The 114,026-nt window shown below is 67.1% G+C and carries 102 protein-coding genes, 3 tRNA genes, 1 other RNA gene and 2 riboswitches (2 of these 108 cut by a window edge); of the genes, 71 read left to right on the top strand and 35 right to left on the bottom strand.

The features are described 5' to 3' along the window. Positions 1-150, bottom strand: partial view of a response regulator transcription factor gene (locus G3A44_RS05540; RefSeq protein ID WP_163456510.1) — the beginning only. Its footprint begins 537 nt before the window's first position; only the first 150 of its 687 coding nucleotides appear in the window; its start codon is at positions 148-150; its stop codon lies off the left edge, out of view. 118 nt (positions 151-268) lie between these two features. Here G3A44_RS05540 and G3A44_RS05535 point away from each other — a divergent pair, with 118 nt between their 5' ends. Beyond that, positions 269-757 carry an aminoacyl-tRNA deacylase gene (locus tag G3A44_RS05535; protein ID WP_163456509.1) on the top strand — a complete coding sequence of 163 codons (489 nt, stop codon included), beginning with the start codon at positions 269-271 and terminating at the stop codon, positions 755-757. Positions 758-825: 68 nt separating this feature from the next. Here the strand turns inward: G3A44_RS05535 and G3A44_RS05530 are convergent, their stop codons facing one another. The 5 genes from G3A44_RS05530 to G3A44_RS05510 form a co-directional block, all read right to left on the bottom strand. After that, the gene (locus G3A44_RS05530; protein ID WP_163456508.1) at positions 826-984 is read right to left on the bottom strand and encodes a hypothetical protein; all 159 of its coding nucleotides are present in this window, start codon (positions 982-984) and stop codon (positions 826-828) included. 19 nt (positions 985-1,003) lie between these two features. Further along, positions 1,004-1,612: an LPP20 family lipoprotein gene (locus tag G3A44_RS05525; protein ID WP_163456507.1), complete on the bottom strand. Its 609-nt coding sequence runs from the start codon at positions 1,610-1,612 to the stop codon at positions 1,004-1,006. 90 nt (positions 1,613-1,702) lie between these two features. Next, positions 1,703-2,107, bottom strand: a complete 405-nt coding sequence (locus G3A44_RS05520; RefSeq protein WP_163456506.1) for a hypothetical protein — start codon at positions 2,105-2,107, stop codon at positions 1,703-1,705. Positions 2,108-2,199: 92 nt separating this feature from the next. Further along, positions 2,200-3,186 carry a hypothetical protein gene (locus tag G3A44_RS05515; protein ID WP_163456505.1) on the bottom strand — a complete coding sequence of 329 codons (987 nt, stop codon included), beginning with the start codon at positions 3,184-3,186 and terminating at the stop codon, positions 2,200-2,202. Between the two features lie 65 nt (positions 3,187-3,251). Further along, entirely contained in the window at positions 3,252-4,253 is a 1,002-nt protein-coding gene (locus G3A44_RS05510; protein ID WP_163456504.1) for an LPP20 family lipoprotein, read from the bottom strand. A 245-nt stretch (positions 4,254-4,498) separates the two neighbouring features. On the opposite strand from G3A44_RS05510, the gene plsY reads away from it, so the two are divergent. From plsY to G3A44_RS05495, 3 genes are all read left to right on the top strand, one after another. After that, positions 4,499-5,239 carry a glycerol-3-phosphate 1-O-acyltransferase PlsY gene (plsY, locus tag G3A44_RS05505; RefSeq protein ID WP_163456503.1) on the top strand — a complete coding sequence of 247 codons (741 nt, stop codon included), beginning with the start codon at positions 4,499-4,501 and terminating at the stop codon, positions 5,237-5,239. 1 nt (position 5,240) lies between these two features. After that, on the top strand, positions 5,241-5,585 hold the full coding sequence (locus G3A44_RS05500) for a RidA family protein (RefSeq protein ID WP_163456502.1): 345 nt from the start codon (positions 5,241-5,243) through the stop codon (positions 5,583-5,585). 101 nt (positions 5,586-5,686) lie between these two features. Next, complete coding sequence (locus G3A44_RS05495; protein ID WP_163456501.1) at positions 5,687-6,172, top strand: glutaredoxin family protein; 486 nt, start codon at positions 5,687-5,689, stop codon at positions 6,170-6,172. On the opposite strand, the gene G3A44_RS05490 is transcribed toward G3A44_RS05495, so the two are convergent. The 4 genes from G3A44_RS05490 to G3A44_RS05475 all read right to left on the bottom strand — a co-directional run bounded on the left by G3A44_RS05490 (position 6,157) and on the right by G3A44_RS05475 (position 10,840). After that, positions 6,157-6,780, bottom strand: a complete 624-nt coding sequence (locus G3A44_RS05490; RefSeq protein ID WP_163456500.1) for an L-threonylcarbamoyladenylate synthase — start codon at positions 6,778-6,780, stop codon at positions 6,157-6,159. The two genes, G3A44_RS05495 and G3A44_RS05490, sit on opposite strands and share 16 nt — an antisense overlap. 36 nt (positions 6,781-6,816) lie before the next feature. Beyond that, positions 6,817-7,707, bottom strand: coding sequence for a PHP domain-containing protein (locus tag G3A44_RS05485; protein WP_163456499.1), 891 nt, complete (start codon positions 7,705-7,707; stop codon positions 6,817-6,819). A gap of 65 nt (positions 7,708-7,772) precedes the next feature. Further along, positions 7,773-9,731 carry a M48 family metalloprotease gene (locus G3A44_RS05480; RefSeq protein WP_163456498.1) on the bottom strand — a complete coding sequence of 653 codons (1,959 nt, stop codon included), beginning with the start codon at positions 9,729-9,731 and terminating at the stop codon, positions 7,773-7,775. Positions 9,732-9,742: 11 nt separating this feature from the next. Next, the gene (locus G3A44_RS05475; RefSeq protein WP_239061715.1) at positions 9,743-10,840 is read right to left on the bottom strand and encodes a PQQ-dependent sugar dehydrogenase; all 1,098 of its coding nucleotides are present in this window, start codon (positions 10,838-10,840) and stop codon (positions 9,743-9,745) included. 256 nt (positions 10,841-11,096) lie between these two features. Between G3A44_RS05475 and G3A44_RS05470 the strand changes: the two genes are divergently transcribed. The 3 genes from G3A44_RS05470 (at position 11,097) to G3A44_RS05460 (ending at position 14,311) form a co-directional block, all read left to right on the top strand. Further along, entirely contained in the window at positions 11,097-12,503 is a 1,407-nt protein-coding gene (locus tag G3A44_RS05470; protein ID WP_163456496.1) for a type I glutamate--ammonia ligase, read from the top strand. Next, positions 12,500-13,291, top strand: coding sequence for a heparan-alpha-glucosaminide N-acetyltransferase (locus G3A44_RS05465; RefSeq protein ID WP_163456495.1), 792 nt, complete (start codon positions 12,500-12,502; stop codon positions 13,289-13,291). Before G3A44_RS05470 ends, G3A44_RS05465 begins: the two co-directional genes overlap by 4 nt. 120 nt (positions 13,292-13,411) lie before the next feature. Further along, positions 13,412-14,311, top strand: a complete 900-nt coding sequence (locus G3A44_RS05460) for a DMT family transporter (RefSeq protein WP_239061714.1) — start codon at positions 13,412-13,414, stop codon at positions 14,309-14,311. A 105-nt stretch (positions 14,312-14,416) separates the two neighbouring features. Here G3A44_RS05460 and G3A44_RS05455 read toward each other — a convergent pair whose 3' ends face one another. Beyond that, positions 14,417-15,370: a Tim44 domain-containing protein gene (locus G3A44_RS05455; RefSeq protein ID WP_163456493.1), complete on the bottom strand. Its 954-nt coding sequence runs from the start codon at positions 15,368-15,370 to the stop codon at positions 14,417-14,419. Between the two features lie 222 nt (positions 15,371-15,592). On the opposite strand from G3A44_RS05455, the gene dusA reads away from it, so the two are divergent. After that, complete coding sequence (dusA, locus tag G3A44_RS05450) at positions 15,593-16,582, top strand: tRNA dihydrouridine(20/20a) synthase DusA (RefSeq protein ID WP_163456492.1); 990 nt, start codon at positions 15,593-15,595, stop codon at positions 16,580-16,582. An 80-nt stretch (positions 16,583-16,662) separates the two neighbouring features. Here the strand turns inward: dusA and G3A44_RS05445 are convergent, their stop codons facing one another. From G3A44_RS05445 to G3A44_RS05435, 3 genes are read right to left on the bottom strand one after another with little or no spacing between them, the layout of a single operon-like run. Continuing rightward, positions 16,663-17,421 carry a UDP-2,3-diacylglucosamine diphosphatase gene (locus G3A44_RS05445; protein WP_259372984.1) on the bottom strand — a complete coding sequence of 253 codons (759 nt, stop codon included), beginning with the start codon at positions 17,419-17,421 and terminating at the stop codon, positions 16,663-16,665. A 55-nt stretch (positions 17,422-17,476) separates the two neighbouring features. Continuing rightward, positions 17,477-17,980: a peptidylprolyl isomerase gene (locus G3A44_RS05440; protein ID WP_163456490.1), complete on the bottom strand. Its 504-nt coding sequence runs from the start codon at positions 17,978-17,980 to the stop codon at positions 17,477-17,479. 17 nt (positions 17,981-17,997) lie between these two features. Next, positions 17,998-18,567 carry a peptidylprolyl isomerase gene (locus tag G3A44_RS05435; protein ID WP_163456489.1) on the bottom strand — a complete coding sequence of 190 codons (570 nt, stop codon included), beginning with the start codon at positions 18,565-18,567 and terminating at the stop codon, positions 17,998-18,000. A 181-nt stretch (positions 18,568-18,748) separates the two neighbouring features. On the opposite strand from G3A44_RS05435, the gene cysS reads away from it, so the two are divergent. The 6 genes from cysS (at position 18,749) to G3A44_RS05405 (ending at position 24,793) form a co-directional block, all read left to right on the top strand. Then, positions 18,749-20,134 (top strand): cysteine--tRNA ligase, encoded by a 1,386-nt coding sequence (gene cysS / locus G3A44_RS05430; protein WP_163456488.1) that lies wholly within the window; start codon positions 18,749-18,751, stop codon positions 20,132-20,134. Further along, positions 20,131-20,841 (top strand): DNA-3-methyladenine glycosylase family protein, encoded by a 711-nt coding sequence (locus G3A44_RS05425; protein WP_163456487.1) that lies wholly within the window; start codon positions 20,131-20,133, stop codon positions 20,839-20,841. The genes cysS and G3A44_RS05425 overlap by 4 nt, the downstream gene beginning before the upstream one ends. A gap of 28 nt (positions 20,842-20,869) precedes the next feature. Beyond that, the gene (locus G3A44_RS05420) at positions 20,870-21,850 is read left to right on the top strand and encodes an acetyl-CoA carboxylase carboxyltransferase subunit alpha (protein ID WP_163456486.1); all 981 of its coding nucleotides are present in this window, start codon (positions 20,870-20,872) and stop codon (positions 21,848-21,850) included. Between the two features lie 34 nt (positions 21,851-21,884). Beyond that, positions 21,885-23,267, top strand: coding sequence for a tRNA lysidine(34) synthetase TilS (gene tilS, locus G3A44_RS05415; RefSeq protein WP_163456485.1), 1,383 nt, complete (start codon positions 21,885-21,887; stop codon positions 23,265-23,267). A 102-nt stretch (positions 23,268-23,369) separates the two neighbouring features. Further along, positions 23,370-24,629, top strand: a complete 1,260-nt coding sequence (locus G3A44_RS05410) for an aspartate kinase (protein ID WP_163456484.1) — start codon at positions 23,370-23,372, stop codon at positions 24,627-24,629. A gap of 71 nt (positions 24,630-24,700) precedes the next feature. Continuing rightward, positions 24,701-24,793: transfer RNA gene (locus tag G3A44_RS05405), tRNA-Ser, on the top strand. Between the two features lie 353 nt (positions 24,794-25,146). On the opposite strand, the gene G3A44_RS05400 is transcribed toward G3A44_RS05405, so the two are convergent. From G3A44_RS05400 to prfB, 4 genes are all read right to left on the bottom strand, one after another. Beyond that, a tRNA-Thr gene (locus G3A44_RS05400) sits at positions 25,147-25,222 on the bottom strand. 98 nt (positions 25,223-25,320) lie between these two features. Then, positions 25,321-26,337: a class 1 fructose-bisphosphatase gene (locus G3A44_RS05395; protein WP_163456483.1), complete on the bottom strand. Its 1,017-nt coding sequence runs from the start codon at positions 26,335-26,337 to the stop codon at positions 25,321-25,323. Further along, the gene (gene pepN / locus G3A44_RS05390; protein WP_239061726.1) at positions 26,334-29,030 is read right to left on the bottom strand and encodes an aminopeptidase N; all 2,697 of its coding nucleotides are present in this window, start codon (positions 29,028-29,030) and stop codon (positions 26,334-26,336) included. The genes G3A44_RS05395 and pepN overlap by 4 nt, the downstream gene beginning before the upstream one ends. A 114-nt stretch (positions 29,031-29,144) precedes the next feature. Further along, positions 29,145-30,249 (bottom strand): peptide chain release factor 2 gene (prfB, locus tag G3A44_RS05385; RefSeq protein ID WP_163456482.1). Its coding sequence is split into 2 segments (ribosomal slippage): positions 29,145-30,167 and positions 30,169-30,249, totalling 1,104 coding nucleotides; the frame shifts between segments, so codons are not numbered across the junction. 271 nt (positions 30,250-30,520) lie between these two features. On the opposite strand from prfB, the gene G3A44_RS05380 reads away from it, so the two are divergent. Genes G3A44_RS05380 through G3A44_RS05370 form a run of 3 tightly spaced genes read left to right on the top strand, consistent with a single transcriptional unit; the run spans position 30,521 to position 33,359 of the window. Beyond that, positions 30,521-30,823, top strand: a complete 303-nt coding sequence (locus tag G3A44_RS05380) for a hypothetical protein (RefSeq protein ID WP_163456481.1) — start codon at positions 30,521-30,523, stop codon at positions 30,821-30,823. Next, positions 30,706-31,242, top strand: a complete 537-nt coding sequence (locus G3A44_RS23925; protein ID WP_310734326.1) for a DUF4212 domain-containing protein — start codon at positions 30,706-30,708, stop codon at positions 31,240-31,242. Before G3A44_RS05380 ends, G3A44_RS23925 begins: the two co-directional genes overlap by 118 nt. Continuing rightward, positions 31,239-33,359 (top strand): VC_2705 family sodium/solute symporter, encoded by a 2,121-nt coding sequence (locus G3A44_RS05370; protein ID WP_163456479.1) that lies wholly within the window; start codon positions 31,239-31,241, stop codon positions 33,357-33,359. Before G3A44_RS23925 ends, G3A44_RS05370 begins: the two co-directional genes overlap by 4 nt. Here G3A44_RS05370 and ffs read toward each other — a convergent pair. Both ffs and G3A44_RS05360 read right to left on the bottom strand, forming a co-directional pair. Next, an RNA gene (gene ffs, locus G3A44_RS05365) (signal recognition particle sRNA small type) lies at positions 33,355-33,451 on the bottom strand. The genes G3A44_RS05370 and ffs overlap by 5 nt on opposite strands. A 111-nt stretch (positions 33,452-33,562) precedes the next feature. Next, positions 33,563-34,690, bottom strand: coding sequence for an AIR synthase-related protein (locus tag G3A44_RS05360; protein WP_163456478.1), 1,128 nt, complete (start codon positions 34,688-34,690; stop codon positions 33,563-33,565). A 76-nt stretch (positions 34,691-34,766) separates the two neighbouring features. On the opposite strand from G3A44_RS05360, the gene dnaX reads away from it, so the two are divergent. The 3 genes from dnaX (at position 34,767) to recR (ending at position 37,956) form a co-directional block, all read left to right on the top strand. Next, on the top strand, positions 34,767-36,923 hold the full coding sequence (gene dnaX / locus G3A44_RS05355) for a DNA polymerase III subunit gamma/tau (RefSeq protein ID WP_163456477.1): 2,157 nt from the start codon (positions 34,767-34,769) through the stop codon (positions 36,921-36,923). A 99-nt stretch (positions 36,924-37,022) separates the two neighbouring features. Beyond that, a complete protein-coding gene (locus G3A44_RS05350; protein ID WP_163456476.1) occupies positions 37,023-37,349 on the top strand; it encodes a YbaB/EbfC family nucleoid-associated protein in 327 nt (108 codons plus the stop codon). A 16-nt stretch (positions 37,350-37,365) separates the two neighbouring features. After that, positions 37,366-37,956: a recombination mediator RecR gene (recR, locus tag G3A44_RS05345; RefSeq protein WP_163456475.1), complete on the top strand. Its 591-nt coding sequence runs from the start codon at positions 37,366-37,368 to the stop codon at positions 37,954-37,956. A 15-nt stretch (positions 37,957-37,971) separates the two neighbouring features. Here the strand turns inward: recR and G3A44_RS05340 are convergent, their stop codons facing one another. Further along, on the bottom strand, positions 37,972-39,615 hold the full coding sequence (locus tag G3A44_RS05340; RefSeq protein ID WP_239061711.1) for a transglycosylase SLT domain-containing protein: 1,644 nt from the start codon (positions 39,613-39,615) through the stop codon (positions 37,972-37,974). Next, complete coding sequence (gloB, locus tag G3A44_RS05335; RefSeq protein ID WP_163456474.1) at positions 39,612-40,388, bottom strand: hydroxyacylglutathione hydrolase; 777 nt, start codon at positions 40,386-40,388, stop codon at positions 39,612-39,614. The genes G3A44_RS05340 and gloB overlap by 4 nt, the downstream gene beginning before the upstream one ends. Here gloB and G3A44_RS05330 point away from each other — a divergent pair. Continuing rightward, entirely contained in the window at positions 40,387-41,247 is an 861-nt protein-coding gene (locus G3A44_RS05330) for a class I SAM-dependent methyltransferase (protein WP_163456473.1), read from the top strand. The genes gloB and G3A44_RS05330 overlap by 2 nt on opposite strands. Next, entirely contained in the window at positions 41,240-41,686 is a 447-nt protein-coding gene (rnhA, locus tag G3A44_RS05325; protein WP_163456472.1) for a ribonuclease HI, read from the top strand. Before G3A44_RS05330 ends, rnhA begins: the two co-directional genes overlap by 8 nt. A 56-nt stretch (positions 41,687-41,742) precedes the next feature. Here rnhA and moaA read toward each other — a convergent pair whose 3' ends face one another. The 5 genes from moaA to G3A44_RS05300 form a co-directional block, all read right to left on the bottom strand. After that, positions 41,743-42,876, bottom strand: coding sequence for a GTP 3',8-cyclase MoaA (gene moaA, locus G3A44_RS05320; RefSeq protein ID WP_163456471.1), 1,134 nt, complete (start codon positions 42,874-42,876; stop codon positions 41,743-41,745). An 83-nt stretch (positions 42,877-42,959) separates the two neighbouring features. After that, on the bottom strand, positions 42,960-43,445 hold the full coding sequence (locus G3A44_RS05315) for a C40 family peptidase (protein ID WP_375138629.1): 486 nt from the start codon (positions 43,443-43,445) through the stop codon (positions 42,960-42,962). 184 nt (positions 43,446-43,629) lie between these two features. Beyond that, on the bottom strand, positions 43,630-45,411 hold the full coding sequence (locus tag G3A44_RS05310; protein ID WP_163456469.1) for a PhoH family protein: 1,782 nt from the start codon (positions 45,409-45,411) through the stop codon (positions 43,630-43,632). Positions 45,412-45,588: 177 nt separating this feature from the next. Then, complete coding sequence (locus tag G3A44_RS05305; protein ID WP_163456468.1) at positions 45,589-46,065, bottom strand: peroxiredoxin; 477 nt, start codon at positions 46,063-46,065, stop codon at positions 45,589-45,591. Positions 46,066-46,212: 147 nt separating this feature from the next. After that, positions 46,213-46,581, bottom strand: coding sequence for an Mth938-like domain-containing protein (locus tag G3A44_RS05300; protein ID WP_163456467.1), 369 nt, complete (start codon positions 46,579-46,581; stop codon positions 46,213-46,215). A gap of 172 nt (positions 46,582-46,753) precedes the next feature. Here G3A44_RS05300 and G3A44_RS05295 point away from each other — a divergent pair, with 172 nt between their 5' ends. From G3A44_RS05295 to nadB, 13 genes are all read left to right on the top strand, one after another. After that, a complete protein-coding gene (locus G3A44_RS05295) occupies positions 46,754-47,986 on the top strand; it encodes a pyridoxal phosphate-dependent aminotransferase (protein WP_163456466.1) in 1,233 nt (410 codons plus the stop codon). A gap of 39 nt (positions 47,987-48,025) precedes the next feature. Continuing rightward, positions 48,026-49,336 carry a homoserine dehydrogenase gene (locus G3A44_RS05290; RefSeq protein WP_163456465.1) on the top strand — a complete coding sequence of 437 codons (1,311 nt, stop codon included), beginning with the start codon at positions 48,026-48,028 and terminating at the stop codon, positions 49,334-49,336. Then, positions 49,333-50,745 carry a threonine synthase gene (gene thrC / locus G3A44_RS05285; RefSeq protein ID WP_163456464.1) on the top strand — a complete coding sequence of 471 codons (1,413 nt, stop codon included), beginning with the start codon at positions 49,333-49,335 and terminating at the stop codon, positions 50,743-50,745. Before G3A44_RS05290 ends, thrC begins: the two co-directional genes overlap by 4 nt. Before the next feature lie 23 nt (positions 50,746-50,768). Further along, the gene (gene mobB / locus G3A44_RS05280) at positions 50,769-51,311 is read left to right on the top strand and encodes a molybdopterin-guanine dinucleotide biosynthesis protein B (protein WP_163456463.1); all 543 of its coding nucleotides are present in this window, start codon (positions 50,769-50,771) and stop codon (positions 51,309-51,311) included. Between the two features lie 42 nt (positions 51,312-51,353). After that, positions 51,354-52,640 (top strand): molybdopterin molybdotransferase MoeA, encoded by a 1,287-nt coding sequence (locus G3A44_RS05275; protein WP_163456462.1) that lies wholly within the window; start codon positions 51,354-51,356, stop codon positions 52,638-52,640. 2 nt (positions 52,641-52,642) lie between these two features. Next, entirely contained in the window at positions 52,643-52,894 is a 252-nt protein-coding gene (moaD, locus tag G3A44_RS05270) for a molybdopterin converting factor subunit 1 (RefSeq protein ID WP_163456461.1), read from the top strand. A gap of 42 nt (positions 52,895-52,936) precedes the next feature. Further along, positions 52,937-53,419, top strand: coding sequence for a molybdenum cofactor biosynthesis protein MoaE (locus tag G3A44_RS05265; protein ID WP_239061710.1), 483 nt, complete (start codon positions 52,937-52,939; stop codon positions 53,417-53,419). Between the two features lie 4 nt (positions 53,420-53,423). After that, positions 53,424-53,819, top strand: coding sequence for a CrcB family protein (locus G3A44_RS05260; RefSeq protein WP_163456459.1), 396 nt, complete (start codon positions 53,424-53,426; stop codon positions 53,817-53,819). Positions 53,820-53,885: 66 nt separating this feature from the next. Further along, a complete protein-coding gene (locus G3A44_RS05255) occupies positions 53,886-54,368 on the top strand; it encodes a flavin reductase family protein (protein ID WP_163456458.1) in 483 nt (160 codons plus the stop codon). A gap of 134 nt (positions 54,369-54,502) precedes the next feature. Next, positions 54,503-55,771, top strand: coding sequence for an efflux RND transporter periplasmic adaptor subunit (locus G3A44_RS05250; protein WP_163456457.1), 1,269 nt, complete (start codon positions 54,503-54,505; stop codon positions 55,769-55,771). A 5-nt stretch (positions 55,772-55,776) separates the two neighbouring features. Further along, positions 55,777-58,866 carry an efflux RND transporter permease subunit gene (locus G3A44_RS05245; RefSeq protein WP_163456456.1) on the top strand — a complete coding sequence of 1,030 codons (3,090 nt, stop codon included), beginning with the start codon at positions 55,777-55,779 and terminating at the stop codon, positions 58,864-58,866. 110 nt (positions 58,867-58,976) lie between these two features. After that, positions 58,977-61,568: an ATP-dependent chaperone ClpB gene (gene clpB / locus G3A44_RS05240; RefSeq protein ID WP_163456455.1), complete on the top strand. Its 2,592-nt coding sequence runs from the start codon at positions 58,977-58,979 to the stop codon at positions 61,566-61,568. Positions 61,569-61,711: 143 nt separating this feature from the next. Next, on the top strand, positions 61,712-63,370 hold the full coding sequence (nadB, locus tag G3A44_RS05235; RefSeq protein WP_375138628.1) for an L-aspartate oxidase: 1,659 nt from the start codon (positions 61,712-61,714) through the stop codon (positions 63,368-63,370). 98 nt (positions 63,371-63,468) lie between these two features. On the opposite strand, the gene G3A44_RS05230 is transcribed toward nadB, so the two are convergent. The 3 genes from G3A44_RS05230 to nadA form a co-directional block, all read right to left on the bottom strand. Next, on the bottom strand, positions 63,469-64,812 hold the full coding sequence (locus tag G3A44_RS05230) for a hypothetical protein (RefSeq protein ID WP_163456453.1): 1,344 nt from the start codon (positions 64,810-64,812) through the stop codon (positions 63,469-63,471). Between the two features lie 105 nt (positions 64,813-64,917). Further along, complete coding sequence (nadC, locus tag G3A44_RS05225) at positions 64,918-65,784, bottom strand: carboxylating nicotinate-nucleotide diphosphorylase (RefSeq protein WP_163456452.1); 867 nt, start codon at positions 65,782-65,784, stop codon at positions 64,918-64,920. Between the two features lie 25 nt (positions 65,785-65,809). Continuing rightward, the gene (gene nadA / locus G3A44_RS05220) at positions 65,810-66,922 is read right to left on the bottom strand and encodes a quinolinate synthase NadA (RefSeq protein WP_163456451.1); all 1,113 of its coding nucleotides are present in this window, start codon (positions 66,920-66,922) and stop codon (positions 65,810-65,812) included. 178 nt (positions 66,923-67,100) lie between these two features. Between nadA and G3A44_RS05215 the strand changes: the two genes are divergently transcribed. Beyond that, positions 67,101-67,177, top strand: a tRNA-Pro gene (locus tag G3A44_RS05215). Between the two features lie 232 nt (positions 67,178-67,409). On the opposite strand, the gene G3A44_RS05210 is transcribed toward G3A44_RS05215, so the two are convergent. Beyond that, positions 67,410-68,435, bottom strand: a complete 1,026-nt coding sequence (locus tag G3A44_RS05210; RefSeq protein WP_163456450.1) for a DNA-binding protein — start codon at positions 68,433-68,435, stop codon at positions 67,410-67,412. 180 nt (positions 68,436-68,615) lie between these two features. Between G3A44_RS05210 and G3A44_RS05205 the strand changes: the two genes are divergently transcribed. From G3A44_RS05205 to G3A44_RS05185, 5 genes are all read left to right on the top strand, one after another. Further along, on the top strand, positions 68,616-69,809 hold the full coding sequence (locus G3A44_RS05205; protein ID WP_163456449.1) for a tyrosine-type recombinase/integrase: 1,194 nt from the start codon (positions 68,616-68,618) through the stop codon (positions 69,807-69,809). A 133-nt stretch (positions 69,810-69,942) separates the two neighbouring features. After that, the gene (locus tag G3A44_RS05200) at positions 69,943-70,434 is read left to right on the top strand and encodes a thioesterase family protein (protein WP_163456448.1); all 492 of its coding nucleotides are present in this window, start codon (positions 69,943-69,945) and stop codon (positions 70,432-70,434) included. Positions 70,435-70,532: 98 nt separating this feature from the next. Further along, on the top strand, positions 70,533-72,797 hold the full coding sequence (locus G3A44_RS05195; protein WP_163456447.1) for a molybdopterin-dependent oxidoreductase: 2,265 nt from the start codon (positions 70,533-70,535) through the stop codon (positions 72,795-72,797). A 117-nt stretch (positions 72,798-72,914) separates the two neighbouring features. Further along, the gene (gene thrH / locus G3A44_RS05190; RefSeq protein WP_163456446.1) at positions 72,915-73,541 is read left to right on the top strand and encodes a bifunctional phosphoserine phosphatase/homoserine phosphotransferase ThrH; all 627 of its coding nucleotides are present in this window, start codon (positions 72,915-72,917) and stop codon (positions 73,539-73,541) included. A gap of 62 nt (positions 73,542-73,603) precedes the next feature. Next, positions 73,604-75,622, top strand: a complete 2,019-nt coding sequence (locus tag G3A44_RS05185) for a peptidase U32 family protein (protein WP_163456445.1) — start codon at positions 73,604-73,606, stop codon at positions 75,620-75,622. Positions 75,623-75,630: 8 nt separating this feature from the next. Here the strand turns inward: G3A44_RS05185 and G3A44_RS05180 are convergent, their stop codons facing one another. Next, entirely contained in the window at positions 75,631-78,534 is a 2,904-nt protein-coding gene (locus G3A44_RS05180) for a DUF3857 domain-containing protein (protein ID WP_163456444.1), read from the bottom strand. A gap of 126 nt (positions 78,535-78,660) precedes the next feature. After that, positions 78,661-78,767, top strand: a riboswitch (glycine riboswitch). A 10-nt stretch (positions 78,768-78,777) separates the two neighbouring features. Beyond that, positions 78,778-78,892: riboswitch (glycine riboswitch) on the top strand. Positions 78,893-78,952: 60 nt separating this feature from the next. Here G3A44_RS05180 and gcvT point away from each other — a divergent pair. The 3 genes from gcvT to gcvP all read left to right on the top strand — a co-directional run bounded on the left by gcvT (position 78,953) and on the right by gcvP (position 83,663). Continuing rightward, positions 78,953-80,092, top strand: coding sequence for a glycine cleavage system aminomethyltransferase GcvT (gene gcvT / locus G3A44_RS05175; RefSeq protein ID WP_163456443.1), 1,140 nt, complete (start codon positions 78,953-78,955; stop codon positions 80,090-80,092). A gap of 174 nt (positions 80,093-80,266) precedes the next feature. Then, complete coding sequence (gene gcvH / locus G3A44_RS05170) at positions 80,267-80,641, top strand: glycine cleavage system protein GcvH (protein ID WP_163456442.1); 375 nt, start codon at positions 80,267-80,269, stop codon at positions 80,639-80,641. A gap of 91 nt (positions 80,642-80,732) precedes the next feature. Beyond that, a complete protein-coding gene (gene gcvP, locus G3A44_RS05165; protein ID WP_163456441.1) occupies positions 80,733-83,663 on the top strand; it encodes an aminomethyl-transferring glycine dehydrogenase in 2,931 nt (976 codons plus the stop codon). Positions 83,664-83,753: 90 nt separating this feature from the next. Here gcvP and G3A44_RS05160 read toward each other — a convergent pair whose 3' ends face one another. Next, entirely contained in the window at positions 83,754-84,338 is a 585-nt protein-coding gene (locus tag G3A44_RS05160; protein ID WP_163456440.1) for a superoxide dismutase, read from the bottom strand. A 230-nt stretch (positions 84,339-84,568) separates the two neighbouring features. On the opposite strand from G3A44_RS05160, the gene G3A44_RS05155 reads away from it, so the two are divergent. The 20 genes from G3A44_RS05155 (at position 84,569) to G3A44_RS05060 (ending at position 102,713) form a co-directional block, all read left to right on the top strand. Beyond that, the gene (locus G3A44_RS05155) at positions 84,569-85,198 is read left to right on the top strand and encodes a MotA/TolQ/ExbB proton channel family protein (protein ID WP_163456439.1); all 630 of its coding nucleotides are present in this window, start codon (positions 84,569-84,571) and stop codon (positions 85,196-85,198) included. 29 nt (positions 85,199-85,227) lie between these two features. Then, a complete protein-coding gene (locus tag G3A44_RS05150; RefSeq protein WP_163456438.1) occupies positions 85,228-85,647 on the top strand; it encodes an ExbD/TolR family protein in 420 nt (139 codons plus the stop codon). A gap of 14 nt (positions 85,648-85,661) precedes the next feature. Further along, the gene (lpxK, locus tag G3A44_RS05145; RefSeq protein ID WP_310734324.1) at positions 85,662-86,762 is read left to right on the top strand and encodes a tetraacyldisaccharide 4'-kinase; all 1,101 of its coding nucleotides are present in this window, start codon (positions 85,662-85,664) and stop codon (positions 86,760-86,762) included. A 16-nt stretch (positions 86,763-86,778) separates the two neighbouring features. Further along, positions 86,779-86,973 carry a Trm112 family protein gene (locus G3A44_RS05140; RefSeq protein WP_163456527.1) on the top strand — a complete coding sequence of 65 codons (195 nt, stop codon included), beginning with the start codon at positions 86,779-86,781 and terminating at the stop codon, positions 86,971-86,973. Beyond that, a complete protein-coding gene (kdsB, locus tag G3A44_RS05135; RefSeq protein ID WP_163456436.1) occupies positions 86,970-87,731 on the top strand; it encodes a 3-deoxy-manno-octulosonate cytidylyltransferase in 762 nt (253 codons plus the stop codon). The genes G3A44_RS05140 and kdsB overlap by 4 nt, the downstream gene beginning before the upstream one ends. Positions 87,732-87,904: 173 nt before the next feature. Beyond that, positions 87,905-88,558, top strand: a complete 654-nt coding sequence (gene adk / locus G3A44_RS05130) for an adenylate kinase (RefSeq protein ID WP_163456435.1) — start codon at positions 87,905-87,907, stop codon at positions 88,556-88,558. A 215-nt stretch (positions 88,559-88,773) separates the two neighbouring features. Next, positions 88,774-89,532: a 3-hydroxyacyl-CoA dehydrogenase gene (locus G3A44_RS05125; protein WP_163456434.1), complete on the top strand. Its 759-nt coding sequence runs from the start codon at positions 88,774-88,776 to the stop codon at positions 89,530-89,532. 118 nt (positions 89,533-89,650) lie between these two features. Then, positions 89,651-89,884 (top strand): hypothetical protein, encoded by a 234-nt coding sequence (locus tag G3A44_RS05120; protein ID WP_163456526.1) that lies wholly within the window; start codon positions 89,651-89,653, stop codon positions 89,882-89,884. A gap of 112 nt (positions 89,885-89,996) precedes the next feature. Continuing rightward, the gene (locus G3A44_RS24310; RefSeq protein WP_163456433.1) at positions 89,997-90,341 is read left to right on the top strand and encodes an H-NS histone family protein; all 345 of its coding nucleotides are present in this window, start codon (positions 89,997-89,999) and stop codon (positions 90,339-90,341) included. 52 nt (positions 90,342-90,393) lie between these two features. Next, on the top strand, positions 90,394-91,023 hold the full coding sequence (locus G3A44_RS05110) for a TetR/AcrR family transcriptional regulator (RefSeq protein WP_163456432.1): 630 nt from the start codon (positions 90,394-90,396) through the stop codon (positions 91,021-91,023). Positions 91,024-91,089: 66 nt separating this feature from the next. After that, the gene (locus G3A44_RS05105; protein ID WP_163456431.1) at positions 91,090-91,908 is read left to right on the top strand and encodes a TIGR00266 family protein; all 819 of its coding nucleotides are present in this window, start codon (positions 91,090-91,092) and stop codon (positions 91,906-91,908) included. A gap of 138 nt (positions 91,909-92,046) precedes the next feature. Beyond that, positions 92,047-93,072 (top strand): YncE family protein, encoded by a 1,026-nt coding sequence (locus G3A44_RS05100; RefSeq protein ID WP_163456430.1) that lies wholly within the window; start codon positions 92,047-92,049, stop codon positions 93,070-93,072. An 89-nt stretch (positions 93,073-93,161) separates the two neighbouring features. Further along, complete coding sequence (locus G3A44_RS05095) at positions 93,162-93,941, top strand: polysaccharide deacetylase family protein (RefSeq protein WP_375138630.1); 780 nt, start codon at positions 93,162-93,164, stop codon at positions 93,939-93,941. Positions 93,942-93,965: 24 nt separating this feature from the next. Continuing rightward, a complete protein-coding gene (locus G3A44_RS05090; protein WP_163456428.1) occupies positions 93,966-94,949 on the top strand; it encodes a sterol desaturase family protein in 984 nt (327 codons plus the stop codon). A 59-nt stretch (positions 94,950-95,008) separates the two neighbouring features. Then, positions 95,009-95,797 carry a competence/damage-inducible protein A gene (locus tag G3A44_RS05085; RefSeq protein ID WP_163456427.1) on the top strand — a complete coding sequence of 263 codons (789 nt, stop codon included), beginning with the start codon at positions 95,009-95,011 and terminating at the stop codon, positions 95,795-95,797. Positions 95,798-96,040: 243 nt separating this feature from the next. Next, positions 96,041-97,456 (top strand): type I glutamate--ammonia ligase, encoded by a 1,416-nt coding sequence (glnA, locus tag G3A44_RS05080; protein WP_163456426.1) that lies wholly within the window; start codon positions 96,041-96,043, stop codon positions 97,454-97,456. Between the two features lie 71 nt (positions 97,457-97,527). Further along, entirely contained in the window at positions 97,528-98,049 is a 522-nt protein-coding gene (locus tag G3A44_RS05075; protein ID WP_163456425.1) for a hypothetical protein, read from the top strand. Next, on the top strand, positions 98,046-99,140 hold the full coding sequence (glnL, locus tag G3A44_RS05070) for a nitrogen regulation protein NR(II) (protein ID WP_310734323.1): 1,095 nt from the start codon (positions 98,046-98,048) through the stop codon (positions 99,138-99,140). The genes G3A44_RS05075 and glnL overlap by 4 nt, the downstream gene beginning before the upstream one ends. A 16-nt stretch (positions 99,141-99,156) precedes the next feature. Next, positions 99,157-100,713: a nitrogen regulation protein NR(I) gene (gene ntrC / locus G3A44_RS05065; RefSeq protein WP_163456424.1), complete on the top strand. Its 1,557-nt coding sequence runs from the start codon at positions 99,157-99,159 to the stop codon at positions 100,711-100,713. A gap of 185 nt (positions 100,714-100,898) precedes the next feature. After that, complete coding sequence (locus G3A44_RS05060; protein ID WP_163456423.1) at positions 100,899-102,713, top strand: aminopeptidase P family protein; 1,815 nt, start codon at positions 100,899-100,901, stop codon at positions 102,711-102,713. A 123-nt stretch (positions 102,714-102,836) separates the two neighbouring features. Here G3A44_RS05060 and ettA read toward each other — a convergent pair whose 3' ends face one another. Together ettA and G3A44_RS05050 are read right to left on the bottom strand one after the other, a co-directional pair. Next, positions 102,837-104,501 (bottom strand): energy-dependent translational throttle protein EttA, encoded by a 1,665-nt coding sequence (gene ettA / locus G3A44_RS05055; RefSeq protein ID WP_163456422.1) that lies wholly within the window; start codon positions 104,499-104,501, stop codon positions 102,837-102,839. A 150-nt stretch (positions 104,502-104,651) separates the two neighbouring features. After that, the gene (locus G3A44_RS05050) at positions 104,652-105,674 is read right to left on the bottom strand and encodes a TIGR03790 family protein (RefSeq protein ID WP_310734322.1); all 1,023 of its coding nucleotides are present in this window, start codon (positions 105,672-105,674) and stop codon (positions 104,652-104,654) included. A gap of 289 nt (positions 105,675-105,963) precedes the next feature. Between G3A44_RS05050 and argA the strand changes: the two genes are divergently transcribed. The 7 genes from argA to hemH form a co-directional block, all read left to right on the top strand. Continuing rightward, complete coding sequence (gene argA, locus G3A44_RS05045; RefSeq protein WP_163456523.1) at positions 105,964-107,304, top strand: amino-acid N-acetyltransferase; 1,341 nt, start codon at positions 105,964-105,966, stop codon at positions 107,302-107,304. Positions 107,305-107,360: 56 nt separating this feature from the next. Next, complete coding sequence (locus G3A44_RS05040) at positions 107,361-107,633, top strand: oxidative damage protection protein (RefSeq protein WP_163456421.1); 273 nt, start codon at positions 107,361-107,363, stop codon at positions 107,631-107,633. Between the two features lie 103 nt (positions 107,634-107,736). After that, entirely contained in the window at positions 107,737-108,042 is a 306-nt protein-coding gene (locus tag G3A44_RS05035) for an H-NS histone family protein (protein ID WP_163456420.1), read from the top strand. Positions 108,043-108,215: 173 nt separating this feature from the next. Next, positions 108,216-110,129 (top strand): DNA primase, encoded by a 1,914-nt coding sequence (gene dnaG / locus G3A44_RS05030; protein WP_163456419.1) that lies wholly within the window; start codon positions 108,216-108,218, stop codon positions 110,127-110,129. Positions 110,130-110,330: 201 nt separating this feature from the next. Next, positions 110,331-112,691, top strand: coding sequence for an RNA polymerase sigma factor RpoD (gene rpoD, locus G3A44_RS05025; protein WP_375138627.1), 2,361 nt, complete (start codon positions 110,331-110,333; stop codon positions 112,689-112,691). Positions 112,692-112,768: 77 nt separating this feature from the next. Beyond that, complete coding sequence (locus G3A44_RS05020; protein WP_163456417.1) at positions 112,769-113,686, top strand: adenylate/guanylate cyclase domain-containing protein; 918 nt, start codon at positions 112,769-112,771, stop codon at positions 113,684-113,686. Between the two features lie 48 nt (positions 113,687-113,734). Then, positions 113,735-114,026, top strand: the 5' end (the start) of a protein-coding gene (hemH, locus tag G3A44_RS05015; protein WP_163456416.1) for a ferrochelatase. Its footprint extends 794 nt past the window's final position; 292 of the gene's 1,086 nt are visible here — the first part of the coding sequence; it begins with the start codon at positions 113,735-113,737; the stop codon falls past the right edge of the window.

Raw genomic sequence — 114,026 nt, 5'->3', positions numbered from 1 at the left:
CAGCACGATCAGGTCAAAGGGTTGGCGCAGGGCCAGGTATTCAGCCACGGCGCCGTTGGCGGCGCGTTCCACCGCGAATCCCGCCGCGCCCAGCTGGGCAGAGAGGGCATCGGCCAGCACATCGTCATCTTCGGCCAGCAGCAGGTTCATGCCATTTCCTGGGCCCGCAGGCCCGTCTCCGGTGTGTCTATCAACCGGGATTGTCGCCCTTGCCTTGCCGGGCCGACGCCCGGGGACGACCCAGGTGGGGCGGCTACAGTCCCGACCCATGGCCAAGAAAGACCGACATGTGAGCGAGACGCCCGCCACCCAGTGGCTGAAGGCGCGGCAGGTGGCGTACACCGAACACCCTTACAACTACGTGGACCACGGCGGCACCGCCGAGTCCGCCCGGCAGCTGGGCTGGCCGGAGCACCAGGTGGTCAAGACGCTGGTGATGCAGGACGAGCGGGCCGAGCCGCTGATTGTGCTGATGCACGGGGACCGGCAGGTGAGCACCAAGAACCTGGCCCGGGCGATTGGGGTGAAGTCTGTCGAGCCTTGCAAGCCGGAGGTGGCACAGCGCCACAGCGGCTACTTGGTGGGTGGCACATCGCCTTTTGGCACAAAAAAGGATATACGCACCTATGTGCAGCGGACGGTGCTGGAGGTGGACCGGATCCTCATCAACGGAGGCCGGCGTGGCTACCTGGTGGGTGTGGCACCGGCCGTGCTCCAAGAGGTGCTGGGCGCGGTGCCGGTGGATTGCGCCTTGTAAGCGCAGACGGGCACGCGCCAGCGCGCGGCCCGCTCAGGTTGAAGCCGTGTGGCGCCACGGCTCAGTCTTCACGGGCGGCGGTGGCGGTCGGCCTCGCGCGAGAGTTCATCCTGGGCATCGCGCCCGCGCTGCATCGCGCGCGTGCCGTCCGGCGGCGGGGGCGGCGCCGCGCAGGCGGTCAGCAGGGACAGCAGGGTCGCCATTGCGGCGGTGAGCAGCTTGGTCATGGCTGGAGGCCTCCCGGTTTCACTGGCCGGCTGCGGGCGTCCCGCGCAGCTTGGCGATGTCGTCAGCCAATTCGTCCTGACCCTTCTTGGCGCGGAACTGCTGCCATGCCGCGCGGTCGTTGTTCATGCTGGTGCGCAGGGCGGCGGCGGTGGACTGTTCGGCCAGCTTGGGGTCCAGGCCGACCAGGACATAGACCATGCCGGTCGGACTGGTGTAGCTGCGGTAGACGCGCGAACCCGAGAGGGTCTCCACCGTGATCAGCTTGGAGACACTGGTGTTGACCTTGTCCACCGTCTCGCTGCCGGCGGCGCCGGTGGTCTCGGCGTATTGCTTGACCATGTTGGTGACATGCACGCGCATCTGCTGGGCCAGGCGCACACGGGCGGCCGCCGTGGCCTGGTCCTGCATGAAGGCAAAGCCCGCCGCAGACTTCTCGTGCGAGCCGATGGCCGAGACGGCCACGCCTTCGACAGGCATGTTGCAGATCCAGCCCGGGGCTTTGACCTTGGGGGCATCCGGGAACACGCATTCGGCCACCTCCTCGGCGGGCTTGGCGGGTTTGCTGCCGCAGGCGGCCAGGGTCAGGGCCACGGTCACGCCGGTGGCAATCATCAGGATTCGTCTCATGGTCTTGCACCTCTCCTAGTTCAACGGGTTCGGGCCGTTCGGCCCTTGCCCCACATCATCGGCCCGCATGGCGTGCCGGCCGGACTGCGTTCAAGGGATGGGCACCACCCAGACCCACAGCGTGCCGTGGGGGTCCAGCCATTTGGCCTGGACCCGCGACCGTACGGTCTGCCCCTCCACTTCCTCACGGACCTCCCGTTGGGAAACGCTGCTGTGGCGTTCGCCGATGACCGTTTCTTGGGTCTGTTGCACGCTGCTCAGGCGAACACCCAGCCGTTTGGCCAATTCGTCACGCGCCCGGGTGATGGCCAATGCCTCCTGGGCGGCGCGGCCCATCACATGCAGTCCCGCCGAGGCCGACACCCCCTCGCCGGGTGCGTCGATCCACGCCGGCCGCGAGGGCAGGGGGGCGAGCGGCAGGCTGCAGGCGGGCAGTGTCCCCAGGCTGACCATCAGCCAGAAGGCCAGCCAAGGCGCCGGCCAAAGCGTCGGCAAAACAGTGGACTGTCGGGCGCGCAGGGACCGATCCCGTCGCGCCTTGGGGGGTGGCGCGCCGCGGAGGGTGGCGCGGGCGGCTGGGTGCGCGTTCACCGCCGCCGGGCCGCGTAGGTCACGGCCACAAAGTCGCCGCCGCGTACTTTGCTGGCGGCTTGGCGGCTCAGGCGCACCCAGGCATCGTGTTCGCGCAGGTCGCTGGTCACGGTGGCACTGGCCAGCAGCTTGCGGTCCATGCGCGGAGCCACGCCGGGGGCCTGGAACTCCTCCTCCAGGTAAATCTCGATCTGGTCGCCCGCGGCCAGCCCCTGCTCGCTGCCCATCGAGATCAGCAGCATCACATGTTCCTCGGCCGTGGGGAAGCTGCCCACCCGGCAGTCGCGCCGGGCTACCACCTGGCCCCGGCGCTTGAACATCTGCAGCAGTTCGTCCCGGGCTTTCTGGACCGCATCCGCGGCGGCACGGCGCATCAGCGTGGCGCCGGTCTCGTCGTTGCGTGCCCGCCCACCGTCAGACTCCTTGGCTTCGCCACTGGCGCGTACGGTCCGCAGCAGCTTCATGGACGGCATCTCGACGATGCGGATGTTCAAGCGCACCTGAGCCCGGTGCTTGAACTGTGCCGGCACCACCGTCACCAGCTCGCCCTTGATGGGCACGCGCAAGGCATCCTGGAAGGGGGCGTCGTATTCGGCCATCGTGACCTCCGGCACGAAGGCAAAGTTGGCCACCTGCGGCCCCTGGTAGGTGGAGGTGCCAAGGGCTTCTGCCGTCCTCAGCTGCTGGGCCAGCACTGGGGGCAGGGTGCCGCTGTCGATCAACTCCACGCCGCGCTGGGCCACGGCCTGTCGCAGTGCGCCGGCCACGCTCTGGCCCAGATGCGCCCGCTGGGCCAGCGAGCTGCTGCCGGCACCCGGCTCCACCACCACCAGCTTGGGCAGCGCGGATTCGTCGGCGCGCTCAGCGATCTCCACGCCGGCGCGCTGCACCAGCGGAACGTCCTGCACTGCGGTGCATTGCTGCAAGCTCTGTGGCGCGCTGGCGCAGCCGGTCAGTGCCAGGCCGCACAGGACCAGGGGCACCCAGGGCCTGGTCCAGGCACAGGGCAAGAGAAGGAGGAGTGGGGCGGTGCGCATGGTTTCGGGTCTCACTGGGTGGGCAGGCCCAAGACCTTGAGCACGCCGTCCTTGCGCATGTCCTCGCCCAGCACTCGAAGCGCCACCTGGCGTGCCCCGTCGTGGCCGGTCATGGAGCTCCCCGCGGCCACCCGGTTGTAGCTGGCCCGCACCTGGCCGGCCGAGTCGCTCAGGGTCATGGCCACGGTCAGTCTCAGGATGCGGCTGCCCTGCAACTCATCGCGCCGCTCCTGGACCGACAGGCCCAGGGTGGCATTGGCTTCAGCCGCCCGGCGGGTCAAACGGATGCCTTGGCTGGCCAGGTAGGCGGATACGGTCTGGGCCACCTCGGCATCCGGGGCGGTGTGGGCCACCACGATCACCAGACGGGTGACGATCGCGTCCGCCTCAGCCAGCCAGCCTCGCACCTTGGTCTGGTGGGCAGCCTCATCGGCGTTGAGTTGATCGCGCCCCAGCAGCTCATAATGTGCAGCCAGCGCCTGCAGGCCGGCGCGTGAACGCACCAGCACCGCGTACTGGTCAAGCAGGGTGCGGTCAGACAGGCCGGCCAGCGCGACGTCCAGGCTCTGCCGCAGCTGCTGGATCCGTTCCCGGGTTTCCGCCCTGAACTGCGCCTTCTCGACACGGACCATCACCGCCATGCCGGCCGGCGAGGGTTCGGACTTCACGATCTGGTGGTGCCGGAACTCGATGCGCTCAACTTCTTCTGTCACCGCGGTGGCGGACTGCCGGCTGACCTGACCGTTGAAGTCGGAGGTGACATTGGTGGTGCGGCCGGAGACGACCACCTTCATGCGCGTGGCGATGTCCTTGAGCGCGGCGCGCCGCGCCGCGGCCTGGTCATGCCCTTCACCGATGCCGAAGTAGGCGTCGGTGGTGTCCTGAGGGGGTTGCAGCACCCAGGCGGGGGTCTCGGCACCGCGGCGGCCTGGCAGGCTGGCGCCGCAGGCAGCCAGGCCTGCGGTCAAGGTCAGGGCCGCCAGGGTACCCAGGCTGGCTCGGCGAGCGATCATGCATTCTCCTGCGTCAGGCAAGGCGGCCCGGCACCCCGCTGCGCAGGGCGGTCGTCAGGCCATCCGGTGATTGAGAATGAGTGTAAACGCGGGGTCTGCGCCCTCGCAGGGCCCTCGGCGCCGCTGAGGCGGCCGAGCACCTCCGGCGGGCGCCGGCCTCCTAGAATGCAGGGTTTGGCTGGCGCCTGCCGGCTTGTTTTCCTGCCCTCTGTCCAGAAGATTCCGCCTCTGGCGGACCCCGACGCATGTCCCTCAGCCCCACCGTCCTGTCCCCGGTGCTCATCCTGGCCGCCTATCTTTTCGGGTCCCTCTCCTTTGCCGTGCTGGTCAGCCGCTGGATGGGGCTGGACGATCCGCGCACCTATGGCTCGGGCAACCCCGGGGCGACCAATGTGCTGCGTTCGGGCAGCAAGAAGGCGGCCATCCTGACGTTGTTGCTCGATGCGCTCAAGGGCTTCGTGCCGGTGTTGCTGGTCCGGGTGTTCGCGCCGGAGCTGGGGGTGGGCGTCCTGACCGTGGGCCTGGTGGGCCTGGCGGCGTTTCTCGGCCACCTCTGGCCGGTTTTCTTCCGCTTCCAAGGCGGCAAGGGGGTGGCCACTGCTGCCGGCGTGATGCTGGCCTGGTCGCCGTGGCTGGGCCTGGCGGTGCTGCTGACCTGGCTGGCCGTGGCCTACTTGAGCCGCTATTCCTCGCTGGCCGCCATCTGCGCCTGCCTGGCTGCCCCGGTCTACCAGATGCTCTTCTGGGACGATGTCACCCTGCTGCTGGCCATGGTGCCGATGTGCCTGCTGCTGGTCTGGCGCCATGAGGGCAACATCCGCAAGCTGCTGGCAGGCACCGAGTCGCGTATTGGCCAAAAGGCGGCCAGCCCGGCACCGGCGCCCCACGCCCCCCTTCATCCCCACGCCCATGGTGGTAAGCACGCGGCCGGCCATGGCCGCGGCCGCCGTGGCTCCAAGTCCTCTCACAGCAAAGGAAAGCACTGAAATGGTTCAACGTTACGAAGTCGGCGTTCGCATGTCTGAAATGGCCGTGCACAACGGCGTGGCCTACCTGGCGGGCCAAGTGGCCGCCGACGGTTCCCAGGACATCAGTGGCCAGACCCGTCAGGTCCTGGCCGCCATTGACGCGCTGCTGGCCCAGGCCGGCACCGACAAGACCAAGATCCTCCGCGCCCAGATCTACCTGGCCGACATCAGCGAGTTTCCTGGCATGAATGCCGTGTGGGACAGCTGGGTGGTGGCTGGGCACACCCCGCCGCGCGCCACGGTGCAGGCGTCGCTGGCCAAGCCGGAGTGGAAGGTCGAGATCGTCGTCACCGCGGCGGTCTGAGACTGGACCGATCCGGTGCCCGAACGAGCGGGTCAGGCCTGCCACAGGCGCTGATGGCCGACTTGGATGATCCCGATCCCGACATGGCCGGACCCCCGGCCGTGTCCGCTCGTTCTGGGTCCACGCCATGTGGCGCGGGTGCCAAGCGCAGCCGGACCACCGCGCGCCGTGAGGCACTGCGCCTTCTGGTCATCGTGCTGGTCCTGTCAGCTGCGTGGCAGGCCTTGCAGTCGTGGCGCCAGCAGCGGCTGGTGCAAGCCTTGGCCGCACAGCTTCAGCCCGGCGACCTGACCCTGTTGTCCTCGGTGAGCTGTGTTTATTGCGACCGCGCACGGTCATGGTTGCAGCAGGCAGGCCTGCCCTTTGAGGAATGTTTCATCGAGCGGGAGCCCGAATGCGCCACCTTGTGGGTACGCACGGGCGGTCGCGGCACGCCGACCATCCTGGTGCGTGGGCAGGTGCAGCTGGGGTTCCGGCCAGAGGCGGTGCTGGCCGCGTTGCAGATGACGCCACTGGCCGGTGGTGGCACCTCTTCTCCGCAGGTGCCGCCATCTGCTGCCCCGGGCGGAACTCAAAGTCCCAGCTGATTCGGGTCCCCACGACCGACCCGCAGCACTTCCGGCGCTTCGCCCGTCAGGTCCACGATGGTGGTGGGTGCCATGGGGCACGCACCGGCATCCACCACGGCCTGCAACTGCTTTTCGTAGAGAGTACGGATCTGTTCTGGGTCGTTGAGCGGCTCACTTTCGCCGGCCGGGATGAGCGTGGTGGCCAGCAGGGGCTGGCCCAGCTCCTCCAGCAACGCGGCCAGCACTGGATGCTCGGGCACCCGCAGGCCGATGGTGCGCCGGGACGGGTGTGACAGCCGTCGCGGCACTTCCTTGGTGGCTTCCAGGATGAAGGTGAACGGCCCAGGCGTGCCCAGCTTGAGCAAGCGGAACTGCCGGTTGTCGACCCGGGCGTAGTTGGCCAGCTCGGACAGGTCGCGGCAGATCAGGGTCAGGTGATGCTTGTCGTCCACCTGGCGCAGGCGCCTCAGCCGCTCTGCGGCAGCCTTGTCGTCCAGATGGCAGACCAGGGCGTAGCTGGAGTCGGTGGGCACCGCGGCCACGCCGCCGTCATGCAGGATGCGCGCAGCCTGCTTGAGCAGACGCGCCTGCGGGTTGACCGGGTGAACTTGGAAGAACTGGGACATGCCACGATTGTGGCAGCCGGTGGCCTGGCGAGGGGGTCAGGCCGACAAGGCCCAGCCAGGGGTCGCTGTGCGGTGTCTCAGGCGGTCGGCCCAGAGCGTCCAGACCGGGGTGACGCGGCTGGGGAGGTCGGGTAGGTCGCCCAGGTCCACGCGGCTTTCTTGCGGGGCGTGGAAGTCACTGCCGCGCGAGGCCAGCAAGCTGAACTCCTGTGCCATGTCCGCATAGCGCTGGACTTCGTCGGGAAAATGGCTGCCACAGGTCACTTCCACCCCAATGCCACCATGGCCCTTGAACTCCTCGAACAAGGCCCATTCCAGGGTCGGGTTGAAGGGGTAGCGGGCCGGATGGGCCAGCACCGCCACGCCGCCAGCGTCCCGGATCCAGCCCAGGGTCTGGCCCAGACCGGCCCAGCGGTGGGGCACAAAGCCGGGTTTGCCGGCCTTCATGAAGCGGCTGAAGACCTCTTGCATACTGGCGCAGTGGCCCTGGGCCACGAGAAAACGGGCGAAATGGGTGCGTGAGAGCTGCTGTGGCTGCCCGCCCGCCAGCACCAGCGCGCCCTCGTAGGCCCCGTGGATGCCCACGGCGGCCAGCGAGCGGCCCATCTCCTGGGCGCGGGCGTCGCGGCCATTTCGCATGGTCGCCAGGCCTTGGACCAGGCTGGGGCTGGTCGGATCGACGTCCAGGCCGAGCACATGGACCGTTTCGCCGGCGAAGCTGACGGAAATCTCCACCCCGCAGACATAGTCCATGCCCAAGGCCTGGGCGGCTTGTCGCGCCTGGGCCTGACCGCCCAGGTCGTCATGGTCGGTCAGCGACCACAGCTGCACGCCGGCCGCGTGCGCCCGGTGGGCCAGCTCGGCGGGCGAGAGGGCACCATCAGAGTGGTGGGAGTGGCAATGGAGGTCGGCGTTCAGCAGATGCACGACTGCATTTTAGGGACGGCCCGGCGGTGCAGTGGTCTGCAGGGGTGTTGCGCCGGGCCGTGCGTTCAAGCGTGTCGTCGCCGGTAGATGCAGGCTTCAGGGGTGCCGGTGAACAGGGCCACCAAGTCCCGGCGGTCCGTCTGTCGCCAGGCGGGGTGGGCCAGGTCCAGCACCATGAAATCAAATGGCAGCTGGAGGCGGTCCAGCCAATGGGCCCACCAACTGTCCTTGGCGGCTTGCAGCCAGGTGCCCGAGCGCTCGATCACCACCAGGTGCATCACCCATCCGGGCGCGCGCGGATCGGTCTTGCGCCATAGGTATACCGCCCCCACGCCGGGCTCGCTGCGGAAGTCATGCAGCGCTTCGCGCAGCACGCAGGCATGTACCTGGGCAGCCTCCAGCCGTTGGGGGCCTTCAAATTGACCCAGCACGTCGAGTGCCGCTTCGCGGCGCGATTGCAGCTCGCGTACCCGCTGCCGCCAGATGCTGACGGCCTGCGGATCGGTGATGGCCTCGGGTTGCCGGGCTTGCAACTGCTCCAGCCAGTCGCGTAGGCGCTGGGCCGCGGGCAGGCACCAGTGCGGCTGACCTGGTGGGGTGGTGGCCGCGGCCAGTTCTGCCAGTCGGGCGCAGGCTGTGTGGATGGCATCCACTTGGTCGGCGTCGGGTGAGTGGGGAGCCTGGTCCAGCACGGCCTGGGCCCAGTGCAGTCCGGCTTCGGGTGGCTGGCCATGGCGTTGCCAAACGACCTGCCAGGCGGCCAGCGCTTCGGCCGGGGGCCGAAGTTCATCGGTCAGTCGGGCATGGTGCAGCGCTTCGTCTGCCGTGGCCTCGCCCTGCGCCAGCCGCTGGCTCAGTTGGGTCCATTGCTGCTGCCGAGACTGGCGCGTGCGGTAGTGGGCTTGCCAGTCCTGACTGACCCGGCCTTGCCACCAGCGGTCCAGCCGGTCGGTGAGAGGGGTGGTGTGTTCGGCGAGCAGGGCTTCGGCCGCCGTTTGAGCGGGCGGCTCGGGCAGTTGCAGGGGCTGGCCCGCCAGCTCCAGACGGTCGCGCAGCCCGGGGTGGGTGTCCTGCGGATCGGGCAGTGCCTTCCAGGCTTGCTGCAGCCACCGGGCGGCCTGCGGATGGCCGGTGGCGGTGCGCAGTCGGCGGCCCAGGGTCTGCAGCGGGCGCAGGCCCTCTGGGCTGGGTCGCTGGTCGGCCTGCGCCCACACCGCCGGCCAGAAGGTCTGCTGCAGGTAGCGCGCCTGGATCTCCAGGGTGGTCAGGGCCCGTGCCAGGTGGGTGGGACCCACGGCCACATGCGCCAGTTGATCGGCGGCCACTTCCATCTGGCGTGACAGCACCAGCGCGCGGGCGTCGAAGCGCGGCAGGTAGTAGTGAAAGAACACGCTCACCACCAGGTGGGACAGGTTGTCCCGGCCGTCATGAAGACGAGCCAGTTCGACCCAGCTGCGGCGGGTGCGGTAGAGCCAGCCGTCAAACCAGTGGTGGGAGCCCCGGAGGTGGCCAAACTCGTGGGCCAGGATGGCCGCCAGGGCCTTGACGTCGCAGCCCATGAGCAAGGGCAGTCCCAGGTGGAGGACATGCCGGTGCCAGCCCAGCACGCCCAGGCGCGGGCGCAGGGACACCCCGGCGTTGAGCGCGTCGTCCAGCACCACCAGGTCCGGGCGCGGTGCACGGCAGCGCGCGGCCACCCGGTCGATCAGCTCGAACAGGCGTGGGGCCTCTGTCCGGGTGATCACGTCGCCCACCAGTGGTGGTGGGCGCACCCAGATGGCACGCAACACCGCCCAGGCCAAGGACAGGCAGCCCGCCACCAAGACCAGCCGCAGGCCCCACCAGCCCTGCACCGCCAGCCCCAGCCACAGGGCGCCGAGCAGTGCTGCGGTCAGCAGCAAACCCAAGGCTGCCAGCCCGGCCGCCGCCCACAGGGCGGTGACCCAGGCAAAGCGCGTGGGCGCGCTGCGGGCGTCCAGCTCGTGTCGCGCCACCAGGGCACGGAATTCCTTGTCCGTCAGCATGGTGAGGCGACTCAGGGCTTGAGTCGCAGCAGGCGACCATCGGCGTTGTCGGTCAGCAGGTAGATCCAGCCATCTGGCGCCTGGCGCACGTCACGGATGCGCTCGCCCAAGCGCGTCAGGAGGCGCTCCTCACGCACCACCTGCTGGTCGCGCAGTTGCAGACGCACCAGCGCCTCGCCACGCAGTGCGCCCAGCAGCAGGTCCCCCTGCCAGCTCGGGTAACGGGGGCTACTGACAAAGGTCAGGCCACTGGGGGCGATGGAGGTGGGGGCCCAGTGCCACACCGGGGACTGCACGTCGTCCCGCTTTGCGCCTTCTCCAATGCGGGTGCCGGAGCCGTAGTTGCGGCCGTAGGTGATTTCGGGCCAGCCGTAGTGGCGTCCGGGTAGGGTCCGGTTGAGTTCGTCGCCGCCCTGAGGGCCGTGCTCGGTGGTCCACAACTCGCCCGTTTGCGGATGCACCGCGGCGCCCTGGACATTGCGGTGTCCCCAGCTCCAGATCTCGGGCCTGGCGCTGGCCCGCCCCAGCAGCGGGTTGTCGCGAGGCACCTCGCCGTCGGTGGTGATGCGCACGATCTTGCCCAGGTGGTTGTCCAGGCGCGGTGCGTCGTCCTTGCGCTGGAAGCGGTCACCCAGCGTGAGCCACAGGTGTCCATCGCGGCCCAGCGCCAGGCGACCTCCGCAGTGCAGTTTGCTGTCGACCTTGGGCTGCTGCTCGAAGAGGCGGCGAAGGTCGGTCAGGCGCTGGCCCTGCAGCCGGGCTACGTACACCACCACCCCGTTGCCTGCCTCGCCTGTTTCGGTCGGTCCCGCTTCGCTCAGGCTGAGGTAGATCCGTCCGCTTTGCGCATGATCGGGCGGCACCAGCACGTCGAGCAGGCCGCACTGGCCCCCGGCGCTCACCGCCGGGAGGCCCTCTAGAGGTGCTTGTAGCCTGCCTGAGGCCTCCAGGCGCCGCAGGCGGCCGGGGCGCTCGGTGACCAGGAAGCCGCCGTCGGGCAGGAAGGCCACCGACCAGGGGTGGACCAGGCCGCGGGCTACCGTTTCCACCTGCGGTTCTGCCCGGGCGACGGAAGGGGGCAGGGCGCCGGCTGCCGCCAGGGCGGCCAAGGCGAGTGTCGGGCACCACCTTCCCAACTGGAGGGGCCGGGCAGCCGGGCCCGCGGCGACAGCGGGGGGGCAGGGGGGGAAAGAGGCGCGCATGCCCGCATCATGCCCGCAGCCTGTCGGACCGCAGATGCGGGGGCGACAGCCGGCGTGTCTGCCGCGGCCTATCATGCTGGGCTTCCCGGTCTGCGCCACCCGCGCGGGCCCCGGCCTGCCGCGACATCCCCGCGCCCGCGCCGCGTCCTCCTGTCGAGTTCACATGTCTGCTGACGACCTCTCTGCCTTGCCCCGCCCGGATCCCCTCGCGCTTGAGGAGGCCCTGTACGGCTTGAAGGGCGCCGCAGGCGACGTCCGCTGGGTGGAATGCGCGACCAGTGACCTGGGCAGTGTGGCCCGTGGCAAACGGGTCGCGGCTGCGGATTTCCTGGCAATGGCGGGATGCCGCCTGCCCTCTGTCGTCTTCGGCTTGACGGTGACCGCTGGCGAGCCTTCCGAGGTGTTCGGCCCGCTGCTGCCCAGCACCTATGACGATGTGCTGCTGGTCCCTGACCTGTCCACCCTGGCGCCGCGTCCGGGTCGGCCTCAGGAGGCCACCGTGCTGTGCGAGCCCGCCGGGGCACTGCGCCTGCCCAGTGGTGTGTGCGATGCCAGCGCCCTCAGCCCTCGGGCGGCCTTGCGCCGGGTGGTGCGTCGACTGGCCGAGTCGGGCCTGGAGGCCACGGTGGCTCCTGAGCTCGAGTTCTTCCTGCTCGCGCCCGGCCAAGCCGATCCCCTGGCCGCCAGTCCTCCAGCACCCGGTGCCGCGCCCGAGTCCGTCTGCGAAATGCTGTCTCTGGAGCGGCTGGTGCATTTCGAGCCCTTCTTTGACGACCTGTATGCGGCCTGTGAAGTGTGGAAGATTCCGCTCAACGGCCATGCTCATGAGGCGGCCCTGTCGCAGTACGAGGTCAATTTCCGGCCCGGCCCTCCGCTGGCGCAGGCGGATGCGGTGGCCCGGTTCAAGCGCCTGGCACGCGAGATTGGCAGCCGGCATGGGCTGGTCGCCAGCTTTGCGGCCAAGCCCTTCCTGCAGGAGCCTGGCACCGGCATGCACTGGCATGTCAGCCTGCAGCACCGCGGCCTGCGGGCTTGGCCCCATGTCTTTTCCGAGCCAGAAGGGGGCGACAGCGCTGCGCTGGGCCACTTCATTGCCGGTCTGCAGGCGGGCGCTGCCGGGGCAATGGCGATCTTCGCCCCCTACGGCATGAGCTGGGACCGGATCGCGCTCAGCAATGCCTCGCCCACCCACGCGAATTGGGGTCATGAGTCGCGAGCGCTGGCCTTCCGCATCCCAGAATCCGGGCCGGCGGCACGCCGGGTGGAGAACCGGTTGCCTGGCGGGGACGCCAACCCCTATCTCCTCCTGGCGACCACGCTGGGGCTGGGCCTGGCCGGACTGGAGGCCCGGCTGGCGCCGTGGCCGGCGGGCGATGAGCGCACCCGTCTGCCCCAGGGGCTGGCGCCGGCGCTGCAGGCGTTGCAGGACTGTCCGTTGCTGGCCCAGGTGCTCGGCGTCCCTTTGCGTGACCTCTATTTGGGTGTCAAGCGCCACGAGCTGGCCGAGCGCCACGCTTGCACGCGCCCGCGCGAAGATTGGGATCTGCGGCATCTGGTGGGCCTGTCATGACGCTGGCCGGACCGACGACGGGGGCGGGCGCCTCGCGTCAGGTGGGCTTGGATGCACTGCGCGGTCTGGCGGTGCTCTGGATGGTGGCCTACCACTTCTGCTTTGACCTGAACCTGTTCCGTCTGCTGACGCCACCACAGCGTTTTCTGACGGACCCCTTCTGGACCTGGCAACGCACGGCCATCGTCTCACTCTTTCTGGCCTGTGCCGGTGCCGGTCAGGCTTGGGCCTGGATGGCGGAGATCCCGGCCGCACGTTTCTGGCGGCGGTGGGTCCAGGTGGCCGGCTGCGCCGCGGGCGTTTCTTTGGCGACCTGGTGCTTGTTTCCACAGAGCTGGGTCTACTTCGGGGTGCTCCACGGTGTGGCGGTCATGCTTCTCTTGGTGCACGGGCTCGTCCACCCGTTGTGGCGACGGTGGCCGCGGCCGGTGGGCTTGGCGTTGTGGCCGCTCGGCCTGCTCCTTTGCCTGGCACCGCGCGCGCTGGCCCATCCCAGGTTTGACGCGCCCGCACTGCACGGCCTGGGCTTGGTGACCCGCCTGCCGGTGACGGAGGACTATGTGCCGCTGCTACCCTGGATGGGCGTGCTCTGCTGGGGGCTGGCCGCCGGGTTGGTGCGGGCACGCCAGCCCTGCGTCCCTCGTCGCGTCCGGCCGCTTCCCGGTGTCCTGAGGGCCAGCGCCTGGCTGGGGCGCCACTCCCTGTCGGTGTACATGCTGCACCAGCCTGTGCTGATGGGCCTCCTGATGGCCTGGGCTGCCGCCGCCGGCCGGCCCTCTCCCTTTTGAATTCCGACGCGGCCTCGCCGTGCCCTCTTGCCCTTTTGCCCATTTCTCCGCCCGACCCGTGCGGGCGCCTGGACCATGCCGCATTCCCGTCCCCTGACGCACCGTCAGGCTGTTCTGACCATGATTGTCGTGACACTGATGTGGAGCATCGCCGGCGTGGTGTCCCGCCATCTGGATGCGGCCCGAACCTTTGAGGTGACGTTCTGGCGCAGCGCCGTCAACGCCGTGGCACTGGCCGGCTTGCTGGTGGCCTGGCGCGGTGCGGGGCCGCTGTGGCGGCAGATCCGTGATGGGGGCTGGCTGCTGTGGGCCTCGTCCGCCTGCTGGTGCGTGATGTTCACCGCCTTCATGGTGGCGCTCACCCTGACCACGGTGGCCAACCTGCTCATCATCATGTCCCTGGCCCCGCTCTTCACGGCCCTCATCGCCCGTCTGGCCTTGGGCCACCGGTTGCCATGGCGTACTTGGGGCGCCATCGCCGTGGCTGCCGGCGGCATTGCTTGGATGTACGGACCGCAGATGGCGGGCGGCGACGAACGTCATCTGTGGGGCAGCCTGATCGGACTGACGGTTCCTTTGGCAGGCGCCACCATGTGGACCCTGCTGCAGCACAGCAGCCAAGCCGGCGCCGCGGCCCCCCGGGACATGACCCCTGCCGTCCTGTTGGGCAGTCTGGGTTCGGCGGTGCTCACCCTGCCCGGGGCCTGGCCCTTTCAGGCCACGGTGCACGATCTGGCGCTGCTGGGCCTGCTGGGGGTGGTGCAGCTGGCCGTGCCCTGTGTGCTGGCCGTAGCGGCAGGCAAAGTCCTGAAAGCCCCGGAGGCTGCGCTGCTGGGTCTGCTGGAGATTGTCTTTGGTGTGGCCTGGACCTGGCTGGGCACGGACGAGTCGCCCACGCCGGCGGTGTTGGGTGGGGGTGGCTTGGTGCTGCTGGCCCTGGCTGGCAACGAAGCCCTGGCCTTGTGGGGTGGGCGGGGTGGCCGGGAGCCATCGGCCGAGGGCGGCACACTGCCGGCCTGACACCGCGGGGCGGCTTCCTGGCCGGCTGACTGCCCGCACGCCGGCAACCGAGAACAAAAAGGGCTACCCGAAGGTAGCCCTTTGATAGGAGGGTGCAGCTGGTGCTCAGACGTTGGGCGTGATGCCGGCAATGGCCCAGTCGCGGCTGTCATCCACCGGCTTGATCAAGTGCCAGACCTCATCAAACGGGTTGGCTGCGCCACCTGACTCCTCGCGGATCAGACCGGTGTAGCGCACGCTGGCCACCTGCTGGCCGTTCTCCTGGGCGAAGTCCACCAGCCGGGCTTCAATCTGGACCACGTCGGTTTGCTGCTGGCCCTGACCACGCTCGAGCAGGTCCATGCGCAGGGAGGCGAACAGCTCTGGTGTGGTGAAGCGGCGCAGGTCTTCCAAATCCCCGGCGTCGTTGGCGGCTTGCAGCCGCACGAAGATCATCTTGGCCACTCGTTCGAAGTCGGAGGCCTGCATGCCACCCGGGAGGCTCACCGGGGCGCTGGACAAGGGGCTGGCCACCTGAGGGCTGAAGGCCGCCGGTTGCGCTGCGGCCTGGGGCTCAGCCGGCCGTCCCGGCCAGGCCAAGGTCGAGCCCGTGCCTGCACCTGCGCCTGCGCCTGCCAGTGCCGGCTGGGCTTGGCGGGCGCCACCAAAGCGGCGCATGAGCCACACCACCAGGGCGATGGCCGCCACCGCCAGCAGCACCATCATCATCCCGTTGGCAAAGGCCTCACCCAAGCCGAAGTGACTCAGCAGGGCCGCGATGCCCAAGCCGGCGGCCAGACCTGCAATGGGGCCCAGCCAGCTGCGCTTGGCCGGCGCCGCGGCCGCTGCGGTGGCCGCCGCGGGGGTGGGGGCTGCCTGCTGCGCCGGGGTGCCCGCCTGCTGGGGCGTGGCCGGGCTGGGCGGCGTGCCTGGATGGGCGGCGCCATTGGCCGGGGTGCTGCGCTGCATGCCGGCGGCTTTGCCGCCGCCCAGCCGCTTGGCCTCGGCATCGGCCGGCCACGTGGCCAGGGACGCCGCGGCGACCGCCACGGACAGGGTCAGACACAGGGACTTGAACATGGTGCTCCTCATTGGCTGAAAGCGGAGTCGACCCGTCGCCATGCGGGGGGTGCTCCACGGATCGTGAGTTGGCTATGAATCCGCAGTTTTCAAGAGGTTCCCTGCGGAGGTTACCCATGACGCCGGAATCTCTCCTATGCTGGGGATAATCCCAGGGTGAATGCCCCAGAAGTTTCCTTCCCCCCGCCCGCCCAACCCTGGCACGCGGGCCTCGACCCGCGCATGAACCCCTGGCGGGTCAGCGTGGCCCCCATGCTCGACTGGACAGACCGGCATTGCCGGTATTTCCATCGGCTGATCACCCGGCGCACGCGTCTCTATACCGAGATGGTCACGACAGGGGCCCTGCTGCACGGCGATGTGGCCCGTCATCTGGACCATTCGGTGCAGGAGCAGCCGCTGGCACTGCAACTCGGTGGTAGCGAGCCTGGCGATTTGGCCCAGAGTGCCCGGCTGGCACGCCAGTGGGGCTACGACGAGGTCAACCTCAACTGTGGCTGCCCCAGTGAGCGCGTGCAGCGTGGGGCGTTTGGCGCTTGCCTGATGCGCGAGCCGCGCCTGGTGGCCGACTGCGTGCGGGCGATGGTGGAGGCGGCGACCCCCAGTCGGTCGGGCGAGCGGGCCCTGCCGGTCACGGTCAAGCACCGCATCGGCATCGATCAGGAGGAAGGCTATGGTTTTGTGCGGGATTTTGTGGGGACGGTGGCCGAGGCCGGCTGCCGCGTGTTCATCGTCCATGCGCGTAATGCTTGGCTCAAGGGCCTGAGTCCCAAGGAAAACCGGGAGATCCCACCCTTGCGGCCGGAAATCGTCTATCGCCTCAAGCGCGATTTTCCGGGGCTCACGGTGGTCATCAACGGCGGGGTACGCACGGCGCAGGAGATGCATGTCCACCTGGCCCAGCTCGATGGCGTGATGGTGGGCCGTGAGGCTTACCACAACCCCTGGTGGATGGCCGATTGGGACCAGCGCTTCTGGGGCGAGACCGAGAACCCGGCCACCGACCGGGCGGCAGTTGAGCGGGCCATGGTGGCTTACATGAGCGAGCGCCGGGCCCAGGCCGGTACGGCGTGGCCGCACGTCGCGCGGCACATGCTAGGGCTCTGGAATGGACAGCCCGGTGCCCGCCGGTGGCGTCAGGTGTGGTCCGACGCCAGCCGCAAGGGCGACCCGGCCGAGCAGGTTTGGCAGGCGGCTCAGCGTCCGGCTTGAACGAGCGGAAAGAACCGGGTGGTGCTGGTGGGCGGGTTTGGGTGGCGTGCGGCGCCCGGGCCCTGCTGTATCGCAGTTCGTCAGCCGGCCTGGGGCACCTCGCGCCGCAGGAGACCGTTCTCCAGCACCAACACCTCGGCGCGGGGCCGGTCGGTGGTGTCCAGGTCCCAGTCGCTCAGCACCTCTCGGCTCAGGCCTGCGGGCCAACGGGTGTGGCCAGGCCGGTGCGTGTGGCCATGCACCAGCACCTGCGCGTCGGCTTCCCGCAGGGCCCGGCAGGCGGTGTCCGCATCCACATCGGCGTAGGCCAAGGGGTCCTCGGCGCGGGCGGCGGCGCGGTGGTGGGCCTCGCTGGCGTGGCGCATGGCGGCGGCCATTGCCAGGCGTTGTGTCAGTGGCTTGGACAGGAAGTCCCGCTGCCAGGCCAGGCTGCGCAGCTGCGGCCGCACCGCCTGGTAGGCCTGGTCGGCCAGACACCAGGCATCCCCATGGCTGAGTAGCCAGCGGTGTCCCTGGGCCAGCAGCTGACAGGGATCGTCCAGCAGCACGCCCCCGAGCCCTGCGGCCAGCGAACGGCTCAGGAGAAAGTCCCGATTGCCGCGCATCAGCCCCAGCCGCCCACGGCGGGCGTAGCTTGCCAAGCTCGCCAGCATTGACGCCTCGAAGGCCTGCGTGCCGGCGTCATCGCCCACCCACGCCTCAAACAAGTCGCCCAGGATGATGAGCGCATCCGCCCGGGTGTGTGCGAGGTGAGCCTGCCAAGCTGCCGCGGTGCGCGGCATCTCCGGGCACAGGTGGACGTCGCTCAGGAACTCGATCCGCCGGCAATCCGCCGGCAAGACCCACCGGGGCAAGCCCCCGTCGGCCGGTTCCCGCCGGACGTCCTCAGCCAACTCAGGCAATCTCGGTGGCCTTTTCGATGGTCACGGCTTCCAGCGGCACATCGTCATGGAAACCCTTTCGGCCGGTGCGCACCTTCTCGATGGCGTCCACCACCTCGGTGCCTGCCACCACCTTGCCGAAGACGGCATAACCCCAGCCGCTGGGCGACTCGGACGAGAAGTTCAGGAAACCGTTGTCCTTGGTGTTGATGAAGAACTGGGCCGTCGCCGAGTGCGGGGCGTTGGTGCGCGCCATGGCGATGGTGTATTTCTCGTTCTTGAGGCCGTTATTGGCTTCGTTGGCGATGGGGGCATCGGTCGGCTTCTGGCTCATGTCGGGGTTCATGCCGCCGCCCTGGATCATGAAGGACTTGATGACACGGTGGAACACCGTACCGTCGTAGTGGCCCTTGCGCACATAGGCCAGGAAGTTGGCGACGGTCTGCGGCGCCTTGGCCTCGTCGAGTTCGAGGCGGATCACGCCGGCGGAGGTGGTGAGTTCAACGGTCTTGGTCATGGCAGTGCCTTCGGGTTTCATTCTTCGATGGTGGCCTTCTTGATGACCACCGGGGACTGGGGGACGTTCTGGTGCGGGCCACGGCTGGCGGTGGGCACGGCACGAATGGCGTCCACCACCTCCATGCCGGTGACCACGCGGCCGAAGACCGCGTAGCCGCCGCCGTAGCTGTCCAGGGCGGGGTTGTCCACCACGTTGATGAAGAACTGGGCGGTGGCCGAGTCCGGCATCATCGTGCGGGCCATCGCGATGGCGCCCCGGACGTTGGACAGGCCGTTGCGGCTCTCCAGCGCAATGGGCGCCCGCGTGGGTTTCTCCTTGAGGTCGGCCGTGAAGCCGCCCCCCTGGATCATGAAACCGTCGATGACCCGGTGGAACACGGTGCCCTCGTAGTGGCCAGACTTCACATAGCCCAGGAAATTGTCCACGGTGCGCGGCGCCTTGTCGCGCTGCAACTCCACCACGATGTCGCCATGGGTGGTGCTCAGACGGACCTTCTGGGCCCAGGCGTTGGCGCAGGCCAGGGCCGTGCCCAGGCTCAGCGCTGCCAGCAGGGCCAGGCGGCGCGCGGGGTTCGTGCGGATCATCTCGGCGGTCTCCTTCGATATACTGACCGGATTCTATCGACCCCCCTGAAGCGCCCCGGATGGCGGCCTGGCAGCGGGTGGCGCGGGTGTGGAGGGGCAGGTTTGCCAGCGCAGCGCAGCGAGCGTCGTGCCGGGCCGGTCAAGGCCTCCAGCCCCCTTTCTCCTTGCACCAACACGCCTGATGGCCCTGCGCATCTACAACAGCCTGACCCGCCAGGTCGAAGACTTCGTTCCCCTCCAGCCGGGCCATGTGCGGATGTACGTCTGCGGCATGACCATCTACGACCTGTGCCATATGGGTCACGCCCGGATGATGATGGCCTTCGACGTCGTCTACCGTTGGCTCAAGGCGCGCGGGCTGGCGGTCACGTATGTGCGCAACATCACCGATATCGATGACAAGATCATCCGCCGGGCGCTGGAACGGGGTATTCCCATCCGGCAGCTCACCGACGAGATGATCGCCGCCATGCATGCGGACATCCGTGCCATCGGCATCGAGACCCCCACGCACGAACCCCGGGCCACGGAGTACGTGCCCCAGATGCTCGCCATGATCGGCACCTTGCAAGACAAGGGCCTGGCCTACCAGGCCAGCAGCGGGGACGTGAACTACTCGGTGCGCAAGTTCGCCGGATACGGCAAGCTCAGCGGCAAGTCCATCGACGAGTTGCGTGCTGGGGAGCGCGTGGCTGTGGGGGACGGCAAGGAGGATCCGCTTGACTTCGTGCTCTGGAAGGCCGCCAAGCCTGAGGAGCCAGCGGACGCCAAGTTCGACAGTGCGTATGGGCCTGGGCGGCCCGGTTGGCACATCGAGTGCTCGGCCATGAGTTGCGCGTTGCTGGGCGAGCACTTTGACATCCACGGCGGTGGGTTGGACCTGCAGTTTCCCCACCATGAGAACGAAATCGCGCAAAGCGAAGGGGCCAGTGGCCGCCCCCTGGCCAATGTGTGGATGCACAACGGGTTCCTGAACGTCGACGACACGAAGATGTCCAAGTCGTTGGGCAACTTCTTCACCATCCGCGATGTGCTGCGGGACTTCGAGGGGGAAACGCTCCGTTTCTTCATGCTCAAGACCCACTATCGCAGTCCGTTCAATTTTGGTCAGGCCAACCTGGAGGATGCCCGCGCGGGGCTGCGCCGCCTCTACACGGCGCTGGAAGGGGTTTGGTGCGAGCGGGTAGCCGCGGCGACCGGTGTGGACTGGTCTCAGCCCGAGGCGGCGGCCTTCGCCCAGGCCATGGACGACGACTTCAACACTCCGCTGGCGGTGGCGACCCTCTTTGAGCTGGCTGCGGAGGTCAACCGCGGCAAGGACCTCGACAAGGCCATCCTGATGCGTGGCCTAGCGGCCACGCTCGGGGTGTTGCAGCAACCTCCAGCGCAGTTTTTGAAGGCGGGTGCCAGCCTGGAAGAGGCGGAGATCCAGGCGCGCATCGACGCCCGTGCGCAGGCTAAGAAGGCGCGCGACTTCGCGCTGGCTGACCGCATCCGCGACGAGTTGGCGCAGGCCGGCATCGTGCTCAAGGACGGCGCCCAGGGCACGACCTGGGTCAAGGCATGACGGTGGAGGTGGAGGCGGGCCCCGCGCCCGATTCCGACCTGCCGGCCCCGGTGTCAGCAACCCAGTCGGTGCGGTGTGGCACGCCGGCCTATTGGGACGAGGCCTGTCGCCACCTGAGCCGGCGCGATCGGGTGATGAAGAAGCTCATCCCGCGCTTCGGACAGGCCCGTCTCGAGAGCCGTGGGGATGCGTTCAGCACCCTGGCGCGTTCGATCATCGGGCAGCAGATTTCAGTCAAGGCCGCCCAGTCCGTCTGGGATCGCCTGGGTTTGTTGCTGTGCGTCCAGGATGAGCCGCTGGTCCCGTCCCGGGTGCTGGCGCACGATGTGCCCAGCCTGCGCAGCGCGGGACTGTCCCAGCGCAAGGCAGAATACCTCCTTGATCTGGCACGGCACTTCGAAGATGGCCGAGTCCACCTTGACCTCTGGAACGGGATGGACGATGAGGGCATCATCGAGGAGTTGATCGCCATTCGCGGCATTGGACGATGGACGGCGGAGATGTTCCTCATCTTCCACCTCCTGCGTCCCAATGTGCTGCCTTTGGATGACCTGGGGCTGCTCAAGGGCATCAGCCAGTGTTATTTCAGCGGAGAGCCTGTCTCCCGTGCCGAGGCCCGAGAGCTTGGCGAGGGATGGGCGCCTTTCCGGTCTGTGGCCACCTGGTACCTGTGGCGCAGCCTGGACCCGGTGCCGGTGGCTTATTGAAGGTGTGAAGTAGGAAGGACTTGAACCGATGAGCAAACGTTACTTCCTGGATTTCGAGCAACCCATCGCGGAACTCGAGTCCAAGATCGAAGAGCTGCGCTACGTCCAGAACGAGTCGGCCGTGGACATCTCCGAAGAGATCGAGCGGCTGGACAAGAAGAGCCTGCAACTCACCAAGGACATCTACACCCAGTTGTCTCCGTGGCAGGTCACGCAGATTGCCCGGCACCCCCAGCGTCCTTATGCGCTGGACTACGTCAACGAGATCTTCACCGACTTCCAGGAACTGCACGGCGACCGCGCCTTTGCGGACGACCTGTCCATCGTCGGCGGCTTGGCCCGATTCAATGGCCAGTCCTGCATGGTGATTGGCCAGCAGAAGGGGCGCGACACCAAGGAGCGCGCGGCGCGCAACTTCGGCATGCCGCGTCCTGAGGGCTACCGCAAGGCACTTCGCCTGATGAAGCTGGCCGAGAAGTTCGGCCTGCCGGTCTTCAGTTTTGTCGACACCCCTGGTGCATACCCGGGCATTGGTGCTGAAGAACGTGGCCAGTCGGAGGCCATTGGCCGCAACATCTTCGAGATGGCGCAGCTCGAGGTGCCCATCATCACGACCATCATCGGTGAAGGTGGCTCCGGTGGCGCTTTGGCCATCAGCGTGGCTGACCAAGTGCTGATGCTGCAGTTCTCTGTGTATTCTGTGATCTCACCGGAAGGCTGCGCCTCCATCCTCTGGAAGACGGCCGAGCGGGCCTCAGACGCCGCCGAGGCCTTGGGAATCACCGCCCACCGGCTCAAGGCGCTTGGCCTGGTGGACAAGATCGTCAGTGAACCGGTGGGCGGCGCCCATCGGGATCCCAAGTACATGGCGGCCCAGCTCAAGCGTGGCCTGGCCGATGCCCTTCGCCAGGTGGCAGACCTCTCTGTCGAGGAGCTGCTGGACCGCCGTTACAACCGTCTGAAGTCCTACGGCCGGTTTGCCGACACCACCACCACCGGACGACGCTGAGCACGGGGCTGCCGCCCCTGCGATCCGGCAGGCGGTGGCACTCAGCGGTGGACGGGATTCCACCGCCCTGGCGCATACGCTGGCCCGGCTGGGACGCGCGCACGGCTTTGATGTGCACGCCTTGCACGTCCACCATGGGCTGCAACCCTTGGCCGATGTCTGGGTGTCGCACCTGCGCAGGCAGCTCGGCGGGTGGCGTCGACGTGGCCTTCCGGTGTATCTGCACGTTCTGCATGCTGTTGGCCAGCCTGGGCCGGGGCAAAGCGTGGAGCACTGGGCCCGGGAACAGCGCTATGAGGCATTGAGCCGGAAGGCCCGCGAACTGGGGTGCGGCGCCGTCTGGTTGGCCCATCACCGGCAAGACCAAGGCGAGTCCGTGTTGCTGCAGCTGCTGCGGGCCTCGGTCAGCGGGACCGGTGGCATGCGGACGGTGGCCACCCACCACGGCATGACCTGGCTGCGACCGTGGCTGGACCAGCCACGAGACCGCATAACGGCCTACGTCCGCCGTTGGCAATTGGCTTGGGTGGAGGATCCCACCAACGTCGCTGCCAGTGCCGGCCCGTCTCACGCGCGCAGCCGACTGCGCACCCTGGTGTGGCCGCAATTGGAGGCCGCTTTCCCGGGGGTTGAGGTGCAACTTGCACGGGCGGCTCAAGCCATGCGGCAGGCGGCCGATCTGGTGGAAGAGGTCAGCCGTGCCGATCTGGCGGTCTGCCTGTGGCCAAACTCCGGTGTGCCAGAGTCGCAGGCAGATCTCTCCCTGGGCCCGTGGTTGACCTTGTCGCCGTTGCGGCGCGCTGCCAGCTTGCGCCTCTGGCTGGGCATGCGCCTGGGACGCACGCCGCCCCAGGTATGGCTGGAAGTGGTGCTGGCGGGCTTGACGCGTTCTGCTGCCAAGGGGGGCATCCGCTGGCCCTTACCGGGTGATGCGGGCCGTTTCCTCTGGTGCCACCAGGGTCGCCTGGGGCTGGCATCCGGGTCGGCGTCAGGGGAGCCTGGGGGGGCGGCCGCGAGTCCAGATCGGACGGCAGAACCTGCACCCAGGGTCCCCGGCTGCCATGTGTTGGCGCATTGGGGAGGAGCGCTGCATCTGGAGCCGGTGCAGGCGCAAGGACTGCCCTGGTCGCTGCTGGAAAGGTTGTGGCTGTCCGCCCGGCAAGGCGGAGAGCAGTTCCAACTTCATCCCGGTGGGCTGCCACGTTCGCTCAAGAAACAGTTCCAGGCCCGCGGGGTGCCGGCCTGGGCTCGCGGCGGACCGTTGCTCAAACTGGGGCCGCAAGGCGGGGCACCGGTCGTGTTCGCGCCGGGCCTGGGGGTCGACGCCCGCTTCATGGCCACTGCGCAGACCCCCCAATGCCGCGTCGAGTGGATCCCGTACCCCGTTGGTTCGGGCAAACCCCCGGGAGCGGGCTAGAATTCTGGGTTCCCACGTCCTCGCCGGTGCGCAGTCCAGGCTCAAGACCGAGCGCGCGCCGGTTCCAGCGGGTGGTTCCAATCCCGTTTTTCCCCAAACGTCATGGCACTGATCGTTCACAAGTACGGCGGCACCTCGATGGGCTCCACGGAGCGCATCCGCAATGTCGCCAAGCGCGTTGCCAAGTGGGCCCGCGCAGGTCACCAGATGGTCGTCGTCCCGTCGGCCATGAGTGGTGAGACCAATCGCCTGCTGGCCCTGGCCAAGGATGTCTCGCCCGCCGCCCAAACCCCGGCAATGTTGCGCGAGCTCGATGCGATCGCCTGCACCGGCGAGCAGGTCTCGGTGGGCTTGCTGTCGCTGGCTCTCCAGGCAGAGGGTATGGAAGCCGTCAGCTATGCAGGCTGGCAGGTGCCCATCAAGACGGATTCGTCCTACACCAAGGCGCGGATCCAGAGCATCGACGACGTTCGCGTTCGCGCAGACCTGGCCGCGGGCAAGGTGGTGATCATCACCGGCTTCCAGGGCGTGGATGAAGAGCAGAACATCACCACGCTGGGCCGCGGTGGTTCCGACACCTCGGCCGTGGCCGTGGCGGCGGCGATGAAGGCCGATGAGTGCCTGATCTACACCGATGTGGATGGTGTGTACACCACCGATCCGCGCGTGGTGCCGGAAGCCCGCCGCCTGCACACCGTGAGCTTTGAGGAAATGCTGGAAATGGCCAGCCTCGGCTCCAAGGTGCTGCAGATCCGCTCGGTGGAGTTCGCTGGCAAGTACCGCGTGCCGCTGCGTGTGCTGTCGAGCTTCACGCCGTGGGATATCAACATCGAGGAAGAGGCCAAGTCCGGCACCCTGATCACTTTCGAGGAAGACGAGAAGATGGAACAAGCAGTTGTCTCGGGCATCGCCTTCAACCGCGACGAGGCCAAAGTCACCGTTCTGGGAGTGCCCGACAAGCCCGGCATTGCCTACGGCATCCTGGGCAAGGTGGCTGCGGCCAACATCGATGTGGACGTGATCATCCAGAACGTGTCGCGTGAAGGCCGGACGGACTTCTCCTTCACGGTGCACCGCAACGACTATCAGCGGACGCTGGACCTGCTGAAGACCGAAGTGCTGCCGGCGCTGGGCGCCAATGAAGTCATCGGCGACGCGAAGATCTGTAAGGTCTCCATCGTTGGCATCGGCATGCGCTCGCACGTGGGTGTGGCCAGCAAGATGTTTGAAGCCCTGAGTGCAGAGAACATCAATATCCAGATGATCACGACCAGCGAGATCAAGACTTCGGTCGTGATCGACGAGAAGTACATGGAATTGGCGGTGCGCGCGCTGCATCGCGCGTTCGACCTGGACGCCTGAAGTTTCAAGCATCGCAGTAAGAAAATAGCTTGCGGCGGTGCTTGAACCAAGCTATACTGCTAGCTTAGGTTGGAGACGTGACCGAGAGGCCGAAGGTGCTCCCCTGCTAAGGGAGTATGGGGTCAAAAACTCCATCGAGGGTTCGAATCCCTCCGTCTCCGCCAACCTGACATGAAATCCCGGCAAAGCCGGGATTTTTTTTGCCTGCACGTTTCAGTCTGGTCCGGTGCCAGTTGCTTTTGGCCGAACTGCTGCCTTTCCAATCGCCCGCGACGTAAAGGCGTCGGCTTGGTTTTGCTGGTTCGTGCCGTACTGGGAGAGGTGGGGCTGGTGACCTTGATGTGGGTCGAGCGGCGTAAGGGTGCGCACCTTTTACCAGGTGCCCTCTGAGGGGCTTGAGAGCCATCTGACTTGATGCCTCTCAAGCGCCAGGCCTCATCGAAGGCGTACCCAAGCCAAAATGGCGCGCATTAGAAATGCAAAAAGCCCGCAGCAAGCTGCGGGCTTTTTTGTGTTTTGGTGCCGGTGAAGAGAGTCGAACTCCCGACCTTCGCATTACGAATGCGCTGCTCTACCAACTGAGCTACACCGGCGAAAATGGAATTCTAATTCGAATTCTAATGTGATGCAATAGGAAAGGGTGGGGCCGTCGTTCAGTCTTGCTCAGGACATCGAAGCGCGCCTCTCGCCTTCAGCTGCCTGTCGACTCGCCGTGGTAGTCGGTCACACGCTGGACTTCGTTGCGCGAACCCAGGATGACCGAGACACGCTCGTGCAGCTTGGTGGGCTGTAGGTCCATGATGCGCTGGCGTCCGTTGGTGGCCAGGCCGCCCGCCTGCTCGACCAGAAAAGCCATCGGGTTGGCTTCATACATCAGGCGCAGCTTGCCTGGCTTGCCCGGCTCACGTTTGTCCCATGGGTACATGAAGATGCCGCCACGGGTCAGGATGCGGTGCACATCGGCCACCATGCTGGCGATCCACCGCATGTTGAAGTCCTTGGCGCGGGGGCCTTCCTTGCCGGCCAGGCATTCGTCGATGTAACGCTTGACCGGGGCATCCCAGTGGCGCATGTTCGACATGTTGATGGCGAATTCCTTGGTGTCTTCCGGGATCTGCACCTTCTCGGACGTCAGCACCCAAGACCCTTGCTCACGGTCCAGGGTGAACATGGCGACGCCTTCACCCACCGTCAGCACCAGGGTGGTCTGGGGGCCATACACGCAGTAGCCCGCGGCCGCCTGTTGTTTGCCTGGTTGCAGGAAGTCCTCTTCGGACACACCGCGGGTGTTGTTGACCTTGCGCAGCACCGAGAAGATCGTGCCGATGGACACGTTCACGTCGATGTTGCTGCTGCCGTCCAGCGGATCAAACAGCAGCAGGTACTCGCCCTGGGGATAGCGGTTGGGCACCACGTGGATGGAGTCCATCTCTTCGGATGCCATGGCGGCCAGGTGCCCGCCCCACTCATTGGCCTCGATCAGCACCTCATTGGAGATGATGTCGAGCTTCTTCTGCACTTCGCCTTGCACGTTCTCGGAGCCGGCGGAACCGAGGACTTCGCCCAGCGCGCCCTTGTTGACCGAGATCGCGATGCGCTTGCAGGCGCGGGCCACCACCTCGATGAGCAGGCGCAGCTGGGCCGGAATGTGGCCGTGCTCGCGTTGCTGTTCCACCAGGTACTGGGTCAGACTGATCCGTTTGCTCATGAGGTCTCCTGTCCTTCGTTCAAGGCACGTTCAATGATTTCGCGGGTGTCGCTGCTGAGTTCTGGACGGGTGGCCACACGGGCGATGGCTTCGCGGGCGGCGCTTCGGTATGGCTCGGCCAGGTTCTGCCAGCGGTCCAGTGCTCGCGCGAGGCGCGAGGCCAGCTGCGGGTTGGCGGCGTCCAGTTCGATCACCCGCTCCGCCCAGAAGACGTAGCCGGCGGCATCCGCACGGTGGAACGCCGCAGGGTTGAAGTGGGTCAGGGAGAACACGAGCGCGCGGACCCGGTTGGGGTTGCCCAGATGGAAATCCGGATGCTTGAGCAGCTGGCGCACCTTGGCGAAGACCTCGCCCTGGCGTTCGGGGGCCCGGGCCTGGAGCTGGAACCACTTGTCCAGCACCAGCGGCTCATGACGGAACTGCTCGTGGAAGTGGGCCAGGGCCGGTGCCGCCAGCTCGGCGTGGGCATTCACCAGGGCTTCGAGCGCGCCCCAGCGCAGTGTCATGTTGCTGGCATCCTTGAAACGCTGGTAGGCCTTGCCAGGCCAGACTGGGTCGCCTGTGGCCACAGCATGTCGCACCTTCATTGCCAGCGCCAGATTGCCCAGTGCGCGGATGCCGCTTTGGGCAGCGTCGGGGCGGTAGCCGGCCTTGACTTGATGGGTGTCGTCCACCCAGGTCCAGTCCTCGCACAGTTCGGCTGCCAGCTGGTCCACCAGGCCTTCGCGCAGCTCGTGCAAGCGTTGCGGGTCGGCCTGCGCGATCTGGTCGACGAGCTGCATTTCAGAGGGCACCTGCAGCACCAGCTCCTTGAAAGCCGGATCGAGGGCTTCGTCACGCAGCAAGCGAGAGAGCGCTTGGAGATGGGCCGAGGACAGCCGGGATGCTTCGACACCTTCTCGCAGACCCGCCACGATGCGGCGCGTGTAGAGGCGCTGGGAGGCTTCCCAGCGGTTGAAGGGGTCCCGGTCCCAGTCCAGCAGGTGGAGCAAGGCTTCATCGTCCAGCCCGTCATCCAGCACCACTGGGGCGGAGAAACCGCGCAGCAGCGATGGCACAGCGCCTGCCGGCACGTCGGTGAAGGTGAACTGCTGCTCGGCTTGGGTCATGATGAGCAGACGTTCCGTTCCCCGGGCCTGGGTCTCGCCTTCGAGCTGAAGGGGCAGGGCCCGACCCTCGGCGGCCAGCAGGCCCATCCGCACCGGCAGCAGCTGGGGCAGCTTCTGGGCCTGGCCCGGCGTGGCGGGACAGCGCTGGCGCAGGGTCAGCGTCAGGCGCTGCGCCAGCGGGTCGTGGGTGCTGCGAGCCTCCAGCACCGGTGTGCCGGCCTGGGTATACCAGCGTTTGAAGAGGTCCAGCTGTTGGGCCAGCGGGCTGTCGGGGTTGGCATCGGCCAGTGCCTGCGCAAAGTCATCGCAGGTCACCGCCTGGCCGTCATGGCGTTCGAAGTACAGGCGCATGCCTGCCGCGAAACCGGCCTGGCCTACCAGCGTGTGCATCATCCGCACCACTTCAGCCCCTTTCTCATAGATCGTCGGGGTGTAGAAGTTGTCGATCGCCTGGTAGACGTCCGGCCGCACCGGGTGGGCCATCGGGCCGGCATCTTCGGGGAACTGGCGCTCACGCAAGGTGCGCACGTCGGCGATGCGCCGCACCGCACGGGCGGAGGCGGAGCCGGCCATGTCCATGCTGAACTCCTGGTCGCGGAAGACGGTCAGGCCTTCTTTCAAGGAGAGCTGGAACCAGTCGCGGCAGGTGATGCGGTTGCCCGTCCAGTTGTGGAAGTATTCGTGCGCCACCACGCTTTCGATGGCGTCGAAATCGCTGTCGATGGCGGTGGCCGAGCTGGCCAGGACGTACTTGGTGTTGAAGAGGTTGAGCCCCTTGTTCTCCATGGCACCCATGTTGAAGTCGGGCACCGCCACGATCATGAAGCGCTGTAGATCCAGGGGCAGGCCGAATCGGGCCTCGTCCCAGACAATCGAGGCGATCAGCGAGTTCATCGCATGTTCGGTCTTGTCCAAGTCGCCGCGGGTCACATAGATCTGCAGCAGATGATCCTGGCCCGAGCGGGTTCGCACCCATTGCTCGCGCGCCACCAGATCCGCAGCCACCACGGCAAACAGATAGCTGGGTTTGGGAAACGGATCTTCCCAGCGTGCAAAGTGGCGACCGCCGTCGAGGTCGCCCTGCTCGATCAGGTTGCCGTTGGACAGCAGCACCGGGTACTTGCGGCGGTCTGCCCGCAGCGTGACCGTGTAGCGCGCCATCACATCCGGCCGGTCGACGAAGTAAGTGATGCGGCGGAAACCCTCGGCCTCGCACTGGGTGAACAGTCCAGAGCCGCTGGCATACAGGCCGCTGAGCTGGGTGTTCTTCTCTGGGGCGATGGTGTTGCGGATCTCCAGGATGAACTGGTCGGCCTCCGGGGCCTCCAGCACCAATTGACCGTCTTCGTGGCGGAAGGAGACGCTCTGGCCGTTGACGAGCACGCGCAGGAGGTTGAGGTCCTCGCCATGCAGGCGCAAGGGCTGCACCGGGAGGGCAGGGTTGCGCTCGATGGCCAGCTTGCTGGCCACGATGGTCTTGGCGGTGTCGAGGTCGAAGGTCAGTTCGGCCGTGCGGATCCAATAGGCCGGCGGCGCGTAGTCTTCGCGGCGCACCGGTGCGAGGGCGGGGCCTTCACGCAGCATCATGTTGGGCAATCCTTCGCGGGGAGTTCAGGGGAACGGCCGGTACCCATTGGGGTGCCGGCGGCAGGCAAGAACGAAGTCGGGGGGCGGCGGTACCGGCACCGCCGACCGGGCTCACAGGCCCTGCTTGAGGCTGGCCTCGATGAATGCGTCCAGGTCGCCGTCCAGCACCTTCTGGGTGTTGGAGATCTCGACGCTGGTCCGCAGGTCCTTGATGCGGCTTTGGTCCAGGACGTAGGAGCGGATCTGGTGGCCCCAGCCGACATCGGTCTTGGTGTCCTCCAGCTTCTGCTGCTCTTCCATGCGCTTGCGCATCTCGTGGTCATAGAGCCGCGAGCGCAGTCGCCGCCAAGCCACGTCGCGGTTGCTGTGCTGGGAGCGGCTGTCCTGGCACTGCACCACGATGCCCGTGGGCATGTGGGTCAGCCGCACGGCCGAATCGGTCTTGTTGATGTGCTGGCCACCGGCACCCGAGGCCCGGAAGGTGTCCACGCGCACATCGGCCGGGTTGATGTCGATCTCGATGGAGTCGTCGATCTCCGGATACACGAACAGCGAGGCGAAGGAGGTGTGCCGACCACCCGAGGAGTCGAAGGGGCTCTTGCGCACCAGGCGGTGCACGCCGGTCTCAGTGCGCAGGTGGCCGTAGGCATATTCACCCTCGACCTTGATGGTGGCGCTGCGGATGCCCGCCACATCGTCCGGCGTCTCGTCCTCCAGGGTGGGCTTGAAGCCTTTGCGCTCGCAGTACTTCAGGTACTGGCGCAGCAGCATGCTGGCCCAGTCGCAGGCTTCCGTACCGCCGGCGCCCGCCTGGATGTCGATGAAGCAGTTGCTCGGGTCGGCCGGGTTGCTGAACATCCGGCGGAATTCCAGCCGCTCCACGGTCTCGCGCAGGCTGGCGGCCTCGTCCTCGATGGCCTCTAGACTGGAGAAGTCGTCCTCCGCCTTGGTCATCTCGAACAGCTCGAGGTTGTCACCCAGCTGGCTGGTGAGGTGGTCGATGGTGCCGACAACCTCGTCGAGTTGCTTCTTTTCCTTGCCCAGTTCCTGGGCACGCTTGGGGTCGTTCCAGATCGAGGGGTTCTCGAGCGTGGCGTTGACCTCGCTCAGACGCAGGGATTTGCGATCGTAGTCAAAGATACCCCCGTAGCGATTGGGTCCGCTGCAACAGGTCGGTCAGGGTGTTTCCAATGGCGTTGACGCGTTCGATGTCCATGGCGGCGTGCTCCAGCTTTCTGAAAGGAATTCTTGACGGCGAAAGCCTTTGATTTTCGCATGTGCCGGCCCCCTGTCCGGGTTTGTCCTGTCGCCTAGGGGCCTCACCTCCCGATGAGGGTGTGACGGTTTGATCGGACAATCAAACTGGGTAGTCGCAGGCTGCCCCGCCAGAGGCGGCCATGCCCCCGCTCCTGCCAGGTGTCGCAGTTCCCGTCCGTCGGGGCAGCCTGGCGATTGGTGTTCTGCGGTATCGGGGGCGCAGGCCTTGCATGCTCTGGTTGGCTGTGGTGCTGAAGTTGTGGGCTGAGGTCGCGTGCCTGGCTTGGGTGGGGCGTGCGCTGCTGGGGTGCCTGGTCGGGCGCGAGCGTGCCGAGTACAACCTGTTCTGGCGCTTGCTGGACGCTGCGGTGGCCCCGCTGGAGCGGCTGGCCTGTCGCCTTGCCGGTGGCAGGGCATGGCCCGTCTGGCTGTGGATGGGCGTGCTGGCGGCCGTGTGGGTGGCGGCCACCGCGCTCAAGGTGCAGCAATGTCGGGCGCAGCCCGCTGCTTCGCTGTGCAGGGCCGCCGCGTGACGAACCCGGCTGTTAAGGGGGCGCAAGCTGCCGTACCGGCGGGAGAAGGTGCCACACCTGCACCGGCAGACGGGGCGCCGCAGCGTCGCTATTGGCGGCTCAACCGGTGGGGCGTGGGGGTCATGCTGATGCTCTGGGCCACTGTCTCTTTCCTGCTGCCGTATCACGCGCGGGCCTTGGATTTCAATTTCTTTGGCTGGCCCTTCGGCTTCTGGGCAGCGGCGCAGGGCGCGCTGCTCGCTTATCTGCTGCTGGTCGTGCTCTACGAGCGTCTGCTGGACCGGCTGGACCGCCAATTCGGGCGGGGGCAGGGCACCACCATGTCGAACGCCGCCGCGGGGCCGCATGGTGTCTGCCGGGGCGCGGCAGGCCACGGTCCATCCGTGGAGCAGGCGCTGGACGGGGAGGGGGGGCGATGAGCCGGCTGTTCGGCTCGGGGCGTCTGCCCTTGTCCACCTTCAGGGGGCGCCTGCACCGGGCCTACCTGCTTTACACGCTCTGCTTTACCTGCTTTGTCGTCGCGATGGCCGTGCTGGAGCAGCTGGGCCTGCCCAAGCGCTTCATTGGTTTTGTCTTTCTGGCCGCCCCGGTGGTGGTTTACGCCGTCATCGGCGTGATGTGCCGCACCACAGATGCTTCGGAATACTATGTGGCAGGACGCAAGGTGCCTGCCATGTACAACGGCATGGCTACCGGGGCGGACTGGATGAGCGCGGCCTCGTTCATCGGCATGGCCGGCACCTTGTACCTGAGCGGCTATGACGGGCTGGCTTTCATCATGGGCTGGACCGGGGGCTACTGCCTGGTCGCACTGCTGTTGGCGCCGTATCTGCGGCGCTTCGGCCAGTACACCATCCCGGACTTTCTGGGTGAGCGCTACGAGGGGCACCTGACGCGCCTGATCGGCGTCGCGGCGGCCATTCTGTGCTCGTTCGTGTACGTGGTAGCGCAGATTTACGGGGTGGGCCTGATCACGACTCGGCTCACCAGCATCGCCTCCTTCGAGATCGGCGTGTTCCTGGGTCTGGGAGGCATCCTCGTCTGCTCTTTCCTGGGTGGCATGCGGGCGGTCACCTGGACCCAGGTGGCCCAATACATCGTGCTGGTGGCGGCCTACCTGGTTCCTGTGGTGTGGCTGAGCCTCAAGCAGACAGACATTCCGGTGCCGCAGCTCGCCTACGGGGTGCAGCTCGCCAAAGTCACTGCGGCTGAAGATCGCTTGCTCATCGACCAGGCCGAGTACCAGGTGATGGCGGTGATGACCGCCCAGATTGCGGCGCTGGACCGAAAACTGGATCAGCCCGCCGAGGCGCTGGCCCAGGATCGGGAAGATGCCCGCTTGCGGGTGGAGTCGCTCAAGCGTGCCCAGGCCCCGCAGCGCGAGATCCAGGCGGCAGAGCGGCAGCTGGCCCACCTGCCGCGCGATGAACGGGAGGCGCAGGCCCGCTGGCGCGCCGAGCGTGATGTCCTGGCCAGCCGGGCTCAGCCCCTGTCCGGGATGCCGCGGCATGCCCAGCCCTACGCCGGGCGGCCAGATGGCACGCCGCAGGAACAGTCGGCGTTCGAGCAGTCCAGGCGCAACTTCCTTGCGCTCGTGTTCTGCCTGATGGTGGGCACGGCCGCCTTGCCCCACATCCTGATGCGCTACTACACCACCCCCTCCGTCAAGGAAGCACGGCGTTCCGTGGCCTGGACGCTGTTCTTCGTGCTGCTGCTCTACACCACCGCGCCGGCCCTGGCGGTATTGATCAAGTTCGAGATCTTCTCCAACCTGGTCGGCACACCCTTTGACAGCTTGCCGGATTGGATCGCCAACTGGGGACGGGTGGATGCCGGACTGCTCTCGGTGCAGGACATCAACCGGGACGGCGTGCTGCAGCTGGGTGAATTGCGCATTGGCGGCGACATCATCGTGCTGGCCACGCCAGAAATCGCCGGCCTGCCCTATGTGATCTCAGGCATGGTGGCGGCAGGGGGGTTGGCCGCGGCACTGTCGACGGCGGATGGCCTGCTATTGACCATTGCCAACGCGCTGTCTCACGATGTCTATTTCCGGATGATCGACCCGCAGGCGGGGACGGCGCGCCGGGTCATGATCTCCAAGGTGCTGTTGCTCGTGGTGGCGCTTGGGGCTGCCTTTGTCGCAGCACAGAAACCCGCGAACATTCTGTTCCTGGTTTCTGCGGCCTTCTCGCTGGCCGGTTCAGCCTTCTTTCCGGCCCTGGTGCTGGGCATTTTCTGGAAGCGGGCCAACCGCTGGGGGGCTGCCGCCGGCATGCTTGCCGGCTTGGCGCTGACGTTTTGGTACATGGCCACCACCCACCCATGGCTGCGGGAGATGTTCGGTGTCAGCAGCCCTGTGGTGCTGTGGTGGGGAATCCAGCCTATCTCTGCCGGTGTGTTCGGCATTCCCCTAGGCTTTGTGGTGATCGTGGTGGTGAGCTTGCTCACCCCACCTCCGGGTCTGCGTGCCACCGAGATGGTGGAGCGTCTTCGTTCGCCGCTTCCCAGCAGTCATGAACGGTTGGAGGGGTGACGAGCCTGACCTCGGCACTGGTCGCAACGGTTAGGGCTGCTTGGTTCCCCACCTGACCCGGTTGGCCGCGCTTCCATGCGAGGAGGCCCGTCACCTCGGATGATAGCAGATTGGCGAAGGCCGGTGGCCTTGTTTGCCGCTTGCTCAGGGCAGGGATGGCGCCGTGCGGCAAGAAGGCCGCACGGTCGGCCTGCTGCGTCGAATCAACGCAGTTGCAGATCGTCGTCGCTGAAGCGCAGCGACAGCGGCTCCACCAGCAGCTGCTTCGGTCCTGCTTCCACGGAGCCGGCCACCCATGCATCGACGCCCGCGGCGCGGGCGATCTCGACCGTCCGTGCCGCCTGCTCGGCGGGCACGAAGAGTGCAAAACCTGCCCCCATGTTCAACGTCGAATAAGCCTCGCGGTCGTCGTGGCGGGCCTGTTGCGCCATGAACTTCAGCACGGCGGGCACCGGCGGCACGTTGCGGATGCGGTAGGTCAGTGCCTTCGGGTGGCGCAGCAGCTTGCGCCACCCGTGACCCGTGATATTGGCGCAGTAGTTCAGCTTGACACCTGCGCTGGCAAGGGCTTCGGTCACCGGGCTGTACAGCGTGGTCGGGGCGAGCAGCGCATCCCCATAGGTCAGGCCCGGTTCGATCTCCGTCAGATAGCCATCGGGCAGGCGCTCGGCCAGCTTGCGGGCCAGGCTCAGGCCGTTGGCATGGATGCCACTGGAAGCCAGCAGCACGATGGCGTCCCCCGGACCGAGGTCGTCACCGACGCTCAGGCGGGTTTTGGGGCTGATGATGCCTGTGCACGACGCCGCCAGGTCGATGCGACCGGCCTCGACGATGCCAGCCAGGGCAGGCGTTTCGCCGCCGCCCCAGGCCACACCGCAGACGTCGCAGGCGGCCTTCCAGCCCTGCACAAGCGCCTGCGCGCGTTCAGCGTCCTTGAACCACTCGCTGCCTCCCGCCGCCCAGTAGGCCTGTACCACCAGCGGCGTCGCACCGACGGTGATGAGGTCGTTCACCGCCATGGCGATGGTGTCCTGGGCGATGCCGGCGTAGTAGCTGCGGCCGGTCAGCCGCTGCATTTCGTCGGCCACCAGGGCCTTGGAGCCCAAGCATTCGACGATGCTGGCCAGGTAGAACGGGCCAACGTCCACGACGTAGGCGGACTCTCCCCGCGAAGCCGGGACTTCTTGGAAGCCATGCGCCGGCAGGTGGCCGGCTGTGGCCGCTGCAGCGCGCTGTGCGGCCACCTTCAAGGGGTCGATGAGGTCATAGTTCACGCCGGCCTGCTCATAGGAGAGGGGCGTGTCGGCGGAGGTGTGGGAGGTCGCGGTCATCCCGGGATTATCTCCGCTGTGTGCGACCTTGGCGGTCGGGCCGGTCGGCAGCGGGGCGGCCCGTAGAATGGACCGCATGAGTTACGTCGTCCTGGCCCGCAAGTACCGCCCACACCGTTTTGAGCAAATGGTGGGTCAGGACCATGTGGTCAAGGCCCTGACCCATGCCTTGGAGCAGGGGCGGCTGCATCACGCCTACCTGTTCACCGGCACGCGTGGCATCGGCAAGACGACAGTCAGCCGCATTCTGGCCAAGAGCCTGAATTGCACCGGCGCGGACGGGCGGGGCGGGATCACGTCCCATCCCTGCGGCGTGTGCACCGCTTGCCGAGAAATCGATGCAGACCGCTACATCGACTATGTGGAGATGGATGCGGCCTCCAACCGCAGCATCGATGAGATTCGCGAGTTGATCGAGCGTGCGGCCTACAAGCCGACGGTGGGCCGATTCAAGGTCTTCATGATCGACGAGGCGCACCAGCTGACCAAGGACGCGTTCAATGCGCTGCTCAAGACCTTGGAGGAGCCGCCGGAGTACTTGAAGTTTGTGCTGGCCACCACGGACCCGGAGAAGATGCTCCCCACGGTGCTGAGCCGGTGCCTGCAGTTCAACCTGCGCCCCATGGCGCCGCAGACCGTGGCCGAACACCTGGCCCAGGTGCTGGAGGCGGAGGCCGTGCCGGCGGATGCCGGCGCGCTGCGCCTGCTGTCCCGTGCGGCCAGGGGGTCCATGCGCGATGCCTTGTCCCTGACCGACCAGGCCATCGCCTATGGGGCAGGGCGTCTGAGCGAGGAGGGGGTGCGCCAGATGCTTGGCGCCGTGGATCGCCGGCATGCCGAACGGCTGATCGAAGCCCTGGGGCAACGCGACGGGCAGGCGCTGCTGGTGCAGGTGGACGGGCTGCGGCAACTGGGCCTCTCGCCTGCCGGGACGCTCGACGAGATGGCGCGACTGCTGCAGTGGATGGCGATGGCGCAGGCGGCGCCTGATTGCCTGGATGTCCAGGATCCTGACCAGGCTGCGGCCCAGGCCTTGGCGGTTGCCTGGCGCGCTGACGAGATCCATCTGCTCTACAGCCTGGCACTCCAGGGACGGGCCGAGCTGAGCCTGGCCCCCGATGAGTTTGCCGGCCTGTCCATGGCACTGCTTCGGTTCCTGGCCTTCGCGCCGGCCCGCTCGGCAGACGGCAGCCCTGTGATGCTGGCGCCAGCGGTGGAGGTCGCTCCCGCTTCTCCGGGCGGTATGCGGCGCAGCGAGCTGCTGGCCAGCCCTCCGCCACGGATGGAAGTGCCGGTTGCGGCGCCGACTTTGCCGGTCGCAGCCCGGGCGCAGCCACCGGCCCCTTCGGCCACCGTGGCCGTCGATCTGCCCGCGGCATGGCCTTCCGTCCCACCGATGCCCGTCAGCGCCAAGGCCAGCCCTGAGGTGGCGTCTGGCCCTTCCCGTCCGGCTTCCGCAGGACTGCGTGCGGGGGCGCTGCATGCACCTGAGGTCGTTTTGCCGACGGTGGCTGAGGTGCCGCTTGCAAAGCGGGAGGTGGCGTCCCACCCGGCGGCTGTGGCGGTGGCGCCGACCGAGCCCAGGGTGCGTACCGTCGCACGTCCCGCCCCGGCGCTGGAGCCGCCTCCTTGGATGGATGAGGCACCCCCGGCCGAGGAAGAAGGCCATCGGGCCGAGACGCAGCCGCGGCCAGTGGGGCCGGAGCAGGCCATTGGCGCGTCCGCTCCAGGCCGGCTTGGTGCACGCCGGGCACCGGGCGAAGCGCATGAGGGGGCGCAGAACGCTTGCCCGTTGCCCGCCACCTCGCCGCTGCTGGAGTCGAGCGAAGTGGAGCACACGCCTCTGGGGGACCGCTGGGCACAGGAGGTCCGGGCCTTGTCAGAACGCGGTGCGGTGACGGCGCTGGTTCGGGAACTGGCGTTGCAGTCCCAGTTGGTGACGCTGGACGATGCGCAGGGACACTGGCAGCTTCAGACCGAGAGTGACCCCCTGCTGATGCCGGGGCTGGCTGACAAGCTGTCCAGTGCCTTGAGCGAGCAACTCGGCCGGCCGGTGCGCCTCCAGGTCCTCAAAGGGGCGACGGTCGATACGCCGGCGCGCCGGGATGTGGAGGCGGCCCGACTGCGGCAATCTCAAGCCGAGGCCGAAATCCTGGAGCATGAGGGGATCAAGGCCCTGCTGTCAGGCTTCGGTGGTGCCCGGGTCGTGGCCGGCAGCATGCGCCCTGTCTGAGCGGCACAGCCATTTCTTAGCCTGCGATGGCGCTCAGACTTTTGGGGTCTGGGTATCGGTCCGCGGGTTCAACTTGTCAACACTCCAAAGGAAGTCACCATGATGAAGGGTCAACTGGCCGGTCTGATGAAGCAGGCCCAGGCCATGCAGGAAAACCTCAAGCGCGCCCAGGAAGAGTTGGGCAGCGTCGAGGTCGAGGGTCAGTCCGGCGCCGGCCTGGTCAAGGTGCTCATCACCTGTCGCAACGACGTTCGGCGCGTCACCATCGATCCCAGCCTGCTGGCCGACGACAAGGACATGCTGGAGGATCTGGTGGCGGCCGCCTTCAACGACGCAATCCGCAAGGCCGAGTCGGTCAGCCAAGAGCGCATGGGCAAGCTCACCGCCGGCCTGCCGCTGCCCCCCGGCATGAAGATGCCCTTCTGAGCTCCAGGGTGGCCGCATGAGCCAGAGCAGCCGGCTGGACGCGCTGGTGGAGGCCTTGCGGCAACTGCCGGGCATCGGCGCCAAATCTGCCCAGCGGATGGCGTTCCACCTCCTGCAGCACGATCGCCCTGGCGCCCTGGTCTTGTCCCGGGCCCTGGAACAGGCGGTGGTGGCCGTACGCCACTGCGCGCGCTGCCATACCTTCACCGAGGGCGAGGTCTGCGCCCTGTGCCTGGATCCGCGGCGTGAGCCCACGCAGCTGTGTGTGGTTGAGTCGCCTGCCGATCAGGCGGCGATGGAGCGCACCGGCAGCTACCGCGGCCTGTATTTCGTGATGCAGGGGCGCATCAGTCCGCTCGATGGCCGTAGCGCGAGTGATCTGGGCATGGCCGCGCTGATGGAGCGCCTGCGCGAAGGCGTGGTGCAGGAAGTGATCCTGGCCACGAGCTTCACCGCGGAAGGAGAGGCGACAGCCCATGTGCTCTCAGAGGCCTTGCGTCGCCGTGGCCTGCACGTCACCCGCCTGGCCAGGGGCGTGCCAGTCGGCAGCGAACTCGAGTACGTCGACCTCTCCACCATCGCCCACGCCTTGGCAGACCGCCGCTGAGCGCAGCGCAGAGACTCAGCGCTGCGCCACCCGCTCCGACGCCTGGCGCGCCGGTCGGTTGCTGTTCTTGGCGGCCAGCTTGGTGCCCGCCTTGGCACTGGAGCCTTTCCGGTTGGATCCAGAGGCGCTCGTCTTGCCCGTGCCTGCCTTGGCCAGCTGGGTGCCACCAGCGGGAGCAGGACTCAGCCGCACCACGGTGCCGCCCGCAAAGCGGCCATTCACCGACGTCTTGTTCCAGCGGGCCAATTGCTCCGGCTTGAGTCCATGGCGACGGGCGAGTGCGGCCACGGACTCACCGCCCTTGCCCACCCGCACCTGGCGGCCAGTGGCGGCCACCCGTTCGGGCTCCAGCAGCAGCGCCGCGTTGTCGGCCAAGTGCTCGGGCACATCCCGATCGCTGTGCGCCGCGCGCGGCACCAGCAAGGTGGACCCTGCCTTGACCAGCATCTTGGCCGGCAGACGATTGACCTCGCGCAGTTGGCTCTCGGGCATGCCCAGTTGCTTGGCTGCCTCGGCGGGGCGCATCGTCTTGGGCACCACCCAAGCGGTCCAAGAGGCCAAGGGGCCTTCATGGCGCATGAGTGATTGCCTGAAGATCTCTGCGTTGTCGAACGGCAGCAGCAGCTGTTCCGTGCCGGCGGCGAGGATCACCGGCTTGTTGAGCTGAGGATTCAGCCGCAGGAACTCATCATGGCTGATACGGGCCAGGCGCGTGGCCACCGTCACGTCCATGTCCCGGTCCACCGGCACCGTGTCGAAGTAGGGGTGGTTGGGCAGATCCGGCAGTGCCACGCCAAACCGTCCGGGCTCCAGCAGGATGTTCTTGAGCGCTTGCAGCTTGGGCACGTACTGCCGCGTTTCGGCAGGCATGCGCAGCTCAGGATAGCTCAGTCCCAAGCCCTCTTTTTCATTGCGCGCGAGGGCCTTGCGCACATTGCCAGGTCCCCAGTTGTAGGCGGCCAGGGCGAGATGCCAATCGCCGAACTGGTCATGCAGCCGCTGCAGGAAGTCCAGCGCGGCCCGGGTCGAGGCCAGGACGTCCCGTCGGTCATCCCGGAAGATGTTCTGCTTGAGGTCGAAGTCCTTGCCTGTGGCGGGAATGAACTGCCACATGCCCATGGCCTTGGCGGAGGACTGGGCCTGCGGATTGAAGGCACTTTCCACAAAGGGCAGCAGGGCCAGCTCCGCGGGCATGCCGCGCCGTTCGAGCTCCTCGACCACATGGAAGAGATAGCGGCGCCCGCGCTCAGCCATGCGGGTCAGGTACTCCGGTCGGCGGGCATAGAACTGCTCCTTCTGCCGCACGACCTCATCGTCCAGGTCTGCCATCGTCAGACCCAGGCGGATGCGTTGCCACAAATCTTTGGGCTCCGGCGCGCCAGTCGCCAGGCTGACGCCTTCCAGGGCGGGTGCTGGGGAGGTATCCAGGTCGGTACGGAATTCCTGGTGCGCCGGCAATTCAACGGGGGGAGCAGCGGGGGCGCTGACGTCGGGGCCGGCCTGTGGGCCGAGCGTTCCAGCCCAGCTGGACGCCTCCCCGGGGGCTGGCAGCTGCGCGCAGCCCACCAGCACCCACGTCAAGGCCAGGCCGCAGACTGGCCGCCATCCGCGGGCCAGTGCCGCCCGCATCGTGATGCGCTCATGCACGGGAGGTGTCATCGGAATTCATTCTTCCATTGGCGCAGGGCGGCGAATGCCGTCAAGCGGTCGGTTGCGGCCAGGCCGCGCGCCTGCAGGGTGTCCCGCACGCCTGGTGCTTGGGTCCGTAGAAATGGATTGATCCGTAGCTCTGTTTCCAGGAGCGAGGGCAGCGTGGGCCGCCCGTCCGCCCGCAGCGACACGCAGTGCTGCTGGTATTGCCGGACCTCCGCATTGCCCGGGTCTGCTGCCACGGCAAAGCGCAGGTTGGCCAGGGTGTACTCATGGGCGCAGCAGACGCGGGTACTGTCTGGCAACGCTGCCAGGTCATCCAGGGACGCCTGCAGCTGCGCCGGGGTGCCTTCAAAGAGCCGGCCACAACCTGCGGAGAACAGGGTGTCCCCGCAAAACAGCAAGGGCGCCTGCCGCTCCGGCCATGCGACGTAGCTCAGGTGGTCCAGCGTGTGCCCGGGCGTTGCCATCACGTCCAGCCTCAGGCCGCGCCACGACAGTCGTTCTCCCCCTGTCAGTGGGGCGACCGGACCGTGTGCCAGTTCGGGCAGGTGTGGTCCTTCGACTCGGGACTGCGGCCACCGTGCCCGCAGGGCATCCACCCCTCCCGTATGATCCCGATGGTGGTGGGTCAGCAGCATCAGCTCCAGCGCCAGTCCGCGTGCTGACAGGGCCTGCTCCACCACTTGGGCATCCCCTGGATCCACGGCGAGCGCATGCTGGCCGTCATGCAGCAGCCAGATGTAGTTGTCGGCGAAGGCGGGTAGGGCGAGCAGTTCCATGCGAGACAGCGATCAAATTATAGGTTCGACCGCCTGGCTGGATTCCCCGGCCGGCCAGCACCTCCTGGCTTGGGAGCAGGCGGTGCTCGACGATTTGGTTGCCAACCTCTTTGGCTACCATGCGCTCCAGGTGGGCTTGCCAACGCTGGACGCCTTGCGCAGCAACCGCATGCCCCATCGATGGTGTGGCGTTTCGAACACCGGCCAGCAGGCGTGGCCTGGCACGGCCATTCTGGGGGGGGCGGGGGCCCCAGTGGCCTGCAGGCTGCTGCCAGAATGCCTGCCATTTCCGGAGCGCAGCATTGATCTGTGCGTGTTACCGCATACCTTGGAGCTTTGCGAGGATCCGCATGCGGCGTTGGCCGAGGCCGTGCGGGTGCTGAGGCCAGAAGGCCACCTGGTGGTCGTCGGCTTCAATCCGGTGAGCCTGTGGGGGCTGGAGCGCTGGCCACACCGCCATGCCCGTGCGGTGGTCGCTGGCGATGAACTGGCTGGCGAAGGCGGCTGGTTGCCAAGGCGCTGGCTGCTGCCCAACCGCGTGCGCGATTGGCTGCGCCTGCTTAACCTGGAAATGATGCAGACCCGTCAGGGCGGCTACCGTCCGGCCTTCGCACGCCAGGCCTGGCTGGACCGCTGTGCCTGGATGGACCGCGCCGGTTCGCGCTGGTGGCCGTTGCTGGGGGGGGTGGTGGTGCTGCACGCAGTCAAGCGGGTGCGTGGCATGCGTCTGGTGGGACGCATCCGTCCGTCCAAGCTGCGGGCGGCTGCCCCGGCGCCGGCCCTGGTGCGTCCGGCGGCCAGCAGCAGACACGTGCCGGGCTCACCCGACACGGTCGTGCCACACTCGCTCCATGAGTGAAGTGATCATCTACACCGATGGCGCCTGCAAGGGCAACCCGGGTCCGGGCGGCTGGGGCGCCTGGCTGCGCAGCGGCGCCCACGAGAAGGAACTCTGGGGCGGCGAGGCGGCGACGACCAACAACCGCATGGAATTGATGGCGGTCATCGAGGCCCTGCGCTTGCTTAAGCGTCCCTGCACCATAGCGCTTTACACGGACAGCGAGTACGTGCGAAACGGGATCACCACCTGGATCCATGGCTGGAAAAGGCGCGGCTGGAAGACGGCGGACAACAAGCCGGTGAAGAACCAGGCGCTTTGGCAGGAGCTGGATCAGCTGGCGAGCCCCCACCAGGTGAGTTGGCACTGGGTCAAGGGTCACGCCGGTGATCCGGGCAATGAGAGGGCAGACGCGCTGGCCAACCGTGGCGTGGCCCAGGCCATGGGCCGCACCGGTTGAGCTCACGCGCAGCATCCCCATCGCCCTCTGTGGCGTAAGGGGCCCGGCCGGGCTGTTCAGCCGCCGATGTAGTGCATCTCCACCCGGGCTGCGCCGGGTTGGCCGGCCGCAGTCGCTGCCGGAGAGGCGCCTCGCAGTTCGGAGTAGCGGTCCTGCCGTTGGCCCCACACCTGCTGGATCGCGCCGGCCAGTTCTTCTTGGCTGGCACCCTGCCGGATGAGGGTGCGCAGGTCATAGCCTTCGCCGGCGAACAGGCACAGGAAGAGTCGTCCTTCGGTGGACAGCCGGGCCCGGTTGCAGTCCTGGCAAAAGGCCTGGGTCACGCTGGAAATCAGGCCCACTTCGCCTCGCCCGTCCTCATAGGCCCAGCGCTGGGCGGTTTCGCCCGGTGCCGACTCGGCAAGGGGTTGCAGGCCCCAGTGTGCTTGCAGTCGCTCCAGCACACTCGCGGACGGCAACACGGACGCCATGTTCCAGCCGTTGGTGAGGCCGACGTCCATGTATTCGATGAAGCGCAGACTGACCCGGTTGCCGAAATGGTCCCTGAAATACCGGGCCATCGGCACGATCTCCTGATCGTTGACGCCACGCTGCACGACCATGTTGACCTTCAGGGGGGTCAACCCTGCAGCCAGGGCGGCCTCAATGCCCTCCAGCACACGCGCTACCGGAAAGGCAGCGTCATTCATGCGTTGAAACACGGCATCGTCCAAGGCGTCCAGGCTCACCGTGACGCGCCTCAGTCCCGCCTCACGCAGTGCGGTCGCCTTGCGGGCCAACAGGGAACCGTTGGTGGTCAAGGTCAAATCCGGCGCCTCACCGTCGATGGTGCGCAAGCCGGCCAGCATGCTGATCAGGCCTTCCAAGCCTTTGCGCAGCAGCGGTTCACCCCCGGTCAGCCGGATCTTGCGCACGCCGTGTGCCAGGAACACCTGCGCCACCCGGGTCAATTCTTCGAAGCTCAACAGGGATGCCTGCGGCAGGAATGGGTAGTCCGGGCCGAAGACTTCCTTGGGCATGCAGTAGGTGCAGCGGAAGTTGCAGCGGTCCGTGACGGAGATGCGCAGATCCCGCAGCGGGCGCCCCAATTGGTCCGCCAGCAGGCCGGTGGGCGTGACTGGTGCGACACGCTCGACCGAACGTCCCGACGTGGCGCGCCAGTCGGTGATGGCAATGACTTTTTCACCCATGGCGCATTGTCGTCGTGACAGGCGCTTCAAGACCGAGGGCCCGGCCCACGACCTCAGAGAGCGCCAGGAGACTCAGAAAAGTGTCAGGGAGTGGTGCGCTGGCCTTCGCCCGGCATGGGGGCGCGACGTGCACCGTTGAAGCGTTTGGCCCAGTAGGCATCGCGCATGTCTTCGACCCGTACGGCAGCCCCGGTGCGCGGCGCATGGATGAACTTGCCGTCGCCGATGTAGATGCCCACATGGGAGAAGGTGGCCCGCAGTGTGTTGAAGAACACCAGATCTCCGGGCTTGAGGTCTTCCAGGGGAATCGACAACAGACCCGGCGCGTTGGCCTGCTCAGCTGCGCGTCGCGGCAACACCAGTCCAATGCTGTTCTCGAAGATGTGCCGCGTAAAGCCGGAGCAATCGAACCCGGCGTCTGCAGAATTGCCCCCCCGCCGATAGCGCACGCCGATGAAGTCCATGGCGGTAAGGACCAGCTGAGAAGCACCTTCCTGCACCTGACTTAGCAAGGACGGCCGCCCGTCGACGCTCTCCACCAGGCCACTGCTCTGCAGCAGCCGCAGCACTGCGTTGCCCGGGGCGGGCGAGGGCGCTGCCTCGGGCGCTGCCCAGGAAGGGGCCACGCCCGCAAGGCAGACCAGACCGACGCAGGACCAGCGGGCCACACGTTGACGCAGCAAGGAGAGCCGGCTTACTTCACGCATAAGTGCCAGAGGATAGGAGGGCCGCAACGGTTGTGTCAATGCGTTATCACAAGACATCCGAAGCATAGTCGGCCAACCGCGAACGCTCGCCCCGGGCCAGGGTGACGTGCCCGGAGTGGGGCCAACCCTTGAAGCGGTCCACCGCATAGGTCAGGCCCGAGCTGCCTTCGGTCAGGTAGGGCGTGTCAATCTGCGCCAAGTTGCCCAGGCAAACGATCTTGGTCCCGGGGCCAGCGCGGGTGATCAGCGTCTTCATCTGCTTGGGCGTCAGGTTCTGCGCCTCATCAATGATGACGAACTTGTTGAGGAAGGTGCGGCCCCGCATGAAGTTCAGGCTCTTGATGCGGATCTTGCTGCGCACCAGGTCATTTGTGGCGGCACGCGCCCATTCGCCGCCGTGGCCATCCCCCTTGGCCAAAACCTCCAGGTTGTCGTCCAAGGCACCCATCCAGGGGCCCATTTTCTCTTCCTCGTTGCCCGGCAGGAAGCCGATGTCCTCGCCCACCGGCACGGTGACACGTGTGACGATGATCTCGGTGTAGCGGCGCTCGTCCATCACCTGGGACAACCCTGCCGCCAGGGTCATCAGGGTCTTGCCGGTGCCGGCGGTACCGGTGAGCGTCACAAAGTCGCAGTCCGGATCCATCAGCAGATTGAGCGCGAAGTTCTGTTCGCGGTTGCGCGCCACCACGCCCCAGACCGAGTTCTTCGCATGCCCGTAGTCGCGGATGGTCCGCAGCACGGCCGACCGGCCGCTGACCTCGGCGACCCGGGCGTAGAGCGGCGCTTCGCCAGGGTTCTCCAAATAGACAAACTCGTTGACCAGCAGGCTTGGCACGGTCGGCCCACTGACGCGGTAGTGGGTGGCTCCCGCAGTGCTCCAACTCTCGATCGTCTTGCCGTTACGTTTCCAGAAGTCCGACGGCAGGGCCTGCACCCCGGTGTAGAGGAGGTCGCCGTCGTCCAACGTCTTGTCGTTGAAGTAGTCCTCAGCCGCCAAGCCCAGCGCACGGGCCTTCACCCGCATGTTGATGTCCTTGGAAACCAGTACCACCTCGCGGCCGGATTGCTGCAGCTTCAGCGACTGCACAACGCCCAGGATCTGGTTGTCTGCCTTGCCCTGCGGCAGACCGGCTGGCAGCGGGGCGTTCAGGAACTGCGTCTGGAAAAAGAGCTTGCCCGTGGCTTCCTTGTGGCCGGTCTTGGCCAACGGGATGCCGTCAGCGGGATCCAGGCTGCTGTCGGCGGCCAAGGCGTCAAGTTCCCGGCTGACCTGCCGCACGTTGCGGGCCACCTCGCTCATGCCCTTCTTGTGGCCGTCGAGTTCCTCCAACGTGATCATTGGCAGGTAGATGTCGTGCTCATCAAAACGGTAGAGCGACATCGGGTCGTGCATCAGGACGTTGGTGTCCAGCACGAAGAGCTTGTTGGCCAAAGGGGCGGTGGCCACCTTGGCGGCGGACTTGGCGCCCGTCTTGGCGGCAGGAGCGGGGCGCGTGGGTTTGGTGGCGCGGGCTTCCTGGGGGGAGGGGGCTGGGGCCTTCGCGGTGGACACCTCGGCGGGCGGCTGCGGGAGCGCGGTCGGCGCCGGGGCAGCAGTGGCCGGTGAGGTCACCGGGGAGGTTGGCGCCCGCGCCGGGGTCTTGCGGCTGGGTTTGGGCGTCGGGTTCGATCCTCCGCGTGGTGCCTGTGCGCTCGCCCCCTGGGACTTGCGTCGGGCTGGCGGCGCAGCTTGGGTTGCCGGGCTGGTGGCCTCCAGGCTCGCAGGGGTTGCGGATGCCGGAGCCACTTGGTCGGCGCGGGCTTTGGGTGGCTTGGGCAGGGGCATGGTAAAGGGGTGAAGAAGACGGAAATGAAAAAAGCCGCTTGGCGGGTGCCAAGCGGCCTGTCGGTCAGATCATCTTCGCGCCGCAGAAGGACACTGCGGTCGCGCGAGGCACTCGCGCGGAGTGCATAAGAGGAACGCCATGGCGCCAAGCTGCCTGCCGGGCGCGGGTGTCGTGCATCAGGCGGCGGCCCGCAGCTCCTGGACGGCCTGGAGCACTTCCTCCACATGGCCGGCCACCTTGATGCCGCGCCACTCGGCGCGCAGCACGCCCTTGGCATCGATCAGGAAGGTGGAGCGTTCGATGCCCTTGACCTTCTTGCCGTACATGATCTTGTTTTTGACCACGCCGAACATGTGGCAGAGCTTCTCTTCGGTATCTGCGATCAGCTCGAAAGGCAGGCCGAGGCCCTCCTTGAACTTCTCGTGGGACACCATGTTGTCCCGGGAGACGCCAAACACCACGGCACCGGCTTGGGCGAACGCCTCATGCTGGTCACGGAACTGCATGGCCTCGGTCGTGCAGCCGGGGGTATTGTCCTTGGGGTAGAAATAGAGGACCACCACCTTGCCATGGAAAGCCTGGTGGGTGAACTTCACGCCTCCGGTGGCTTGGGCTTCGATTTCCGGCAGGGGTTTGTTGAGGGCAGGCGTCATGTGATGTGGGGGCAGTGCTCAGGCGCCAATCCGGCCTAGCCTGCAATTATAGGTTGTTTGACCGGATGGTCAGACGGTACCGTGGCGCAGTTCTTGGTCAAAGGCTCATGACAGGAGCCTTGAAAGGTGGCCCGGGCCTGACGGCGATCAAAGAATGAACGCGCCCACTGCGCGGCGTCCTTCATTGACCAGCACGTTGTAAGTGCGGCAAGCGGCTGCGGTGTCCATGAGCTCGTAGCCGATGCGTGCCTCGATCAGGGGGCGCAACACGCTGGCGGACAGGAAGCGCTGACGGGCTCCCGTACCCAGGATCACCAATTCGGGCTGCAACGCCACTAGCGCCTGCAGGTGGTCGGCCTGGATGTCCTCGGCCTGACGCGCCGGCCAATCGGAGACGGCCCCTTGCCAGGGTACGACCACCCCATGCTCGAACGGCTGTAGAAGTACCCAGATTCGTCCGGTTTCCAAGCGGGAAACGGCGTTCACGCCATCCAGGCGGTCAGGCTGGAATTTCAAGCGATTGCTCCGATGAAACAGGTTGTAACGACTCTCGGAACCCTGGGGTGCGGAAGGCCGCTTTGGGTGGCCCGTGCCGCCCTTTTGGGTGATTGGCAGGCCTATGGTTTAATTATAAGTTTTCCGCTCACGCTGCCGCGGCCTGCCCCGGCGCGCCAAACAGGAGTCCCGCTTGAAGCCGGTCGCAAAGTCCAGCAAGCTTGCCAACGTCGGTTACGACATCCGTGGACCGGTGCTGGACAAGGCCCGTCAGATGGAGGACGAGGGCCAGAAGATCATCAAGCTCAACATCGGCAACGTGGCGGCCTTCGGCTTGCTGCCCCCCGACGAGATCGTGCAGGACATGATCCGCAACCTGCCGTCCCAGGTGGCGGCGGGTTACACCGATTCCAAAGGGCTGTTTGCGCCTCGCAAGGCCGTGGTGCACTACTGCCAGGAAAAGGGCATCCGTGGCGTGACCGTGGACGATGTCTACCTGGGCAACGGGGCGTCGGAGCTGATCTCGATGAGCATGAACGCGCTGCTGGACGGCGGCGACGAGGTGCTCATTCCCTCTCCTGACTACCCGCTCTACACGGCCGTGGTGTCGCTTTCGGGGGGCACACCGGTCCACTATCGCTGCGACGAGTCCTCGGGGTGGATGCCCGACCTAGACGACATGCGGGCCAAGGTGACGCCCAACACCAAGGCGCTGGTGCTGATCAACCCGAACAATCCCACCGGCGCCTTGTACCCGCGCGAGGTGTTGGAGGGCATCGTGGAGATCGCACGTCAGCATGGGCTGATCGTGTTCGCCGACGAGATCTACGACAAGACCCTCTACGACGGCGAGACCCACACCAGCATCGCCTCCCTGGCCGATGACGTGCTGTTCCTGACCTTCAATGGCCTGAGCAAGAACTACCGTTCTTGCGGCTACCGCGCCGGCTGGATGATTGTGTCGGGCAACAAGAAGCAGGCGGCCGACTACATCGAGGGCCTCAACATGCTGGCCTCGATGCGGCTGTGCGCCAACACGCCGGGCCAATTGGCCATCCAGACGGCCCTGGGCGGCTACCAGAGCATCAAGGACCTGGTAGCGCCCGGCGGTCGCCTCACCCGCCAGCGTGATCTGGCCTACGAACTGCTCACCCAGATTCCCGGTGTCAGCGTGGTCAAGCCCAAGGCGGCGCTCTACATGTTCCCGCGGCTGGATCCGCGTCTCTATCCCATCGAGGACGATCAGCAGTTTGCCTACGAGCTGCTGGCGCAGGAGAAGGTGCTCATCGTGCAGGGTACGGGCTTCAATTGGCCCCAGCCGGACCACTTCCGTCTGGTCTTCCTGCCCAACACCGACGATTTGACGGAGGCGATCACGCGCATCGCCCGGTTCCTCGATGGCTATCGCAAGCGCCACGCGCGCTGATTTCCCGTTTTTCTTTCTGTCCCCTAGATCCACTCCACCATGAAACCCATCCAGGTCGGCCTTCTGGGCATCGGTACCGTCGGCTCCGGCACCTTCAAGGTGCTGCAACGCAACCAGCAGGAGATCCTGCGCCGTGCGGGCCGTGGCATTGAGATTGCCATGGTGGCGGATCTGGACACCGAGCGCGCCAAGGCTGTGGTGGGCGACGCCGCCCAGGTGGTGGGCGACGCCCGCCAGGTGATCGCCAATCCCGACATCGACGTCGTGGTCGAGCTGATCGGTGGCTACGGTATCGCCAAGGCCCTGGTGTTGGAGGCCATCGCCGCCGGCAAGCACGTGGTCACCGCCAACAAGGCGCTGCTGGCCGTGCATGGCAGCGAGATCTTCGCCGCCGCCCGCGCCAAGGGCGTGGTGGTGGCCTTCGAGGCCGCCGTGGCCGGTGGCATCCCCATCATCAAGGCCCTGCGCGAAGGACTGACCGCCAACCAGATCCAGTGGATCGCCGGCATCATCAACGGCACCACCAACTTCATCCTCTCGGAGATGCGTGACAAGGGCTTGGACTTCAGCGTCGTGCTGAAGGAAGCCCAGCGCCTGGGCTACGCTGAGGCCGACCCTACCTTCGACATCGAAGGCGTGGACGCCGCCCACAAGGCCACCATCATGAGCGCCATCGCCTTCGGCGTGCCGGTGCAGTTCGACAAGGCCCATGTGGAAGGCATCACCAAGCTGCAGGCGGCCGACATCCGCTATGCCGAGCAGCTGGGCTACCGCATCAAGCTGCTGGGCATCACCAAGCGCCGCGCCGAAGGCATCGAGCTGCGCGTGCACCCGACCCTGGTGCCGGCCAAGCGCCTGATCGCCTCGGTGGAAGGCGCCATGAACGCCGTGGTGGTGCAGGGCGACGCCGTGGGCACCACCATGTACTACGGCAAGGGTGCGGGCTCCGAGCCCACCGCCAGCGCCGTCGTGGCCGATCTGGTCGACATCACCCGCCTGGCCACGGCCAACCCCGACCACCGCGTGCCGCATCTGGCCTTCCAACCCGATGCCCTGGCTGACACGCCGATCCTGCCGATCGAGCAGGTGCAGACCGCCTTCTACCTGCGCCTGTGCGTGGCCGACGAAGCCGGCGTGCTGGCCCGCATCACCAGCATCCTGGCGGAGAACGGCATCAGCATCGACGCCGTGCTGCAGCGCGAGAGCGCCGACGGCGAGAAGCAGACCGACCTGATCATCCTGACCCACGACACCATCGAGGGCCAGATGCGCCAGGCGCTGGCCGCCATGCAGGCCCTGCCCACCGTGCTGGCGCCCATCGTCAGCCTGCGCAAGGAGGAGCTGGCGTGAAGTACATCAGCACCCGCGGCGACAAGACTGAACGCGCCTTCTGCGAGATCCTGCTGGAAGGGCTGGCGCCTGACGGCGGCCTGTACCTGCCGGTGGCCTACCCGAAGGTGGACGCTGCCACGCTGGCGCGCTGGCGCAGCCTGTCCTATGCGGACCTGGCCTTCGAGATCCTGTCGCTCTACATCGACGACATCCCCGCCGCCGACCTGCGCACCCTGGTGGGCCGCGCCTACAACGCCGAGGTGTTCGGCACGCCCGAGATCGTGCCGGTGCGCCGGCTGGGTGACTCGGGCGTGCTCGTCGAGGCCCTGTCCAACGGCCCCACGCTGGCCTTCAAGGACATGGCCATGCAGCTGCTGGGCCAGTTGTTCGAGTACGAGCTGGGCCGCCGCGGCGAGGAGCTGAACATCCTGGGCGCCACCTCGGGTGACACCGGCAGCGCCGCCGAGTACGCCATGCGCGGCAAGAAGGGTGTTCGCGTGTTCATGCTCAGCCCGGCCGGCCGCATGAGCCCCTTCCAGCAGGCGCAGATGTACAGCCTGCAGGACGAGAACATCCACAATATCGCCGTCGAAGGTGTGTTCGACGACGCGCAGGACATCGTGAAGGCCGTGTCGAACGACCTGGCCTTCAAGCGCCAGTACAAGATCGGTACCGTCAACTCCATCAACTGGGCCCGTCTGCTGGCCCAGGTGGTGTACTACTTCGCCGGCTACTTCCAGGCCACGAAGTCCAACGACGAGCGGGTGAGCTTCACCGTGCCCTCGGGCAACTTCGGCAACGTCTGCGCCGGCCACGTGGCCCGCATGATGGGCCTGCCCGTCGACAAGCTGGTGGTGGCCACCAACGAGAACGACGTGCTCGACGAGTTCTTCCGCACCGGCACCTACCGCGTGCGCGGCAGCGCCGAGACCTACGAGACCTCCAGCCCCTCGATGGACATCTCGAAAGCCTCGAACTTTGAGCGTTTCGTCTTCGACCTGCTGGGCCGTGACGGCGCGCGCACCAAAGCGCTGTTCGGCGACGCCATCGCCCGCGACGGCGCCTTCAGCATCACCACCGACGAGCATGCCGCCATCGCCGGCTACGGCTTCCAGTCCGGCCGCAGCACGCACGCCGACCGTCTGGACACCATCCGCAGCACCTACGAGCGCTTCGGCGACCTGATCGACACCCACACCGCCGACGGGGTGAAGGTGGCCTTCGAGCGGGTGGCCGCGGGCGTGCCGATGATCGTGCTGGAGACCGCGCTGCCCGCCAAGTTCGCCGAGACCATCCGCGAAGCGACCGGCCAGGAGCCGGGTCGTCCCGCCAAGCTCGACGGCATCGAGGCGCTGCCCAAGCGCTTCACCGTGATGAAGCCCGAGACCGCCCTGGTCAAGGCCTACATCGAACGGCACTGCGCCTGAGCACGGCGGTGCACGGGGCAGGCATGCACGTCGTCGGCTTCTGCGGCGCTTCCGGGGCCGGCAAGACCACCCTCATTGAGGGGGTGATCGCCGCCTTGAGGGCGGCCGGTCAGCGGGTGTCGGTGATCAAGCACACCCACAAGGACTTCGAGATCGACCAGCCTGGCAAGGACAGCCACCGCCACCGTGAGGCGGGGGCGTTCGAGGTTCTGCTGGCTAACCCGCAGCGGATGGCCCTGGTGCGCACCCTGGAGTCGCCGGTCGAGGTCGATCCCCACGGGCTGCTGGCCGAGCTGGCGCCTTGCGACTGGGCTCTGGTGGAGGGTTTCCGCCACGCGGACTTGCTCAAGATCGAGGTCTGGCGCTCGGTGGTGGACCGTCCGGCCGCCTATCCGGACGACCCCTTCATCGTTGCTGTGGCCACGGATGATCCTGCGCGGCTGCCGGTGCCTACTCAGCGACCCGTGTTCTCTCTGGATGATGCGGCCGGCGTGGCCGCCTACCTCCTGCAGCAGGCGGCACGTCACCGCTACCAACCCGAACTCCATCGTTGCGCGCGCGCCTGAACAGGCGGGTGTGGCAATGGGAGCTTCTACCCGAGGCCCGCCATGGCTGAAACCCTTGCCTCTTCCTCCGCCGCTCCCCGGGGCGGCCTGCTGAGTCTGGACGAAGTCCTGCTCCGCCTGACTGCCGCGGCTCGTCCGCATCGCATCCAGGCGCTGGAGGACCTGGACACCTTTGAGGCTCTGGGGCGCGTGCTGGCCCAGGACCTGGTGTCTACCTTGGATGTGCCGCCGGCGGACAACACCTCGATGGATGGCTATGCCCTGCGGGCAGCGGATGTCCCGGCACCGGGCACCGTGCTGCCGGTGTCGCAACGCATCGCTGCGGGTCATCCTGGACAGGCCTTGCAGCCAGGCACCGCGGCCCGCATCTTCACCGGGGCGCAGGTGCCGCCGGGCGCCAATTGCGTGGTGATGCAGGAGGCCTGCGAGGCCTTGCCGGATGCCGCGGGCACGGGCGGCGGACTGGTGCGGGTGCTGCAGGTGCCGACGGCAGGCCAGTGGGTACGCCGCCGGGGCGAAGATGTCTGCCAGGGGGGGCTGGTGTTGCCGGCGGGGTGCCGGATCACGCCACAGGCCCTGGGACTGGCCGCCACGGTCGGGGCCGCACGGCTGCAGGTCGTGCGCCGCCCCCGGGTCGCCCTGTTTTCCACCGGAGACGAGTTGGTGATGCCGGGTCAGCCGCTGCCGCCTGGTGCCATCTACAACTCCAACCGCTACACGCTGCGCGGCTTGTTGCAGGCCGCCGGCTGCGAGGTGACCGATCTGGGCATCGTGCCGGATCGGCTCGACGCCACGCGCCAAGCGCTGCGGAGGGCCGCGGATGGCCATGACCTCATCCTCACCTCCGGCGGCGTCTCCGTCGGGGAAGAAGACCACCTGCGTCCGGCGGCCCAGGCAGAAGGCCACATCACCCTCTGGCAAATGGCCACCAAACCGGGCAAGCCCCTGGCATTCGGGAGCATCCGCCGCACCCGGGACGACGGCGAGGCCCTGCTGATGGGGTTGCCCGGGAACCCGGTTTCCAGCTTTGTCACCTTCTTGCTCACCGTGGCGCCGGTGCTGCGGGTCATGCAGGGTGGCCGGGGTGAGCTGCCTGCCGCCATGCCGATGACCGCGGCCTTCAGCCTGCCTAAGGCGGACAAGCGTCGCGAGTTCCTGCGTGTGCGCCTCAACGCCCAAGGGCAGGTGGAAGCCTTTGGCAACCAGAGCTCGGGGGTGCTGACCTCTGCTGTTTGGGCCGATGGCCTGGTGGACAACCCCGCCGGCCAGGCCATCCTGCCGGGGGACACCGTCCGCTACCTGCCCTTGTCCGCCCTGATCGGGAACTGAGCATGCAAGTCAACCTGAGATTCTTCGCCTCGCTGCGCGAGGCCCTGGGCGCCCAGCGACAGCTGGAGCTGCCTGAAGGGGCCACAGTGGCCCAGGCACGTCAGACCCTCATCGATCTGGGCGATCCCTATGCCAGCGTCCTGGCGGCAGATCGTGCCGTCCGCGCCGCCCTCAACCAGCAGGTCTGTGAGGGAGGGGCCATCCTGAGCCACGGCGACGAGCTGGCTTTCTTCCCTCCGGTCACCGGTGGCTGAACCCCACAGGCGTGCGCCATGGAACAGACTTTGAAAGTTGCGATGCCCCGGGTCCGCATCCAGACCGAGGATTTCGACCTGGGGGCGGAAGTGGCTGCCCTGCGCGCCGGGGACCCGGGCGTGGGGGCGGTGGCCACCTTTCTGGGCACGGTCCGGGACCGCAACGACGGCAGCGGCGTGAGCCAGATGGAGCTGGAGCATTACCCCGGCATGACGGAGACGGCCATTGAGGCCATGATCGATGCGGCCCTGGCCCGTTTCGACATCCGCGCCGCACGGGTGATCCACCGTGTCGGCCCGCTCGCGCCCACCGACCAGATCGTGCTGGTGGTGGTCAGCTCAGCCCACCGGGGTCAGGCCTTCCAGGCCTGCGAATTCCTGATGGACTACCTCAAAACACAGGCGCCTTTCTGGAAGAAGGAGACCACGCCTGGGGGCGCGCGCTGGGTGGACGCCCGCGTCAGCGACGACGAGGCACTGGCGCGCTGGGGCATCCAGTCCGCCAACGCGGCGGCGGGCGCCTGAAGCCATGACCGGGGCGGCGCCGACCTGGCAGCTGACCTTGGCCGTGGCCCTCGGCGGTGGTCTGGGCTCCTGCCTGCGCTGGCGGGTCGGGCTGTGGCTCAACCCGCTGGCCTGTCCCTTTGCGGCCGGCACCTTGGCCGTGAACATCGCTGGTGGGCTCCTCATCGGGCTGTTCATGGTCTGGTTTGAGCGGCACCCCAGTGAATGGGGGCGATTGGCGCTCATCACCGGCTTGCTGGGCGGTCTGACCACTTTTTCGGCTTTCAGTGCCGAGTCACTCACCTTGCTGCTTCGCGGTCAGCCCTGGCTGGCCCTGCTGCACAGCGCCGCCCATTTGGGCGGCGGCTTGGCCGCTGCGGCGGCCGGCTGGCACCTGGCCCGGGCGCTGCTGGCGGCTTGATCCGGCCCCGTCATGCCCGTGCCGCCGCACGGTCGGCGGGCACCGGCTACCATCTCGACCCTCATCATGGCCATCGACACCCAAGCCCTGCGCGGCGCCCTCGGGCAATTCACCACCGGCGTCACCATCATGACCTGCTCCGGTCCCCAGGGCGAGCGGCATGGACTGACCGTCAACTCCTTCAACTCCCTGTCTCTCGACCCGGCCCTGGTCACGTGGGCGTTGCGGCGGGCCAGCCCGCTGGTGCAGCCTTTCCTGCAGGCCGGGCATTTCGCCGTCAACGTGCTGGCCGCCTCGCAGATGGAGGTTTCCCGCCGTTTCGCCAGTCCGGTGCCTGACCGTTTTGCGGCCGGCCAATGGGTGCCGGGACCGCACGCGCTGCCCTGGCTGGCCGGGGCGACTGCCCGCTTGGCTTGTCGCACCCACCAGCATCTGGAGGCGGGCGATCACCTGCTTTTTGTTGGCGAGGTGCTGGCCGTGGAGGTGGAGAGCCATTCGCCTCTGCTCTACCACGGCGGTCGCTACTGCCTGCTGGGCGAGCCCCTTTGAAGCTTGGCGGCGGACCAGCACGGTCCGTCCGGCAGGGCGACGGCTGAGTCCGTCGAAACGGCAATCCGTCACATTCCTGGCCCCAGGGTTGAACCGCCTGGGTAAGCTGCTTTGCAGAACTTCACAGGAATGCCATGCACGCCATCCCGCCCTGCGGTGGCCGCCACCGCTTCACAAGAGCGGTGGCACCGGTCGCCTTTTCCACGCCGCATCACCACGCGCCCGTCCTGGGGGCGATAGGCCACGACGCCTGGTGGATCCGGTGCTGGGCCGCTGCCGGCTTGCTGGCGGCCTTGGCTGGCTGTGGTGCTGGCGGGTCTGAGGCGGCCAAGGCGCAAGTGGCGGCCAGTGCAGTGGGTCCAGGCTTGCCCGTGGTGGAGCTGGGGCCCGAGGACCTGATCACCGTCCAGTCGGGCCAGGCGGCGGAGCAGGGCACGCTGGTCAGTGGCAGTCTGCAGGCCAGCCGGCGGGCGGACCTGCGTGCCGAGACGTCGGGCACCGTGACCGAGGTGCTGCCGGACAACGGCCAGCCGGTGGCCGCCGGGGCGGTGGTGGTGGTCCTGGACGACCGTGTGGCCCGCAGCCAGCTGGTGGCTGCCGAGGACGCCCTGCGCACGGCCCAGCAGGCGGTGGACCAGGCTCGCCGTCTGCTAGAGCGGCAACGGGAGCTGCACGCCCAAGGCATGGTCAGCGCCCAGGCATTGGAGGAGGTGGCCCTGCGCGAGCGCAGTGCCCAGAGCGAATTGGTGGCCGCCCGTGCACGCGAGGCGCAGGCGCGGCAGCAACTGGCCTCCACCCGCATCACCGCCCCCTTTGCGGGTGTGGTCACGGAGCGCAAGGTGTCGGTGGGCGACACGGTGTCGCCCGGCCGCGAGCTGCTCAAGGTGATGGACCCGGCCAGCCTGCGCGTGGAGGGGCTGGTCAGCGCCGATCAGTGGCCCCGACTGCGTCCGGGCCAGTGGGCGCTGCTGCAGGTTCAGGGACAGGGCGCCGAGCCCCTGCGGGCCCGGCTGCTGCGGGTGGACGCCCTGGCCCACCCGGCCACGCGCCAGGTGGCAGTGCAGCTCCAGTTTGTCGATCCGGAGAAGGCTCCCCGCCTGGCGGGCTTGTTTGTGGAGGGGCGACTGTTCACCCAGGAGGCCGGCGTGTTGCAGCTGGAGGCGTCGACCTTGGTGCGTCAGGGCGGTCAGACCGAGGTCTGGGTGGTGCAAGGCGAGCGCCTGGTGCGCCGTACGCTCACCGTGGGGCCGCGGGACGACCGTACCGGCGCGCACGCGGTGCTCGCCGGCTTGCAGGCCGGTGAACGTGTGCTGCGCCACCCGCCTGAGGCCGCATCCCGTTGGGCGGATAGACAGGTGCTGCGCTGGCGCGGCGGGGCATCGGCACCTGGCGCGGGGAGCTGAGCGACATGAAGCTCTCCCAGTTCAGCGTTCACCGCCCGCTGGTCATGGTGGTGCTCATCCTGGTGCTCATGGCCGCCGGTTTGCTGGCCCTGTCCCGGCTGAAGGTCAATCAGATCCCGGATGTGCAGGAGCCCGTGATCGTGGTGACCCTGGCCTACCCAGGAGCATCGCCCGATTCGGTGGAGCGGGAAATCATCAACCGGCTGGAGAAGCCGTTCATGGCCATCCAGGGCGCCCAGCGGGTGCGCGCGGCCGCCAATGAGGGGGCAGGGGTTTTTGTCCTGGAGTTCAGCTTTGGCAAGAACATGATCGAAGCGGCCGAGGATGTGCGCAACGCCATTGCCGCCCAGCGCTTCAAGCTGCCGGTGGAGATGCGCGAGCCGGTGTTGCAGCGCGAAGATCCCGCGGCCGAACCGGTGATGCAGTTGGCCGTGTCCTCCACCCGCCTGAGTCACGCCGAGCTGTCGCGGTTGGCCGAAGACGAGCTGGCCGACCGCTTCCGGGCGCTGCGCGGCGTGGCCCAGGTGGCCGTCAATGGCGCGGCGCGCCGGGAGCTCTCGGTGCTGCTGCGGGCCCAGCACCTGCGGGAACACGAGGTGACGACCGGCGAGGTCATCGCGGCCTTGCGTGGTGCCAATGCCAACGCGCCGGTGGGCAAGGTCCGCGGTGAGTACAAGGACCAGAGCATCCGCTTGGTGGGTCGGCTGAGCCGGCCTCAGGACTTCGCCGACATTGTGGTCAAGCGCCAAGGTGAGCGCCTGGTGCGCCTGGGCCAGGTGGCGGCCGTGGAGGACGGCGTGGCCGAGCCCACCACGCTTTCCCTGCGCAACGGGCATCCCAATGTCGGGTTGGCCGTGCTGCGCACCCGGGAGGCGAGCACCGTGGCCGTGGGTGATCTGGTACGCGAGGAGGTGCGACGGGTCAACGCCAACCTGCCTGAGGGCACCCGTGTGGAGATCACCCAGGACGGGGGCGAGAACGCCCGCAACAGCCTGGACAACGTGGTCCACGCCCTGGTTTTCGGGGCGGGGTTGACCGTCTTTGTCGTCTACGCCTTTTTGAACTCCTGGCGCTCCACCCTCATCACCGCCCTCTCGCTGCCGACCTCGGTGCTGGCGGCATTCATCGCGGTGTGGCTGTGTGGCTTTACCTTGAACTTCATGAGCTTGCTGGGGCTGTCGCTGGCCATCGGCGTGCTGATCGACGACGCCATCGTGGTGCGGGAGAACATCGTTCGCCATCTGGAGATGGGGGCCGACCGCAGGAGCGCCGCCTTGCATGGCACCGCCGAGATCGGACCGGCCGTGGCGGCCACCACCCTGTCCATCGTGGCGGTCTTCGTCCCGGTGGCGTTCATGCCCGGCGTGTCGGGAGAGTGGTTCAGGCCTTTTGGCCTGACAGTGGTGGCCTCTGTGATGGTGAGCCTGTTCATCAGCTTCACCCTGGACCCGCTGCTGTCGGCCTACTGGGGGGATCCGCCAGGGCATGCCCAGCGGCCGCGGCGGGGCCTGGAGCGCGGACTGCAGCGCTTCAACCAGTGGTTTGACCGCCAGGCCCTGGGCTACGGACGGGTGATCGCCTGGGCCCTGCGTCACCGTGGCTGGATGTTCCTGTTTGCCGTGCTCAGCCTGGTCGCCGCCCTTGCGCTGCAGGCCCGCCTGGGCGGCTCCAGCTTCCTGCCGGCTTCCGATGCGGGAGTGATTGCGGTGGAGGTTCGCACCCCCCCCAGCGCCAACCTGCACTACGCCCGCCTCAAGGTCGAGGCTGCCGCCCTGGCTGCCCGCGACCTGCCTGAGACCGTGGCCACCAACAGCCAGATCACGCCGACAGGGGGCCGCCTTTACGTGGACATTGGCAAGAGCACCCAACGCCAGCGAAGTGCCCGCGAGCTGGCCGACACCCTGCGCCAGCGCCTGCAAGCCCTGGTGGGGGCGGAATACACCGTGCTGGACGATCTGAACAACGGCGCCCAGAAGCCGGTGCAGGTGCGGTTCACCGGGCCGGACTCCCGCACCTTGATGGCGCTGTGTCAGCGCTACCTGGTCGCCCTGCGTGAGGTCCCGGGCGCCGTGGATGTGGGCCTGTCGCAGCAGGCGCCACAGGAGGAGCTGCGCATCGACCTGGACCGCCCGCTGGCCCAGCGGCTGGGGGTCACGGCGTCGGACGCGGCGCAGACCCTGCGGGTGGCCTTCGCCGGCGTGGAGGTGGGCGATTGGATCGATCCCTCAGGCCATGCCCGTGACGTGGCGGTGCGCCTGCACCCCAGCGACCGCCTGCGCATGCAGGACATCGAGCAGCTGCCCCTGGGCCTGGGCGACGGCGGCCAGACCGTGCCGCTGCGGCAGGTGGCCAGCGTCTGGCTGGGGCAGGGCCCTTCCCGCATCCAGCATGTGGATGGCAAGCGCAGCATCACCGTCACCGCCAACGCCCAGGGCCGGTCGCCCGGCGAGGTGACGGCTGACGCCCTGCGCCTGGCCCGAAGCATGGACTTTCCGCCGGGCTACGGGCTGGAGTTGGCGGGGGCCTCCGCCGATCAGGAGGAGGTGTTTGGCGCCATGCTGACCGCACTGTTCTCCGGCATCGCGCTGATGTATCTCATCTTGGTGATGCAGTTCAACTCCTTCAGCGCGCCCCTGGCGGTGATGTTCTCGCTGCCGCTGTCGCTGATCGGCGTGGTACTGGCCCTACTGGCCACGGGGGGCACGCTCAACCTGATGAGCTTCATCGGCGTGATCATGCTCATGGGCCTGGTGGCCAAGAACGCCATCCTGCTGCTGGATGCGGCGCGGGGTCGCGAGCGGGAGCAGGGCATGGACCGGGAGGCGGCTTTGATCGCGGCCGGTCAGCAGCGCCTGCGCCCGATCCTGATGACCACCTTCGCCCTGATCGCCGGCATGCTGCCGGTGGCCGTGGGGGTGGGGGAGGGCGGGGAGTTCTACCGGCCGATGGCCGTGGCCATCATTGGCGGCACCGTCACCAGCACCGTACTGACGCTGCTGGTCATCCCGAGCTTCTACGACAGCATCGAGGGCTGGGCCGACCGCCTGCGCCGGCGGCGTGGCTCCTCCGCGGCGCCGGTGGCCGCCACCGATTGACATGGCGCAAGGACGGTGGCGGCGCGGCGCGTGGCAGGACACCTGAGCCGGCCGCGTCCCCTTGAAACGGGGTCGCAGGGCCCCATGTCCGTCGTCATCGGAGGTTATCCATGCGACTCGACAAGCTCACCACCGCCTTCCAGCAAGCCCTGGCCGAGGCCCAAAGCCTGGCCGTGGCCCGTGACAACCCTTACATCGAGGCGCCGCATGTGCTGGCCGCCATGCTGGCCCAGCCCGACGGCCCCAAGGCCCTGCTGGACCGCGCCGGCGCCAACACCGCCGCCCTGCGGCAGGCGATGGACGTGGCCATTGGCGCCCTTCCGCAGGTACAGGGGGGCGGTCAGGTGCAGGCGGGTCGTGATCTGGTGCAGTTGCTGCAGCAGGCGGACAAAGAGGCGATGCAGCGCGGCGACGCCTACATCGCCAGCGAGATGTTCTTGCTGGCCCTGGCCGATGCCAAGACCGACCTGGGCGGCGTGGTGCGAGGCCACGGCCTGACCCGTCGGGCGCTGGAGGCGGCCATCACCGCTGTGCGCGGCGGGCAGAAGGTGGATTCGGCCGAGGCGGAAGGCCAGCGTGAGGCACTAAAAAGATATACGCTAGATCTTACCGAACGGGCGCGTGCCGGCAAGCTCGACCCGGTGATCGGCCGCGACGACGAGATCCGTCGCGCCATCCAGGTGCTGCAGCGCCGCAGCAAGAACAACCCGGTGCTGATCGGCGAACCGGGCGTGGGCAAGACCGCCATCGTCGAGGGCCTGGCCCAGCGCATCGTCGCTGGCGAGGTGCCGGATTCGCTGCGCGACAAGAAGGTGCTGGTGCTGGACATGGCCGGCTTGCTGGCCGGCGCCAAGTTCCGCGGCGAGTTCGAGGAGCGCCTGAAGGCCGTGCTCAAGGAAGTCAGCCAGGACGAGGGCCGGATCATCCTGTTCATCGACGAGCTGCACACCATGGTCGGCGCCGGCAAGGCCGAGGGCGCGATGGACGCGGGCAACATGCTTAAGCCGGCGCTGGCCCGCGGCGAGTTGCACTGCATCGGCGCCACCACCCTCAACGAGTACCGCAAGTACGTGGAGAAAGACGCCGCGCTGGAGCGCCGCTTCCAGAAGGTGCTGGTCGACGAGCCCAGCGTCGAGGCCACCATCGCCATCCTGCGCGGTCTGCAGGAGAAGTACGAGGTGCACCACGGCGTGGAGATCACCGACCCGGCCATCGTCGCCGCGGCCGAGCTCTCCCACCGTTACATCACCGACCGCTTCCTGCCCGACAAGGCGATCGACCTGATCGACGAGGCGGCGGCCAAGATCAAGATCGAGATCGACTCCAAGCCCGAGGCGATGGACAAGCTCGACCGTCGGCTGATCCAGCTCAAGATCGAGCGCGAGGCGGTCAAGAAGGAGACCGATGAGGCCTCGATCAAGCGCCTGGGCCTGATCGAGGAGGAGATCGTCAAGCTCGAGCGCGAATACGCCGACCTCGAAGAGATCTGGAAAGCCGAGAAGGCCACGGCCCAGGGCAGCGCCCAGGTCAAGGAAGAGATCGACCGCATCAAGTTCCAGATCGAGGAGCTCAAGCGCAAGGGCAACTTCGACAAGGTGGCCGAGCTGCAGTACGGCAAGCTCCCCGAGCTCGACAAGCGCCTGAAGGAGGCGCAGGCCAAGGAAGCCGGCAAGAAGGCCGGCGGCCAGGGTCCGCAGCTGCTGCGCACCATGGTCGGCGCCGAGGAGATCGCCGAGGTGGTCAGCCGGGCCACCGGCATCCCGGTGTCCAAGCTGATGCAGGGCGAGCGCGACAAGCTGCTCAAGATGGAGGGCAAGCTGCACGAGCGCGTGGTCGGCCAGGACGAGGCCATCGTGGCCGTGTCCGATGCGATCCGCCGCAGCCGCGCCGGCCTCTCCGACCCCAACCGTCCGCTGGGCAGCTTCCTGTTCCTGGGCCCGACCGGGGTGGGCAAGACCGAGCTGTGCAAGGCCCTGGCGGGCTTCCTGTTCGACGCCGAGGACCACATGATCCGCATCGACATGAGCGAGTTCATGGAGAAGCACTCGGTCAGCCGCCTGATCGGCGCGCCCCCGGGCTATGTGGGCTATGACGAGGGCGGCACCCTGACCGAGGCGGTGCGCCGCAAGCCGTACAGCGTGGTGCTGCTCGACGAGGTCGAGAAGGCCCACCCGGACGTGTTCAACGTGCTGCTGCAGGTGCTGGACGATGGCCGCCTGACCGACGGCCAGGGTCGCACCGTGGACTTCAAGAACACGGTGATCGTGATGACCAGCAACCTGGGCAGCCACCTGATCATGTCCATGGCCGGCAGGCCGGCCGAGGAGGTCAAGGAGGCGGTCTGGGGCGAGGTCAAGCAGCACTTCCGCCCGGAATTCCTCAACCGCATCGACGAGACAGTGGTCTTCCATGCGCTGGACCAGGGGCATATCGAGTCCATCGCCCGGCTCCAGCTCAAGGGACTGGAGGCGCGTCTGGCCCACATGGACATGAAGCTCGAAGTCTCCGCAGACGCGCTGGCCGAGATCGCCAAGGCCGGCTTTGACCCGGTGTTCGGGGCACGGCCGCTCAAGCGCGCCATCCAGCACCGCATCGAGAACCCGGTGGCCAAGCTCATCCTGCAAGGCCGGTTCGGCCCCAAGGACGTCATTCCGGTCGAAGTGTCGGACAAGACGCTGGTGTTCGAGCGGGTGGTGCACTGACGTGGCGCCCGCGGCCCTGGGGCTTGGCCCGGGGTCACAGGCATTTCATCAGATGGTGGCAGGGGCCAGCGGGTGAAAGACCGCACCCCCCACCTACAATCAGCGGCTTTTGCGGCTGAACCGGCAGCGGCGCTGCCATGTCCATGAACCTGCCCGAGAACTCCCTGCGCGCCGACGGCGCGCCTGAACTGCCCGTGGTCATCGTCGGCGCCGGCCTGGCGGGATTGACCGCGGCGCTCCATCTGGCCAACCAGGGCCAGGAAGTGGTGGTGTTGGCCAAGCGTGGTCTGGGGGAAGGGGCCACGGCCTGGGCCCAGGGGGGCATCGTGGGCGTGCTGGGCTCGGACGACAGCGTCGAGTCGCATGTGCGTGACACCCAGGATGCCGGTGCCGGGCTGGTGGACGAGGACACGGCCCGTTTCATCGCGACCAACAGTGCCGAGGCCATCGCGTGGCTGGTGGAGCAGGGCGTGCCCTTCTCCCCCGACCCTGAAGGCCCGCTGGGCCTGCACCTGACCCGAGAAGGTGGCCACGCGGTGCGCCGCATCGCCCATGCGGCCGATGCGACCGGCAAGGCCATCCATGAATCCCTGCTGGCCCAGGCCCGAGCCCATCCGCGGGTGCGCCTGCGCGAGCACTGCATGGCGGTGGACCTGATCACACACCGACATTTCAAGTCCGGTGTGCCCGCAGGCGCCAACCGCTGCCACGGCGTCTACGTGCTCGACATCCGTGCCCAGCGGGTCGAGACCCTGGCGGCCCGCTCGGTGGTGCTGGCCACCGGCGGCGTGGGCAAGGTCTACCGCTACACCAGCAACCCGGAGACGGCCACCGGCGACGGCATCGCCATGGCCTGGCGTGCCGGCTGCCGGGTGGCGAACATGGAGTTCATCCAGTTCCACCCCACCTGCCTCTATCACCCGCAGGACCGCACCTTCCTGATCACCGAGGCGCTGCGTGGGGAAGGGGGGCTGCTCAAGCTGCCCGACGCCGCGGGAGGTGGTCGCTTCATGCCCGACCATGATCCTCGGGCGGAGCTGGCGCCACGGGACATCGTCGCGCGTGCCATCGACTTCGAGATGAAGAAGCATGGCGTTGATCATGTGTGGCTGGACGCGACCCACCTGGGCGAGGCGTTCCTTAAGGAGCATTTCCCCACCATCCATGCGCGCTGCCTGAGCCTGGGCATCGACATCGCCCGCCAGCCGATCCCGGTGGTGCCAGCTGCCCACTACACCTGCGGTGGGGTGGTCACCGATCTGCATGGACGCACCGACCTGCCGGGCCTGTTTGCCGTGGGCGAGGCCACCTACACCGGATTGCACGGCGCCAACCGCCTGGCCAGCAATTCTTTGCTGGAGTGCGTGGTGATCGGCAAGACCTGCGCGCAGGCCATCCTGGAGACGCCCCGTGTGGCGGGTCGGGTGTTGCCGGCCTGGGATGAGAGCTTGGTGGAGAACGCCGATGAGCAGGTGGTCATCTCGCACAACTGGGACGAGCTGCGCCTGCTGATGTGGAACTACGTGGGCATTGTGCGCACCACCCGGCGGCTGGAGCGGGCGCTGCACCGCATCGAATTGCTCAAGGGTGAAGTGGACGACTATTACGCGAACTTCAAGGTCAACCGCGACCTGCTGGAGCTGCGCAACCTACTGGTGTGTGGCGAGCTGATCGTGCGTTCGGCCCTGCGTCGCCATGAGAGCCGCGGACTCCACTACAGCCGCGACTATCCGCAGACCCTGCCGGTGAGCTTCCCAACCGTGCTCACCCACAAGGCGCGCTCACTCCAGCACCACGGCTGAACGCCGCTGATCCGGCGGCGCCGGGCCGCCGGATCCTCCCTGCGCCAGCGCCGCCGGTGATGCCGGCGGACCAGGGAGGTGTTGAGTTCAGTGCCCGCTCAGAACCAGTAGCCGACGTTGGCACCAAAGCCGCTGGAATCCTTGGCGCGCAGGTAGGTCACGCCAAAGCGCAGGTAGCTCACCAGACGTTCCTTCTTGGACTTGCTGGTGCCCACCGTCACGCCGAACTCGTTGGTCGTCTTGTTGTAGAGCTCGCTGCCGGTGTAATAGGTGTTGATGTACGAGAGCTCCATGCTCAGGTCGGACTCCAGACTGGAGAGGACATCAACCGGGAAGGCGTACATCACCCCGTTGCGGAAGATCGTGTTGGCGATCTTCGGATCCATTTCGTACTCGTCGATCCGGAGCTTGAGGGTGCGGAAGTAGCCCACCATGTTGCCGAATGCCAGGGAGTGCCTGTCACTCAAGGGCATCACATAGGCGCTGGTGACGGACGCGCTCACCTGCTTGGAGGCCTGTGCCAAGTCCACCGAACCGGAGATGCCGGCCGCCACCGACGGGGTGAGGGCCCATTCCGGCGTGATCGGGATGCCCATGGACAGACCCAGCTGACCGTTGTAGACCTTGGCGTTGTCGATCTTGCCGATGGTCAGCGGTGCGAAGAAGGTCACGTGCCGGCGCTCGTCGTCTTCAAAGCGCCAGGTGTAGGACAAGGGCAGGGTGGCCGAGGACGCCTTCAGGTTGCCCTGGTTGTAGCGGCCGAAGCGGAAGCCCAGACCCACCAAGTTGGGCTGGGACGCGCTGGAGGTGGCGGCGGACGTGGCCGCACTGGTGCTAGAGCTGGAGGACGAACTCGACGACGAGCTGGAGCTGCTCACCTGTGCCGCGGCGGCCTCCGGTGTCTTGATCTGCGAGGACGTGGCGGTGAAGCCCGCGTCAAACTGGCTGCTGGCCATCTGCGACTGGGTCGAGGCCGGGTTGCCGGCGATGGTGCTGTTGGGGGTGGTGGCCACCACGGCGGCCTGGATGCCCGCGAACTGCTTCTCCACGTCCACCTTGACCTTGTCCAGGGTTTCGGTGCGGTTGACCCCTTCGTAGGTGGCGGAGAAGCCTGTGGCCGGAATGCTCAGCGTGCCCGTCGTGCCCAGGGAGCCGCCCGGCTGGGTTTGCACCAACAGGTCCACACCCAGGTAGTTGATCTTGGAGCTGGAGGCCGCTGCAGGATCAAAGCTGGGCCCGAAGAAGGCCCGCATCGCCTCGGTGCTCTTGAAAGTGTCCACCATGTCCTCGAACTTGGTGAACGAGGCGGCGAAGCGGCTGGTGGAGCCGTCGGGGTTGGTCTGGTTGATGCTGATGGACAGCGGGGTGGACTGGGCCTGCACCGCCCAGGGGGCGAGCAGGAGACAACCCAGCAAGGCGGCGAGCTTGAACGGCTTCTTCATCGGGGGTCCTCCGGAGGCCAGGCGCGGTGCCTGAACAGATTGCAAATTCTGGCACGCGCATTGTTACCAGACATCACAAGTTCGGGGGAGGCGCCCCGGTGGATTTCAGGCTGCGGGCATCACCCGCATGGAATAGTCCACGGCGCGCACGTCCTTGGTCAGTTTGCCGATCGAGATGCGGTCCACTCCCGTGGCCGCGATCGCCCGCAGCTGCGCCAGGCCCACGCCGCCTGAAGCTTCCAGGAGGGCCCGTCCCGAGGTCAACTGCACGGCCTGAGCCATGTCTTCCAGGGAGAAGTTGTCGAGCAACACACTGGTGGCGCCGGCCTGCAGGGCCTGCTGCAGCTCCTGCAGGTCTTCCACCTCGATCTGGATGTCGACGCCGGCAGAAAGCGCCTGGGCCTGACGCAGCGCCTGCGCCACGCCACCGGCGGCGGCGATGTGGTTCTCCTTGATGAGGATGCCGTGCCACAAGGCCAGGCGCTGGTTGGCGCCGCCGCCCACCCGCACCGCGTACTTCTGGGCTTGGCGCAGTCCGGGCACGGTCTTTCGGGTGTCCAGCACCACACAGCCCCGGGGATTGGGCGAGGCACCCTCAATCGCATCCATGTGCTGGCGGGCCGCTGTGGCGGTGCCGGACAGCAGCTGCAGGAAATTCAGGGCAGGGCGCTCGGCCGACAGCATGGCCCGCGCGTCCGATTCGATCTCGCAGACCACGCTGTCGGGCGCCATGTCGGCCCCCTCGGCTTGGCGCCACACGATGCGGGCTTCGGGGTCCAGCGCCAGGAAGCTGGCTTCGAACCACGCTTGGCCGCAAAGCACGGCGGACTCCCGCACGATCACGCGGGCCTGCACGCGCCGGCCGGCTGGCACAAGCTGCGCGGTCCAGTCGCACACGCCGATGTCTTCAAACAGCGCGTCGCGCACATTGCGCGCCCGGGCTTCTTCTAGGGTCTCGTTGTGATCGAACATCTTGCTTGTCCTTCCGCGTCCTGCCTCAGGCGGCGCCCACGCCGCGCACCATCCCCTGCACCCGCGGCGCCAGCACGCCGGGATGGGCGGCCACGAAGTCCAGCATGCGCTGGATGCAACGCACCGCCTGGCTGCCGGTGGCCGCCTCCACATGGATTTCGCCCTGCTGGTGCTCCAAGCAGTCCACCACGCCTTGCAGGGCGTTCATCGCCATCCAGGGGCAATGCGCACAGCTCTTGCAGGTGGCCGAATTGCCGGCCGTGGGCGCCTCAATCAGGACCTTGCCTGGCGCCAACTGCCGCATGCGGTGCATGATGAGGTTGTCCGTGGCGACGATGTAGCGCTGCGCCGTGCCATGGACCACCGCCTGCAGCATTTGGGACGTGGAGCCCACAACATCCGCCAGGGCCACCACGCCGGCCGGAGACTCCGGGTGCACCAGCACCTGGGCGTCGGGATACTGTTCCTTGAGCAGCTCCAGTTCGGTGGCCTTGAACTCGTCATGCACGATGCAGGCGCCGTGCCACAGCAGCATGTCGGCGCCGGTCTGTTCCTGGATGTAGCGGCCCAGGTGGCGATCAGGCGCCCAGATAAGCTTCTGTCCCTGAGCCTTGAGGTGCTCGACGATGCCCAGGGCGCAGGAGCTGGTGACCATCCAGTCGGCGCGTGCCTTCACCGCCGCGCTGGTGTTGGCGTACACCACCACTTGGCGGTCCGGGTGTTCGTCGCAGAAACGGGCGAAGTCGTCAGGCGGGCAGCCCAGATCCAGTGAGCAGGTCGCATCCAGATCCGGCATCAGCACAGTCTTGTGTGGGGACAGGATCTTGGCGGATTCGCCCATGAACCGCACGCCGGCCACCACCAAGGTCTGGGCGGCATGGTCCCGTCCAAATCGGGCCATTTCCAAGGAGTCGGCGACGATGCCGCCGGTTTCCAGTGCGAGATCCTGCAGGTCGCCGTCCACATAGTAGTGCGCGACCAGCACGGCGTTGCGTGCCTGCAGCAGTGCCTTGGCGCGTTGGCGCAACGCCTCGCGTGATTCGGCCGTCAGCGGCGCGGGAACTTTGGCCCAGGCATTGGCCGTGCAGGTCGCCCCGGTGGCATCCTGCAGCGTGTACTCGAAGCTTTGCTCGTTCATGACGTCAGCCCGGCGGCAGCGGCGGGCGAGTTCTGGGGTGTCGCGGCGGACGGAAGTACCAGGCCGCCGTTGGCGGCCCGCTCCCTCGAAAGGGCTGCAATGGTAGCCGAGGGACTTTCGGCAGGTGGCGCGCGCCAGCCAAAGACTGACGCAACTACGCTATACTGGCGGGCTTCGTCGGGGTGTAGCGCAGTCTGGTAGCGCATCTGCTTTGGGAGCAGAGGGTCGGAGGTTCGAATCCTCTCGCCCCGACCACAGTAAGCCGTTGTTGATCAACGGCTTTTTTCATTTCTGTGTGCCTATCGCCTGGGCTGCAGCATTCCCTCGCGCCGCCGCTCGCGCAGAGGTTGGCAGATTTAATTCCGACAATGTTTGTTATGTCAAATTTTTGAGGGATGGCCAACGCTTGCCTCGAGCAGCACCACGTCGTCCGCGCCTGGGTGCTTCTCGGGCGATTGATGCCCGCGCCGGCAGCGGCCCTTGCCGCTCAGGCCGTTTCTCCGTGCGCCTGCGCCGGGCGTGAAAGGCGCTCCCGACGTCGGGCTGCCCGGTCCCGGCAGGTCTGGCGCGCTGGATTTGGCGGCGCGCTCGCTGGTTTGTTCAGGTGCCCGGCCAGCGCCTCTTGGGCGGCCTGGCGTGCCGCCTCAGCGGCCACGGCCTGGTCGCGCCAGCGCCGGGCCTCTTCCTTCAGGCTGTTTTGCTGGACTTCATGGCGAGCCTGCGCCTGCGCCTGCTGGGCAGACGCTTCCCGGCGCATGTCCTCCGCTTGTTGGCGAGTCTTGTCCAGCTCCCGCTGCAGCAGCTGCGTCTGCTGTTCCCACTTGCGCAGCTGCTCGCGGGATTCTTCCAGCTGGCGCAGCACATGCCGCTGCACGGACTCCATCCGTTCGGTGATGCGGGACACCTCCGCCCGGTACTCCGACTCCCGTGTCTGGGTCTGGCGTTGGTGCGCCTCCAAGGCCTGCTGGTGGAACTGCGTCAGCGCTTGTTCCCGATCTAGGGCCTGTTGGCGCTCCGCATCGCGCTGCTGGCGGGACGCCTCCAGCCGGTCCTGAAGCAGGCGTCGTTCCTGTCGCTCGTGGGCCAGGGCGGTCTCCGCCGACTGCAGGGACTCTTGGAGCGTCTGTTGACCGGCCTCCAGATCGCGCAGGCGCTGCTCCATGACCGTGCAGGCCTGGCGGGCCTGGTCCCGTTCGGCCTGCCACTGCTCACGAGACATCGCCAGGGCCTCTCGTTCCTGGGTGAGTTCCGACCGGGACAGGTCAACAGCCTGGACCCACAGGGCCTGGATGGCCTGGCCCAAGGGGGGCGGCAGCGCTGGCAGGGCCAAGGTGGCACTGCGCGACACCTCCAGGCGCCAGGCACGCAGCTCTTCGTTGATGGTGGTGCGGCTGCCTTGCTGGATCTCCTGCCGCACGAGGTCCACCGTCACTTCATGGGGCAGTCTGCCCTGCCCCAGCCAGCGCTGGGCCACCTCGCGGGTGCGGGCTCGGGTGTCGGTGGGGCGGCTCATGCATGGCTTCCTATTGATGTGTAATTTAGAAGCGTATCACGTTATACAGGTAATGATTCAGGTATGATTTTTACGATTACTCTGATTATCAAAAATATTGGTGCCATGACCCTTCCCGCCGCTGTTGATGACGCCGACGCCGTTCCCTTGCCTGCTCCGCTCGCGGCAAACGGGCAGGTCATGGCCCTGCCCCCTACGCTGGAGGACCTGGCGCGGGCACTGGACCTGCTGGACCAGACCCCGGGCACCAACCGTGCGCCTGAAGGCCCGCGCTGGCTGCATGCGGAGCGCGATGTGGATGCTGTGCGGACCTGGCTGGCCGAGCACGCCGGGTCGCCCCACACCTTGCGGTCCTATCGCAAGGAGGCGGAGCGGTTGATGTGCTGGGCCTGGCACCAGCGCGCCAAGCCGCTTTCCAGCCTGGACCGGGCCGACTTGTTGGCCTATGAGCGCTTTCTGGCCGATCCGCCGGCCGACTGGTGCGATCCCCGGCAGCCTCGGCGCGGCGGTGGCCGTCGCTTGCTGGCTGGCCCGCTCTCCCCGGCCAGCCTGCGGCATGCCATGGGCGTGCTGGCCGGGCTGTTCGCCTATCTGAGTGCCGGCGGCTACCTGGCGGTGAATCCCCTGGCCATGCGGCGGGCGCGCCGTGGCGGCCCCCAGGGGCGGGACCAACTGGTGGACCGCTACCTGGAGCCGCAGACTTGGCACTGGCTGATGCGCTGGGTGGACGGGCGACTGGCGTTGCCGGTGGAGGCTGCCCCTGTGGATCCGATCCAGGCCAAGCCGGACGCGGCGCAGGCGCGCCGGGAGCAGGTCCGGCTGGAACGTGCCCGCTGGACGCTGCGATTCCTGCAGGGCACCGGCCTGCGTGCGGCGGAGGCTGCGGCGGCGCAGGCCGGCCACCTCAGCCGCCGCCGCGGGCGATGGTGGCTGCGGGTGCTCGGCAAGGGGGGGCTGCAAGGGGAGGTGCCGGTCTCGGCCAGCTTGATGGCCGACCTGGCCCGCTACCGGCAGGGCCACGGGCTCAGCGCGTTGCCAGCGCCACAAGAGACCACGCCCCTGATCCTGCCGCTCTCGGGCAAGCCGCGGGCACTCACCCCGACAGCGGTCTACCTGATCGTCAAAGGCCTGTGCACCGAGGCTGCCGAGGCCCTGGCGCCGCAGGACCCGGCCGGGGCCCATCGCCTGCAGCGGGCCTCCACCCACTGGCTGCGACACACGGCGGCCACCTTCCAGGCCGATGCGGGCACCGATCTGCGCTTCATCCAGCGCAATCTGCGTCACGCCTCATTGGAGACCACGGCGCTCTACCTCCACGTGGACGACGACACCCGACATGACGCCACCACCGGCGACGACCCGACCGGGGCCTGAGGCCGTGGCGCATCGGCGCAAGCTGGTCTGATGTGGCCCGCGAAGGCTCCTTTGGGCGGGGGGTGGCGGCGTCAACCCGGTGCTGTCGCCCCGGCGCCTTCAGGTACAGGTCGGAGGCGTTAACCTCACGACCATGAGCCCGTCACCCCTCAGCCCCCGCCGGCCACCCGAAGAGCAGCAGCGGCTGGACCGGGCTTTGGTGGAGTTGTTTGAACAGCGCATCACTTTCAACCAAACCCTGGGGTTGCAGGTGGTCTCGCTGGCCCCGGGAGCGCCGGTGCTGCGCTTTGACATGCGGCCGGCACTGGTGGGCCACTTCCTGTACGGGCGGCTGCACGGCGGTGTCATCTCCAGCGTACTGGATGTGGTGGGTGCCGCCGCCTTGATGACCGCCATCGCCGACAAGCACGGCGAGGAGACCGCCGACCAGGTGATGCACCGTTTTGGCCGCATGGGCACCATCGACATGCGCGTGGATTTCCTGCGGCAAGGCATCGGGCAGCACTTTCAGGCCACGGCCGAAGTCACCCGGCTGGGGGGGCGTGTGGGCTCGACGCTGATGCGGCTGACCAGCGATGCCGGCGTTCTCATCGCGACGGCCGCGGCGGCCTACGTGGTGAGCTGAGACTCGGGGCAAACCCCTGGGCCAGGCGTCCCGCACATGACGGCGGGCGCCGCGGGTGCCGCGCATCATGCCCGGGCATCCTCTGGCTGGAGTCCACCATGTCCACCGCTGCCTCAACGTCACGCCACTACCGCATCTGCCCCCTGTGTGAGGCCTGCTGCGGCCTGTGGGTCGACGTGGCCGACCGCGACGGCCCCACCCCGCGCGTCGTGCGGGTGCGTGGCGCCGACGAAGACCCTTTCAGCCGAGGCTACCTGTGCCCCAAGGGCGTGGCGCTGAAAGACCTCCATGAAGACCCGGACCGGCTGCGAACGCCCCTGGTGCGGCGTGATGGACGCCTGCAGGCCGCCACCTGGGACGAGGCCTTTGCACACATCGGCCAGCACCTGCCTCCCCTGCTGCAGACCCACGGGGCCGACGCCCTGGGCCTGGTGGCGGGCAATCCGGTGGTGCACAAGATGGGCTTGTTGCTGTACTTCGCCCGTCTGGCGCGGGCGGCGGGCACCCGAAACATCTTCTCGGCTTCCACCTTGGACCAGATGCCCAAGCAGCTGCAGTCCGGTCTGATGTTCGGCCACGGTTTCAGCGTGGCCGTGCCGGACATCGACCGCTGCCAGCTGCTGGTGGTGCTAGGCGCCAACCCGGCGGTCAGCCACGGCAGCATGTGGACCGTGCCCGACTTCCGCCAGCGGGCCAAGGCCTTGCGGTCCCGGGGTGGTCGCCTGGTGGTGATCGACCCCCGCCGGACCGAGACCGCCGAGATGGCCGATGAGCACCTGTCTCTTCGCCCGGGGAGCGATGTGTTCCTGCTCGCCGCCCTGGTGCGTGAACTGTTCACCACCGACCGGGTACGGCTGGGCCGCCTGGGCCCCTGGGTGCAGGGGCTGGACGCGGTGCGGGCCGCCGTCGAGCCCTTCACCGCCGCCCTGGCCGAGCGCCACACCGGCATTCCCGCCGATCAGGTGCGCGCCCTGGCCCAGGCCTTGGCGCAGGCGCCCCAGGCGTGCCTCTATGGCCGCATCGGCACCTGCACCCAGCGCTTTGGCACGGTCAACAGCTGGCTGATCGATCTGGTCAACCTGCTCACCGGACACCTGGACGAGCCCGGCGGTGCCATGTTCCCGCAGGCCGCCGCCTTTGCCGCCAACACCCAGGGCCCGCCCGGACGGGGTCGCGGCGTGCGTACCGGCCGCCACCACAGCCGCGTCAGCGGCGCGCCCGAGGTGCTGGGGGAGCTGCCGGTGTCCCTGCTGGCCGAGGAGATCCTGACCCCGGGGCCGGGCCAGATCCGGGCGCTGATCTCCGTGGGCACCAACCCGGTGTTGTCCGCGCCACGCGGTGCCCAGCTGGCCCAGGCGCTCGAGGGGTTGGACTTCATGGTCAGTGTGGACATCTACCTCAACGAGACGACCCGCCACGCTGACGTGGTGCTGCCCGGCCGCTCGCCGCTGGAAGATGGCCACTACGACGTGGCCTTTGGCCAGCTCAGCCACCGCCACCACGCGCGCTACAGCGCCCCGGTGCTGCCAGCGCCCACCGACCATCCCCCTGAATGGCAGCTGCTGCTGCGCTTGCAAGCGATCTTGAGCGGCCTGGGCGCCGATGCCGACCTGGCCGCGCTGGACGATCAACTGCTGGACAAGGATCTGCGCGGCGCCCGTGTCGCTGACCCCCAGCTGCCTGACGTCGCTGCCATGGCACGGCCGCTCAGTACCTGGTCCGGGCCTGAGCGCTTGGTGGACCTGGCGCTGCGCACCGGCCCTTGGGGCGACCGATTTGGCCAGCGCCCACACGGCCTGACCCTGGCTCAGGTGGCCCAAGCCCCGGCAGGCCTGGACCTGGGCCCCTTGACCCCGCGCCTGCCGGCGCTGCTGCGCACGCCCAGCGGCGCCATCGAGGCCGCGCCGCCGTCTCTGGTGGACGATCTGGCCCTGGCGCTGACCCAGCCTGAGCCTGCCGCCGATGCATTGTGGCTGGTGGGCCGGCGCGAGGTGCGCAGCAACAACAGCTGGATGCACAACCTGCCCGTGCTGGCCAAGGGGCCGGTGCGTTGCGTGTTGTGGATGCACCCGCAAGATGCCGCGGCGCGTGGCCTGCAGCCCGGGCAGACCGTGGCCATCGGCCATGGCGGCCTGGATGAGCAGGCCTGGCTGCAAGTGCCCCTGGCGCTGCACGACGCCTTGCGCCCGGGCGTGGTGAGCCTGCCCCACGGCTGGGGCCATGACCTGCCGGGCACCCAACTGGCCACGGCCGCCCGGCGCCCCGGGGTCAACCTCAATGCCCTGATGAGCGCCCAGGCGCGTGACCCGATCTCGGGCACCTCAGTGCTGTCCGGCGTGCCCGTCAGGGTGCGGGCCGTCTGAGTCCGTCGGGCCGGGGCCCTGCGGTAGGATGCCCGCCGTTCGCCGCCGGCCCCCTGCCGTCGGCCCAGACCCCCTGCCCGCCCCGCCCTGACGGGGCCGCCGTATTGGAGCCCATCCATGCAAGTCGTCTGCCTCGACCTCGAAGGCGTGCTCGTTCCGGAAATCTGGATCGAATTTTCCAAGCGCACCGGCATCCCCGAGTTCTCGCGCACCACCCGCGATGAGCCGGACTACGACAAACTGATGCGCTTCCGCATCGACCTGCTGGCCCAGCACGGGCTGAAGCTGGCTGATATCCAGGCTGTGATCGCCAGCATGTCGCCCATGGAAGGCGCCAAGGCTTTCCTCGATGGCCTGCGCGAGAAGTTCCAGGTCATCATCCTGTCGGACACCTTCTACGAGTTTGCCGACCCGCTGATGAAGCAGCTGGGCCGCCCCACCCTGTTCTGCCACAAGCTGGTGATCGACGACGCCGGCTTTGTGCGTGACTACAAGTTGCGCCAGCCCGACCAGAAGCGCCACGCCGTCAACGCCCTGAAGAGCTTGAACTTCCAGGTCATGGCCGCCGGTGACAGCTACAACGACACCGGCATGCTGAGCGCGGCCGACGCCGGCTTCTTCATCCACCCCCCAGCCTCCATCGTCGAGAAGTTCCCGCAGTTTCCGGTGAACCACTCCTACGCCGAGCTGCGCGCCCATTTCGACGCGGCTTCGGCCCGGCTGCTGGCCACCGTCAAGGGCTGAAGCGCCAGGGCATCCCCCTGGCCGGCAGCGCCGGGGTCAGGGGGTCGGTACCATTCGCGCCCATGACGACGAAGCGCCGAACCCTGGAACTTGAATTGCTGGCCCCGGCCCGCGATGCCGACATCGGCATCGAGGCCATCAACCATGGGGCCGACGCCGTTTACATCGGCGGCCCTGGCTTCGGCGCCCGCGCCTCAGCCGGCAACTCGGTGGCCGACATCGACCGCCTGTGCCGGCATGCCCATCGCTTTGGCGCCAAGATCTTCGTCACGCTCAACACCATCCTGCGGGACGACGAGCTGGAGCCCGCCCGCCAGATGGCCTGGGACGTTCACCGGGCCGGCGCCGACGCCCTGATCGTGCAGGACATGGGCCTGCTGGCCATGGACCTGCCACCGCTGCAGCTGCACGCCTCCACGCAATGCGACATCCGCACCCTGGAGAAGGCGCGCTTTCTGGCGCAAAGCGGGTTTGACCAGATTGTGCTGGCCCGCGAGCTGACGCTGCCGCAGATCCAGCAGATCGCCAGCGCCCTGCCCGACACGGTCATCGAGTTCTTCATCCACGGCGCCCTGTGCGTGGCCTATTCCGGCCAGTGCTATGTCAGCCACGCCCACACCGGCCGCAGCGCCAACCGGGGTGACTGCTCCCAGGCCTGCCGCCTGCCCTGGACGGTGACCGACACCCAGGGCCGCATCGTGGCCCACGAGAAGCATGTGCTGTCCATGAAGGACAACAACCAGTCGGCCAACCTGGCCGCGCTGGTGGACGCAGGCGTGCGCAGCTTCAAGATCGAGGGCCGCTACAAGGACATGGGCTACGTGAAGAACATCACCGCCCATTACCGTCAACTGCTCGACGAGGTCCTGGAGGGTCGCCCCGGCCTGCGCCGCGCCAGCAGCGGCCACACCCGCCTGTTCTTCACCCCCGACCCGGACCGCAACTTCAACCGCGGCAGCACCGACTACTTCGTCAACGGCCGACAGATCGACATCGGTGCCTTCGACACGCCCAAGCACGCCGGCCTGCCGCTGGGCTGGGTGACGGGCCTGGGCGCCAGCCACGTGGACGTGCAACTGGAAGACGGCGTGGGTGCCTTGAACAATGGCGACTCCATCACCTGGTTCGACCTGCAAGGCGAGCTGCGCGGCGTGCAGATCAACACCGCCCAGGCGCTGGAGGCCGGCGAGGCGCCCAGCCGCTTCCGTGTGGAGCCCAAGGAACCGGTGGCCCAACTCACTGACCTGCGCAAGGGCACCGTGCTGATGCGAAACCGCGACATGGCCTGGGAGCGCACCTTGCGCAAGGCCAGCAGCGAGCGCCGCATCGCGGTGGACCTGCACCTGGCCGAGACGGCCGACGGCCTGTGCCTGAGCGCCACCGACGAAGACGGCCACCACGCCCAGGCCACACTGTCCCACGCGCTGCAGCCCGCCCAGCAGCCCGAGCGCGCCGAAGCCGCGCTGCGCGAGGGCCTGGCCAAGCTCGGCACCACGGTCTTCGAGGCGCGCGAGGTGTCGCTGGCGCTGCGCCAGCCCTGGTTCGTGCCTGCTGGCGCCCTGAATGCGCTGCGCCGGGAGGCCATCGCCGCGTTGGAGGCCGAGCGTGAAGCCTGCCGCGAGCGCCTGCGCCCCACCCCGCCGGTGGAGCCGCCCGTGCCCTACCCCGAGGACACGCTGAGCTATCTGGCCAACGTCTACAACCGCAAGGCGCGCGACTTCTACGCCCGCCACGGCGTGCAGGTCATCGAGGCCGCCTATGAGAGCCACGAGGCCCTGGGCGAGTCCAGCCTGATGATCACCAAACACTGCGTGCGCTATTCATTGAGCCTGTGCCCCAAGCAGGCCAAGGGCGTGACCGGCGTGCAAGGCACGGTCAAGGCCGAGCCGTTGACCATCCGCCACGGTGACGAGACCTACACCCTGCGCTTTGACTGCAAGCCGTGCGAGATGCACGTGGTCGGGCGGCTCAGGAAGAACGTCATCCAGCAGGCTCGTCGGGAGGAGAAGCTGGCTGCGGCCACGGCCCAGCCCATCGAGTTCTACCGCACGCGGCCGGCGGCGCCACGCCCCGGCGCCTGAGGCCTCCGTCAGCGGGCGGCGCCTGCCCGCTTCAGGGCCAGTCGCGCCATGCCGTGCTCCACAAACTCGGTGAGTTGGGTGTCCACCGCCTGCTGGTAGAAGCGCATGGCCGTGCGACTGTCGCCGGCCGCCTGCTGCAGCTCGGCCAGGTAGAAGAACAGTTCGCAGCGCTGGCCGGTGGCGGTATCGCCGCCCCCTTCCATGGCCAGCACCCGCGCTTCGGGTTCTGCCAGACGCCCCTCCACCAAGGCCAGCAGGTGGCCCGGCCAGCCCGTGGGGCGCGGGCTGGCCAGCGGCGGTGTCTGACCCAGGCGCCGCATGGCCAGGCGTTCCCAGATCAGGGCATAGGCCCGCTCGCCTTCTGGTTGCAGGTTGACCGCCCGCTGGAAGTACTGCAAGGCACGCGCCACCTCCCCGGCTTGGTAGAGGGCGCGGCCCGCCACCATCTGCGCCGAGGCGGAGGTGCCCCCTTCCAGCAACGGGCCCACCAGGCGCAGGGCCTCCTCGGCGTCGCCCAGGGCGAGCGCGTTCTCTGCGGCGGCCTCACGCAGCTCCAGGTGCTGCGGGTCCAGCGCCAGGGCCTGGCGTGCGGCCTCGCGGCCTTCTTCGGGGCGTCCCAGGTGGTCCAGGTGGACGATCTTGCGGCGCAGCAGCGTTACCTGTGCCGGTGTAGGCAGGCGTCCGGACTGCAGCTGGGCGTCCACCACCAGCAGGCCTTGCTGGGCGTCTCGTTGCACCTGACTGCGCATCGACACCCTGGTGTTCTGTCCGGCGTCCAGCGCCCTCAGCCGCTCGCGCAGCACGTCGGCCTGGGCCGGGCGCAGCGTGGCCAGTGAGATCTGGTTGCTTAGGCGGGGCCAGAGCTTGACCAGCGCCTCGCGGTGGGCCTGCCACTGTGTCGGGGTGATGACCGTGTCCTGCACCGTGGCGTCCACCTGCACCTCCGCCGCCCGAGGCTCCAGGGTCTGGCGCCAGCGCACGCGGGTGTGTCGGTCACCCTCCTCACCACGTGTCTGCCCGGGCCGGCTGAAGACGTCCTCCGGAAATTCCATGCGCAGCACGTGCCTGAACTGGCCGCCGGCGCCCAGGCTCAGGTCGCGGGTGCGCGGGGCCTGGTCGGGCAGGCGCAGGGCCTGCATCACCCCCACCAGCCCGAACTCTCCCTGCAGATATTTCTCCTCTGCCAGCTTGAGGTACTGATGCAGGGCGAAGCGTTGGCTCAGGCGCACCGCATGCTGGCCGGCCAGGTTCTCCACGGACAACTCGCCCACTGTCTGTGCGCCGGGATAGCTGCGGGCGTACTCGCCAGCCAGCCATTTCTGCAGCTCCTGCAGTTGTCCAGCCTGAGCCAGCTGGCGGACCTGCTCAGCGTTCTCGCCGTGGTACGTCCAGCGTGCTTCCAGCACCGGATCCTCACTCAGGCGCTCAAACCGGATCAGGTCCGACACCTCCACCTTCAGGTGCTCCACCGCCGCTGGCAGCGTCATCAGCCCGGCGCCGGCGCGTGCGGGCAGGCCGACACCCAGGCCCAGGCTCTGGCGAGCTTCCAGGGGGCCGGACTGCAGGCTGCGGGTGGGGTCCAGCACCAGCTGCCTGCCGTCCAGGGGGACCGTCAGGATGGCGTGGTTGAAGGCCAGTGGACTGGGCAGCAGCCGTGCCGCATCGCCGCGCCACAGGGTGGACACGAGCAGGGGCTCGGCCGCCACGCCCAGGGGGCGCAACAGGGCCACCGCCAGTGCCACCTTGTCCTTGCAGTCGCCAAAGCGCTGGCGCAGCACCTTCTCCGGTGCCGCTGGCTGGTGGCTGGCCGGGCCGATCTCGGTGCCAAAGTAGCGGATCTCCTGCTGCACGAAGTCCAACACCGCCTCCACCGTCTCCCGGGGCGTGGCGCGGCGCAGCCGCTGGGCCTGCGCCAACACTTCGGCACCAGGGGCCGCGGTGCCCTCGAACAGGCGCTCCGCCCAGCCGGCCACGTCTTCCCAGCGCTCGAACTCGCTGTATTGCTGCTGGTCGGCCAGGTAGGCCGCCGGGGCGGACTGGTTTTCCCAGACGTACATCGGCGCCTGCCGGCGTTCGACCCATATCTCCGTCTGCCCCTGGCGGGTCTGACGGCTCACCTGGTGCAGACGTTCATCCACGCTGAGCTGGATGGTCCGCCCCGCCGGCACCAGCAGGCGCTGACGCGACCAAGCCACCGGACCACGGTGCGACATCGACCAGTCCATGTCCACATGACGACCCCGGAAGACCGGGTTCTCGCCCACCAGGCTGTAGGCCAACTCCATCCGGTCTCCCACACGGATGTCCTCCGGCACGATGGAGGCCGTGACCCGGCCGTCGTAGATCTGGCGCTCCAGCTGGGTCTCCCGCTGGAGCATCTTGACCTTCAGTCCGGGCAGCCGATCCTGCCGGCGGCCGTCCCGCCAGACCGCCACGGTATGCAGCACCAGACGCTGGTAGCTGGGGTCGAAGTCGATCTGCCACTGCGCGCCACTCTCCAAGCCGGCACGGTCCTGCAGGCGGCGCACCACGCGCACATAGCGCTCAGCCCCCTGCGGACCCAGGCGCGTCTGATCCTCCTGAAGCAGCACCTGCAGGGCGGCAGACGCCACCGGCAGTTTCTCCAATTCCGCCAGCGCGGGCGTGACCACCCAGTCCGGCGTCGGCCGTACTTGGTAGTCGGCAGGCGCGTCCGCGCTGGACCCGGCGTTGGCCGGTGGCGCCCGCTTGGTGGCAGAGGACGGCGCCGCCTGGCCTGGCATGGCTGCGGCAGCCAGCCCCACTGCCAGCACCAGGACCCGCAGGGCCTGTCCCCGACTGGGCAAGCACTCCGGGGCCCGGCGCTTGGTCGCTCGGCGGTCGAGGGCGGCAGGACGGTGCGCAATGCAATGGCGGGGCGGGGTGTCGGACAAGACCATGTCTCCTGGCGGCAGCAGAAGGCGATTGTGTCCTGTGGCGGGTCATGCCCGGTGCGCCCGGTCAGGGCGGTGTCCCCGGTGGGCGCAGTGCCTAGGGGCCAGGCCGGCTGGGATACAATCTTTGCCTTGTCAGGAGAGCGCCCGCTGCGTGCGGGCCGCCGAAGGCGCAGAGCGCGCGGATCATCGAATGCGCTCGAACGCTCAGGCAAAAGGACTGGCAAGCGGCGGAGGTATCCGCCGTTCCTCACTGGAGAGAGGCGGGCCTGGAGCCCGCCCACCGAAGGGGCAAGCGACAGGGCCGCCACAGGCGCCCGGCGCCAATCTCTCAGGTAAAGCGGACAGCGGGGGCTTCACACGGAACCGGGCCGGATCACCTGCCTGGCGCCGCCCCCAGCCCTCATCGCCTGACGCCATGACCGACGCCGCCCTGCTCAAGACCCCTCTGCACGAACTGCACCTCGAACTGGGCGCCCGCATGGTGCCCTTTGCCGGCTATGCCATGCCGGTGCAGTACCCCGCGGGCCTGATGGCCGAGCATCGCCAGTGCCGCGACAAGGCCGCCCTGTTCGACGTGTCCCACATGGGCCAGTTGCGTCTGATCGGTGCTGAGGCCGCTGCCGCACTGGAGAGCCTGGTGCCGGTGGACGTGATCGATCTGCCCGCCGGCAAGCAGCGCTACGGCTTCTTCACCAACGAGCAAGGCGGCCTGCTGGACGACCTGATGATCACCCGGCCTGACGCCGCCTCGGCCCCCGATTTTGGCGACCTGTTCATGGTGGTCAATGCCGGTTGCAAGCAGGCTGACATCGCCCATCTGCAAGCCCAGATCGGCCAGCGCTGCACCGTGCAAACGCTGCCGGAGCGCGCCCTGTTGGCCCTGCAGGGGCCGCAAGCCGTCACGGCGCTGGCTCGGCTGGCCCCGGAAGTGGTCGCCCTCACCTTCATGACCTGCGGCCGGTTTGAGATCGCAGGGGCCGACTGCTTCGTCACACGCTCCGGCTACACCGGCGAAGACGGCTTTGAGATCTCGGTGCACCAAGACCAGGCCGTCGCCCTGGCCCGCGCCCTGCTGGCCCAGCCCGAAGTGGCCCCTGCGGGCCTGGGGGCGCGTGACACCCTGCGCCTGGAAGCTGGTTTGTGCCTGTACGGCCATGAGATCGACACCACCACCACCCCGGTGGAAGCCGCACTGACCTGGGCCATGCAGAAGGTGCGCCGCCCTGGCGGCGCCCGCGCGGGCGGCTACCCAGGCGCCGCCGTGATCGAGGCCCAGTTGGGCGCCGGTGCCGGCCGCAAGCGCGTGGGCCTGCGTGGCCTGGAACGGGCACCTATCCGCGAAGGCAGTCCCCTGGTGGCCGAAGACGGCACCGCCCTGGGCTCCGTGACCAGCGGCACCCTGGGCCCCAGCGTCGGCGCTCCGGTGGCCATGGGCTACCTGCCGGCCAGCCATGCCGCTGTGGGGACCCGGGTTTGGGCCGAGGTGCGGGGCAAGCGCCTTCCGATGGACGTGGTGGCCACCCCTTTCCAGCCCACCCGCTACTACCGCGGTTGAAAGCTCCTGTGCGGCCCGATGCACAGCGGCCGCACAGAAATTCGCCGACCGGCTGGCCCGCGGCCCGCACAATGCGCGCCGGGTCCTGCGAGCCACCCCTTTTCCAGCCCTCGTCCGCGCCGTGCGGCGTGGCCTGAACCGAACGAACCCTTTTCCGACACGAGGAAGTCCACCATGACCCTGAAGTTCACCGCCGACCACGAATGGATCAACGCCGCTGACACCGCCGCCGCCGTGGTGGGCATCACCGTCCACGCCCAGGACGCCCTGGGCGACGTGGTCTTCGTGGACCTGCCCGAAGTGGGCAAGACCGTGGCCAAGGGGGACGTGGCGGGCGTCGTCGAGTCCGTGAAGGCCGCCGCCGACATCTACATGCCGGTGGACGGCGAAATCGTCGAGGTCAACGAAGCCCTGCGTGACGACCCCGCCCTGGCCAACACCGACCCGCTGGGCGCCGGCTGGTTCTTCAAGGTCAAGCTGGCCGATGTGGCCCAACTCGATGGCCTGATGGACGCCACCGGCTACGACGCGCTGCTTAAGACGCTCTGATGCCGTCTGCGGTGGGTGCAGCCAGTACCCGCCCGCCTCGCCCTTCGCTGCCGCCTGAGCACAGGCACCCGGTTTCTCGCAGGATCCCGCCATGACTTTCACGTCCCACACCGCCCTGGACGAGCTGGAGCTCGCCCAGGAGTTCCACGCCCGCCACATCGGCCCCACCGAGGCGGACCAAGCCGCCATGCTGCGCCAGATCGGCCCAACCGCCACCAGCCGCCGCGCGCTGGTGGAAGCCATCGTGCCCGCCAGCATCGCCCGTACCCGCGCCATGGACCTGCCCACCCCGGTGACCGAGGCTCAGGCCCTGGCCGAGCTCAAGGCCATCGCCGGCAAGAACCAGGTGCTCAAGAGCCACATCGGCCAGGGCTACCACGGTACGCACACACCCGGCGTCATCCTGCGCAACATCCTCGAGAACCCGGCTTGGTATACCGCCTACACGCCCTACCAAGCTGAAATCTCCCAGGGCCGCATGGAAGCCTTGGTGAATTTCCAGACCCTGGTGACCGACCTCACCGCCATGGACATCGCCAACGCGTCCATGCTGGACGAGGCCACCGCGGCGGCCGAAGCCATGACGCTGGCTGCCCGTGGGGGCAAGAGCAAGTCCAGCCGCTTTGTGGTGGCGCACGACGTGCTGCCGCAAAGTCTTGAGGTGATCCGTACCCGCGCCAAGCCCCTGGGCCTGACCGTGGACGTGGTGCATTGCAACGACCTGGCCGCCGATCTGGCCGCCACGCCGGCATTCGGCGTGCTGCTGCAGTACCCCGGCCTCAACGGCCAGGTGCGTGACCTGCGCCCGCTGATCGACGCCGTGCACGCCGCCGGCGGCTTGGCCCTGGTGGCTGCCGACCTGCTGGCCCTGACCCTGCTGACCCCTCCGGGGGAGCTGGGGGCCGACATCGCCCTGGGCAACACCCAGCGCTTTGGCATGCCCATGGGCGCCGGCGGCCCGCATGCCGCCTACCTGGCCTGCAAGGATGCGCTCAAGCGCTCCCTGCCGGGACGCATCGTCGGCGTGAGCGTGGATGCGCATGGCGCGCCGGCCTACCGCCTGGCGCTGCAGACCCGTGAGCAGCACATCCGCCGCGAGAAGGCCACGTCCAACATTTGTACCGCCCAGGTGCTGCCGGCCGTGGTGGCCAGCATGTACGCCGTGTACCACGGTCCCCAGGGTCTGCAGCGCATCGCCCTGCGTGTGGCCCGCTTGACGGCCATCCTTGCCGCGGGCCTGAAGCAGCTGGGCTACGCGCTGGTGCACGATACGGCTTTCGACACCCTGCAAGTGGTGCTGCAGGACGAGCACCACCGCGACAGCCTGATGGCCGCAGCCGTGGCCGCCGGCCGCAACCTGCGCGCTGCCAGTGCCGATACCGTGGGCATCACGCTGGACGAAACCAGCACCCGCAGCGATGTGCAGGACCTGTGGCGCCTGTTTGCGCAACTCGCCGGCCGCACCGAGCGCCCGAGCGTGCAGGCCCTGGCCGACACGCCGGCCCTGCTGCCCGCTGAGCTGGCCCGCCGCAGCGCCTTCCTCACGCACCCGGTGTTCAACACGCACCACAGCGAAACCGAGATGCTGCGCTACATCCGTCGCCTCTCGGACAAGGACCTGGCGCTGGACCGCAGCATGATCCCGCTGGGCTCCTGCACCATGAAGCTCAATGCCACCAGCGAGATGATTCCCATCACCTGGCCGGAATTCGCAGGCGTGCACCCCTTTGCCCCGGCGGAGCAACTGGCCGGCTATGCCGAGCTGAATGCCTTGCTCACCGGCTGGCTGGTGCAGGCCACGGGTTACGCCGGCGTCAGCCTGCAGCCCAATGCCGGCTCGCAAGGTGAATACGCTGGCCTGCTGGCCATCATGGCCTGGCACGCTTCACGCGGCGAAGGACACCGCAAGATCTGCCTGATCCCGGAGAGCGCGCACGGCACCAACCCCGCCTCGGCCCAGATGGTGGGCATGCAGGTGGTGGTGGTGAAGTGCGACAGCAATGGCAGCGTGGACCTGGACGACCTGCAGGCCAAGTGCGAGAAGCACGCCGCCGACCTGGCCGCGATCATGATCACCTACCCTTCCACCTACGGCGTGTTCGAGCCGCGGGTCAAGGAGCTGTGCGCCCTGGTGCACCGCTTTGGCGGGCGGGTGTACGTGGACGGCGCCAACATGAACGCGCTGGTGGGCATTGCCGCCCCGGGCGAGTTTGGCGGTGACGTGAGCCACCTGAACCTGCACAAGACCTTCTGCATCCCGCACGGCGGTGGCGGCCCGGGCGTGGGCCCCGTGTGCGTGGTCGAGGACCTCGTGCCCTTCCTGCCGGGTCATGACACTGGGGGTCAGCAACGTGCCGGTGGCGTCGGTGCCGTCAGCGCCGCACCGCTGGGCAATGCAGCCGTGCTGCCCATCTCCTGGATGTACATCCGCATGATGGGCGCCGACGGCCTGACCGCGGCCACCGAGACGGCCATCCTCAATGCCAACTACGTGGCCGCTCGCCTGGCCGGCCACTACGACATCCATTTCAGCGGTGGTGTGGACGGGGTGAGCGGCGGTGGCGTGGCCCACGAGTGCATCCTGGACCTGCGTCCGCTCAAGGAAACGTCCGGCATCTCCGCCGAAGACGTGGCCAAGCGTTTGATCGATTACGGCTTCCACGCCCCCACGTTGAGCTTCCCGGTGGCTGGCACGCTGATGGTGGAACCCACCGAGAGCGAACCCTTGGCCGAGCTGGACCGCTTCTGCGACGCGATGATTGCCATCCGCGAAGAGATTCGCCAGGTCGAGGCTGGCACGCTGCCGCGTGAGGACAACCCCTTGAAGAATGCGCCCCACACCGCCGCCAGCCTGCTGGCGTCCGACTGGACGCACGCCTACAGCCGTGAAGTCGCCGCTTACCCGGTGGCCGCGCTCAAGGCCAGCAAGTACTGGTCACCGGTGGGCCGGGTGGACAACGTCTACGGCGACCGCAACCTGTTCTGCAGCTGCGTGCCGGTGACGGAACTGGCGGCCAGCTGATCGGAGAGGGGCGCCGACACGCCTCAACAAAAAGGCCACCCGAAGGTGGCCTTTCTTTCATGGGCGCCCGGCGGGCACCCTGCGGGCGCGTCAGGCGCCGTAGTTGGCCGCGGCGAAGTCCCAGTTCACCAGGGAGTTCAGGAAGGTCTCCACGAACTTCGGACGCAGGTTACGGTAGTCGATGTAGTAGGCGTGCTCCCACACGTCCACGGTCAGCAGCGCGGTGTCACCGGTGGTCAGCGGGGTGCCGGCAGCGCCCATGTTGACGATGTCGACCGAGCCGTCGGCCTTCTTCACCAGCCAGGTCCAGCCCGAACCGAAGTTGCCCACGGCGCTCTTGGTGAAGGCTTCCTTGAAGGCGGCGTAGCTGCCCCACTTGGCGTTGATGGCGGTTGCCAGGGCTCCGGTGGGCTCACCGCCGCCGTTCTTCTTCAGGCAGTTCCAGAAGAAGGTGTGGTTCCAGATCTGGGCGGCGTTGTTGTAGATCGGGCCGGACGACTTCTTGACCACGTCCTCCAGCGGCTGGCCGGCGAACTCGGTGCCCGCCACCAGGTTGTTCAGGTTCACCACGTAGGCGTTGTGGTGCTTGCCGTGGTGGTACTCCAGGGTCTCGCGGCTCATGTGGGGAGCCAGATCGTCCAGTCCGAACGGCAGGGGGGGCAGGGTGTGTTCCATGGGGCTTCCTCTCGGGTTGTCGTCCCGCAGGACCCAGGCTGGGCCCCGAGCGGGATGGGTGGAATGCGGCGCGATTGTAGGGAGCCCGCCATAGGCCCGTGCATCCGCGGGGCTTGGCCGCCGGGCACGTGGTTGTTGCGCCCCCGTCAACGCGCCAGCTCCGCGGTGGGGCTAGGGCCCATAATCCGGCGGCTGTATCGACCCTTCCCCGGCTGAGGCCAGAGGACGACTTGTTTAGCATCATCGAAGCTGCCGGCTGGCCCATTTGGCCCCTGATCCTGTGTTCCATCGCCGCACTGGCGCTCGTCATCGAGCGCGCCATGTCCCTGCGCCGACCCAAGGTCGTGCCCAAGGGGCTGGTCCAGGAGGTGCTTGGTGTCCACCGCCAAGGAGCGCTCAACGACGACGTGCTGGGCAAGCTGGCCGCCAACTCGGTCTTCGGGACGGTGCTGGCCGCTGGCTTGCGCACCCACCAAGCCGATCGACAGGCCGATGAGGCTGTGTTGCGTCAGTCCTTCGAATTGGCCGGCCGCACCGCCGCGCACCAGCTCGAGCGCTATCTCAATACCCTGGGCACCATTGCCACCGCCGCCCCGCTGCTGGGCCTGCTGGGCACTGTCGTGGGCATGATCGAGATCTTTGGCGCCCAGGCCCCTGGCAGCGGCACCAACCCGGCGCAACTGGCCCACGGCATCTCCATCGCCCTCTACAACACCGCGTTCGGACTGATCGTCGCCATTCCCTCTCTGGTGGCGCACCGCTTCTTCCGTGGCCGCGTCAATGGCTTCTTGGTGGACATGGAGCAAGACGCCGAGACCCTGCTGCAGCACCTGCTGCGCTCTGCGCCGCGGGGCCGCTGAGCCCGCCCTGCCACGTCGGACCCACGACCATGAAGTTTCGCCGCCCCGGAGGAGATGAGCCCGAGCTCAACCTCATCCCCTTCATCGACGTGTTGCTGGTGGTGCTCATCTTCCTGATGCTGTCCACCACCTACTCCCGCTTCACTGAACTGCAGGTCAACCTGCCCACGGCCAATGCCGATCCGCTCAAGGACCGGCCGGCCGAGATCGTCGTGGCCGTCGCGGGTGACGGCCGGTTCTCGGTGGACCGCCAACCGGTCGACGGCCGCAGCGTGGAAGGACTGGTGGCCGCCCTGCAGGAGGCCGCCCAGTCCCGCAAGGACCCGGTGGTGATCGTCAGCGCCGACGCTACCGCGGCGGTGCAGTCGGTCATGAATGTGCTGGACGCCGCCCGCCGTGCGGGTCTGGTCCGCATCACCTTTGCTGCCCAGCACGGCCAGGGCAACTGACGGCGGCTGGACGAGTGGGAGCTGTGCCCTCTTCCCCACCGGCACGTTCGCGCTGGCTGGTGGCGCTGGAGCGTGCTTGGTGGACGCCTGCGCCCACGCCCTGGTCCCGGTGCCTTCAGCCGCTGGCCTCACTCTACGGCCTGCTCTCGCGGCGCCGTCGAGAGGCTGATGAGCGTCTGGCCGCGGGACGCACCCCGCCCTGTCCAATCTTGGTCGTCGGCAACGTGGTCGTCGGCGGAGCCGGCAAGACGCCGACCACGGTCGCGCTGGTCCATGCGTTGCGCCAACGTGGCTGGACACCCGGCGTGGTGTCGCGCGGTCACGGCCGCGCGAATCGGGCGCTGCACCTCTTGGGTCCGACCTCCACCGCACGAGAGGCGGGCGACGAGCCGCTGCTGATCCATCGCCGCACCGGCGCGCCATTGGCCGTGCACGCCGACCGCTGGACGGCGCTGCAGGCCTTGTGCAAGGCCCATCAGGAGGTCGACGTCATTCTGGCTGACGATGCCTTGCAGCACCGCCGGCTGCCAAGGGATGTCGAACTCTTGGTATTCGATGCCCGTGGGGCAGGCAATGGGCAGTTGCTGCCCGCCGGCCCCCTGCGCGAGCCGGTTCCTGCATCGCTGGGTCCCCGGCAGGCCGTGCTGTTCAACGCGCCAGCGCCGTCCGTTCCCTTGCCGGGCGAGTTCGCCCGGCGGGCGCTGACGGGGGCGGTGCCGTTGGCGTCATGGTGGCAAGGGGCCAGTGCGGATCCTGCCGCCTTGGAGGCATTGGCGCGCCGCAGCCAGCAGCAGGCGCTTTGGGCTGCGGCCGGGCTGGCCGAACCCGAACGATTTTTCTCCATGCTTGAATCCTGCGGTGTGCGCCTGCAGCGTCTGCCGCTGCCGGATCACCATGACTGGGCGCAGGTGCCCTGGCCCAGCCAGGCCACCGAGGTGCTGGTCACCGAGAAGGATGCGGTCAAGCTGCCTGCGCTGCCACCCGGCGGGCCGCAGGTCTGGGTCGTGCCGCTAGACTTCGAGCTCCCGGACGCCCTGCTCCAGCAACTGCATGGTTGGTTGGTGCAGGCGCGCGAACTTAGACAGCCCGCCGATCCGTCGGCGAGCTGCAACTGACCTGTCTTCCATGACCCTGGACCTGCGCCTGCTCGACCTCCTCGTCTGTCCTCTTTGCAAGGGCCCGCTGACCCTGCGCCGTGACGAGGCTCTGCGCCCACACGAGTTGGTGTGTGCCGCCGATCGCCTGGCCTTTCCCATCCGGGATGGCATTCCTGCCATGCTTGAGAGCGAAGCGCGTGCGCTGGAGCAGGATGAGGACGCGGCATGATTGCGGACTTCACCGTCCTGATTCCGGCGCGGATGGCGTCCAGCCGTTTGCCGGACAAACCCTTGGCGGACATCGGCGGCCTGCCGATGGTGGTGCGCGTCGCGCAGCGTGCCGCGCGCTCCGGCGCGCGGCAGGTCGTGGTGGCTTGCGACGACGATCGCATCCTGCAGGCCTGCGTCACCTATGGTGTGCAGGCTGTGATGACCGATCCGGGCCATCCCAGTGGCAGCGACCGCCTGGCGCAGGCCTGCGGTTTGCTGGGGCTGGATGGAGATGATCTGGTGGTCAATGTTCAAGGCGATGAGCCCTTGATCGACCCGGCCCTGGTGGGTGCTTGCGCCCAACTGCTGCGGAACCGCCCCGACTGTGTCATGGCCACTGCGGCCCATCGGCTGGAGGACGTGCAGGACTTTTGCAACCCCAATGTCGTCAAGCTGGTGTGCGACCGGTCGGGCCGGGCGCTCTACTTTTCCCGCGCTCCCCTGCCGTGGTGGCGAGATGGCAGTCAGGCTGGTGCGGCGGCGCTGCCGCCGACAGGCGCGTTGCGCCACATCGGCTTGTATGCCTACCGGGCAGGATTCCTGCGTCAGTTCCCGCTGCTCGAGCCGGCGCCGCTGGAGCAAGTGGAGTCGCTCGAGCAGTTGCGGGTGCTTTGGCATGGCGAGCACATTGCAGTGCACCTGAGCGAGACAGCCCCTGCGCCAGGGGTGGACACACTGGCCGATCTGGAGCGCGTGCGGCGTCTGGTCACCGGGTAAACACAGCCGGCGCGGGAGCGCCTGCGTCAGGTCTGCGCAGGGTTGCACATGCTATCCTGACCCCGATCCTGGGGCATGCGCCACGGCATGCTTCCACTTCCGTATTTCAGGCCTGACCGAAGCGTTTCATCGGCCGGTCGGCACCAAGAATCAATCTAACGAGGCAGACTCTCATGCGACTCATTCTTCTGGGCGCCCCCGGCGCTGGCAAGGGCACCCAAGCCACTTTCATCTGCCAAAAGTTCGGCATTCCGCAGATTTCCACCGGCGACATGCTGCGCGCGGCCGTCAAGGCGGGCACGGAGCTGGGCCTGGCCGCCAAGAAGGTGATGGACGCCGGTGGTCTGGTCAGCGACGACATCATCATCGGTCTGGTCAAGGAGCGCATCCTGCAGGCGGACTGCGCCAAGGGCTTCCTGTTCGACGGATTTCCCCGCACCATCCCCCAAGCCGATGCCATGAAGGCAGCCGGCGTGAAGCTGGACCTGGTGCTTGAAATCGACGTGCCGGATGCGGCCATCATCGAGCGCATGAGCGGACGCCGTGTGCATGTGGCTTCAGGTCGCACCTACCACGTCACGTTCAACCCCCCGAAAGTGGCTGGCAAGGATGACGTTACCGGCGAAGAGCTGATCCAGCGTGCCGACGATGCAGAGGAAACCGTCCGCAAGCGCCTGGACGTCTACCACAGCCAGACCCGTCCGCTGGTGGACTACTACGGCGCCTGGGCGGCGACGGGAGATGCACAAGCTCCCCGCTATGCACGTATCTCGGGGGTGGGCAGCGTGGACGAGATCACCTCCCGCGCCCTGCAAGCCCTGGGCTGACTCGACAGCCCCTTGACACGCGTCTTGCCGCGAGGTGGGCGCTGACCATCAGGCCGCTCATGCGGCCTTTTTCATGCCTGCCTGAGGCAGGCGCGAAGCGCGGCAAACCCGCGCTGTGTCCCCGCATTTGCCCGGAGTCGCTTCCGGTCCTGCGCGCTTGATAATTAACGTTTACGTTAACGTAAACTAAACTCGCACTTTGTAGGAACTTCGACATGGACATCGCTGACAAGGTCTTCATCGTCACGGGCGGCGCTTCTGGCTTGGGCGAGGGCACGGCCCGGATGCTGCGTGCCCACGGCGCGCAGGTTGTCATTGCGGACTTGCAGCAGGACAAGGGTGAGGCCCTTGCGCAGGCGTTGGGGGGGCGCTATGTACGCTGCGACGTGAGCCAGGAAGTCGACGGTCAGGCAGCGGTGGACGCCGCGCAGTCCATGGGCATGCTGGCAGGGCTGGTCAACTGCGCCGGTATTGCACCGGCCGCACGCACCGTGGGCAAGGACGCTGCCCACGATCTGGGCTTGTACACCAAGGTTCTCCAAGTGAATCTGGTCGGCACCTTCAACATGATCCGCTTGGCTGCCCAGGCCATGAGCCGCAACACACCGGAGCCCACAGGCGAGCGTGGTGTCATCATCAGCACGGCGAGTGTGGCGGCCTATGACGGCCAGATTGGTCAAGCCGCCTATGCCGCGAGCAAAGGGGGAGTGGTGGGGATGACCCTCCCGATCGCTCGAGACTTGGCCCGCCACGGCATCCGCAACATGACGATTGCGCCCGGCATTTTTGGGACGCCGATGTTGTTTGGCATGCCGCAGGAGGTGCAGGATGCGCTTGCCGCCGGTGTGCCGTTCCCGAGTCGCCTGGGGCGGCCGGAGGACTATGCCAAGCTGGTTCATCAGATCATCACGAATGACATGCTCAACGGCGAAGTGATCCGGCTGGATGGCGCCATCCGCCTGGCGCCGAAATGAACTTGGGTATGCCTGGGGAGCCGGCTTGAGCGATAATTGCCGGTTGTGGATGGCAGGCGGCTCGCCCCCTGACGCCGAAGGCCCTCCCCGTCATCGAATCGAACACAAGGAGGTCATTCTGGCCAAGGAAGAACCCAAAACCGCCATTGATCCGAACGGTCTTCGCTATCGTTCCAAGGTGGCTGGTTCCCCCTTTTCTGCCACGGGCGCCTTTGGCGCCGCCACGATGTCTTGCTTCCTCTGCGGCAAGCATCGTCCCCGTGCCCATCTGAAAACCCGCAAATTGCTGGGCAAGGCACAGGCGGTCTGCGCCCCCTCCTGCAAGGAACTCGACACGCTGCTCAAGGGCTGATGCCCCGGCGGCCCTACAAGGCCGCTTGGTCTTGTGGCATGACTTGAGGCGGCGCACCGCGCCGCCTCCCTTCTCCGCAGTTCACCGCGGAGACCAGGTTCTGCAAATCCTGATGTCAGACCTGCACACCCCTCTTACTCCAGAAGGTCCTTCATCTGAAGGGCGCCCGACCTTGAGTCCGCGCGAACGGGCTGTGGTGGTGGCGCGCATCCGCGCCCTCATGGAGTACTGGCAGATCACGGTGGAAGACTTGGACGCCTCGCCGACGGAGGGAGTCCCTGCGGCCTCGCCCGCGCCATCGCGGCCGGTCAAATATCGGCACCCTCTGTCCGGGCAAGCCTGGGATGGTTGCGGTCCGCACCCCGATTGGCTGCGTGAAGCCCTGCTGCATCAGGGCTACCGTGTGGAAGAACTGAGGCCCACAGTGGGTCCGCAGACGGGCGATACCGCGCAGTAGCAGAACAGACCACTGGGTCCAGGGTCAAAACCATGCGTTCTAAAATTAGGACATGGCAAGCCCACGACTCAAAGACAAGCTCCAACAGGTACGCCAGGCCGCAATCCTGGATGCCGTCAACCGGCTGCTCGCCAGCAAGGGTTTCGAGCAGATGACGGTGGATGAGGTGGCGGCGGAGGTCGGCATCGCCAAGACCAGCCTCTACCGCCACTACGCGTCCAAGGAAGCCCTGGCGGCCGCAGCGATGGCCCGTGTGCTGGAAGACACCCTCGAGTGCCTGGATCGACTGGCGCTGGACCACCCGGATCAGCCGCTGGCGGCGTTGCAAGGGCTGACACGCTGGGCCGTTGGCCGGCTGTTGGCAGGACAGATGCCCAGCTTGCCAAGCCAGAATTCGCAACTGCGCCAGGCCTTGGCCGACGATCCGCACTACGGCCGCCTCCTGGGTGAGGTGGCCGGCCGCATGGAAGAGTGGATCCTGTCGGCCCAGTCCCGTGGGCAGTTGCGGACCGATCTGCCGCCCGAGCTCCATCTGTACTCCCTGTTTGCCCGCGCCTGTGATCCGGTGGTCACGGTGCTGAAGGCGTCGGGGCAGTATGCTGATGAGCAGATCACGGACTGGGTGCTCCGGTCCTGCTTTGACGGGCTGGCGACCCCTGTGTCGTCCTTCCCGACCCACTGAGCCAGCCCCGCACCTGCACAAGCCGGGCTGTGCTCGCATAGACAGACTTCAGAGGAGAAGACGGCAATGGCGATGGACGTGGTGGATTACGACATCCGTGGCGCGGAGATGCAGTTCGTGGAGGTCGAGCTCGACCCTGGAGAGGCAGCGATCGGTGAAGCCGGCAGCCTGATGTTCATGGATGCCGGCATTGGCATGGAGGCGGTGTTTGGCGACGGTTCACGCCAGCAAGGCGGCTTCTTTGGCAAGCTGCTGGGGGCTGGCAAACGCCTGATCACGGGCGAGTCCCTCTTCACCACCGTCTATACCAACGAGGCCGGTGGCAAGCAGCGCGTGGCTTTCGCTGCGCCTTATCCGGGCAAGATCCTGCCTATGGACCTGCGTCAACTCGGGGGCATGCTGATCTGCCAGAAGGACTCCTTCCTCTGTGCGGCGCGGGGCGTGTCGCTGGGCATCCATTTCCAGCAGAAGCTCTCTGTAGGCTTCTTTGGTGGCGAAGGCTTCATCATGCAGCGGCTCGAAGGCGATGGCCTGGCCTTCGTGCATGCCGGCGGCACGGTGGTGCGCCGTGAACTCCAGGCTGGGCAGAGCCTCCTGGTCGATACCGGGTGTGTGGTGGCCTACACCCCTTCGGTGAATTTCGAAATCCAGTACGTGGGCAAGATCAAGACGGCGCTCTTTGGGGGCGAGGGGTTGTTCTTGGCGCGCCTTTCCGGCCCGGGAACCGTCTGGCTGCAAAGCCTGCCCTTCAGCCGCCTGGCCAGCCGTGTGTTTGCCGCTGCACCCCAAATGGGCGGGTCTCGCGAAGAAGGCTCGGTGCTTGGTGGTTTTGCCGCGGGCGGGTTGTTGGGCTCGGTGCTTGGCGGCGACAGCAGCGACGACTGAGCGACTTTCTTGCGCCAGCGCAAACGGCGCAGGGAAGCGACAGGCGAGCCCCGGATGGGGCAGCGTGTCGTGTGCCGGCATGTCGGTCATCGGCCCTACACTCTCGGACCCCGAAATCCGCTAGAACACGTGGTCCCGATGTCCGTCTCCGCCCCAGGCCGCCCGCGCCTGCACCGCCTGCTGCGGTCTGTCTTGTCCGTGGTTGCGCTGGCTGGCGCCACCTTGGCTGTCCACGCCCAAGCCCGGCACCCCATCTTCGTGCTGAATTCCCTGGATGCCACGGTCAGCGTGATTGATCCCGTGACCCGCACCGAACGTCAGCGGATCCCGGTGGGCAAGGAGCCGCACCACCTCTACCTCACCCCGGACGAGAAGTCGTTGCTGGTAGCCAATGCTGTTGGTGACACCCTGACCTTCATCGACCCGGTGACGGCGCAGGTGCAGCGCACCATGACCGGCATCGTGGATCCCTACCAACTGCGCTTTTCTCCGGACATGCGCTGGTTCGTCACCTTGGCCAACCGGTTGAACCATGTGGACATCTACCGCTGGCATCCCGAGGACAAGGCGGCGCCGCTGAAGCTGCAAAAGCGCATCCCGACCGGCAAGACGCCGAGTCATGTTTGGATCGACAGTCGAAGCACCACCGCCTATGCCACGATGCAGGACAGTGACGAGTTGGTGGCCATCGACCTGGCCACCCAGACGCTGCGCTGGCGGGTGCCGACCGGCAAGCTGCCGGCGGACGTGTACCTCACGGCGGATGACCGCCACCTCTATGTCGGGCTCACGGGAGACCGTTTCGTCGAGGTCTACGATGTCAGCAAGCAGCCGGCTCAACTCATCAAGCGCATTGAAACCGGAGAAGGGGCACATGCCTTTCGCGCCAAGGGTGACAAGCGTCATATTCTGGTGAGCAACCGGGTGGCCAACACCGTCAGCATGATCGACACCGAGCGCATGGCGGTGGTGCGGCAGTACCCAGGGCCGGGTGGTCCGGACTGCATGGAGATCCTGGCAGACGGCAAGACACTGCTGCTGAGTTCACGCTGGGCGCGCAAGCTCACCTACATCGACCTGGACAGCGGACAGGTCATCCAACAAGTGCCCGTGGGGCGTTCGCCGCACGGCGTCTGGACCCTGGACCACGCGCCGCGGCAGTGAGCATGTGTCCGCGCCTGACCGCTGCCCCGTCGGCCACCACGGGAATCCGCCGAGGCCGCCACGTCTTTGCGCGCTTGTTGCTGGGTTCGGTGCTTGTGGCGACAGGCTGGATTGCGGGACCGCAGGCGGCATGCGCCTCGTCGGCGGTTGCGGCCCCACCGTGCGCGCGACCCCTCTACCTCACCTTCGACACCGGCCACATGGGCGTGGCCCGGTTGGTCGCGGATACCCTGCGCGCCCAGGGCGTGCGCGCCACCTTCTTTCTGGCGCATGAGCGCACCCTGGAAGGCGGGGGCAGCCTGGACGATGGATGGGCACCTTGGTGGCGCGAACTGGCGCAGGCAGGACACCGCCTGGCGAGTCACACCTTCGATCATGTGTACTGGCTGGCCGACCGGGGTGACGGTGGATTCACCGTCAGGGCCAGCGCTGGCCCCGATCAAGGGGTTCGGCAGAACTGGACGGCAGCACGCTACTGCGCGGAGGTCGAGCGCAGTCAGGCCCGCATCCGGCAGATGACCGGACAGGAACCACTTCCCCTGTTCCGGGCACCTGGCGGCAAGACCTCCCCTGCCCTGCTCCAGGCGGCCCAGGCTTGCGGCTACCAGCATGTGGGCTGGTCGGCGGCGGGCTTCCTGGGCGATGAGCTGCCCAGCGACCGGTTCCCCAATGAACGCTTGCTGCGCCAGGCCCTGGACCGCATCCAGCCGGGCGACATCCTGGTGGCTCACCTGGGCATCTGGTCACGGCAGGATCCTTGGGCGCCAGCGGTGCTGGCACCGCTGCTGCAGGGGCTCAAGGCCCGGGGCTTCTGCTTTGCCACCGTGGACCAGCATCCCCGCTACGGACGATCCCATCCACTGCCCTGAGTCCGGCGCGTAGGACATGACGCCATGCTTGAAGAACTCCTCGCCCAAACGCAGCAGCTCCTCTTCGAGGCGCTGGTCCAGCCCCTGATGTTCGGCCTGGGTGCCGGCAACTTGCTGCCAGACGCCTACGATGGCTTGGGTTGGGTGCTGGGCGGCTTGATTCAAATCCTGATCGTGGCGCTGGTGTTGTTCCCGCTCCAGCGGCTGTGGCCGGCCGAGCCGGTCGGGCCTGCCCGCACCGCCTGGCGGCAGGCGGTTCGGGTCGACCTTGTCTACACGCTGCTGCAGCGGCTGGGGGTGGTGCGGCTGGGATTGTTTCTGGCGCTGGGTGACCTGTGGAATGGCCTGTTCGGCTGGCTGGCGGTCCATGGGGTGGATGGCTGGCACCTGGACCAGTGGGTGGCCCCTTGGTGGCCTGGTGTCACCGATACCGCCGTCGCGGGCTTTCTCGTGTACCTGGTCGCTTTTGACTTCCTGATGTACTGGATCCATCGCGGCCAGCACCAGTTCTCGGCTTGGTGGGCTTTGCACGCCCTGCACCACAGCCAACGCCACCTCAATCCATTCACCGACAGCCGCAACCACCTGCTCGATGACCTCGTCGTGGATGTGCTTTTCGTGGTGACTGCCCGCATCGTCGGGGTGCCGCCTGGCCAGTTCATGGCCTTGGTGCTGTTGTCCCAGGCCTTGGAAAACCTCTCGCATGCCAACCTGCGCTGGAGCTTCGGGCCGGTGGGGCGCTACCTGCTGGTCAGTCCGCTCTACCACCGGCTGCACCATGCCATCGGCCTGGGGCACGAGAGCGGGCCGCAGCGACGCCTGGGCGGCCACAACTTTGCCGTGCTGCTGCCCATCTGGGACCTGCTGTTTGGCACGGTGCGGTTCACCCGGGGGGTGGAGCCTACCGGCATCCGCGACCAGCTGCCCGAAGAGGGCGGCCGCGATTACGGTGAAGGGTTCTGGCGCCAGCAGTGGTTGGGCCTGAAGCGCCTGTGCGGTCGAGCCTGAGACCGCTGCAGGGCTGATGGGCTGCCCTCACAATCGGGCCCCCAACCCCAGGAGCGCGCATGCCGGCTTTCGGCCTCATCATCATCGGCGATGAAATCCTTTCGGGTCGCCGCCAGGACAAGCACATGACCCGCACCATCGAGCTGCTGGCCGAGCGGGGCCAGAGCCTCTCTTGGTGCCAGTACGTGGGCGACGAGCCGGCGCGCATCACCGACGCGCTGCGGCAGGCCATGTCCAGCGGTGACATCGTTTTCAGCTGCGGTGGCATTGGCGCCACACCGGACGACCACACCCGGGCCTGTGCCGCTGCCGCAGCGGGTCAGGACCTGGCTCTGCACCCCGAGGCCAAGCGCCTGATCCAGGAGCGCATCCAGGACATGGCACGGGAGACCGGTCAGCCCTACGAGCCAGATCGTCCGGACAACCTACACCGGCTGAACATGGGTGTCTTTCCGGCAAATGCGCAGATCATTCCCAACCCCTACAACAAGATTCCCGGCTTCAGCCTGGGCGACGTCCATTTCCTGCCCGGCTTTCCCGTCATGGCGCATCCCATGATGGCCTGGGTGCTGGACCAGCGTTACGGTCATCTGGTTCCTGTGCAATGGCAAGAACTCTCGGTTTATGTCTACGAGGCGATGGAGTCCACCCTGACCCCACTGATGGAACGGGTGGAAGCTGAGCATCCTGGGGTGAAGGTGTTCAGCCTGCCGAGCGTGGATCACCCTCAGCGGGGGCGACACATCGAGCTGGGCGTCAAGGGGGAGCCGAAGGCGGCACAAGCAGCCTTTGTTGCGCTGCAGGCCGGTTTGAGCGCCTTCGCGGGCATTCGTGTAAGCACCACCTGAGTGCATTGCAATGCACCATATTGGCCGCATGCGCCTCACCATGTTGGTGCATTGATCCTGCATCTCGCGGGAAACCCCGGATCTTGGAAGCTCGGCGACAGTGCCTGTTCACCTTTTTTGGGCATGGTTTCTGCTACATTCGCTGCGCCGTGAAAGATCGGCCCCGGCAGCCTTGAGGCGCTGGCAGGCCGTCCCTAACGACTCACGATATCCGTTGAAACTCATCCGCCAGGAGCCTTTTTGATGGCCAAGACCGTCGCCGATGTGATGCAGATGGTGAAGGACAACGAAGTCAAGTTCGTTGACTTCCGCTTCACTGACACCCGTGGCAAGGAGCAGCACGTCTCCGTGCCCGTTTCCGCTTTCGACGAGGACAAGTTCACCTCGGGCCATGCGTTCGACGGTTCGTCCATCGCCGGCTGGAAGGGCATCGAAGCCTCCGACATGCTGCTGATGCCGGATCCCACCACGGCCAACATCGATCCGTTCTTCGAAGAGCCGACCCTGATCCTGACCTGCGACGTCATCGACCCGACCGACGGCAAGCCTTACGAGCGTGATCCGCGCTCCCTGGCCCGCCGTGCCGAGGCCTACATGAAGTCGGCCGGTTTCGGCGACGCCGCCTACTTCGGTCCGGAACCCGAATTCTTCGTGTTCGACAGCGTGCGCTGGGGCAATGAGATGGGTGGTTCCTTCTTCCAGATCGAATCGGAAGAAGCCGCCTGGAACTCCAGCAAGGACTACGAGCACGGTAACAAGGGCTATCGCCCCACCGTCAAGGGCGGCTACTTCCCGGTGCCCCCGGTCGACAGCGGCCAAGACATGCGCTCGGAAATGTGCCTGCTGCTCGAGCAGATGGGCATTCCCGTTGAAGTGCACCACCACGAAGTGGCCAACGCCGGCCAGATGGAAATCGGCACCAAGTTCAGCTCGCTGGTGCAGCGCGCTGACTGGACCCAGCTGCAGAAGTACATCATCGTGAACGTGGCCAATGCCTACGGCAAGACCGCCACTTTCATGCCCAAGCCGATCGTGGGCGACAACGGCTCCGGCATGCACGTGCACCAGTCCGTGTGGAAGGACGGCAAGAACCTGTTCGCTGGCGACGGCTACGCCGGCCTGAGCGAGTTCGCGCTGTACTACATCGGCGGCATCATCAAGCACGCCCGCGCCCTGAACGCCATCACCAACCCGGGCACCAACAGCTACAAGCGTCTGGTGCCGGGCTTCGAAGCTCCGGTGAAGCTGGCCTATTCGGCCAAGAACCGCTCGGCCTCGATCCGCATCCCGTACGTGGCCAACCCGAAGGGCCGTCGCGTGGAAGCCCGCTTCCCGGACCCCTCGGCCAACCCGTACCTGTGCTTTGCCGCGCTGCTGATGGCCGGCCTGGACGGCGTTGAGAACAAGATCCACCCTGGCGACCCCGCCACCAAGGATCTGTACCACCTGCCGCCGGAAGAAGACGCGCTGATCCCGACCGTCTGCCACAGCCTGGACCAGGCTCTGGAGTACCTGGACAAGGACCGTGCGTTCCTGACCAAGGGTGGCGTGTTCACCGACGCCTTCATCGATGCCTACATCGACCTGAAGATGCAAGAAGTGACCCGCTTCCGCATGGCCGTGCACCCGGTCGAGTACGACATGTACTACACCCTGTGATAACTGCCGTTCACGCATGAAAAGGGGGTGGCCTGGCCATCCCCTTTTTTCTTTGGCGACAGAATCGCACGATGCGCAGCACATCCTCCCCTACGCTTCCGCTGGCCGCCCTGGGCCTGGCATTGACTCTGCCGTGGGTTCCCACGCCGTCGTCGGCCCAGAATGTGTACTACATCTGTCCGGGCAATGTCTTCACCAACACCTTGACCGCCAAGGAGGCGGAGTCCAAGGGGTGTAAATCCCGCGAGGCAGCCACCCCCGCCACCGTGCCGGCCCCGGCCAGGGCACGACCCAGCGCGAGCAGTGAGCCCACCCGCAGCCCCAACACCCCTGATGTCCGCGTCCAGCGTGCCGAGCAGGAGGCACGGGACACCGATGCGCGCCGCATACTGGAGGCGGAGCTGCGCAAGGAAGAGGCGGCGCTGGAGGCGCTGCGCAAGGAATACAACAACGGCGAGCCCGAGCGGCGTGGCGATGAGCGCAACGGCCAGAAGTATCTGGAGCGCACCGAGTCGCTTAAGGCCGCACTGACCCGCAAGGAGGCGGACGTGGCCGCCATCCGACGCGAGATCGCCAAACTGGGAGGCACGTGAGACTGCTGCGCAATCAAGAGGCCGCCGAGCTGCGTGCCTGGGAGAGCTTCGATCATTTGGCCACCATGGTGGCTGTCGTGCGACCTGACGGATCCTGCCTCTTCGTCAACAGCGTCCTGGAGGCCGTGGTCGGCCTCTCTCGCAAAACCTTGGTGCAACGCAGCCTGCTCGAATGGGTGCGCGAGCCGGTGGCGCTGCAGGAGGCGCTTCAGGCGGTGGCGTGCAACGAGTTTGCCACCCGCCGGTTCGAGACCACACTGCGTCGCGCCTTGCCTCTGCCCGGCGAGGCTGTACCGGTGCATGTCATCGTCAGCCAGATCGACCACAGCCACCACAAGGTCTTGGTTGAGCTCATCGAGATCGAGCAGCAAACCCGGCAGGACCGTGAGGAGCGCGTGCTCGGACAGGCGCAGGTGACCAAGGAGTTGATCCGCAACTTGGCCCACGAGATCAAGAACCCCTTGGGGGGCATCCGGGGCGCTGCCCAGTTGCTGGCCATGGAGTTGCGCTCGCCGGAGCTCACCGAATACACCCAGGTGATCATCCATGAGGCCGATCGCCTGCAAACCCTGGTCGACCGCCTGCTGGCGCCGCACCGCAAACCCCATGTGGTCACCGACGTGAACATCCACGAGGTCTGCGAGCGGGTGCGTTCGCTTACCTTGGCCGAACACCCCCGCGGGCTGCGGGTGCAGCGCGACTACGACGCCTCCATCCCCGAGTTCCGGGGAGACCGGGAGCAGCTCATCCAGGCGGTGCTCAACATTGTGCAAAACGCCGCCCTGGCCTTGCAGGACCGCATCGACATGGGCGACGCACGCATCGTGCTGCGTACGCGGGTGCATCGTCAGGTCACCATCGGCAAGCAGCGCTTCCGTCTGGCACTGGAATTGCATGTCGAAGACAACGGCCCTGGCGTTCCGGAAGGACTCAAGGACCGCATCTTCTACCCGTTGGTGTCAGGACGGGAAGGCGGTTCGGGGCTCGGCTTGACGCTAGCGCAGACCTTCGTGCAGCAGCACCAGGGCACGATCGAATGCGAGAGTGAGCCGGGACGCACGGTGTTCAAGATCCTGATCCCCCTGCCCTGACCGGAAAAGACGCTGAATGAAACCCATCTGGATCGTTGACGACGACCAATCCATCCGTTTCGTGCTGGAGAAGGCGCTGGCGCGGGAGCAGCTCGCCGTGCGCAGCTTCTCCAACCCGAGGGATGTGCTGGCGGCCCTGGAAAGCGATGAGCCCCAGGTGCTGGTCAGCGACATCCGGATGCCCGGTGGTTCGGGCCTGGACCTGCTGTCGCGGGTCAAGGAGCGTCTGCCCAGCCTGCCGGTCATCATCATGACCGCCTACTCCGACTTGGATTCGGCGGTTTCCGCCTTCCAAGGGGGGGCCTTCGAGTACCTGCCCAAGCCCTTTGACCTGCCTAAGGCGGTAGAGCTGATCCGCCGTGCGGTGGACGAAAGCCTGCGCGAGGAGGTCAGCGACGAGCGCAACGGGCCGGCGCCCGAGATCCTAGGTCAGGCGCCGGCCATGCAGGATGTGTTTCGTGCCATCGGCCGGCTCAGTCAAAGCAATGTGACGGTGCTCATCACCGGGGAGAGCGGCTCCGGCAAGGAGTTGGTGGCAAGAGCGCTGCACCGCCACAGCCCCCGCGGTGACCTGGGCACCAACGGACCGTTCATCGCCATCAACACCGCGGCCATTCCCAAGGACCTGCTGGAGTCTGAGCTGTTCGGGCATGAGCGCGGCGCCTTCACCGGCGCGCAAACCATGCGCCGGGGCCGCTTCGAGCAGGCCGACGGGGGCACCTTGTTCCTCGATGAAATCGGCGACATGCCCTTTGACCTGCAGACCCGTCTGTTGCGGGTGCTCAGCGACGGGCAGTTCTATCGCGTAGGCGGGCACCAGCCGCTCAAGGCGAATGTGCGCGTCATCGCGGCCACGCACCAGAACCTGGAGTTGCGGGTCAAGGACGGCGTATTCCGGGAGGATCTCTTCCACCGGCTCAATGTCATCCGGCTGCGCCTGCCGCCCCTTCGTGAGCGCTCGGAGGACGTGCCTGCATTGGCCCGGTTCTTCCTCCAGAAGAGTGCCAAGGAGCTGGGGGTTGAACCCAAGCGCATCACCGAGGAGGCGCTGGAGCGGCTCAGGGCATTTGATTTCCCGGGCAACGTGCGCCAGTTGGAGAATATCTGCCACTGGCTGACGGTGATGGCGCCGGCCCAGGTCATCGAGCCTAAAGATCTGCCACCCGAGCTGTTGCAGCAGCGTGCGGACACGCCTTTGGCGGCGGAGGTGCGCCCCCTGGTGGCACCGATGATGCCGCTGGCGACGGCGCCCGTGCCCATGCCGACCATGCCACCGGCGCCGGCCAACCCCGGTCTGCCCACCTTGCCGCCCGTGGTGCTGCCTTCCCCTGGGCCGGCCGATGCGGCGACCGAGGACGCCGACTGGCTGGCCGACCTGGAACGGGTGGCCCACCGCATGCTCGACGCCAATCGACCCGATGTGTGGGACAGCCTGACCCGCCAGTTCGAGGCGCGCCTCATCCAGACGGCCCTTGGGACCACGCGAGGGCGACGTATCGAGGCGGCGCAGAAGCTGGGTATCGGGCGCAATACCATCACCCGCAAGATCCAGGAGCTCGGACTGGACGATTGACCGCTGCCCGTGCCCGCCACCAGGCGGGCGTACCGGCAAGATTCTTCCCGCGTCCTCTGCTACGCCCTGCGTTGGGTGCTGGTTTCCCCGATCGGCGGCAGGGAATGCCCTTTTCGTTCCCCCGGGCCCCGGCTTCTAGAATCCGCGGCTTTCCGACACACGGCACGCCCCGCCGCCACAAGCCCATGGACGTCCCCGCCCTGCCCGTCACGCAGCGACTGGCTGCCCTGCGAGCCCACCTTTTGGCCATGGATGCCCATGCCGTCTTGGTGCCCTCTTCCGATCCGCACCTCAGTGAATACCTGCCTGGGCACTGGCAGGGACGCGAATGGTTCAGTGGCTTCACCGGTTCCATGGGTACCTTGGTGGTGACGCGCGATCAAGCGGCGCTGTTTGCCGACAGCCGCTACTGGGAACAGGCGGAGGCCGAGCTCAAGGGCTCTGGCATCGACCTGGTCCGGATCCCGACCGGCGCCGCCACGCACCATCTGGAGTGGATCACCCGCCAACTGGAGCGCGGACAGCGACTGCTGGTCGATGGGGATGTGCTGGGGCTCGCGGCGGCCCGCCAACTTCAGGCCACCTGCGTGCAGGCCGGCATCGAGTGGGTGACCGACCGTGATCCGCTGGCCGCCGCCTGGCCTGAGCGGCCCGGGTTGCCGGCGGAGCCGGTGTATGCCCATGCAGCGCCTTTTGCCACCCAGCCAAGGCAGGAGCGACTTGCCGCTGTGCGTGCCGAGATGGCCCGCCTGGGGGCAACCCACCATCTGGTCAGCAGCCTGGACGATGTGGCTTGGCTGACCTTGCTTCGCGGCGCAGACGTCGACTACAACCCGGTCTTCTTGGCGCATCTGCTGCTGGACATGTCGTCGGCCGAACTGTTTGTGGGCACCGGCAAGGTGCCTGCAGCGGTGCAGGCGGTTTTGGCCGCTGACGGCGTGCAGTTGAAGCCCTACGCCGATTTGCGGCACCGGCTGGCCAGCCTGGAGGCGCCGGCCGTGGTACTGCTGGATCCGCGCCGCGTTACCTGGGGCTTCAGGCAGGCATTGCCCGAATCGGTCCGTGTGGTGGAGAGTCTCAATCCCTCGACGCTGGCCAAGAGCCGTAAGTCAGAGGCGGAGGCGGCCCATGTGCGCGAGGCCATGGTGCAGGACGGCGTGGCGATGTGCCGTTTTTATGCCTGGCTGGAAGCGGCCTTGTCCCGCGGCGAGACGGTGACCGAGTTGACCATCGACGAGCGGATGACCGCCGAGCGGCGCCTGCAGCCGGGTTTTGTCGGGCTGAGCTTTCCCACCATTGCCGGCTTCAACGGCAATGGCGCGATGCCACACTACCGCGCCACACCCGCCTCATTCGCCACGATCCAAGGTGACGGGTTGCTGCTGATTGATTCAGGCGCTCAGTATCTCGGCGGCACCACCGACATCACCCGCGTGTGGCCGGTGGGTCAGGTCAGTGCCGAGCACCGCCGGGACTACACCCTTGTGCTCAAGGGCACCCTGGCGCTGAGCCGAGCCCGCTTTCCGCTGGGCACACCCGCGCCGTTCCTGGACAGCTTGGCGCGGGCACCCCTGTGGGCGCAGAGCCTGGATTACGGCCATGGCACCGGGCATGGCGTGGGTTATTTTCTGAACGTGCACGAAGGCCCGCAAACCATCAGCAAGGCCATGCCGGAGCCGCACACTGCCATGCTGCCGGGCATGATCACCTCGGTGGAGCCGGGCTTGTACCGGCCCGGACGCTGGGGGGTGCGCATCGAGAACCTGGTCCTCAATGTGCCCGCCCCGGCTGGAGAGTTTGGTGAATTTCTGGCGTTCGAGACCCTGACGCTCTGCCCTATCGACACCCGCTGCCTGGACCTCTCGCTGTTGCGTGCCGACGAGCTCGACTGGCTCGATGACTACCACGCCACTGTGCGTGCGCGCCTGGCCCCTCACCTGCAGGGTGAGGCACTGACCTGGTTGGTGACCCGCACCGAGCCGGTGCATCGCACCTGTTGAACTGAAGCCGCCAGCAAAAGGGGCCGGCAAAGCGACCCCCTCCGGCGGTAAAGGCTCGGCTTGCGCCAGGCTGCCCCGTTCTGAGTGCCGCGGCCGATTGGCCGCGGGGGCCTAAGACCAGGATTACTTCAGGGCCTTGTAGCGCAGGCGGTGGGGCCGGGCGCCTTCTTCACCCAGGCGCTTCTTCTTGTCGGCTTCGTATTCTTGGTAGTTGCCGTCAAAGAAGAACCACTTCGAGTCGCCTTCGCAGGCCAGGATGTGGGTGCAGATCCGGTCGAGGAACCAGCGGTCGTGGGAGATCACCATGGCTGAGCCGGCGAACTCCAGCATCGCCTCTTCCAGCGCGCGCAGGGTTTCGACGTCCAGGTCGTTCGAGGGTTCGTCCAGCATCAGCACATTGCCACCCTGGGCCAAGGTCTTGGCCAGGTGCAGACGACCACGTTCACCACCCGAGAGCTGGCCGACGAGCTTCTGCTGATCGTTGCCCTTGAAGTTAAAGCGGCCGATGTAGGCACGGCTGGGCATCACGAATTTGCCCACGATGATGTTGTCCAAGCCGCCGGAGACGTCTTCCCAGACCGTCTTGTCGCCGGCCAGGCCTTCACGGCTCTGGTCCACGAAAGCCAGCTTGGCCGTCTTGCCGATGGTCACCTCGCCCGAATCGGGCTGCTCTACGCCCTGGATCATGCGGAACAGGGTGGACTTGCCCGCGCCGTTGGGGCCGATGATGCCCACGATGGCGCCGGCCGGCACCTTGAACGACAGGTCGTCGATCAGCACACGGTCGCCGAAGCTCTTGGAGACGTTCTTGAACTCGATGACTTCGTTGCCCAGGCGCTCTGCCACGGGAATGAAGATCTCGTTGGTCTCGTTGCGCTTCTGGTACTCGACGTCGCTCAGTTCCTCGAAGCGGGCCAGACGCGCCTTGCTCTTGGCCTGGCGGCCCTTGGCGTTCTTGCGCACCCACTCCAGCTCCTGCTTCAGGGCCTTGGCGCGAGCGTCTTCCGACTTCTGCTCGGCTTCCAGGCGACGTTCCTTGGCGTCCAGCCAGTCGGTGTAGTTGCCCTTGTAGGGGTGCCCGTAGCCGCGGTCCAGTTCCAGGATCCACTCGGCGGCGTTGTCCAGGAAGTAGCGGTCGTGGGTGATGGCCACCACGGTGCCGGAGAAGCGCTTGAGGAACTGCTCGAGCCATTCCACCGACTCGGCGTCCAAGTGGTTGGTGGGTTCGTCGAGCAGCAGCATGTCAGGCTTGGACAGCAGCAGTCGGCACAGGGCCACGCGGCGCTTTTCCCCGCCGGAGAGCGGGCCGATCTTGGCCTCCCAGGGCGGCAGGCGCAGCGCATCGGCCGCGATCTCCAGCAGGTGATCGGTGTTTTCGCCGCCAGCTGTGGCGATGATCGCTTCCAGTTCGGCCTGCTCGGCGGCCAGGGCGTCAAAGTCCGCATCCGGCTCGGCGTAAGCGGCATAAACCTCTTCCAGCCGCTTCTGAGCAGCCATGGCGCCGCCCAAGCCTTCCTCCACCGCCTGACGCACCGTCTGGCTGGCATCGAGCTGGGGCTCCTGGGGCAGGTAGCCGATCTTCAGGCCGGGCATGGGCGTGGCCTCGCCCTCGATGTCCTTGTCCAGACCGGCCATGATCTTGAGCAGCGTGGACTTGCCCGAACCGTTGAGGCCCAGCACGCCGATCTTGGCGCCGGGGAAGAAGGACAAAGAGATGTCCTTGAGGATCTGACGCTTCGGCGGCACGGTCTTGCCGACGCGGTTCATGGTGAAGACGTATTGCGCCATGAAGGGGGTCCTGTGTTGGTGTGATCGGATGTGCCCGCAGGGCGCCACCCGAGGAAGGTTCCGGTCGCCGCTCGACGGCCCGGATGGGGCGCCGACCAGGCGGAGACGGCCGCAAACGCGCGTTAGAGGGGGTGCGTCACGGCGAGACCCTCAATTATCGCCGGCCTTCGGGCCGTCCTCTGGCGCATGGAGCGCCGGCCCCTGGGGCTTGGTCGTTGCCGCGGCCGCCCAGCGCCTGGGCGCAGCGGCCAGCGGACGGGCGAGCGGGTCGCCCACCAGCAGCGTCTGGGCGGGCCACATGACACTTTTCCAGTAGGCTTCCAGCACCGTTTCTCCCAGCAGCAGACGCTGCAGGACGACCTGCGGGTCAGGAAATTTCTGCGGATAGTTGCAGGGCTCGCTTACCGTTCCCGCTGAAGCGGTGGCCCCCGCCTCCAGCCACTCCAGTGCCGTCATCTGACCCGCGCCGTCCAGGTGTCCGCCAAATGAAGTGAGGTGGTCCGCAACCGCGCCTGGCAGAAAGTCCAGTCCGCCTGGATCCTGCACCCTCACCGTGCCTGTCTGGTAGAGCAACAAAGGCCCTGGGCGACCTTGCGCCGCTGGCTGCACACGAACCTCCACCTCTCCTGCCATGCCGGGGGGAGGAAACCTCACGGCGCGTACATTGCGGGCGGCATCCGTCGTCGGCTCAAACCAGGCCACCGGGGTGGGGGTCGGCCTTGCCTCCGTGGGGAGCTGCCCGTCGGCCAAGACGCCCCTCTCCACCAGGGCCAGCCCTTGCGCAATGCTGCGTGCCGGCAGGAGCATGGACGGCCGGATTCCCAGCAAGCTGAAGGGCATGGCGGTGTGGCTGTTGTAGTAAGCGTGCGGTCGCCCAGGGCGGCAGATTTCCCCCTTGGGGGCGCACAGCGCGGGATCGGAGCCCAGGGTGATTGCGCTGGTGATGCTGTGGCAGGCCACCGCATAGGGCCGTCGCCACACCAGCAGCAGTGCCTGTACCTGCGGTCCCATCTGTGCGGCTATGCCCGCTTGCAGGGACCCGAGGTCGGCCGGGGATAACTCGGGTTGATCCGGCAACTCGACACGCAGCACCTGTCCAGCGGGAATGCCCCGGCGCCTGACATATGCCTCCCCCACCGCGACCGACACCGGGTCCGACTGGTTGATCACCACGCCTAACTGCGCGGCCGTCAGGTGGCCCGCCGAAGGCGAGCCCGGGCGCCAAGTCAGGCCAGCAGGTGCCTGATCCGCAGTCCCAGCCTGCGGCGTTTGCGCCCAGGCGGTTGACCCCAGAAGTGCCAGCGCCACGGCAAGGCGACACAGCGCCAGAGGGCCGGGCCGGCGGCCGGATGCATGTGGAGGCAAGCATATGGACATGACGGGTGCCAGCATACGACCTGCGGCATTTCCTGCCTGTGTACCCGCGGCGCGGGCCTGGGGCACAATGCGCCCCGTCATGTCCATGGATGTCGTTTTCCCCCATACCTTTGTGCCCTGGTTCCGCGCCGTGGCACCCCACATTCACGCCTATCGCGGCAAGACCTTCGTGGTGGGTATCACAGGGGAAATGATCGAGGCAGGCAAACTCAATGCCTTTGTTCAAGACTTGGCGATCCTGCAGGCCATGGGCGTGCGCATCGCCTTGGTACATGGTTTCCGTCCCCAGGTCACCGAGCAATTGCGGGCCAAAGGCCACGTCTCCCGCTTTCACAAGGGCATGCGCATTACCGACTCGGTGGCGCTCGATTGCGCCCAGGAGGCGGCAGGCCAGTTGCGCTTCGAGATTGAGGCGGCGTTTTCCCAGGGGCTGCCCAACACCCCGATGGCCAATGCCACCGTCCGCGTCGTGTCAGGCAACTTCCTCACGGCGCGCCCGGTGGGTATCGTCGAGGGTGTCGACATGATGCACTCGGGTGTGGTGCGCAAGGTGGACGCGGCAGGTATTCGGATGGCGATGGACGGGGGCGCTCTGGTGCTGTTGTCGCCGTTCGGCTTTTCTCCCACGGGCGAGGCCTTCAACCTGTCCATGGAGGACGTGGCCACCTCCACCGCCATTGCCTTGCAGGCCGACAAGCTCCTGTTCCTGACCGAGGTCGCTGGCATACGCGAAAGCCTCGAAGATCCCGAGAGCCCCATCGACACGGAACTTGCCTTGGCTGATGCTGAGCGTCTGCTGGCCCAACTTCCTGAAGCCTCTTCTCCGGCGGACACGGGTTTTTATCTCCGCTATTGCGTGCGGGCCTGTGCGGGTGGCGTGGAGCGTTCCCACATACTGCCGTTCGCAGTCGATGGGGCACTGCTCATGGAGGTCTTCACCCATGATGGCATCGGCACCATGGTGGTTGACGAGAAACTGGAAAGCCTGCGGGAGGCCGACGCCGACGACGTTGGCGGCATCTTGCAGTTGATTGAGCCTTTCGAGCGCGACGGTACGCTGGTCAAGCGTGACCGCAATGAAATTGAGCGCGAGATTCACCACTACACGGTGATCGAGCACGACGGCGTGATCTTCGGCTGCGCGGCCCTGCATCCCTACCCTGAGGCGCGCACCGGCGAAATGGCCGCCTTGACCGTCTCGGCGAGTGTGCAGGGCCAAGGGGACGGTGACCGCATACTCAAGCACGTGGAGCAGCGCGCACGCGCCATGGGTTTGAGCAGTGTGTTCGTGCTCACCACCCGCACCATGCACTGGTTCATCAAGCGCGGTTTCGTGCAGGTCGAGCCCGATTGGTTGCCCGAGGCGCGTAAGCGCAAATACAACTGGGACAGACGCTCCCAGGTGCTGGTCAAGCGCCTGGGCTGAGCGAGCCGGACGGCCCGGCCCCATTCCTGCCGATCCCCTTTTCAAGGAGCACCACCATGGCGCGCACGATCTATTGCACCTATCTGAAAAAGGATGCCGAAGGCCTGACTTTTGCGCCTTACCCCGGCGAGTTGGGCAAGCGCATCTACGACCACATCAGCCAAGAAGCCTTCGAGGTGTGGAAGCGGCACCAGACCATGCTCGTCAATGAAAACCGCCTGAATTTGGCCGATGCGCGCGCCCGTCAGTACCTGGCCCGCCAGATGGAGCAATTCCTCTTTGGTGGTCAAGCCGATCAGCCGACCGGCTTTGTGCCGCCCTCGGCCTGAAGCCGGGACGTGTTTACTCCGGCCTTGCATTTGAATGTACTTGGCGCACGTTGATTTTCGCGTATCATCGCGCCACGTTTTCCCGATCAGACCGGAGTAACTGATGACCAACATTCAAGAACTGCTCGCCCAAAAAGCGGCTCTCGAGAAGCAGATTGCCGAAGCACAGCGCGCCGCACGTGCGGATGCCATCGCCAAGGTGAAAGCCCTGATGGGTGAATATGGCCTGACTGCCGCTGACCTGGTTGGCAAAGCCACCATCCCGCAAAAGCCGGAAGGCGCCAAGAAAGTGGCGGCCAAGTATCGCAATCCGGCTTCCGGAGAAACTTGGACGGGGCGTGGCCTGAAGCCGAAGTGGCTGGCTGCCGCCCTGGCCGAGGGCAAGGCGCTGGAAGACTTCGCCATTTGAGCCCGCTGGGGAGTCCCAGTCCGCCTGCAGAAGGCCGCAAGCCGGCTTGGCGCAGAAAAAATTGAAAAGGGAGCTTTGGCTCCCTTTTTGCATTTTCTGGCGTTTCGATCTGCCTGGCGCTCGAGCTGTCCTGGCATCCTCCGCTGTCTGCCCATGCCTTAGACTCCGGCCGCGTGATCCCCCATAGCTTCATCCAAGATCTGCTCGCCCGCACGGACATCGTCAATGTGGTCGGGCGGCATGTCGAGCTCAAAAAGGCCGGCATCAACCACAAGGGCCTCTGCCCTTTTCACGGCGAGAAGAGCCCCAGCTTCATCGTCAGCCCCTCCCGGCAGACTTATCACTGTTTCGGGTGCGGTGTGCACGGTGATGCGATCCGCTTCCTCTCCGAACACCTGGGGGTGAGCTTCACGGAGGCCGTGGAGGATCTGGCGCAGCAGGCGGGTCTGGTGGTGCCCCGCGAGGTCCAGTCCCCCGCGCAGAAGGCGCAGGAGGACGCGCAGCGGCAGCAGCGCACCTCGCTGAAGGATGTGCTGGCCCGGGCGGCCGACCATTACCGCAAACAATTGCGCGGCGCCGCTGGCGCTGTGGCCTATCTCAAGCGTCGGGGCCTGACCGGCGAGATCGCCCAAACTTTCGGACTGGGCTATGCACCAGCGGGCTGGCGCAGCCTGGCCAGCGCCTTTCCCAGCTACGACGACCCTCTGCTGGTGGAGGCGGGGCTGGTCATCCGGGCTGAGGATGACCAGGACAACGGGCGGCGCTATGACCGTTTCCGCGACCGCATCATGTTTCCTATCCGAGATGTGAAGGGGGATGTCATCGGATTTGGAGGGCGGGTGCTGGACCAAGGTGAGCCCAAGTACCTCAATTCGCCGGAGACACCGCTCTTCGTCAAGGGGCGGGAGCTTTATGGGCTCTTCGAGGCGCGGCAAGCCATGCGTGAAAAGGGCTTTGTGATCGTCACCGAAGGCTACATGGACGTGGTGGCGCTGGCCCAGTGGGGGCAGCCCAATGCGGTGGCTACCCTGGGGACGGCCTGCACTGCGGACCACGTCCATAAGCTGGTCAAGTACACCGACCGCATTGTTTTCAGTTTTGACGGTGATGAGGCGGGGCGTCGCGCGGCGGGCCGGGCGCTGGAGGCAGCGCTGCCGCATGCCACGGACGTTCGCAGCTTCTCCTTCCTCTTTCTGCCTGCGGAGCACGACCCGGACAGCTTCATCCGCGAACACGGGCATGAGAAATTTGCCGAGCAGATCGAACAGGCCGTGCCCTTGTCGCGGCAACTGCTGGAACATGTGGGCCAAGGCTGCCGCCTGTCGGACGTGGAGGGGCGCGCGCGCATGCTGTCGCGTGCCCGACCCTTGTGGGAGACCTTGCCGGAAGGAGCACTCAAGCGGCAGCTCTTCCTGGACCTGGCCCAACAAGGCGGGCTGCCCGCAGCGGAGCTGAGTCAGCTCTGGTCATCGCCTGCGGGTCCCGTGCGTCGATCCGGTGGGGCTGTCGCGCCGACCGAGATGGGCGACGTGCAGGCGTCGGCTGCCGCCCCCCGTGGCTCACGCAGTGGTGGCGGTAGTGGTGGTGGCGCCCAATTCGCCCGCGGTGCCGACTTTTCAAGTCGGCTCGCGCCGCGTCGCGGTGGTAGGCCGGCGCCCGCATCGCCGCAGGACCGGGTGGTGCATATGCTGCTGGCCCATGGCCAGTGGTGGGAGCAACTCACGGCGGAGGAGCAGGCCTTGTTGCACGATCTGCCTGAGCCGCATGGCCCGGTGGTGGCGTGGCTGGAGCGCCAGATCACCGAGGCGGGTGTGCAGCCGCTGGCGGCCTGGCAGCATAGCGCTGCGGCGGACGAGGGAATCGCCGAGCACTGGCGGGCGCTACCCATGCCCGATCCGGCGCAGGAGGACACCTTGCAGGATCTGCGTCGCGCCCTGGACTGGCTGATGGAGCGCGCCCTGCAAACCCAGATGGCTGCCTGCCTGGCGGAGGCCGCATCGGACCCGCAGGCGCTGCAGCGCTACCGCGAGCTGGACCTGCGCTGGCGTGACGTGAAGTCGCGACTGAGTACGCCTGTGGCCGGCTGAGTGCGAGGAGGCCTCTATGCGGTGGATCGCGGGGGCAAGGGTTCCCCTTCTTGCCCTCCGCCAGACACGCTTTCGGCCTGCTCGCAGGGGCTTTGGTGTCCTTGGGAATTGGAATCAAGTTGAGGACAACGGTATAATCCGCTTTTTGCGGCAAATTGCGCGCCTGCCCTCCTGAAATGTTTCTAGGCGGGCCATAGCAATATGCCCGCCGGTGCGGCCGCCGTACAAGGGTTGGCCGCCAGGCTGACGGCCACGCCGGCCCTCGTGGCCGCGGTTCTCGCCCCACGCAGGGCGACTCAGCGGGTATGGCCCTCACGCTCGCGCCCTACCCCACCGGCAGTTCGAGACTCGACAAGGATTTGCATGACCGCCAAGAAGATCGCCACGTCCACCGACGCCGAGGACTTGAAGAAGACCCGCACCAAGGCCGCCGCCAAGACCACCGGCACCGATGACACCAAGGCCAAGCGCGGTCGCAAGCCCAAGCAGGAGACAGAGAGCGCTGCTTCTCCCAAGCGCCGCGAAGATGAACTGGAAGAGGACATCGGCGACATCGAGGGCGAAATCGACGGGGAAACCGAGGTTGAGGCCACCGAGACGGCCGAGGCGGGGGATGAGGCCGGTGATGACAAGCCCAAGGCCAAGCCGCTGCGCATGAAGGTCAGCCGGGCCAAAGAGCGCGCATTGATGCGCGAGTTTGGCCTGGACGAGACCGCCCTGACGGAAGAGGAAGTCGCCAAGCGCCGCCTGGAGCTCAAGACCCTCATCAAAATGGGCAAGACCCGGGGCTACCTGACCCATCAGGAGATCAACGACCACCTCCCGGAAAAGCTCATCAACGATGAGATCCTCGAGGCGATCGTCTCGATGCTCAACGACATGGGCATCGCGGTCTACGAGCAGGCGCCTGACGCCGCGACCCTGCTGATCTCCGGCAGCAACACTGGCACCGCAACCGATGAGGAAGCCGAAGAGGCCGCGGAAGCCGCGCTGTCGACGGTGGACTCCGAGTTTGGCCGCACCACCGACCCGGTGCGCATGTACATGCGCGAAATGGGCTCGGTCGAGCTGCTGACGCGCGAGGGCGAAATCGAGATCGCCAAGCGCATCGAAGGCGGACTGCAGGCGATGATGCTGGCCATCAGCGCTTCGCCCACCACCATCGCCGAGATCCTGACCATGGCCGACAAGATCGGCGCCGGCGACCTGCAGATTTCCGATGTGGTGGACGGCTTCGTTGCCGAAGACGAGGCGGACGACTATGTGGCCGAAGAGGACTTCGACGAGTTCGACGAAGAGGACGACGACGACGGCAACGGCGGCTCCAAGGCGCTCACCAAGAAGTTGGAGGAGCTCAAGAACGCCGCAATGCACAAGTTCGGCGAGCTGCGCCGCCACTACGACAAAATGATGGCGGCCTTCGAGAAGGAAGGCTACAAGTCTTCCACCTACCTGGTGGCCCAGGAAGCGATCAGCGTCGACCTGATGACGATCCGCTTCACCGTCAAGACCATCGAGAAGTTGTGCGACATCCTGCGTTCGCAGGTGGATGATGTGCGCCGCTACGAACGTGAACTGCGCAAGATCGTGGTCGACAAGTGCGGCATGCCCCAGGAGCATTTCATCCGCACCTTCCCGCCCAACATGCTCAACCTGCGCTGGGCCGAGGGGGAAGTGGGTGCTGGCAAGGGCTACAGCGCCATCCTGGGCCGCAACCTGCCGGCCATCCAGGAGCTGCAGCAGAAGTTGATCGACCTGCAGGCCAAGGCCGTGGTGCCCATTGAGGACCTCAAGGACATCAACCGTCGCATGAACGAGGGCGAAAAGGCCTCCCGTGATGCCAAGAAGGAGATGATCGAGGCCAACTTGCGCCTGGTGATCTCCATCGCCAAGAAGTACACCAACCGCGGCCTGCAGTTCCTGGACCTGATCCAGGAGGGCAACATCGGCCTGATGAAGGCGGTCGACAAGTTCGAATACCGTCGCGGCTACAAGTTCTCGACCTACGCGACGTGGTGGATCCGTCAGGCCATCACCCGCTCGATCGCCGACCAGGCCCGCACCATCCGCATCCCGGTTCACATGATCGAGACGATCAACAAGATGAACCGGCTGTCTCGCCAGCACCTGCAGGAGTTTGGCTACGAGCCGGACGCGCCGACGTTGGCCGAGAAGATGGAGATGCCGGAGGACAAGGTCCGCAAGATCATGAAGATCGCCAAGGAGCCGATCTCCATGGAGACGCCGATCGGCGACGACGATGACAGCCACCTGGGCGACTTCATCGAGGACACGAACAACGTGGCCCCGGTGGAAGCGGCCATGCAGGCAGGCCTGCGCGACGTGGTCAAAGACATCCTGGACTCGCTCACCCCGCGCGAGGCCAAGGTGTTGCGCATGCGTTTCGGCATTGAGATGTCGACCGACCACACCCTGGAAGAAGTGGGCAAGCAGTTCGACGTCACCCGCGAGCGTATCCGTCAGATTGAGGCCAAGGCGATCCGCAAGCTCAAGCATCCGAGCCGATCGGACAAGCTGCGCACCTACCTGGACAACATCTGAGTCCAGACGGAAGGTCTCCCCTCCCGGGAGGCCTGCCCGGCCTGAGCCCTTGCGGGGCGGGCTACACTGTCTTCCCTATGGGAAACGTGAGTCGTCGCACCGTGCTGTTTGCTGACCTGCGCGGCAGCACCGGCCTTTACGAATCCCTGGGCAACACCGTCGCCGCCGAGCATGTCACGCGTGCCGTGCACGAGGTGGCCCACGCGGTCGAACGGCACCGTGGTGTAGTGGTCAAGACCCTCGGTGACGGACTTTTGGCTGTGTTCGCCCGTCCGGGAGGCGCCCTGAATGCCGCCCTTGAGGCCCAGCAACGCCTGGGCGTTGTCGCGCCCGGCGCACCTCAGCTGCATCTCCAATTGGGGCTGGGTGTGGGCGACGTGGTGGAGGTGGACGGCGACTGCTTCGGCGACGCCGTCAACGTGGCCGCCCGTCTCCTGGACCATGCGGACACGGGCGAGACGCTGGTGACCCGCGACTTCTGGCGTGAGCTCTCCGAGCCCCTGCAGCTCCAGTTCCGCAGCCTGCCGCCCATGCAGCTGCGAGGTCGGCAGGAACCGGTGGAAGTGCTGGTGCACTGCGCAAGCCCCTCGGACTCCCTGCTGACCCACCAAGGCACCCGCACCGGCGAGACCGCCCTGCCCGCACTGGGCATCATGCTGAGCTGGCGGGGAAAGACGCTCTGCCGTGCCCGCGGGCAATTGCCGCTGCAGATTGGCCGCAACCCGGATTGCGGGGTGGTGATCGATGACGGTCGCGTGTCGCGCAGCCATGCGCGCATCGACGCCGCAGGCGCAGGACTGGAGCTGTTAGACCTGAGCATCAATGGCACCTTTGTACGTTTTGGCGATGACGACGAGGTATTGAGCCTGCGGCGCGGCAGCTGCACCCTGCATGGCCATGGTGCCATCGGGTTGGGCGCCCCGCCGTCTGACGGGCGAACGCCCACCATCACCTTCGCCACCATCACGCAACCCCACGAGCTGGACCACCTTTGAGCCGATAAGCCGGACGCTCGTCTCGGAACGGCGTACCTCTTGAACACGATGAGCTTCCAAGCTGCACCTCCCCTCCCCCATGGCAGCCCGTCCCGCGTGGGTGTGCTGTTGGTCAACCTGGGCACTCCTGACGCGCCGACGCCACAGGCGTTGCGGCGCTACCTGGCAGAGTTCCTGAGCGATCCGCGGGTGGTCGAGTTGCCGGCGCTGCTCTGGAAGCCCATCCTCCATGGCATCATCCTGCGGACCCGCCCTGCCAAATCGGCCCGCAAGTACGCCAGTGTCTGGACGGCGGAGGGTTCGCCACTGTGGGTGTGGACCCAGCGGCAGGCTGCTTTGC

Origin of the sequence: Ideonella livida (assembly GCF_010499455.1) — a bacterium.
GTDB classification, from domain to species: domain Bacteria; phylum Pseudomonadota; class Gammaproteobacteria; order Burkholderiales; family Burkholderiaceae_C; genus Ideonella; species Ideonella livida.
The sequence above is the reverse complement of the archived record's forward strand: the minus strand, read 5'-3'. Positions and strand labels throughout refer to the sequence as shown.

Bases quoted from the DNA above. Each gene is read 5' to 3' on its own strand.
- G3A44_RS05535 (WP_163456509.1), top strand. From the start codon at position 269: ATGGCCAAGAAAGACCGACATGTGAGCGAGACGCCCGCCACCCAGTGG.
- G3A44_RS05530 (WP_163456508.1), bottom strand. From the start codon at position 984: ATGACCAAGCTGCTCACCGCCGCAATGGCGACCCTGCTGTCCCTGCTG.
- G3A44_RS05525 (WP_163456507.1), bottom strand. From the start codon at position 1,612: ATGAGACGAATCCTGATGATTGCCACCGGCGTGACCGTGGCCCTGACC.
- G3A44_RS05510 (WP_163456504.1), bottom strand. From the start codon at position 4,253: ATGATCGCTCGCCGAGCCAGCCTGGGTACCCTGGCGGCCCTGACCTTG.
- plsY (WP_163456503.1), top strand. From the start codon at position 4,499: ATGTCCCTCAGCCCCACCGTCCTGTCCCCGGTGCTCATCCTGGCCGCC.
- G3A44_RS05500 (WP_163456502.1), top strand. From the start codon at position 5,241: ATGGTTCAACGTTACGAAGTCGGCGTTCGCATGTCTGAAATGGCCGTG.
- G3A44_RS05490 (WP_163456500.1), bottom strand. From the start codon at position 6,780: ATGTCCCAGTTCTTCCAAGTTCACCCGGTCAACCCGCAGGCGCGTCTG.
- G3A44_RS05480 (WP_163456498.1), bottom strand. From the start codon at position 9,731: ATGCTGACGGACAAGGAATTCCGTGCCCTGGTGGCGCGACACGAGCTG.
- G3A44_RS05470 (WP_163456496.1), top strand. From the start codon at position 11,097: ATGTCTGCTGACGACCTCTCTGCCTTGCCCCGCCCGGATCCCCTCGCG.
- G3A44_RS05465 (WP_163456495.1), top strand. From the start codon at position 12,500: ATGACGCTGGCCGGACCGACGACGGGGGCGGGCGCCTCGCGTCAGGTG.
- G3A44_RS05460 (WP_239061714.1), top strand. From the start codon at position 13,412: ATGATTGTCGTGACACTGATGTGGAGCATCGCCGGCGTGGTGTCCCGC.
- G3A44_RS05455 (WP_163456493.1), bottom strand. From the start codon at position 15,370: ATGTTCAAGTCCCTGTGTCTGACCCTGTCCGTGGCGGTCGCCGCGGCG.
- dusA (WP_163456492.1), top strand. From the start codon at position 15,593: ATGAACCCCTGGCGGGTCAGCGTGGCCCCCATGCTCGACTGGACAGAC.
- G3A44_RS05440 (WP_163456490.1), bottom strand. From the start codon at position 17,980: ATGACCAAGACCGTTGAACTCACCACCTCCGCCGGCGTGATCCGCCTC.
- G3A44_RS05435 (WP_163456489.1), bottom strand. From the start codon at position 18,567: ATGATCCGCACGAACCCCGCGCGCCGCCTGGCCCTGCTGGCAGCGCTG.
- cysS (WP_163456488.1), top strand. From the start codon at position 18,749: ATGGCCCTGCGCATCTACAACAGCCTGACCCGCCAGGTCGAAGACTTC.
- G3A44_RS05425 (WP_163456487.1), top strand. From the start codon at position 20,131: ATGACGGTGGAGGTGGAGGCGGGCCCCGCGCCCGATTCCGACCTGCCG.
- G3A44_RS05420 (WP_163456486.1), top strand. From the start codon at position 20,870: ATGAGCAAACGTTACTTCCTGGATTTCGAGCAACCCATCGCGGAACTC.
- G3A44_RS05410 (WP_163456484.1), top strand. From the start codon at position 23,370: ATGGCACTGATCGTTCACAAGTACGGCGGCACCTCGATGGGCTCCACG.
- G3A44_RS05395 (WP_163456483.1), bottom strand. From the start codon at position 26,337: ATGAGCAAACGGATCAGTCTGACCCAGTACCTGGTGGAACAGCAACGC.
- pepN (WP_239061726.1), bottom strand. From the start codon at position 29,030: ATGCTGCGTGAAGGCCCCGCCCTCGCACCGGTGCGCCGCGAAGACTAC.
- G3A44_RS05380 (WP_163456481.1), top strand. From the start codon at position 30,521: ATGCTCTGGTTGGCTGTGGTGCTGAAGTTGTGGGCTGAGGTCGCGTGC.
- G3A44_RS23925 (WP_310734326.1), top strand. From the start codon at position 30,706: ATGGCCCGTCTGGCTGTGGATGGGCGTGCTGGCGGCCGTGTGGGTGGC.
- G3A44_RS05370 (WP_163456479.1), top strand. From the start codon at position 31,239: ATGAGCCGGCTGTTCGGCTCGGGGCGTCTGCCCTTGTCCACCTTCAGG.
- G3A44_RS05360 (WP_163456478.1), bottom strand. From the start codon at position 34,690: ATGACCGCGACCTCCCACACCTCCGCCGACACGCCCCTCTCCTATGAG.
- dnaX (WP_163456477.1), top strand. From the start codon at position 34,767: ATGAGTTACGTCGTCCTGGCCCGCAAGTACCGCCCACACCGTTTTGAG.
- G3A44_RS05350 (WP_163456476.1), top strand. From the start codon at position 37,023: ATGATGAAGGGTCAACTGGCCGGTCTGATGAAGCAGGCCCAGGCCATG.
- recR (WP_163456475.1), top strand. From the start codon at position 37,366: ATGAGCCAGAGCAGCCGGCTGGACGCGCTGGTGGAGGCCTTGCGGCAA.
- G3A44_RS05340 (WP_239061711.1), bottom strand. From the start codon at position 39,615: ATGACACCTCCCGTGCATGAGCGCATCACGATGCGGGCGGCACTGGCC.
- G3A44_RS05330 (WP_163456473.1), top strand. From the start codon at position 40,387: ATGCGAGACAGCGATCAAATTATAGGTTCGACCGCCTGGCTGGATTCC.
- gloB (WP_163456474.1), bottom strand. From the start codon at position 40,388: ATGGAACTGCTCGCCCTACCCGCCTTCGCCGACAACTACATCTGGCTG.
- rnhA (WP_163456472.1), top strand. From the start codon at position 41,240: ATGAGTGAAGTGATCATCTACACCGATGGCGCCTGCAAGGGCAACCCG.
- moaA (WP_163456471.1), bottom strand. From the start codon at position 42,876: ATGGGTGAAAAAGTCATTGCCATCACCGACTGGCGCGCCACGTCGGGA.
- G3A44_RS05310 (WP_163456469.1), bottom strand. From the start codon at position 45,411: ATGCCCCTGCCCAAGCCACCCAAAGCCCGCGCCGACCAAGTGGCTCCG.
- G3A44_RS05305 (WP_163456468.1), bottom strand. From the start codon at position 46,065: ATGACGCCTGCCCTCAACAAACCCCTGCCGGAAATCGAAGCCCAAGCC.
- G3A44_RS05290 (WP_163456465.1), top strand. From the start codon at position 48,026: ATGAAACCCATCCAGGTCGGCCTTCTGGGCATCGGTACCGTCGGCTCC.
- mobB (WP_163456463.1), top strand. From the start codon at position 50,769: ATGCACGTCGTCGGCTTCTGCGGCGCTTCCGGGGCCGGCAAGACCACC.
- G3A44_RS05275 (WP_163456462.1), top strand. From the start codon at position 51,354: ATGGCTGAAACCCTTGCCTCTTCCTCCGCCGCTCCCCGGGGCGGCCTG.
- moaD (WP_163456461.1), top strand. From the start codon at position 52,643: ATGCAAGTCAACCTGAGATTCTTCGCCTCGCTGCGCGAGGCCCTGGGC.
- G3A44_RS05265 (WP_239061710.1), top strand. From the start codon at position 52,937: ATGCCCCGGGTCCGCATCCAGACCGAGGATTTCGACCTGGGGGCGGAA.
- G3A44_RS05260 (WP_163456459.1), top strand. From the start codon at position 53,424: ATGACCGGGGCGGCGCCGACCTGGCAGCTGACCTTGGCCGTGGCCCTC.
- G3A44_RS05255 (WP_163456458.1), top strand. From the start codon at position 53,886: ATGGCCATCGACACCCAAGCCCTGCGCGGCGCCCTCGGGCAATTCACC.
- G3A44_RS05250 (WP_163456457.1), top strand. From the start codon at position 54,503: ATGCACGCCATCCCGCCCTGCGGTGGCCGCCACCGCTTCACAAGAGCG.
- G3A44_RS05245 (WP_163456456.1), top strand. From the start codon at position 55,777: ATGAAGCTCTCCCAGTTCAGCGTTCACCGCCCGCTGGTCATGGTGGTG.
- clpB (WP_163456455.1), top strand. From the start codon at position 58,977: ATGCGACTCGACAAGCTCACCACCGCCTTCCAGCAAGCCCTGGCCGAG.
- nadB (WP_375138628.1), top strand. From the start codon at position 61,712: ATGAACCTGCCCGAGAACTCCCTGCGCGCCGACGGCGCGCCTGAACTG.
- G3A44_RS05230 (WP_163456453.1), bottom strand. From the start codon at position 64,812: ATGAAGAAGCCGTTCAAGCTCGCCGCCTTGCTGGGTTGTCTCCTGCTC.
- nadC (WP_163456452.1), bottom strand. From the start codon at position 65,784: ATGTTCGATCACAACGAGACCCTAGAAGAAGCCCGGGCGCGCAATGTG.
- nadA (WP_163456451.1), bottom strand. From the start codon at position 66,922: ATGAACGAGCAAAGCTTCGAGTACACGCTGCAGGATGCCACCGGGGCG.
- G3A44_RS05210 (WP_163456450.1), bottom strand. From the start codon at position 68,435: ATGAGCCGCCCCACCGACACCCGAGCCCGCACCCGCGAGGTGGCCCAG.
- G3A44_RS05205 (WP_163456449.1), top strand. From the start codon at position 68,616: ATGGCCCTGCCCCCTACGCTGGAGGACCTGGCGCGGGCACTGGACCTG.
- G3A44_RS05200 (WP_163456448.1), top strand. From the start codon at position 69,943: ATGAGCCCGTCACCCCTCAGCCCCCGCCGGCCACCCGAAGAGCAGCAG.
- G3A44_RS05195 (WP_163456447.1), top strand. From the start codon at position 70,533: ATGTCCACCGCTGCCTCAACGTCACGCCACTACCGCATCTGCCCCCTG.
- thrH (WP_163456446.1), top strand. From the start codon at position 72,915: ATGCAAGTCGTCTGCCTCGACCTCGAAGGCGTGCTCGTTCCGGAAATC.
- G3A44_RS05185 (WP_163456445.1), top strand. From the start codon at position 73,604: ATGACGACGAAGCGCCGAACCCTGGAACTTGAATTGCTGGCCCCGGCC.
- gcvT (WP_163456443.1), top strand. From the start codon at position 78,953: ATGACCGACGCCGCCCTGCTCAAGACCCCTCTGCACGAACTGCACCTC.
- gcvH (WP_163456442.1), top strand. From the start codon at position 80,267: ATGACCCTGAAGTTCACCGCCGACCACGAATGGATCAACGCCGCTGAC.
- gcvP (WP_163456441.1), top strand. From the start codon at position 80,733: ATGACTTTCACGTCCCACACCGCCCTGGACGAGCTGGAGCTCGCCCAG.
- G3A44_RS05160 (WP_163456440.1), bottom strand. From the start codon at position 84,338: ATGGAACACACCCTGCCCCCCCTGCCGTTCGGACTGGACGATCTGGCT.
- G3A44_RS05150 (WP_163456438.1), top strand. From the start codon at position 85,228: ATGAAGTTTCGCCGCCCCGGAGGAGATGAGCCCGAGCTCAACCTCATC.
- kdsB (WP_163456436.1), top strand. From the start codon at position 86,970: ATGATTGCGGACTTCACCGTCCTGATTCCGGCGCGGATGGCGTCCAGC.
- adk (WP_163456435.1), top strand. From the start codon at position 87,905: ATGCGACTCATTCTTCTGGGCGCCCCCGGCGCTGGCAAGGGCACCCAA.
- G3A44_RS05125 (WP_163456434.1), top strand. From the start codon at position 88,774: ATGGACATCGCTGACAAGGTCTTCATCGTCACGGGCGGCGCTTCTGGC.
- G3A44_RS24310 (WP_163456433.1), top strand. From the start codon at position 89,997: ATGTCAGACCTGCACACCCCTCTTACTCCAGAAGGTCCTTCATCTGAA.
- G3A44_RS05110 (WP_163456432.1), top strand. From the start codon at position 90,394: ATGGCAAGCCCACGACTCAAAGACAAGCTCCAACAGGTACGCCAGGCC.
- G3A44_RS05105 (WP_163456431.1), top strand. From the start codon at position 91,090: ATGGCGATGGACGTGGTGGATTACGACATCCGTGGCGCGGAGATGCAG.
- G3A44_RS05100 (WP_163456430.1), top strand. From the start codon at position 92,047: ATGTCCGTCTCCGCCCCAGGCCGCCCGCGCCTGCACCGCCTGCTGCGG.
- G3A44_RS05090 (WP_163456428.1), top strand. From the start codon at position 93,966: ATGCTTGAAGAACTCCTCGCCCAAACGCAGCAGCTCCTCTTCGAGGCG.
- G3A44_RS05085 (WP_163456427.1), top strand. From the start codon at position 95,009: ATGCCGGCTTTCGGCCTCATCATCATCGGCGATGAAATCCTTTCGGGT.
- glnA (WP_163456426.1), top strand. From the start codon at position 96,041: ATGGCCAAGACCGTCGCCGATGTGATGCAGATGGTGAAGGACAACGAA.
- G3A44_RS05075 (WP_163456425.1), top strand. From the start codon at position 97,528: ATGCGCAGCACATCCTCCCCTACGCTTCCGCTGGCCGCCCTGGGCCTG.
- ntrC (WP_163456424.1), top strand. From the start codon at position 99,157: ATGAAACCCATCTGGATCGTTGACGACGACCAATCCATCCGTTTCGTG.
- G3A44_RS05060 (WP_163456423.1), top strand. From the start codon at position 100,899: ATGGACGTCCCCGCCCTGCCCGTCACGCAGCGACTGGCTGCCCTGCGA.
- ettA (WP_163456422.1), bottom strand. From the start codon at position 104,501: ATGGCGCAATACGTCTTCACCATGAACCGCGTCGGCAAGACCGTGCCG.
- argA (WP_163456523.1), top strand. From the start codon at position 105,964: ATGGATGTCGTTTTCCCCCATACCTTTGTGCCCTGGTTCCGCGCCGTG.
- G3A44_RS05040 (WP_163456421.1), top strand. From the start codon at position 107,361: ATGGCGCGCACGATCTATTGCACCTATCTGAAAAAGGATGCCGAAGGC.
- G3A44_RS05035 (WP_163456420.1), top strand. From the start codon at position 107,737: ATGACCAACATTCAAGAACTGCTCGCCCAAAAAGCGGCTCTCGAGAAG.
- rpoD (WP_375138627.1), top strand. From the start codon at position 110,331: ATGCCCGCCGGTGCGGCCGCCGTACAAGGGTTGGCCGCCAGGCTGACG.
- G3A44_RS05020 (WP_163456417.1), top strand. From the start codon at position 112,769: ATGGGAAACGTGAGTCGTCGCACCGTGCTGTTTGCTGACCTGCGCGGC.